This window comes from Nocardia amamiensis (assembly GCF_015477605.1).
Lineage (GTDB): Bacteria > Actinomycetota > Actinomycetes > Mycobacteriales > Mycobacteriaceae > Nocardia > Nocardia amamiensis_A.
Window position 1 is genome coordinate 1 of sequence record NZ_JADLQX010000008.1, and the last position, 115,343, is coordinate 115,343.

Sequence of the window (115,343 nt, forward strand, 5' to 3'; positions counted from 1 at the left end):
GCTCCATCCAGCCGCTGCGCGGCTGAGCTCAGTGGTAGAGGCCGTGCCCGTTGTTGTAAGCGAGCGGTCGTCAGTTCAATCCTGACAGGGGGCTCCATCCAGCCGCTGCGCGGCTGAGCTCAGTGGTAGAGGCCGTGCCCGTTGTTGTAAGCGAGCGGTCGTCAGTTCAATCCTGACAGGGGGCTCCATCCAGCCGCTGCGCGGCTGAGCTCAGTGGTTGAGGCCGTGCAGCGGGGGCTCTATCTCCGCCATCAACATGCGCAGTGTGAGCGAGTGCTTTTCCGGGGGTAGCGCGTCGAGTGCCGCCCGCGCCAGTTTCGCTCCCTGGACTCGGTCCCCGGCCCGAACCAGCAGTAAGCCTCGGTGCATGTCCAAGTGGGTCGCGAACCGGGGCAGCGAGTCGGGCAGTTCGGCCCGCGCCGCCTCCTGTGCCTGGACCGCCAGCCGTTCGTCGCCGAGCCGGGCGGCGAGCAGGGACAGGAAGACGTTCACGCGCCACCACGGCACCGCGTAGTCGGAGGTCTGCTCCTCGGAGCCGGAACGGTCGAACGCGCGGCGTCCGTCGGCGATCAACCGACGGGCGGTGTGGGTGTCGCCTTGGAGGGCTGCGGCATGCGCCTTCCCCCATACCGCATTGAGGTGCCCGAGACTGGGACGCTCGGAGATTGCTAGAGCTTGGTCGGCGAATTCGTGCGCGACCGGCAACCCGGCGCCTTCGTAACCGAGGGCGATGGCGGCCCGGCCGCGCACCCAAGTCCGGATGTCGATGTCATCGGAGCGGTCCGCCGCTTCGGCGGCCATGCGATACCAGGAGATCGCCTTGTTGCCGTCGGAGCCGGGATATGTCTTCGCGAACAGGGTCATCAGCCGGGCGGCGACCGCCCACATGCGTGGGGAGTCGAGTTGCTGTTGCAGCACGACCAGATCGGCGGCAAGCCGCTGCTGTATCTGCGCCGCGCCTTGGCTCATGTAGTCGGTGCCGTACTGAAGGAGCTTGTCCTCCCATTCATCGACTACCGGCCCGGTCGAATGCAGCCGTGCTGAAAACCCCTGCGACAGAAGATCCGAAGCCACCACCGGCGCGATCGAGGTAGCAGCGAGATGCGATAGGAATTCGCGTCGATTCACGTCGGCCTCCAACAAACTCAGGGGGCAGTCCAGCACTGTCGCCATATGGCGCAGCCAGAACGGCGACGGCTCGGTTCTACCCGACTCCCAGTGCCGCGAGATGTATTCCCGCGTCATGTGGTAACCCGACACCTTGGACAGCTCAGCCGCTAACCTGCCCTGACTCCAGCCTTTGGCGGTGCGCAACTGCCTGATCAGATCGCCTGTGGCCCCCGACATACCACCAGCCTGCCACCTCTCCGGCCGCAAACTCCCGCCGAACGGTCGAATGCCACCCCCATATCACCAGCACTGTTACGGGTGCCCTGCCGCAGGAGGCACCCGCCTGCCGCTTCGGCCGCTGATCGCTACGGATAAAGGTCTGTAGCATGATCATTCGAGACCGGGTGGGGGCACCTCAACGGAGCGGGCGACCAGTCTGAAATACGGCGAACGGTGGGCAGCCTTACCTGCCAACCGTGGGCATGTTCTCGGTAATGGGAAAGTGTGCAGGCGACCAGGTCTCGCTGCGGGTTCGGGGAGGTTACGGGCAAACACCAGATGGGGAACAACCCGTGCAGGAGTGCATCTCCTGTTAACATCGCGCCGAATCTGATTATGTCGGGTTCTTCATCTGTCGAAAGTTGTTGAGATGTACGAACATAACGCGTTACTGCAAACCAGCGCGCGGACTCGTACGGGGGGTGCGCGATGACTGAACTGATCGATTTCTCGGCCGCGTTGATCGAACCGCAAGCGATCAAGGATGCGGGATATGCCGGTGTCATCGGCTACTTCAGCGATTCCCGGCCCGGTACGAATTTCGGAGCGAAGCCGCTGCGGCGGGAATACTGCGACCGATTACGTGCCATCGGCCTCGAGATAGTGACCAATTACCAGTACGGCAAAGGGGAAACGTCGGATTGGAAAGGGGGCTTCGACGCGGGCGTGCACCATGCGCGAATCGCGCTGAACTACCATCTCGCGGCGGGCGGACCGGGCCTTCGGCCGCTGTATGCCCCGGTTGACGCGAACCCCTCTCTCAACGAGTGGAATTCACTGATCGCGCCGTTCTTGCGGGGCTGGGCATCGGTGGTCGGGCTGGAGTGGACCGGCATGTACGGCAACGCGCGGTGCATCGACTGGGCGCTCGAGGACGGTGTCGCCACCTGGTTCTGGCAACACAACTGGTCCGGTGATCCTTCGATCAACGGGGATCATCCGGCCGCGCACATCCACCAGATCCGCATCGACAGCGACCGGGTCGGGGGCGTTGTGGTGGATGTCAACAAAGTGCTCGCCGACGACTACGGGCAGTGGTCGAAATCGGCGGATCCTGATGAAGGGGGAAACATGAACAAGCCGGAGTACACCGAAATAGACCGCATGGGCAACTCCGCGTCCAGCCGGCACGGTGCGCGGATCACCAACTTCCTGCTGCATACCCAGGAGGGCAACGGAACCGCGGAGAGCCTGGCCAACTACCTGAACAACCCGAACAATGGCGTGAGCTACCACTACACCGTCCGCGATCGCATCGTCGTCGACGTCGTCGACACCGACTTGGCGAGCTGGTCTGTGCTGGACGCGAATCCGTACACGATCAACCTGTGCTTCGCGGGCAGCCGCGCCGCCTGGAGCCGGGACGAATGGCTACGCATCCGCGACGACATCCGGATCGCGGCGTGGCTGGCGGTGCAGGACGCCAGGAAATATGGTTTCGACACGCATGTCATCGCGCCGCCGTATGAACGGCGCGAGGGGATCTCCGACCACAAATACGTGACCGAAGAGCTCGGCATCGGTACGCACACGGATGTCGGGTGGAACTTCCCGTGGGACGTCTTCGCAGACGATGTGCGCGGCTTCGCCACCGGCGAACCCGGCGGCGGGTCGGAGCCGAACGCGATCAACGACAGCGCCGCCGCGAATCCGTGGCTGGGCAGACGGATCACCGCGGGCGAAATCGCGACGCCCGACGGTGTGGGCCGCTTCGCCCAGTTCGAGCACGGCTACATCTATTGGCACCCCGACACCGGCGCACACCCCATCCCCGAAACGCTGTGGCGGAAGTTCGAGGAATTGCGCTGGGAGGCCGGCCCGCTCGGCTATCCGGTCACCGACCGCACAGTCTTGAACGGACCGGATGGCCGGCCCTTGGGCGAGGTGCAAGGTTTCCAGGGCGGCGCGCTCTACCGGCAGCAATCCAGCGAACTCGCCTTCTGGGTGCACGGCGCGATCCGTGACCGCTGGAACCGCTCCGGTTCCGAGAAGGGGCCGCTGGGCTGGCCGAAAACCGACGAAATCCCCTGGGACACCGGTACGTACCAGGACTTCGAGCGCGGCCGGATCTACTGGACCCCGAGCCAGACCTTGGCCACGGTAGCGGTCGGCGGAGTCGATACTCCGCTACACGACGTGGCGAGCTGACCGAGGTGACGACTGATGCTGGTGGTGGCCCTAGCTCAGCGTCTTCAGTGCCGCCGCGTCGTACGGCTTCAGCTCGTGGATCCGCCCCCCTAGCACCTTGGACGCCCACTCCGGGTCCTGGAGCAGGGCGCGGCCGACGGCGACCAGGTCGAACTCGTCGCGCTCCATGCGATCGAAGAGGTTGTCGAGGCTGCCGAGCTCGGCGCCCTCGCCCGCGAACGCACGGATGAAGTCGCCGTCGAGGCCGACGGAACCGACGGTGATGGTGGGCCTGCCGGTGAGTTTCTTGGTCCAGCCGGCCAGGTTCAGCTCCGAGTCATCGAACTCCGGGAGCCAGTAGCGGCGGGTGGAGGCGTGGAAGGCGTCGACGCCGGCCGCGGCGAGCGGGGCCAGGATCGCCTCCAGCTCCTGTGGAGTCTCGGCGAGCCGCGCGTCGTAGGCCTCCTGCTTCCACTGCGAGTAGCGGAAGATCACCGGGAAGCCGGGCGAGACGGCCGCGCGAACCGCGGCCACGATCTCGGCCGCGAACTTCGTACGGGCCACCGGGTCGCCGCCGTAGGCATCGGTACGGCGGTTCGTCCGCGCCCACAGGAACTGGTCGAGGAGATAGCCGTGGGCACCGTGCAGTTCGACGCCGTCGAAGCCGATGCGCTCGGCGGCCGCGGCGGCCTCGGCGAAGGCGCCGATGACGTCGTCCAGGTCACGCTGGATCATCGCCTTGCCGGTGCCCTCGGTGCCGTCGACGCGGATACCGGAGGGGCCGACGGCGGGGGCGTCGGCGTAGGGCGCGTCGCCCTGGTTGCGCACCATGCCGATGTGCCACAGCTGCGGCACGATCTTGCCGCCCGACGCGTGTACGGCCTCGGCGACCTTCGCCCACCCCGCCAACTGCTCCTCGCCGTGGAACCGCGGCACACGATCACTCTGCCCGGCCGACTCGTGGCCGATGTAGGTCCCCTCGGTGACGATCAGGCCCACGCCGGCAGCGGCGCGGCGGGCGTAGTACGACCGCACATCGTCACCGGGAACACCGCCGGGGGAGAACATGCGCGTCATCGGCGCCATCACGATGCGGTTCGGGACGGTCAGGCCGTTCAGCGCGACGGGCCGGGACAGGATCTCGGCCGCGCGGGAGGCGGGGGACGCGGTGACGGTCACAAGGACACTCCTCGCAGCTACTTGACAACATAGATGCTTGAGAACTTCAAACAACGCGATACGGTAGAGGTAGGTATTTGAGATAGTCAAGTTTCAGTGAATAGGGTGGCTCTCATGACAGAAGCTCCCCGCGTCGACACGGCCCAGCTCATGGAGCTGCTCTCGGTGTCGCTCGGCGCCTACTACGGCGACTTCACAGTCGCGGCGGCGAGTGAGAACCTCACAGCGAGCCAGGGCAAGGCGCTGACCGTCCTGCGCCGGGGGCCCGCCGCGATGCGCGCCCTGGCGGAGACCTTGACCTGCGACGCCTCCAACGTGACCGGGATCATCGACCGGCTGGAGAAGCGCGGCCTCGTGCGCCGCGAGGCCAGCGCCTCCGACCGGCGCGTCAAGAATCTCGTCCTCACGGCCGAGGGCGAGCGTGTCACCGACGCGATCCGCGCGAAGATGCGCGCCACGCAAGATGGCCTGAACAGGCTCAGCGACCAGGACCGGGACTGCCTATACGCCCTGCTGGAACGGGTTTTCGTCCCTGGCTCGCCGCATGACCGGCTGACCCCCGACGGTCATCGGCCCGGCACGCCGGGCGCTACCGGGCCGTTCACACCCATGACGTCCATCTGACCGCCCGCCCAGAACGCGCGGCGAGCTGGTCTCCGGTTGTGGAATCGAACTGGTAGGCGAACCCCGTCTACGGCCTCCACGTGACCGCTGGCCAGTACGGCCTGAAGACCCGGAGAGGCCGTGGAGCTCAATCGGGGACGTTGGCGCCATAGCCGAGGTCGCGCAACGCCTGCTTGATCTTGGCCTGCGCCTCGTCCAGGGATTCGGGGCTCGGATTCGGGTCCGCGCCGGAGATGTCGAAGTCACCCAGGGTGAAGGCCGGGAAGACGTGGACGTGCAAGTGCGGCACTTCCAGGCCGGCGATCAGCAGACCGGCCCGCGGCGCGTCCCATGCCGCGCGCACGGCCTGGCCGATCTTCTGCGCGACGCCGGTGAGCCGGGCGAAGGTGTTGCTGTCGACGTCCTGCCACTGGTCGATTTCCTTACGCGGCACGACCAGGGTGTGGCCCGGGTTGATCGGGGCGATGGTGAGGAAGCCGACAAACTCGTCGTCCTCCCAGACGAATCGGCCCGGAAGCTGACCGGCGATGATCGCACTGAAGACAGAAGCCATGCTCCGCAGACTAGACCCGTCCGCGTGCCGCGGGGCGGCACCCGCGCGCTACACCGCGACGAAGTGCGACAGGATGCCCTGCACCTCGTAGATGTCCACCTGGCGGTTGAACCGCTTCTGTAGCGGTTCGGGGGTTCCCGCGATCCAGATGGCCAGTTCGGCATCCAGATCGAAGGTGCCCGCCGTCTCCACCGAGAAATGGGTGATCGCGCGGTAGGGGACGCTGTGATAGCTCACTTTGCGGCCGGTGACGCCCTGCTTGTCGATCAGGATCAGGCGGCGGTTCGTGAACAGCATGGCGTCGCGGACCAGCAGATACGCGGCGTAGACCTGTTCACCATTGCCGAGGAGCTTGGCATACTCCTGTTGCGCCTGGCCCGGATCGATCCGGCCGGCATTTCCCATCAGTCCGTCGATCAGACCCATCGTCAGCACATCCTTCAGGTGCTCCGGTGTGGTCGGCGCGGGCGTCTTCGCCCACATCCGTTGTCCCCATTCATCATCCACCGTGCACGGACCGGCAGCGACGAAGTCGGCAACAGTCCCGTCAGGCGGCTGCTCGCCTTCGCCCGGCCCGGCGCATGCGGCGGGCGGACTGCGTCCGGCTACGTCTGTTCTGCGGCTACCTCGGTTTTCGCTCGGCCCGGCGCGCGGGCGGCGGATGGACTGGGTCCGGCTGGGTCTGTTCCGCGGCTGCTCAGCCGTCGCCCGGCCCGGCGCGGGGCCGCGGACGGAGTGCGCCGGGCTGCGCCCATTAGTCTGTTGCCGTGCGTGTACTCGTCATCGGTTCCGGAGCCCGTGAACATGCCCTCGTCCTGGCCCTGCGCCGGGACCCCGCGGTGACCGCGCTGTTCGCCGCCCCCGGCAACGCGGGGATCGCCCAGCACGCGCAGATCCGCCCGGTGGACCCGTCCTCCGCCGAAGACGTGGTCGCGCTGGCCGCCGAGCTGCGCGCCGACCTCGTGGTGATCGGGCCCGAGGTTCCGCTCGTGCTCGGCGTCGCCGACGCGGTGCGCGCCGCGGGCATCGCCTGCTTCGGCCCGTCGGCCGCCGCCGCCAGGATCGAAGGGTCCAAGGCGTTCGCCAAGGACGTGATGGCCGCGGCCGGCGTGCGCACCGCGCACAGCGAGGTCGTGGACAGCCCGGCCGAACTCGACGACGCGCTCGACCGTTTCGGACCCACCTGGGTGGTCAAGGACGACGGCCTGGCCGCGGGCAAGGGCGTCGTGGTGACCGCCGACCGCTCCGCCGCGCGCGAGCACGGCGCGGAACTGCTCGAGCAGGGCCATCCGGTGCTGCTGGAATCGTTCCTGGACGGGCCGGAAGTTTCGCTGTTCTGCCTGGTCGACGGCGAGACCGTGGTGCCGCTGCTGCCCGCGCAGGACCACAAGCGCGTCGGCGACGGCGATACCGGCCCGAACACCGGCGGCATGGGCGCCTACACGCCGCTGCCATGGCTGCCCGGCGAGACCGTCACCGCGATCGTGGAGGACGTGGTGAAACCCGTTGCCGCCGAACTGGTGCGGCGCGGTAGCGGATTCTCCGGCCTGCTCTACGCGGGCCTGGCGATCGGCAAGGACGGTCCCGCGGTGGTCGAATTCAATTGCCGCTTCGGTGATCCCGAGACCCAAGCGGTGCTCGCGCTGCTGGACAGCCCGCTTGGCGAGCTGCTCAACGCCACCGCCACCGGCACGCTCGCGCAGGTCGCGCCGCCGCGCTGGCGGGACGGCTCCGCGATCACCGTGGTGGTCGCCGCGGAGAACTACCCGGGCCGCCCGCGTATCGGCGACGCCATCTCCGGCGCGGGCGAGGGCACGCTCGACGACACCGCCACGGTCCTGCACGCGGGAACCGCGTTGCGCGAAGACGGCGCGCTGGTCTCCGCGGGCGGCCGGGTGCTGAACGTGGTCGGCGTCGGCGCCGACCTGGTCGAGGCTCGCGCACGGGCCTACGACCGCGTCGCCGCCATCAAGCTGCCCGGCAGCCACTACCGCACGGATATCGGCCTGGCCGCCGTCGAAGACCGCATCGCGGTCTGACACCTGCCGCTGCCCCGACTCGCCGGCTCAGCTGAAGGTCAAGCCGCGAAGGGCGAGCCACTGCACCGGGTCTACGTGGCGTCCGCCGACGAGTACCTCGAAATGCAGGTGTGGACCGGTCGAGTCGCCGCGGTTGCCCATCCGGGCGATCTGCATCCCCGCGGGCACCCGTTCGCCGACCGAGACGAAGAAGTCGTACATGTGCCCGTAGACGGTGATGCTGCCGTCGTCGTGGCGGATCCGCACCCACAGCCCGAAGCCCTGGGCCGGGCCCGCGTCGATCACCGTGCCGTCGGCGACCGCGTAGATCGGCGTGCCGATCGGCGCCGCGATGTCGATCCCATTGTGGAAGGTGCCCCAGCGGGAGCCGAATCCGGAGGTGAACATGCCGCGTGTGGGCAGGACGAAGCCGCCGGTGCCCGGCAGCGCCGCGCCGGGCTGCACCGGGGCGCTTCCGGTCATCCACGGCTGATGCTCACCGGCGGTCGCGGCGGCGGCCTCGGCCTTGGCGCGGTCCAGGGTGGCGCGTGCGGCCGCGGCGACCACGGCCTGCTCGCGCAGCCGCTCACCGTTGGCGATCGCGTTCAGCAACCGGCGCACCGACGGGGGCGTGCTCTGCACCTGCGGCGGATAGGCGATGGCGACGCGCTGGGCGCGATCCGGCGCCGGGGTGCGTTCCGTGACCGTGCCGGCGAACGACGTGTCGCTCGCGGCGAACACCGCGGCCGCGCCGAGCCCGGCCAGTAGCACCCTGTGCTTGCGTGCCAGCGCGAGCACATCCTCGCCGCTGGGCCTGCGCCGCCACAGGGCACGGAGATCCGGTCTGCGTTTCCACCGGGTCCGCAGCGCGGATCGGCGCGCCCATAGGACGCGCCGATACTGTCTTCCGAACACCCGCCTGTCGGTACGTTTCGGCGGGCGCGCACGCCAATCACGCGGAATGACCCCGATGCCACCCACTCCGCGTACTCGGTCGAGCCGGCCTAGTCGAGCTTTCTCGAGCATTACGCAGACCATAACCGCGACAGCGCCCGCTGGTGCTCTACCGTCTGTCGAGTGTCCAGAGAATCTCGCCGGTCGACCATTCCACCTTTCTACGTGATGGATGTATGGAAAGCCGCCGCGGAACGCGCCAGAACACACGGCGACGTGCTCGTGCTCGCCGCGGGGCAGCCGTCGACGCCCGCGCCCGCACCGGTGCTGCGCGCGACGAGACTGGCGATCGAGTCCGAATTACTCGGTTACACCGAGACTTTCGGCATCCTGGCGCTGCGCGAAGCGATCGCCGAACACCATCGCGAGACCTACGGCTACCAGGTAGACCCGGACGACGTGGTGGTGACGACCGGCTCGTCCGGCGCGTTCTCGCTGATCTTCCTCGCCGCCTTCGATCCCGGCGACACCGTCGTGGTGGCGCGCCCGGGCTATCCGGCCTATCGCAACACGCTCACCGCGCTCGGTTGCCGCGTGCTGGAGCTGGACTGTGGAGCCCAGACCCGATTCCAGCCCACCGTCGCGATGCTCGACGCTCTGCCGGAACCGCCCGCGGGTCTGATCGTGGCCAGCCCCGCCAACCCCACCGGGACCATGATCGCCCCCGCAGAACTCGCCGCGCTCGCCCGCTGGTGTGAGGAGCACGGCACGCTGCTGATCTCCGACGAGATCTACCACGGCATCACCTACGACAACTCCAGCGCCGACAGCGCGACCTCGTCGGCCTGGGAGACCTCGCGGGAATCGGTGGTGATCGGCTCGGTCTCCAAGTATTTCTCCATGACGGGCTGGCGGCTCGGCTGGATGCTGGTGCCGAGCGGACTGCGGCCCGCGCTGCAACGGCTGGCTTCGAACCTGACCGTCTGCCCGCCCGCAATCTCGCAGTACGCGGCCATGCACGCCTTCGGCGCCGAAGCCAAGGAGGAACTCGACGGGCACGTCCGGCGGTACGCGGTGAACCGGCGGCTGCTGCTGGACGGCCTGCCGAAGCTGGGCATCACCGACCTCGCTCCCGCCGACGGCGCCTTCTACGCCTATGCCGACATCGGCCACCTCACCGACGACTCCCGGGCATGGTGTGCCGACGTGCTGAACCACACCGGAGTCGCGCTCGCACCGGGAGTCGACTTCGACACCGTGAACGGGCACCATACGGTGCGTTTCTCTTTCGCAGGAGCCACGGCGGACATCGAGGCGGCGCTGCTGCGTCTAGGGCACTATCTCGCTGTCTGAAGACTTGTCGGGCAACAACTTTTCGCAGTTCGGCACCGTGGCCGCGCGGATGCGGTAAAACAACGATGGCTGCTTTTCCTCGCTGATTTCCCCTGGAAGAACTGATGACGACTGGCACGATGGCACGGTGATCACCGCGACGACCCCGAAAGGCGAACGGCGTCGCCAGGCTCTGGTGGCCGCCGCCGCCGAGTTGCTGCTCGAAGGTGGATTCGAAGCAGTGCGGCATCGTTCGGTCGCAACCCGCGCTGATCTGCCGCTGGCGTCGACCACCTACTATTTCGAATCCCTGGACGATCTGATCGCGCGGGCGGTCGAGTTCAGCGGCAACGCCGAGCTGGACGCGATGCGCAGGCGGATCGGAGAGGTGAGCCACCGTCGCCGCGGCGCGGAGGCCACCGTCGACCTGGTGCTCGACCTGCTGGTCGGGGCCGACAGCGCGGATGAGGTCGCGCGCGGGCAGCTGATCGCACGCTACGAGCGTTCGGTCGCCTCGGCGCGGCACCCCGAGTTACGGGAGGTCCAGTTACGGCTGCGCGCCCAGCTGGACGAGCTGCTGGCCGACGTGCTGCGCCGATCCGATCGGATGGTGCGGCCGGAGCAGCTGCGCAGGCTGGTCGCGGTGGTGGACGGAGCGGTGGTCGCGGCGCTCACCGAGATGGACCCCGAACCGCGGCGGATGGCTCGCGGTGCGCTGCTGGAAGTGATCGACATCGTCGCGCCCCCGGCGCGAGCGTCCGGGGCGGAGGCGGCAGCCGCCGCAGCGGGCACAGCGCGAGTGCCAGGCCCGGAAACAGGCGCCTGGGTATCCACGGAGGGCGCCGCTCGGGTCGCATCGAGCACGCCCCGGCCGCCCGGCCTCGAGGGCTACCTGCCCACCGAGGGCACCGGGCGCGCCGGACCAGGCGCCACGCCCGGGCAAGTCGATCGTTTCCGGGCACTAGACTGACCCCACGTGAGCGCGCGAACCATCAGCACACTGCCCCAGGGCGCGACGGAGCCGAGCGTCAGCGAGGCGCAGTCGTGAGTCTTGTCCCCAACGTCCTCGCCACCCGCTACGCCAGCCACGAGCTGGTGCACCTGTGGTCGCCGGAGCACAAGATCGTGCTCGAGCGGCGGCTGTGGCTGGAGGTGTTGCGCGCGCAGGCGGAGCTGGGCGTCGACGTGCCCGCGGGAGTCGTCGCGGATTACGAGCGAGTGCTCGACGAGGTCGATCTCGCGTCGATCGCCGAACGCGAGCGGGTCACCCGGCACGACGTGAAGGCCCGCATCGAGGAATTCAACGCGCTGGCCGGGCATGAGCACGTGCACAAGGGCATGACCAGCCGGGATCTCACCGAGAACGTCGAGCAGCTGCAGATCCGGCTGTCGCTCGAGCACGTGCACGCGCACGGTGTGGCGATCGCCGCGCGGCTGGCCGAGCGCGCCGCCGAGTATCAGACGCTGGTGATGGCCGGCCGCTCGCACAATGTCGCCGCGCAGGCCACCACGCTGGGCAAGCGCTTCGCCTCCGCCGCCGACGAACTGCTGATCGCGCTCACCAGGCTGCGCGAGCTGATCGATCGCTACCCGCTGCGCGGCATCAAGGGCCCGATGGGCACCGCGCAGGACATGCTCGATCTGCTCGGCGGCGACCCGGCCAAACTCGCCCGGCTGGAGCAGCAGGTAGCCAGGCATCTCGGCTTCGCGACCGTGTTCACCAGCGTCGGCCAGGTCTACCCGCGCTCGCTGGACCACGACGTGCTCTCCGCGCTGGTGCAGGTCGGCGCGGGCCCGTCCTCGTTCGCGCACACCATCCGGTTGATGGCCGGGCACGAGCTGGTCACCGAGGGTTTCCAGCCCGGGCAGGTGGGCAGCTCGGCGATGCCGCACAAGATGAACACCCGCTCCTGCGAACGGGTCAACGGCCTGCAGGTGGTGCTGCGCGGTTACGCCTCGATGGCGGCCGAGCTGGCGGGCGCCCAGTGGAACGAGGGCGACGTGTTCTGCTCGGTGGTCCGGCGCGTCGCGCTGCCGGACGCGTTCTTCGCCATCGACGGGATGATGGAGACCTTCCTCACCGTCTTGGCCGAATTCGGCGCCTACCCGGCCGTCGTCACCCGCGAACTGGACCGCTACCTGCCCTTCCTCGCCACCACCCGGATCCTGATGGCCGCGGTTCGCGCCGGGGTCGGCCGCGAGACCGCGCACGAGGTCATCAAGGAGCACGCCGTCGCGGTAGCCCTGGCGATGCGTGAGCAGGGCCGTGAACCCGACCTCCTGGACCGCCTCGCCGCCGACGAGCGCCTCCCGCTCGATCGCGCCGCCCTCACCGAAGCGCTGGCCGACAAGTCCGCCTTCATCGGCGCCGCCGAAGCGCAGGTATCCGACGTCATCGGTCAGGTGCAGAAACTGGTCGACCGCTACCCGGACGCGGCCCGCTACACTCCGTCGCCGATCCTCTAGCGGGACTACGACTTTCGCCGCGAATTCGTTCGCGGGGGTGATAGTGGGCCGGTATCGTCCCTCGGTGCCCATTCATGCCTTCGTGGACGAGTCGATTCGCCGCGACCGCTACATACTGTGTGCTGCACTTGTTCCTGTTGAGCAGCTGGACCACGCGCGAGCGTTGGTCCGCAACTTGTGTCTGCCTGGCCAGCGGCGGTGGCACTTCGCGAAGGAGCCGGATCAGCGACGTCGGCAGATTCTGTCCGCTATGGCTCGATGCGAAGGTGTGCGCGTCGCGATCTTCGTAGGGCGGGGTATCGAGGTGCGCGCTCGCGACGAATGCATGGCTCGATTGGTCACCTACTTGGTGGACCTGAAGGCAGAACGGCTCGTTATCGAGACCAGGGAAAGCCTGGACCATCGGGACCGCAACTGTATTGCCGCTGTGCTTCGTAAGGCATCGGTGGAGCTGCCCTATACGCACCTGCCACCACATAGCGAGCCGGGGTTGTGGTGGCCCGACGCGGTCGCGTGGGCGTTTGGCGCGGGTGGAGTGTGGCGGCCGATGATCACGCCGCTGATCGGAAACATCTTCGAGGTCGAGAATCGCTCCAGATAGCGCGAAACCCGACTGCTCACCGTCCGGAGAGGAGCCGGGTCCACTTCTCCCAGCTAGTGCCAGGAGCTGACTTGATGGTACCGCACGTGTTGCATGCGTGCTATGCAATTACATAGCACGCATGCAACGGTGAGCGCCTAGGCTGCCGATCGTGAATCCGTACACGATTTTCGCCGATATCGTTGCCGGGCGGGTGCCGTCGAGCAAGGTCTACGAGGACGATGATGTGCTGGCGTTCATGGACATTCGGCCGATGACGCCGGGGCATCTGCTGGTGGTGCCGAAGGTGGCGGCGCGCAGTCTGGCGGAACTCGACCCGGTTCTCGGAGGGAAGCTGTTCCAGGTGGGGCAGCGGCTGGCCGCGGCGCTGCGGGCCAGTGAGGTGGGGTGTGACGGGGTCAATTTCTTCCTGGCCGACGGGGTGACCGCAGGGCAGGAGGTCTTTCACGTCCACCTGCACGTCATCCCGCGCACGCCGGGCGACGGATTCGGGCTGCGCGGTCGCCCGACCACCCCGCCGCGGGCCGACCTCGACTACCTCGCGGCCTCGATTCGCGGCGCAGTCGGGAACTGAAGTCCACGAGTGGCACACCGCTGCGGCAACAGCCGGGAAGGGGCCTCCGTGGTGTGCCACTCGTCGCCACTCAGCCGGAGATGGCGGCGGCTGTCCAGGCGGGGTAGTCGCTGTAGCCCTCGGCGGTTCGTCCGTATAGGGACTCCTCGCGGATGGGGGCGAGCGGTACGTCGTACCGGATGCGGTGGACGAGGTCGGGATTGGCGATGAACGACCTGCCGAACGACACCAGATCGGCGAGTCCGGATTGCAGCACCTGCTCCGCACCAGCCGCGGTCGTCGGCTCCCCGTTCTCGCCGATATTGGCGATGAGCGTGCCGTGCCAGCGCGGCCGCAGGTCGCGCAGTGCGGGGTAGCGGTCGTTGTCGGTGAGGTGCAGATAGACGAGGTCGCGCTGATCGAGTTCGGCGACGAGCGCGCGGTACAGCGGGGCCGGGTTCGCCTCGACCATGCCGAACTGCGGATTGCCCGGCGACAGCCGGATCGCGGTGCGGCGGGAACCGATGGCCTCGGCCACCGCGTCGACCACCGCCAGTGGCAGCCGCATGCGATTGTCGATCGAGCCGCCGTACTCGTCGTCGCGCAGATTGGTGTTGTCGGCGAGGAATTGGTGCGCGAGATAGCTGTTGGCGCCGTGGATCTCGACTCCGTCGAAGCCCGCGTCCATGGCGTTGCGCGCGGCGACGGCGTGTTGTCGCACCACCGCGGCGATACCGGCGTGATCGAGTGCGGCGGGGGTGATCGGGTCGCCCTTGCCGCCGTCGATCAGGTGCACCCGGTCGTCGTCCAGCACGGCCGACGGCCCGGCGGGCCAGGAGCCGTCGATCCGCGCGAGCGGGTGGCCCTTTCGCCCGCCGTGCATCAACTGCGCGAAGATCCGCCCGCCGCGGTCGTGCACCGCCTCGGTGACCCGCCGCCACGCCTCGACATGCGCTGGCGTCTGTAATCCGGGCACCCACGCTTCGCTCTGCCCGGTCGAGTGCGGCCAGATGCCCTCGCTGACGATCAGCCCGGCTGTGGCCCGTTGGGCGTAGTAGTCGGCGACGTCGCTGGTCGGCGAGCCATCGGGTAGTGAGCGCAGCCGGGTCATCGGCGACATGACGATCCGGTTGGGCAGGTCGATCAGGTGGTTGCGGTATTCGGTCAGAAGCAGCATGGCTGTACCGTAAAACCTGACATCAATGTCAGGTCAAGGAGCGAACGTGCGCATCGGTGAACTGGCCGAGCGGACCGGCGTGAGCGTCCGGTCGCTGCGGTACTACGAAACCAGGGGCCTGCTGGCCGCGGAGCGGACCTCCGGCGGACAGCGGGAATATCCGGAGACGGCGGTCGACCGGGTCCGGCGCATCCAGGAGATGTTCGCGGCGGGCCTGCACAGCGACACCATCGGCGAGCTGCTGCCGTGCATCCGCGACGTGGACGGCACGCCCAACGCCCAGGCGACGCCGTTCCTGGTGGAGAAGCTCACCGAGGAACGCGCCAGGATCGATCAGGCCCTGCGCGACCTGCGCCGGACCAGCGAGGTGCTGGACGGCGTGATCCGAGCGGCGGGCGGCGCGGAGTCCGGACAGTAGGGTGGACGCCATGGCTCTCGACAGCGGAACGATCTCCGACTCCGGCAGCGGCGCTCCCGTCGTGGCGGCGCCGATCGCCAAGACGATCCCCACCGAGCGGGCGCACCACGGCGACGTGTTCGTCGACGAGTACGAGTGGCTGCGCGACAAAGAGAACCCCGACGTCGTCGCCTACCTGGAGGCGGAGAACGCCTACACCGAGGCGCAGACGGCCCACCTCGACACGCTGCGCGAGACGATCTTCGACGAGATCAAGGCGCGCACCCAGGAGACCGACTTGTCGGTGCCGACCCGGTTGGGTGACTACTGGTACTACTCGCGCAGCTTCGAAGGCAAGCAGTACGGCGTGCACTGCCGCTGCCCGATCGCCGCCGACGCGGCAGGCATCGACGCCTGGACGCCGCCGGTGCTCGACGCGCAGACCGAGGTCGCGGGCGAAGAGGTGCTGCTGGACAGCAACGAGCTGGCCGAGGGCCACGACTTCTTCGCGCTGGGCGCGTTCTCGATCAGCCATGACGGCACGCTGCTGGCCTACTCGGTGGACAACGTCGGCGACGAGCGCTACGTGCTGCGGTTCAAGGACCTCCGCACCGGTGAGCTGCTCGGCGACGAGATCGCGGGCACCGCGCCCGGCGCGACGTGGTCGCTGGACGGCAGCCACGTCTTCTATCAAACCGTCGACGAGTCGTGGCGGCCCGACACGGTGTGGCGGCACCGGCTCGGCAGCACCGATCCCGACGTCAAGGTCTTCTACGAGCCCGACGAGCGCTATTGGGTGAGCATCGGCGCGAGCCGCTCGGAGAAGTACCTCATGATCTGGGTCAGCTCGAAGATCACGAGCGAGGGCTGGGTGCTGGAGTCCGACGACCCGGAGGGCGAGTTCCGCGTCCTGCTGCCCCGCCGCGAGGGCGTCGAGTACTCCGCCGAACACGCGGTGGTCGGCGGCGCGGATCGCTTCCTGATCCTGCACAACGACGTGGTGGACGGGGTCAAGGCGGAGAACTTCGTGCTGGCCGAGGCGCCGGTGGAGGATCCGTCGAACCTCACGCAACTGATCGGTCACCGCGACGACGTACGGCTCGAGGACATCGACGCGTTCCGCGACCACTTGGTGCTCAGCTACCGGCGCGAGGCGCTCACCCGGGTGGCGGTGTGGCCGCTGACCGAGTCGGGTTACGGCGAACACCGGGAACTCGACTTCGACCTCGAGCTCTTCTCGGTCGGCGTCGGCTCCAACCCGGAGTGGGCGCAACCCACCCTGCGCATCGGGCTGACCTCGTTCATCACGCCCATGCAGGTGTTCGATTACGTCCCGGCCACCGGTGAGCTGATGCTGCGTAAGGAGCAGCCGGTCCTCGGCGGCTACGACGCGAACGACTATGAACAGCACCGCGACTGGGCGGTTGCCGAGGACGGCACCCGGATTCCGATCTCGCTGGTCCGGAAGAAGGACGCGCCCGCAGACGGGCCGAAACCGCTGCTGCTGTACGGCTACGGCTCCTATGAGGCGAGCATCGACCCGTCGTTCTCGGTCGCGCGTCTTTCGCTGCTGGATCGCGGCATGGTCTTCGCGGTCGCACACGTGCGCGGCGGCGGCGAGATGGGCAGGCTGTGGTACGAGCACGGCAAGACGCTGACCAAGAAGAACACCTTCACCGACTTCGTTTCCTGCGCGCGGCACCTCATCGATACCGGCGTCACCGCGGCGGACCGGATGATCGCGGACGGCGGCAGCGCGGGCGGCCTGCTGGTCGGCGCGGTGGCGAATCTGGCGCCGGAACTGTTCGCGGGCATCCTGGCCAACGTGCCGTTCGTCGATCCGCTCACCTCCATCCTCGACCCGTCGCTCCCGCTGACCGTCATCGAGTGGGACGAGTGGGGCAACCCGCTGGCGGACAAGGACGTCTACGAGTACATGAAGTCCTACGCGCCCTACGAGAACGTCGAGGCCAAGGACTACCCGGCGATCCTGGCCATCACCAGCCTGAACGACACCCGCGTGCTCTACGTGGAACCGGCGAAGTGGATCGCCAAGCTGCGGGCCACCGCGACCGGCGACGCACCGCTGCTGCTCAAGACGGAGATGACCGCGGGCCACGGCGGAGTCAGCGGGCGCTACGAGAAGTGGCGGGAAGTGGCCTTCGAACACGCCTGGGTGCTCGATACGGTCGGTCTCGCCGACGCGTAGGCCGGTCGGAAAAGGCCGGTGCCATCCGGTGGCCGGACGGTAGCGGCGGCGCGCCGAGGCCGGGGTGTCCGCTCGGAACAGACGTGACGGACTGTTCGCCGCCTGGTCATACGGGCTGCATGTCGAGGACATGTGCGGCTGGCACCGTAGGTTCATGAACGCTGAGCTGATCGTGTCGATTTCCGGGATCAGGGACACCACCCGGGACACGGCGATGGGGTTCGCCGAGGAGATGGATCGGCGCGGCGTCCCGCTCTCACTGCTGGTCGCACCCCGGCTGAAGGGCAAATACCGGCTGCTCGACGATCCGGCGACCCAGGCTTGGCTGCGCGTTCGCCGGGCCCGTGGCGACGCCATCGTGCTGCACGGCTACGACCAGGCCGCCACCAAGCGGCGGCGCGCCGAGTTCGCCGCACTGCCCAAGCACGAGGCGCGGTTGCGGTTGACCGCCGCCGACCGGGTGCTGGAGCAGGTCGACCTGCGCACCCGGCTGTTCGCCGCTCCGCGCTGGAATGCCTCGGCGGGCGCGCTGGAAGCGCTGCCGGAGGTGGGGTTCCGGCTCGCGCTCGGCCTCACCTCGATCCTCGACCTGGAGCGCAATATGGCGCAGAAGTCCCGGGTGTTCGGCATCGGTGAGGGTTTCCGCGCGGAGCCGTGGTGGTGCCGGGCGCTGGTTATGGGCGCCGCCCGCACCGCCCGCCGCGGCGGGGTGCTCCGCCTGGCCGTGTCCGCGGTGCAGCTGGAGCGCTCCGGTCCGCGTCAGGCCATGCTCGACGCCGTCGACCTCGCGCTGTTCCACGGCGCGGTCGGCGAGACCTATCGCTGGGAGCCGTTCGCGGCGGTCCGAGCCGCATGAATGACGCCGCGGCGTGGCGGTATGCCGGCCGCCGCCGCGCCGCGGCCGGTCGGCACCGCGTCCGCGCGGCCGATCGGCGCCGCCGCCCGCGAATGGCGTGAGCGGGCGGCGGCGCGGTCGCGGTCAGGCCGGGGCGATCTTCGTCTTCGGGACGGCCGGCGTCGCGTCGTGCGTGAATCCGCCTGCCTCCGTGCGGGTCAGCGAAGTGGCGAACGGTCGCTCCTCCAGTTGTTTCATGCAGCGGGTGAGATCGTCCAGCAGTAGATCGGCCATGTCGACGGTGAAACCGTGGCGGATCACCGCGCGCATGACGGTCTCGTCGTCGCGGTCGGCGGGCAGCGGATACGCCGCGATCAGCCAGCCTCTGGAGCGCAGCCGGTCGGACAGGTCGTAGAGGTTGAATCCGGGATCGCCGGTCAGCCGCCAGCACACCGCCGTGATCCCGCGCTGCGGGTCGCCGTCGTGGATCAGCTCGAAGACCCCGAACTCGCGCAGTCCCGCGGCCAGGTGCTGCGCCGCCCGGTAGATCGCGGACTGCACCCTGGCGTAGCCGGCTCGCCCCAAGCGGATGAAGTCGTAGTACTGCGTGATCGCCTGCCCGCCGGGCCGGGAGAAGTTCAGGTTGAAGGTGGCCATGCTGCCGCCGAGGTAGTCGACGTTGAAGATCAATTCCTCCGGCAGGTCGTCCGCCTCGCGCCAGATCGCCCAGCCCGCGCCGAGCGGCGCGAGACCGGTCTTGTGCCCGGAGGCGTTGATCGATTTCACCCTGGGCAGCCGGAAGTCCCAGACCAGATCGGGCGCGGCGAACGGCGCGAGGAAGCCTCCGCTGGCGGCGTCGACGTGGATCGGGATGTCCAGGCCCTGGTCCTGCTGCAGCGCGTCGAGCGCGGTGCTGATCCCGGCCACGTCTTCGAACAGTCCGGTGTAGGTCTGACCGAAGGTCGGCACCACCATCATGGTGTTCTCGTCGCAGTGCTCGGCGAGGTCGTCGGGCCGCATGGTGAGCCGGTCGCCGCGCAGCGGAATCTGGCGGATCTCGACGTCGAAGTAGCGCGCGAACTTCTCCCAGCAGACCTGAACGGGCCCGCAGACGAAGTTGGGCGTCCCGGTGCCGCCGCGCTTGCGCCAGCGGAATTTGGCGGCGAGGCCGCCGAGCATGGCCGCCTCGCTGGACCCCGTGGTGGAAGTGCCGTGGGTGGTCGCCGGGTCCGGCGCATGCCACAGGTCCGCGACCATCCGGACGCCGCGGCGCTCCAGCTCGGCGGTCTGCGGGTATTCGTCCTTGTCGACGATGTTCTTGTCCAGGCATTCGGCCATCAGCCTGCGCGCCTGGTCGTCCACCCAGGTGGTGCAGAAGGTGGCGAGGTTCATCCTGGAGACGCCGTCGAGCATCAGCTCGTCGTGCACGAGTTCGTAGGCGACCTGGGGGAACATCTCGTGCGCCGGAAATCCGGCGCGCGGCGCGGACCGGTTGAGCCCCGGCAGGGCGAACAGGTCATCGGCTCCTTCGGACATGAATGCGGCCTCCCGATTCGGCTCGTGTGCGGTGTGCCTGTGCGGGCGCCGGTCGCTTGCGGACCGGCCGCGTTGCCGTGCTTTCGAGGATGCCAGAAGATTGCTGACACCCTCCCGCCCAGCTTGGCACACCGCCTCCTGTCCCGGATCGACCTTCACCATGTCGTCGTGAGCGACCTGCCGGATCCGAAGACCCGCCAGGCAGTGCGGACTCCGCCCGAGCGGGTCGGGGATAGGGTTGGGGGATGACCGAGGATGCCCGGACCGCGGGGCTGCGCGCACAAGTCGCGGAATTGATGCCGCAAGCGAAAAGTGATCTAGCCCAACTTGTTTCCTTCAAGTCGGTGGCCGACCCGCGGCAGTTCCCGCCCGAGGAGTGCGACCGTGCCGCGCAGTGGGTCGCCGATGCCTTCGCCGCGGCCGGCCTGACCACCGTCGGCCTGCACGAGACGCCCGACGGCAGCACGGCGGTCGTCGCGTCGCGACCGGCGCCCGCCGGTGCGCCGACGGTGTTGCTCTACTGTCACTACGACGTGCAGCCTCCGATGGACGAGGGTGCGTGGCGCACTCCGCCCTGGGAACTGACCGAGCGGGACGGACGCTGGTACGGGCGCGGCAGCGCCGACTGCAAGGGCAACATCGTCATGCATCTGACGGCGTTGCGGGCGCTCGGCCCCGACCTGCCGCTGGGCGTGACCCTGGTCGCCGAGGGCTCCGAGGAGCAGGGCACCGGCGGACTGGAACGGTTCGTGGAGGCCGGTCCGGATCTGCTGCGTGCGGACGCCATCGTGATCGGCGACTGCGGCAACTTCGCCGCCGGGGTGCCGACGCTGACGGAGACGTTGCGCGGCAACGTGAATGTGGTGGTCACCATCGAAACCCTCGCCGGTCCACTGCATTCCGGCATGTTCGGCGGCCCGGCCCCCGACGCGCTGGCCGCGCTGATCCAGGTGCTCGCTTCTCTGCGCGACAAGCGGGGCGACACCACCATCGACGGGCTGCCCAACGACCAGGTCTGGCCGGGTGTGCAGTATCCGAGTGAGCAGTTCCACGCCGACGCCGGCGTCCTGCGTGACGTGGAACTCACCGGTGCAGGCACCGTCGCCGACATGCTGTGGGCGCGACCGGCGCTGACGGTGCTCGGCATCGATGCGCCACCCGTGGTCGGTTCCGCCGCCGCGGTCCCCGCGATCGCGCGAGCCCGCCTCAACCTGCGCATTCCGCCGGGCACCGATCCCGCGCAGGCGTATCGGGCACTCGTCGACCACCTCGACGCGCACACGCCGTGGCGCGCCAAGGTAACCATCGAGCTGGAAGGCATGGGAGCGCCGTTCCGCTCCCGCACCGGCGGGCCCGCACGTGCCGCGATGGAGGCGGCGCTGGCCGCGTCCTACGGACGACCCGCGACCACTCAGGGGCAGGGCGGATCCATCCCGCTGTGCAACGTCTTCTCCGCGACCTACCCGGACGCGGAGATCATGCTGCTCGGCGTCGAGGAACCGAAATGCCTCATCCACGCGCCCAATGAGAGCGTCGACCCGAAGGAGATCGAACACATGGCGCTGGCCGAGGCCCTGTTCCTGGCGACCTACGCCGGTTAGCGCTACAGGTCGGTCGCGTCCTCCGGCCTGAGGACCCTGAATTCGGTTCCAGTGGGGGCCATTTCGGTCAGGCGGCCGAAGTAGATGCCCTGCGCCTCGGGCTGGATGATGCCGAAGTGAATGGGCAGCGCGACACGCGGAGCGACCGCGCGCAGATAGTCGACCGCCTCGCTGATCCGCATCCAGGGCGCGGCGGCCGGAGCGGCCAGCACGCCGACGGGGACCGGTGGCACCCACAGCGAGTCGCCGGGGTGCACGAGCTGGGCCGGGTCGTCCGGGGTGCCCAGCTGGAAGACGGTGTTGTCGATCACGGGGATCTCGGGGTGGATGACGGCGTGCCTGCCGCCGCCACCGGTGATCTGGAGATCACCGAGGGTCAGCACGTTGCCCGCGCGGACCGGCTCCCACGGCTCCCCACGCTGCTGGGCCGTCTGCGGATCCGAGAGCAACCGTGCGCCGGGGTTGGCCTCGATGAGCGCGTCGATCCGGTTCGGGTCGATGTGATCGGGATGCTGGTGCGTGACCGCGATCGCGTCCAAGCCGGTGAGGCCCTCGAAGCCGTGCGAGAAGATGCCCGGGTCGAACAAGATCTTCGTGCCGTGCAGCTCGACGAGAAGGCAGGAATGACCGAAGTGGGCTATGCGCATGCCGCCATGCTATCGACGCCGCATGTGTTCTCGGCGACATCGCCGCGTCTTGTCCCACCCCGCGGATGCCGTGCCCGACCAGCACAACTACGCTGCTCAGGTAACCCCACAACCACATGAGGAGCAACGCGTGGCACGAGTCGTGGTCGAGGTGATGCCGAAGGCCGAGATCCTGGATCCGCAGGGGCAGGCCATCGTCGGCGCGCTCCCGCGTCTGGGATTCGATGGCGTCTCGGATGTGCGGCAGGGCAAGCGATTCGAACTCGACGTCGACGACAGCGTCGACGACGCGGCGCTGGAGAAGATCGCCGAATCGCTGCTGTGCAACACGGTGATCGAGGAGTGGAAGGTGGTCCGCCTCTCATGACCGCGCGGATCGGGGTCATCACGTTTCCCGGCACGCTCGACGACGTCGACGCCGCACGGGCGGTGCGCCTTGCCGGGGCCGAGGCGGTCAGCCTGTGGCACGCGGACGCCGACCTGAAGAGCGTCGACGCGGTCATCGTGCCCGGCGGCTTCTCCTACGGCGATTATCTGCGCGCGGGCGCCATCGCTCGCTTCGCCCCCGTGATGGGCGAGGTCGTGCGCGCGGCTGAAACCGGCGGGTTGCCGGTGCTGGGTATCTGCAACGGCTTTCAAGTCCTGTGCGAGGCCGGGTTGCTGCCCGGTGCGCTGACCCGCAACGAGGGCCTGCACTTCATCTGCCGGGACGAATGGCTGACCGTGGAGTCGGTGTCGACGGTGTGGACGTCCCGTTTCGAGCCGGGCGCCCAGATCCTCGTCCCGCTCAAGTCGGGCGAGGGCCGGTACCAGGCCTCGGAGGCCGTGCTCGACGAGCTGGAGGGTGAGGGCCGGGTGGTCTTCCGCTACGCGGGCGGCAATCCGAACGGTTCGCAGCGCGCAATCGCGGGCATCGCCTCCGCCAACGGGCGTGTCGTCGGCCTGATGCCGCACCCGGAACACGCCACCGAGCCCCTGACCGGCCCGAGCGACGACGGCCTCGGCCTGTTCCTCTCGGTGCTGGACACGCTGGTCTCGGCCTAGATCCGCGGCGGACGACCGGCGAGTCCGCCGGTATCCACAGTCATCGGGGCAGTTGTGGCGGCTTCGGCGACCGCGGGCTGGGCGATATAGCTGCCGCCTCCCGGAATGCCGGAGTCGCGATCCGCGAAACCCGAGACGGATCAGGCGATGCGGTCGACTATGTCGAAGCCGACGCCGTCGGCGCGGGCCAGGTAACCGTTTTGGATCGCCTGGTTGCCCCGGAAACTCCGGAGCCCGCCAGGGGTTTCGAGAACCACACCCTGGTCGACGGCGTCGAGGACCGCGGGCACCTCGAGCGATCCGGCCGTCCGCGCGAGCGCGCCAAGGGTGTGGATGGCGTCGTACGTAGCGTTGCTGAAGCTGGTGAGCGCGGGGGCGAAGGCGCCGTACCTCCGGCGGTAGCGGGTCAGCCGGTCGCGTCCGTCGGGCGTGCTGTCGTCGAGGAAGAAGCTGGATGCCACGTAGAGGTTCCGGTTGGCCTCCGGGCCCGCCGCAAGCAGCACGTTCTCGTCCGCGGCCGGGCTGACCCGCAGCTGTGCCGCGGCGCGGCCGGTGGCCGCGAACTGCTGGTTGAACCGGGACACGTCGGCGCCGACCATCAGGATCACCACCGCGTCGGCCAGGTCGAGCGCCGGATGGGTGAGGAAGCCGGAGAAGTCGGGGAGCCCAAGGGGGACGAACTGTTCGAGCACGATCGCGGCCGGATCGGCCAGGCTGTCGCGAATCGCCTTGGCGGACTGGCGCGGCCAGATGTAGTCGTTGCCGATGATCGCCCAGCGCCGCACGCCGTACTCGCGTTCGAGCCAGTGCACGGCGGGCACGGTCTGCCCGGCCGGGTGCTCGCCGAGCATCAGCACGCCGGGTAGTTCGTCGGTCAGTCCCTCGTGGCTGGTCGCGTACAGGTAGGGCACCCGGCTGGCGCCGGCTCGCGCCACCGCGCGCCGGACGGCGGAGGTGTGCCAGCCGGTGATGGCGTGCACCATGCCGGTGGCCAGCAGGGCCGAGACCTCGGCGGCGACCTCGTGCGGCGGTCGTCCGCCATCGATATTCGTAGTACGAATTTCTCGCCCCAGAATTCCGGCACCCTGGTTGATTTCCTCGACGGCCAGCGATATCGCCGCCTCGCAGGACGGCGCGACGATACCGCCCGGTCCCTGGAGCGGAACTATGTTGAGGATCTCGATGGTGCCCTCGGGGCTCTCGCCGAGCGCTGGCATTCGGTACTCTTCTTCTCGTTCGAGCGAAATTCATGGCAGGCAGGAAATAAATGACGTCCATTGTAAGCGGAAATTCCACGCTGCATGGCGCGCTGCGTGCCGCGGAGCGCGGGTGGGTGCGGCACTTGGACGCGGCGCTGTGCGTCAGACAGCTCTCGCCGGATCAGTGGTCGATGCTGTCGAACCTCTGTGGCGACGCGGGGATCACGATGACCGAACTGGCGGCCAAATCGCAGCTCGCGCCGTCCTCGGCTACCAGGCACGCGGACTATCTGGCCGAGCGCGGCCTGATCTTCCGGCTCGCCGCGCAGGACGACCGGCGCCGCGTCCTGATCGGCCTGAGCAGGCTCGGGGCCGACCTGGTCGCCGAGGTGCGCGCGGAAGAGGCCCGCGCCGAGCAGGCGTTGCGAGGGCGAATCGGGGCGCGCCGATATACCGAACTCATGCGACTGCTAGATCTGGTTTCCCTCGCCTCGGAGTAAATACTCTGGAGTACCGGTCATTCATCCGATGAATTTCTCGGACATCTGATTTCCGATGCATCCGCCAAACCATTCTGGCTGTTATGTTCCAATCGGAATGGACGCGGCCGAAGGAGTATTCACGCCGCGCGGTTTCTCGCGGAATGTGGTATCGGTGACGGCGCCTTGCTCCCGGCGGCCCGCGCGCAGCTCCTGGACGGTGGCACGTCGGTGGCGTCACGTTCGTTCGCCGGAGGCATTCGGGCGGAGTCCGTCCGAAGCTGCGCCGGACGAGCGGAGGCTGAGGTCGCCGCAGATAGGGCGCTGTCGGACGGAGTCCGTCTGAACCCGCGCCGGACGAGCGGAGGCTGAGGTCGCCGCAGATAGGGCGCTGTCGGACGGAGTCCGTCTGAACCCGCGCCGGACGAGCGGAGGCGAGGTCGCCGCCTAGGATCGCAGGCATGCCCGTTTCCACCACCGCAGCCACGGCCGCCGGGCTGTGCGCGTTCATCGATGCGTCTCCGTCGCCGTTCCACGTCTGTCGCACGGTCGCCGCAGAATTGGACACGCGCGGGTTCAGCAGGCTGGCCGAATCGGAGCCCTGGCCCTCGGGGAGCCCGGGCAGGCACTACGTGGTGCGCGGCGGATCGCTGGTCGCCTGGGCGGCCGGAGACGACTCGAGCGCGACCTCGTTCCGTGTGGTCGGCGCGCACACCGACAGCCCCAACCTGCGCGTCAAGCAGCACCCGGACCTGACTTCGGCCGGCTGGCAGCTGGTCGGCCTGGAACCGTACGGCGGCGCGTGGCTGAACTCCTGGCTGGATCGCGAGCTGGGCGTCTCCGGGCGGTTGAGCGTGCGCGAGGGAAACAGGATGCGGGAACGCCTGGTTCGCATCGATGAACCGATCCTGCGGGTGCCGCAGCTGGCCATCCACCTGTCCGAGGACCGCAAGGGCGTCACCCTGGACCCACAGCGGCACGTCAACGCGGTCTGGGGTGTCGGGTCCGAGTCCGGCGCGTTCCTCGATTTCGTCGCCGCGCACGCCGAGGTCGACCCGGGCGAGGTGCTCGGCTGGGAGCTGATGACCCACGACTTGACGCCGAGCAGACTGGTCGGCCGGGACCAAGATCTGGTCAGCGCGCCGCGCCTGGACAACCAGGGCACCTGCTTCGCAGGCCTGCAGGCATTTCTGGCCGCGATCGAGCAGCCGGGCGCGGCGGTCCCGGTACTGGCCATGTTCGACCACGAGGAGGTCGGCAGCCAGTCCGATCGCGGTGCGCAGTCGGATCTGCTGCCCGCCGTGCTGGAGCGGATCGTGCTCGCCCGAGGCGGCGGACGCGCCGACTACCTTGCCGCGCTGGCCGGTTCGGTGTGCGCGTCCGGTGATATGGCGCACGCCACCCATCCCAACTATCCGGAGCGGCACGAGCCCGCGCATCGGATCGAGGTGAACGGCGGGCCGGTGCTCAAGGTCAACCAGAACCTGCGCTACGCCACCGACGCCACCGGCGCGGGCGCGTTCGCGCTGGCCTGCGCACAGGCCGGAGTTCCCTTGCAGCGCTATGTGCATCGCGCCGATCTGCCCTGCGGCTCCACGATCGGGCCGATGACCGCGGCGCGCACCGGCATGCCGACCGTCGACGTCGGCGCGCCGCAGCTGGCGATGCATTCGGCGCGCGAACTGATGGGCGCGTCCGACGTTCCGGCCTATGCCGCGGCGCTGGCCGCCTTCCTGACGCCCGAGGCCACCGGGCGGTAGGTGGCCACCGCGAAGACGAACACCGCGAAAGTCGCGAGCACGTAACCGCTTCCGATCACCTGCTGCCACCAGGCCCAATCCAGTTCGCGATCGCGCGAATGCGGCAACAACCAGTGCGGACCGATCAGGAACAGCAGAGTGCACGCCGCGACCGCGCCGATCACCCGCGGGCTGCGCGCGCCGCGCACCATGCGGTCGGCGGTGATCACCAGCGCGGGCGCGATCCACACCCAGTGATGCGACCAGGACACCGGCGAGACCAACAGAATCGCCGCGGCGTTGACCAGCAGCGCCGCGACGGTCGCGCCGGCGTCGATCAGCCTGCGCATCCACACCGCGGCGAGCGCGACCGCGACCAGTGACAACGAGATCCACAGCAGGGTGGCCACGGAATCATCGACGCCCAGACGGAAGGTCATGCCTTTGATGGACTGATTGCCCGCGAAATAGGGCGGCCCGATCCGGCCGGTATCGGCGAGTGTGGTGAACCAGTAGTCCACGGAATCGCTGGGGAACAGCAGGAATCCGAGGCCGACCGCCGCGATCGCGGAGACCACCAGCGTGCCCGCGGCCTTCCAGTCCCTGCGCAGCAGGAAGTACAGCAGATAACCCGCGGGGATCAGCTTCACCGACACCGCGATGCCGATCAGCATGCCGCGCGGCCAGAACGGCTTGCGTACCAGGCAGTCCAGCGCGATGGCGGCCATCAGCACCAGGTTGACCTGGCCGAAGCCGAAGGTCTGGCGGACCGGTTCGAAGAACTGCGCCACCGCCACCGCGCCGATCACCAGGGTGAGCACACTCGGTCGGGACAGCTCGGGACGCAGGCGAACCAGCACCAACCACAGCGCGATTCCCAGGCTCGCCACCGACGTGGCCGTTACCAGCACCTCGGCGACCGTCAGCGGCATCAGGGCCAGCGGCGCGAAGAACAAGGCGGCCAGCGGGGGATAGGTGAACGGCAGTCCGATGCCCTCGACCGGCGGCATCGGGCCGTACAGCTCGCCGCCGTCCAACCACACCCGGGCGCCGTTGCGATAGACCTGCAGATCGATGTAGCCGTGCCACCAGTGCGCTACCAGGGACACGGTCGCCGATACCGCGAATAGGGCGATGGCGGCAATCAGCCAGCGCACTTGCGGCGAGGACAGGTTCGGCACGCGCTCGGGCGCGGCTGGAGAATCTCCGTTCCGGAACCGCGTGGCGGCTGATCGCCCACCCGTATTCGCGACCCCCGATCCTTCGTTCACCGGCTCAGAGTAGCCGGTGCGCACCGCTGCTCAGCTGGTCCACCCGGGTGGCGGCACCACACCCGGAAATCCCTCGTGCGGACGCTCCTGCGCGCCGTTGGCGCCGCCGTGGCGGCCTCACCTGCGTTGCCGCTACCCACTGCCTTTAGACTTACACCCAGGCATCTCGCCGCAACCCAGTGACAACGCTCGTCGCTTCGCTGAGTTCGCCCACCCCGCCGGCTCCGCCGGCTTGCCGACCCCCTGCCCGGCCGAAAGGACCCTGGTACCTCGTGACTCCGCAGGTCGACACCGTCAGCGCAGCCGCAGCAAACCCCGATGTGCCGCAACCCTACAAAGAACTCGGCCTCAAGGACGACGAGTACGCCCGCATCAAGGAGATCCTCGGCCGCAGGCCGACCGATGCCGAACTGGCGATGTACTCCGTGATGTGGAGCGAGCACTGCTCCTACAAGTCCTCGAAGGTGCACCTGCGCTACTTCGGCCAGACCACCACCGACGAGATGCGCGAGTCCATGCTCGCGGGCATCGGTGAGAACGCGGGCGTGGTGGACGTCGGCGACGGATGGGCGGTCACCTTCAAGGTGGAAAGCCACAACCACCCTTCCTACGTCGAGCCGTACCAGGGCGCCGCCACCGGCGTCGGCGGCATCGTGCGCGACATCATGGCGATGGGCGCGCGTCCGATCGCGGTGATGGACCAATTGCGGTTCGGCGCGGCGGACGCGGACGACACCCGTCGCGTGGTGGACGGCGTGGTGCGCGGCGTCGGCGGCTACGGCAACTCGCTCGGCCTGCCCAACGTCGGCGGCGAGACCGTATTCGACGCCTCCTACCAGGGCAATCCGCTGGTGAACGCGCTGTGCGCCGGCGTGATGCGGGTCGAGGACCTGCACTTGGCCTTCGCCTCCGGCACCGGCAACAAGATCGTGTTGTTCGGCGCGCGCACCGGGCTGGACGGCATCGGCGGCGTGTCGGTGCTTGCCTCGGACACCTTCTCCGGCGACGAGTCCGGCACCGGCCGCAAGAAGCTGCCCTCGGTGCAGGTCGGCGACCCGTTCACCGAGAAGGTGCTCATCGAGTGCTGTCTCGAGCTGTACGCGGCGAAGCTGGTGGTCGGCATCCAGGACCTGGGCGGCGCCGGATTGTCCTGCGCCACTTCCGAGCTCGCGGCCGCCGGGGACGGCGGCATGCACATCGAGCTGGACCAGGTGCCGCTGCGCGCGGCCAATATGACCCCCGCCGAGGTGCTCTCCAGCGAATCGCAGGAGCGCATGTGCGCGGTGGTCACGCCCGAGAACGTGGACGCGTTCATGGCCGTGTGCCGCAAGTGGGACGTGCTGGCCACGGTGATCGGCGAGGTTACCGACGGCGACCGGCTGGTGGTCACCTGGCACGGCGAGACCGTGGTGGACGTGCCGCCGCGCACCGTCGCGCACGAGGGCCCGGTGTACGAGCGCCCGGTCGCGCGCCCCGACGAGCAGGACGCGCTGATCGCCGACACCCCCGACCGGCTGGACCGGCCGAAGACCGCAGGCGAACTGCGCGACACCCTGCTGAAGATGATCTCCAGCCCGCAGCTGTGCAGCCGCAAGTGGATCACCGAGCAGTACGACCGCTACGTGCGCGGCAACACCGTCCTGGCCGAGCACGCCGACGCGGGCGTCATCCGGATCGACGAGGAGACCGGCCGGGGCATCGCGCTGGCCACCGACGCGTCCGGCCGCTACACCAAGCTGGACCCCTACACCGGCGCGCAGCTCGCGCTGGCCGAGGCGTACCGCAACGTGGCCACCACCGGCGCCACGCCGAAGGCCGTCACCAACTGCCTGAACTTCGGTTCGCCGGAGGACCCGGGCGTGATGTGGCAGTTCCAGCAGGCGGTGCGCGGCCTCGCGGACGGCTGCGTGGCGCTCGGCATCCCGGTGACCGGCGGCAACGTCAGCTTCTACAACCAGACCGGCCAGACCGCGATCCTGCCGACCCCGGTGGTCGGCGTGCTCGGCGTGCTCGACGACGTGCACCGCCGCATCCCGACCGGGCTGGGCCTGGAACCGGGCGAGACGCTGATCCTGCTCGGCGAGACGCACGACGAGTTCGGCGGTTCGATCTGGTCGCAGGTCGAGCACGACCATCTCGGCGGGGTCCCGCCGAAGGTCGATTTCGCCCGCGAGCAGTTGCTCGCCGAGGTGCTCAGCGCCGGTTCCCGCGACGGCATGATCAGTGCGGCGCACGACCTGTCCGAGGGCGGCCTCGCCCAGGCCGTGGTCGAGGCCGTGCTCGCCGGTGAGACCGGTTGCCGCATCCTGCTCCCCGAGGGCGCCGACCCGTTCGTGATGCTGTTCTCCGAGTCGGCGGGGCGGGTGCTGGTCGCCGTGCCGCGCTCGGAGGAGACCAGGTTCACCCGCATGTGCACGGCGCGCGAGTTGCCGTGGGTGCGCATCGGCGTGGTCGACCAGGGCTCGGATTCGGTTGAGGTGCAGGGCCACTTCTCGATCGCCATGGACGAATTGCGCGCCGCCCACGAGGGCACGCTGCCGAAGCTGTTCGGCGCGGGCGCGGTCTGAACGCCCACCTGGGCGGGCCTGGACCCCTCGTTTGCCGGGCCCGCCCAGGTGCGCGTGGTCAGGCGACGGATATGAACGGATCGTGCTCGGCGAGCAGCTTTTCCATCCGCGCCTGGTCGATGCGACCGTGAATGGTCGCCGCTTCGTGCTGGTCGCGAACCACTTTCGCGAGCGTGAACGTGCTCGTGACCAGGAACAGGACCGACATCGCCAGGAATCCGCGCTGCCAGATGTCCAGGGGCAGGGCGAAGATGCCGATGCCGACCCCGATGAAGCTGACGCCGAAGGCGATCGCGGCTTGCGCGACGAAAGCCGCGGTGGCTTTCGGGCGTGCGTTCGGTGTGCTCATGGTTAGGAAGTCTGCGGATCGCGCCGTCCCCGCGCCCCCGTACAACTACTCGAGCGGACTGGGTAGTTGCCATGGGCGCTCTCGATTCCGGGCTCTCGGCAATCCTTCGGCGTGATCCGCGCCGGCTCCGCCGGTGTTCCGTCGGGCGACGCGCCGGGTCGTCGGTGGCGACCGCCATACTGATCGAATGCTGGAGACCGCCGGGACCATGCGGAGGCTGCGTACGCGCACCGTCGCGGTCGTCCGGCGCGCCGAGGAGATCATCGACCTGAACTACGTCGGCCTGGTGGTGGCGACGGTGTTCTTCGCGCTGTCGGTGACGCCGTCGTTGCTGCCGCGTGACTGGCTGTTCCAGGGCTTGATCAGTGGAATCAACGCCGCGATCGGGTACGGGGCCGGCTGCTTGCTGGAGTGGCTGTTCCGGCTGTGGGTGCGTCCGCGGCTGAAGTTCTCCCCACCGCCCACCTGGGTGCGCTACGCGGCGAAGTCGGTCATCCTGTTCACCGCCGCGCTGAGTGCAGCCCTCATGCTGGTGCAATCGGCGCGGTGGCAGCGCGAGATCACCGCGCTGATGGGGATGGCGGGCACCACCACCCCCGCCTACCTGCGTACCGGGCTGCTCAGCGTGGCGGTCGGCGCTGCGGTGGTCGCGGTGTACCGCACGGTGCGGGAGATCATCCTTTTCCTGGCTCGCCTGCTCAATCGGTGGGTGCGGGTGCCGCGCGAGCTGGCGCCGGCCGCCGGGTTCCTCGTTCTGGTGCTGCTCGCGGTCACGATCTTCAACGGTGTGGCGGTGCAGGCGTTCTTCGCGGTGGCGAACTCGGCGTTCAGCGTGCGCAACGACCACACCTCGGTGAACGCGGTTCAGCCGCAGCAACCGGAGCGCTCCGGCAGCCCGGCCTCGCTGGCGAAATGGGAGACCCTCGGGTTCGAGGGCCGGTGGTTCGTCTCGCACGGTCCCACCGCCAGCCGTATCGCCTCGGTCACCGGCCGCCCGGCGAAAGAACCGATCCGGGCCTACGTGGGGCTGGAGTCGGTTGACGGCGATGAGGAACCGGCCGAGCTGGCGGTGGCCGAGCTCGAGCGGACCGGGGCGTTCGACCGGCAGGTGCTCGTCGTGGTCACCACCACCGGAACCGGCTGGGTGAACTCGCTCGCCGCCGCGGCGATCGAGTACATGTACGACGGCGATACCGCCATCGTGGCCACGCAGTACTCGTACCTGCCGAGCGTGCTGTCGTTCCTGGCCGACCGCGGCAAGGCCGCGGCGGCGGGCAAGGACTTGTTCGACGCGGTGTACCAGCACTGGACCGCGCGTCCGCCGCAGCAGCGACCCAAATTGCTCGTGTACGGGGAGAGTCTGGGCTCGCAGGGGTCCGAGGCGGCGTTCGACGGGCTGGCCGATCTGCGGGCCAAGGTAGACGGGGCGCTGTGGGTCGGCCCGCCGAATTCCAACCGGCTGTGGCAGCAGTTCGTCGAGCGCCGCGATCCCGGTTCGGACGAGGTCGAGCCGGTGTACGCGGACGGGCTCGTGGTCCGGTTCGCCTCCGACGCCGCCGACTTGGCGCGGCCCACCTCGGAATGGCGGCCGCCGCGCATCGCCTATCTGCAGCACGCGTCCGACCCGATCGTTTGGTGGTCGACGGATCTGATTTTCTCGCAACCGGATTGGCTGTCCGAGCCGCGCGGCTCGGACGTGTCCTCGCAGATGCGCTGGTGGCCGTTCGTCACCTTCTGGCAGGTCGCCGCCGACCTCACCAACGCGCAGGGCGTCACCGACGGACACGGGCACCGCTACGGCAGCCTGGTGCTGGACGGTTGGGCGGCCATCGCGGCGCCACCGGACTGGACCGCGGAGAGGTCCGAACGCATTCGTTCCGAGGTCGAGGTCACGGAGGAATACGAGCGGACGACCAAGTGACCGGAGCGCGCCTCGCGAGAACGGTTGTGGCCGTGGCACTTCCGATCGCATGGAGCAACCTGGTCCTGCCCCGCCTCGGGCTCGGGGTGCGCGGCCGCACCGCCGCCAATGCCGGTTTCGCCACCGGATACGCGCTCGCGCTGCGCGACGGGACGAACTGGTATTCACGGGGCGGTCTGCGCTACGGGCTGCTCGCCGCTTCGGCAGTCGCGGCCAGTTATGGTGCCACACTTGCTTTTCCGGCGGTGCGACGGCGGATGGGTGCGCTCGGCGACCGAAGTCCCGAGGTATCGACGGTGGAGTGGGTGGCCGTGCACATCCCGGTCGGCACGGTGTACACCGAAGAGGTCATCTTCCGCGGCACGCTGGATCCCATCGCGGACAAGGCATTCGGCCCGCGCGCGGGCGTGCTGCTCAGCGCGGCGGCCTTCGGCCTCTGGCACATCACACCGGCGCGTGTGGCGGGCGACAGCGTGCCCGCCACCATCGCCGTGACCACGGCAGGCGGCCTCGTCTTCGGCGGGTTGCGCCACCGCACCGCGGACGCCGTCGCACCGGCACTGTTGCACCTGGCCATGAATGTGGGCGGAGCGCTCACCCCGCGCCTGGCGCGCCGCCTCGGGGCATCCTTCGGCGAACGCTGACCGCACCACCAGGGTCGGTCGTGCTCGGCATGTCGCCACGGCACCGGTCGGTGGAGTGGGATGCCGCGCCGGGTATGGCGGCCAGCCGAACCGATGCCAGCGATTCCGCATCCACTGATCGGCAGCTGCCGCGCCGAGCTCGACCGAATCGGGGTCGGCCCCACTCTGCTCGCCGCGACCCGGTGCGGAGCTGAGCGCTCGCGCTTTCGGTCGTGCTCGGCACGCCGCCGCGGCACTAGTCGGTGGAGTCGGTTGCTACGCCGAGTGTGGCGGCCAGCCGAACCGAGGCCGGATTGCGCCCTCGACCGGTGGGCGGCTGCCTGGTCGAGCTCGACCGAATCGGCTCGGCAGACCTTGGCTCGTGCCCTCGTCAGGCGCTGGACGCTCCCGTGGCAGTCCAGTGGCCGCATAGCTGACCGGCGGAGGGGCAACACACAGAAGTTGCGCACATGGTTCCGATAAGCGTACGGTGTTCGCATAGCGCGAACGATGTGCGCATGGAGAGGAATGGAGCGGAGCGATGTCGAACGTGATGAGCTGGGACGAGGCCGGCGCGTGGAAGGTCAGCGGGAGCTGGGGGAGCACGGATTCGGCCGGGCGCCGGTTCTCCGTGGCGCACTGGCAGGCGCGGCTGGACGAACTGCGGGCCGAACATCACGTGCCGGGCGCGTCGCTGGCGGTGCTGGTCGACGGGAAGGTCTACGAGCTCGCCAGCGGCGTCCTGCATCGCGGGACCGGCGTGCCGGTGACCACCGACTCGGTGTTCCTGTGCGGCTCGATCGCCAAGGTGTACACCGCGACGCTGATCATGCGACTGGTGGACGCGGGCAAGCTCGATCTCGACACGCCGGTGACGGACGTGCTGCCGGAGTTCGCCACCCCCGACCCGGGGGCGACGGCGACGATCACCATCCGGCAGCTGCTCAGCCACACCGGCGGCGTCACCAACGATTTCAACCACGACACCGGGCGAGGCGACGACTGCCTCGCCGCATACGTCCACGCGGCACGGGATGTCGCGCTGGACTGCGCACCCGGGACGGCGATGTCGTACGGCAGTCTCGGCTACGTGGTGCTCGGTCGCGTCGTCGAGGTGCTCACCGGAAAGACCTGGGACCAGGCGGTGCACGACATGCTCGCCGCGCCACTCGGGCTCGATCACCTGGTGACGCTGCCCGAGCAGGCGCTGCGGTTCCGCGTCGCGATGAGCCACCTCGGCGCGGCGGGCGTCGACCCGGATCCCGCGCCGGAGTGGGATGCGATGCCCCGCGGTGTCGCGCCCGCGGCGCGGGTGATCACCTCGGCCGGTGACATGGTCCGTTTCGCTCGCATGCACCTCGACGGCGGGCGCGCCGCCGACGGCGCCGAGGTGTTGTCGGCCGCCTCCGTCGCCGCCATGCAGCGGCGCGAGGTCGATGTACCCGACAAGTGGACGGTCAGCGCCGACGGCTGGGGACTCGGGTGGACCCTGTACGACTGGGACGGCGTCAAAGGATTCGGCCACGACGGCGCGGCGATCGGCCAGTACGCCTACCTGCGGGCGGTGCCGGAAGCGGGGGTCGCGGTGGCGCTGCTGACCAACGGCGGCGGCGCGCGCCAGCTCTACGCGGCCCTGCTGCGCGAACTGCTCGCCGAGTTGGCGGATGTCCGCATCCCGGACGCGTTCGGCCCGGCCGACCCGCCGGTGGCGGTGGACATCGCGCCGTTCGCCGGCACCTATCGGCGCGCCGGGGTGGTCATCACCGTCACCAAGCGCGACGACGGCACCGGGCACATGCTCTACGAGTTCGTCGACGGCATGGCGGGTCTGTCGCCCGCGCTCAGCATGGACCTGACCCCGGTCGCGCCCGCCGTGTTCGCCGCTTCCGGCGCGGGGCCGTCCTTCAGCGAGGACTACATGCCGGTGGTCTTCGCCACCCTCGCCGACGGCACCGAATGCTGCTACGTCGGTATGCGCGCCACACCGAAGACGGCCGCCTGACCCTTCCCCGCAGTCGCCCCGATCTGCGCGCCTTCCCCAGAGCGTGGTGCCGGGCAACTGTGCTGAGCGGGTCTTGGGTGTCGGGACCGGGAAGTAAGGTCTGCTGGGTGGCGCGAGGGACGGTGGATCCAGCGGAGATGCGGGCGGCGGTGGCGGCGGTGAGCGAGTGGCTGCGCGACGAGTCGGCGGGCGCGCCCGCTCGCACCGAACTCGCGGCGGCGGTGCGAACCACGGCGCGGTCGCTGGCGGCCTCGGCCCCGGGGCACTCGGTGGAGGTGCGGGTCCCGCCGTTCGTCGCGGTGCAGTGCGTCGAGGGCCCGCGGCACACCAGGGGCACGCCGCCGAACGTAGTGGAGACCGACCCCCGGACGTGGCTGCTCCTGGCCACCGGCCTGCTCGACTTCGACGCCGCGGTCGACTCGGGCGCGGTCAGCGCTTCCGGAACCCGCGCGGCCGAAATAGGCCACTGGCTGCCGATCACCCGCGCTGCGCCTGCATAACTCCCGCGCCACCTCTGGGTGCGCGACCCACCTTGCGGCGGACTGCGCGCGTGCCGCCGACTCCGGGGCCTGTCGCGATTGGCTGGGAGTGATGCTTTCGATGGCCTAGCCGCCGCGCCCAGACGCGTGGCCTTGTCATGCTCAGGGCTTGCTCGTAAACCGTTCGAGCAGCGCGGTCTTGATGCCGGGCCGAGAGCCGAAGACGAGCGTGAACGCCGCCTCGCGCAAGGAGCGTTCGGCGAGCGTGCCGCGGGTGATCGCGCTGCTGCCGGTGGCGGTGAACAGGGCTGACGCGGCACGCATCGCCAGTTCGGAGGCCCGAGCGCGCGCGAGGTTGACATCGGTTCTCCCGCTGAGCGAGGCGTCCAGCTCAGTGCGGATACCACCGCGCTCCGCGGCGAGCGCGGTGGTATCGATGCCGAGCTGATCGAGCTCGGCGATGCAGCGGCGCACGATCCCGAGCGCGAGCGAACCGTTGCGCCACGCCGCCACGACGAACGACGCGTGGAACGATTTCAGCGAAAGGCGGTTGTCCACCGCCGAATCCGGCACGCGCAGGCCGTCGAACCGCGCGGTCACGGTGCGGCTGGCGTCCGCGGCGGTCAGCGGTATCGGCCGCACCGACAGCCGCGCGCTCTCCTCGGCGGGCACGATCACGCTGATCAGCGACTGGTCGTCGGCAGCGTCCCGCGCGACCACGCCGACCACGTCCACCATGCCCCATCCGGTGATGAACGGCGCCTTCCCCTCGATGACGAACCCGCCGTCCATCCGGTGCGCGACGAGTGCGGGTTGCTCGGCCGCACCCGCATAGGTCACCCCGGACCGCACCCGGCCCGCCCTCAGGTCCGCGCTGAAGCGCTCGCGCAGTGCGACATTCGGTGAGGTCGCCACCCGGCGGGCCACCCCGAGATGCTGCGCCCAGACGAACGACGTGGCCAGGCAGCCCGCCACGAGCATCTCACCGACCTCGGTGAATGCGGCCAGATCCACGTCCTCCCGCATCGAGATGCCGTAGAACCCCGCCTGGGCCAGCGCGTCGAAATGCGCTCGCGGTATCTCGCCGGCACGGTCGACGGCGCTCGCGTGCGGCGCGAGCACCTCGTCGGTCAGTCGGCGGGCCCGTTCGATCCACGAAGTCACGTCGACCATCATTCCGGCCGCGGGCCGCTCACGCTTGGACGCGGTTGCGCCGCTCCAGCCCCTTGCGGTCGTAGAAGCGGGTGACCACCGCGCCGAACACCAGCCCGATCGCGAGCCCGAGCACCGCCATCCACACCCCACGAGTGAGTCCGGCGTCGAAGCTCGCGTCGAAGTACAGAATCGACCGCACGCCGAGGAACACCTGGTGCATCGGCTCGAACGAGGCCAGCCAGCCGAAGTACCGCGGCGTCGCCTCGATCGGCACGGTGCCGCCGGAGGACGGCAGGCCCAGGATGACGAACAGGATCAGGTTCACCAGCAACCCCGCCGACCCGATCGCCGCCAGCATGGACAGCCCGGTCACGCCCACCGCGATCATGGCCAGCGCGCTGTAGAGGAACAGTGCGAGCGGATTGTCGATCGGCATGTCCAGCAGCGTGCCGACGATCAGGAAGACGCCGGCGACCAGGTTCGCCGCCAGCACCAGCACGCCCCACTTGATCAGCAGCGTCGTGAACCGGGAGATCGGCGTCGGCGGATAGTGCACGTACCACGGTCCGTACTCGGTGGGCACGAAACCGAGCTGGGCGTCGATCATGGTGTGGATGACCATCGCGCCGACCACTCCGGCCAGCAGCAACAGCAGCGCGTAGAAGAACGCGGTGAGGCCTTGACCGCTGCCGTCGGGCAACGGGTGGTACTGCTGCACGACTACCTGGACCGGCGAGGCGAGCGCGACCTTGGTCGCGCCGGACAATTCGGGCGCGGGCGGGCCGCCGGGCCGTGGCGCCAGCTGCGCGTTGACCTGATCGGTCAGCTGCCTGCCGACCTCCTTGTTCACCTCGGTCAGCGCCTGGTCGCCGATCCGGAGCACGATCGCGGTGCCGAACGCGCCCGTGCGCGGGTTGGTCTGCACCGTGATGATGGGCCGCTGGATGTCACCCGGTATGACGCTGCCCACACCGAGAATGCCGAGACGCTTGCTGAAGTCGCTGGGGATGACGATCGCGCCGTAGACCTGCCCGGTCTGCATCTGCCGCTCCGCCTCGCTGATGCCGATCACGCGCAGGTCGACCTTGTCGGACGGCACGCGTTGCGTCAGCGCTTCGGTGATCTGGTTGCCGAAGTTCACCTGCCTGCGCTCGTCCCCGCTGCCGATGACGTCCCCGACGTCCTGGTTGACCAGCGCGACGGGGAAATCGTGCAGGTTCTGCTCCGGATCGACGACGTAGTCGAGGTACATGATGCCGAGCAGCGCGGTCAGCAGGGTCAGCACGGTGAGGGGGAACAGCACCATTCGAGGCCATGGCCTGCGGTCCCGGGGCGTGTCCGACCCCGGCTTCTGCACGTCGTCCGCCGTTGTCACGCTGCGCACGGTAACAGCTGACGGTGGCGAAAATCCGTAGCTTCGGTCATCCCGAATTGCTGCTCGGATGCGGTGGCGGTGCGAACGCACAGGCGTGCACCCGTAGAATGAAATCTGCCCCCAGCCCGCCCGAACAGGGAGCAAACGGTGACCAACGCCGAACTGCCGGTCGACAGCACTTCCGCCACCTCGTTTTCCGCCCCGGACGCCGACGAGAACGAGCCGCGCGAGGAGTGCGGTGTCTTCGGAGTCTGGGCGCCGAGCGAAGAAGTGGCCAAGCTCACGTATTACGGCCTGTACGCATTGCAGCACCGCGGGCAGGAGGCGGCGGGCATCGCGGTGTCGGACGGCTCGCAGATCCTGGTCTTCAAGGATCTCGGTCTGGTCAGCCAGGTATTCGACGAGCAGACCTTGGCCGCCATGCCCGGTCACATCGCCGTAGGCCACTGTCGCTACTCAACTACTGGCGGGGTGACCTGGGAGAACGCCCAGCCCATCTTCCGTACCACCGCGGTCGGTTCCGGACTCGCGCTGGGGCACAACGGAAATCTCGTCAACACCGCCGAATTGGCCGGTCGCGCACGTGAACTCGGTCTGCTCGGCGCTTCGGTGCGCGGCGGCCGTCCGCAGCCCGCCGCGGCGACCTCCGACTCCGACGTGGTCACGGCCCTGCTCGCGCACGCCGCGGCCGATTCCAGCATCGAGCAGGCCGCGATGGAGCTGCTGCCCACGCTGAAGGGCGCGTTCTGCCTGACCTTCATGGACGAGCACACCCTCTACGCGGCGCGCGACCCGCACGGCGTGCGCCCGCTGTGCCTGGGCAGGCTGGAGCGTGGCTGGGTCGTTGCCAGTGAGACCGCCGCGCTGGACATCGTCGGCGCCGCCTTCGTCCGGGAGATCGAGCCCGGCGAACTGCTGGCGATCGACGCCGACGGTGTGCGCTCGATGCGTTTCGCCAACCCGGAGCCCAAGGGCTGTGTCTTCGAGTACGTCTACCTGGCCAGGCCGGACAGCACGATCGCGGGCCGGTCGGTGCACGCCACCCGGGTGGAGATCGGCCGCCGTCTGGCGAAGGAGCATCCGGTCGAGGCGGATCTGGTGATCCCGGTTCCCGAGTCGGGCACGCCGGCCGCGGTCGGCTACGCGCAGGGGTCGGGTGTGCCCTACGGCCAAGGCCTGATGAAGAACGCCTATGTGGGGCGCACGTTCATCCAGCCGAGCCAGACCATTCGTCAGCTGGGCATCCGGCTGAAGCTGAACCCGCTGCGTGAAGTCATCCGTGGCAAGCGCTTGATCGTCGTGGACGACTCGATCGTGCGCGGCAACACCCAGCGCGCGCTGGTCCGTATGCTGCGCGAGGCCGGCGCGCTGGAGATCCACGTGCGGATCGCCTCGCCGCCGGTGAAATGGCCGTGCTTCTACGGCATCGACTTCGCCTCGCGCGCGGAGCTGATCGCCAACGGCGCCGGTACCGAGAACGATGTCGCGGACATGGTGGAGGGCGTGCGCCGGTCGATCGGCGCCGACAGCCTCGGCTACATCTCCATCGAGGGGATGATCGCCGCGACCGAGCAGCCGCGCTCCCGGCTGTGCTCGGCGTGCTTCGACGGCGACTATCCGATCCCGCTGCCCACCGAGGCGGCCATCGGGAAGAACGTGCTCGAGGGCATGCTGACCGGACAGTCGGAGGCAGTGCTGTTGAGCGAGAACGCGAATGCGAGTGCCCTGAGCCGTCCGTGAACGCGGACGATGGCTGATCGCCTCGGCCACTCGTGCCGGTGGCGCCCCTCTCGCCGAGAGTTGCCGGACACAACCTCGGTGGCCGGTTGGTGGTTTCGTTCGGTGACTCCTTGGGTACAGTTTTCGACTGTCGTGCACCGTGATGTGGCGTACTCGAGACATTGCCTTCCAGGGTCTCCAGCAATCCTGGACGTACGACCGGTTTTTCGGCCGCGTCATGGCCGCGAGGCATAACACCTGCTGACGACGCGGCTGTTTTTCTTCGAAAACGTAACGTGCCGAAAATGCTTCGTAGGTACGGTGCCGATCAGATCGGAAGTTCACCCGTGTCCGCACCGGGCCTGCGATCCAGGGGAACGCGGTGCGGCGCTCGAGAAGTGGGGCCGTGATGAGGGATTCGAGGATTGGACGACGGACCGGGGCGCGAACCATCGCGGCCGTCGGCCTGGTGGCGTTGGCGGCGTCGATGGTGGCGGGCTGTGGTTCCGGAAGAACCGGCGACGGCGGCGGCGCCGGATTGGTGGCGGGCACCACCGACAAGATCTTTTCGCTCGACCCGGCGGCCGCCTACGACAACGGGTCGCTGGTCGCCGAAACGCAGATCTACCAATACCTGCTCAATTTCGCACCCGGCGACGCGACCCCGCGGCCGGACGCGGCGCAGAAGTGCGAGTTCACCGCGCCGACGGTGTACACCTGCACCTTGAAAGAGGGCCTGAAGTTCGCCAACGGCAACCCGTTGACCGCGACCAGCGTCAAGTTCTCCTTCGACCGGATGCTGCGGATCAACGATCCGAACGGTCCCGCGTCGCTGCTCGGCAACCTGGAGAAGACCGACGTCGTCGACCCACGCACCGTCGCGTTCACGCTGAAGGTCGCCGACGACCAGACCTTCCCCGCCATCCTGCCCACCCAGGCCGGACCGATCGTCGACGAGAAGGTGTACGCGCCCGACAAGGTGATGGCGGACGACGAGGTGGTGCGGGCCAAGGGCTACTCCGGCCCGTACACCATCGCGAGCTACGACAAGAACAAGCTGGTCGAGTACCAGGCGTTCGCCGACTACAACGGCATTCTCGGCACCCCGAGAACCAAGACGGTGTCGACCAAGTACTACGCCACCACCGACAACATGAAGCTGGACCTGCAGAACGGGTCGCTCGACGTCGGATACCGGTCCTTCACGCCCACCGATATCGAATCGCTGCGGGGCGACAGCAAGGTCACCGTGCACGAGGGTCCCGGCGGCGAGCTGCGCTACATCGTGTTCAACCTGAACACCATGCCGGGCGGCACGCCGGAGCAGAAGCTGGCCGTACGCAAGGCCGTCGCCGCCACCGTCGACCGGGCGGCGCTGGCCGACGGCGTCTACAAGAACACCTATCTGCCCGCGTATTCGTCCGTGCCGCAGGGCATGCCGGGCGCGGCGGAGCCGTTCAAGGAGATCTACGGCGCTGCGCCGAACAAGGACCGGGCCGCGAAGTTCCTCGCCGACGCCGGTGTCGCGACGCCGGTCGAGCTCAACCTGCAATACAACCCGGACCACTACGGCTCCAGCAGCTCCGAGGAATACGCGGCGATCAAGTCGCAGCTGGAGGCCACCGGGCTGTTCCGGGTCAACCTGCAATCCACCGAGTGGGTCACCTACCAGAGGGAACGTGCGCGCGACGCGTATCCGCTCTACCAGTTCGGTTGGTTCCCGGATTTCCCGGACCCGGACAACTACCTGAGTCCTTTCTTCGGTCCGAACAACTTCTTGCAGTCGCATTTCGAGGACCCGGGCATCTCCGCGCAGTTGATCGCGGAGTCGACCCAGCCCGACAAGGACAAGCGGATGGAGCAGATCAGGCAGGTGCAGCGTGATCTGGCGCAGAACTTCCTGCCGATCGTCCCGCTGCTGTCCGGCAAGCAGATCGCGGTCTCGGGCAACGACGTGCAGGGCGTCGAGCAGACGCTCGACTCGTCGTTCAAGTTCCGCTATACGGTGCTGAGCAAGTGAGTTCCGGCGACACTGCCGGGCCAGGGGCGACAGCGCCGGATACGGCGCCGGCCCCGGCCCGGCGCTCGGGCTTGCCGCGAACGGCCAAGGGCGGTGACGATTCTCGGCACTCGGCCCTGCTGCGCTACCTGGGTGTGCGCCTGCTGCTGATTCCGGTGACCGCGTGGATCCTGGTGACGGTCGTGTTCTTCCTGATGCGCGTGGTCGGCGACCCGATCAGCGCCGCGATGGGCGGGCGCATGACGCAGCAGCAGATCGAGGCGCGCAAGGAGGCAGCCGGATTGAACCGGCCGATCCTGGCCCAGTACTGGGACTACCTCTCCGGGCTCATGCAGGGAGACCTCGGTCGTTCTCAGGACAACCGGGAGATCAGCGAGGTCGTCGTCACCTATGGCGCGGCCTCGCTGGAATTGGTGTGCTGGGCGCTGGTAGTCGCGTTCGCGATCGGCATCCCACTGGGGAGATACGCTGCGACCCACCGGGATTCGACCGCCGATACGGGGCTGCGGTTGCTGGCCATCCTGTTCTACGCCGCGCCGGTGTTCTTCGTCGGCTTGCTGCTGAAGCTGGTGTTCGCGGTCGAGCTGGGCTGGTTGCCGGTGGCGGGCCGGGCCAGTACCAACGTCGAACTGCAGTTGCAGCACGTTTCGCCCAAGACCAACATCATGGTGATCGACGCGATCCTCTACGGCGACACCGGGTACCTGGTCGACGTGCTGAAACACGCCGTGCTGCCGGCCATCGCGCTCGGTTTGCTCACCGCGGGCATCTTCTTACGACTCGTGCGGATCAACCTGATCCAGACGCTGCGCGCCGACTATGTGGACGCCGCCCGGGCACGTGGCCTGTCCCGCCGGGTCGTGACCGGGCGGCATGCCTTCCGCAACGCGATGATCCCGATCGTCACGGTGATGGGCATGCAGATCGCCATGATGCTCGGCGCCTCGGTGCTCACCGAGACGACGTTCGAATGGAAAGGGCTCGGCTACCAGCTCGCGTCGTACTTGTCGGCGCGGGACTTCATCGCCGTGCAGGGCATCGTCGCGTTCATCGCACTCATCGTGGCGGTGATGAGCTTCGTGGTGGACGTCCTGGTGGCGCTGATCGATCCGAGGGTGAGGTTCTGATGACCGCTCCGGAATTGCTGAACGAACCGGTGCTCGCGCCGCCGGTGCCGCGCCGGGGCGTGCCCGGCCTGCGGTTGTTCTCGATGACCGCGGGATTGCAGCGCGCGACGCTGATCCTCGGGCTCGGCCTGGTCGGCGTCTTCGTGCTGGCCGCGCTCTTCGCGCCGCTGATCGCGCCGTACGGATTCGCCCAGAGCGCCGCAGATGGCGTCGATTTCGCCCGTCAGCAGGCGCCGTCGGCCGAGCATTGGTTCGGCACCTCGGTGCGTGGGGAAGACGTGTTCTCCAGGGTGATCTACGGTGCGCGCACCGCGCTGTGGGTGATCACGATCTCGCTGGTGCTCTCGCTGCTGATCGGTGTGCCGCTCGGGTTGCTGTCCGGCTATGTCGGTCGCTGGCCGGATCGGGTGCTGGTGCTGTTCATGGACGCGATGTACGCCTTTCCGACGCTGCTGCTGGCGATCGTGGTGTCCATCGTGGTCGCGGGTGGGCGCTCGACGAGTCTGGGCGGTGTGCTGTCCGCCGCGGTGGCGATCACGGCGGTCTTCGTGCCGCAATACTTCCGGGTAGTGCGCAATGCGACGGTGGCGGTGAAGCAGGAGCCGTATGTCGACGCCGCACGGGTGACCGGCGCGTCGACGACCCGAATCCTGTTCCGGCACATCCTCGCCAACGTCACCCAGTCGCTGCCGGTGATCGTCACGTTGAACGGGTCGGAGGCCATCCTCACCCTGGCAGGTCTGGGCTTCCTCGGTTTCGGCATCGAACCGACGCAGGCCGCGGAATGGGGCTTCGACCTGAACAAGGCGCTGCCGGACGTATCCAACGGCATCTGGTGGACGGGCATCTTCCCCGGTGTCGCCATCGTGCTCGTCGTGCTGGGTATGACGCTGGTCGGCGAGAGCCTCAACGAAGTGCTCAACCCGGTCCTGCGCACGCGTCGGGCCGTCGGGACCGGCGCTGCCGCGAGTGCCGCCGCCGGGCAGCCCGAAACCGTTCCGGTCGCGCAGGACGGAGTCGGTGGGAAGGACATGACCAATGCCTGAGTCATCCACGGCGGAGCGGGACCGCCCGGCCCTGTCGATCGAATCGCTTTCGGTCACCTTCGCCACCGACGCGGGGCCCGTGCACGCGGTGACCGACGTGTCCTACGAGGTCTATCCCGGCGAAGTGCTTGCCATTGTCGGGGAATCCGGCTCGGGAAAGTCGGTGAGCTCGCGGACGGCGATGGGGTTGTTGCCGCAGACCGCGTCGGTACGCGGCCTGGTCACCCTGGGCGCCGAACGGATCACCGCGATGAGCGAGCGGCAGCTCACCGCCCTGCGCGGTGGCGCGATCTCGATGGTGTTCCAGGAGCCGGGTCTGGCGCTGGACCCGTTGTTCACGGTGGGCTTCCAGATCGGCGAGGCGCTGCGGGCACACACCGATGTGAGCAAGAAGGCCGCCGCGGCGCGCGCGGTCGAGTTGTTGCGGACGGTCGGGTTGCCGGATCCGGAGCACCGGGTGGATTACTACCCGCACCAGCTCTCCGGCGGGCAGAAGCAACGCGTGATGATCGCCATCGCCATCGCCTGCGAGCCCAAGGTGATCATCGCCGACGAGCCGACCACGGCGCTCGATGTCACGGTGCAGGCCGAGATCCTCGCGCTGCTACGCGATTTGCGAGATCGGATCGGCAGCGCGATCATCCTGATCACCCACAACATGGGCGTGGTGGCCGACATCGCCGACCGCGTGGTGGTGATGCGCGACGGCGCGGTGGTCGAGCAAGCGCCGGTGGAGGAGCTGTTCGCCAGTCCCAAGGCGGAGTACACCCGCTCCTTGCTGGCCGCGGTCCCGCACCTGGGCACCGGACAGATCGACCACGGCCCGGCCGGCTCCGCGCACACCGAGGGCGAGCCGGTGCTCGAGGTCCGCGATCTGGTGGTCGAGTTCCCCGGGCCGTTCGGTCGCCCGAGATTCCGCGCGGTGGACGAGGTGAGCCTGCGCATCGGACCCGGCGAGACCCTCGGCCTGGTCGGCGAGTCCGGATCGGGCAAGTCGACCATCGGCCGCTGCGTCGCGGCTCTGCAACGGCCGACCTCCGGGGTGGTGCGGGTGCGCGGGCAGGACATCGTGGGGCTTTCACAGCGCAAGCTGCGGCCGATCCGGCGACACTTCGGATTCGTGTTCCAGGACCCGGCCAGCTCGCTGAACCCGCGGCTCACCGTGGGCGACTGTGTAGCCGAACCGCTGATCGTGCACAAGACCGGGACCTCGGCGCAGATCCGCGCCAGGGTGCGCGGGCTGCTCGACGACGTGCGGCTGCCCGCGGGCGTCGAACACCGGTATCCGCACGAGCTGTCCGGTGGGCAACGTCAGCGCGCGAGCCTGGCCCGCGCCCTCGTGCTCGATCCCGACCTGCTCGTCGCCGACGAGCCGACCAGCGCGCTCGACGTCTCGGTGCAGGCCGCGGTACTGGAACTGTTCGGGCAACTCCAGCGCGAATGCGGCTGGGCGTGCCTGTTCATCAGCCACGATCTCGCCGTGGTCGATCAGCTCGCCGACCGGATCGTGGTGCTGCGCAACGGGGCGGTGGTGGAGCAGGGCGACCGGGACCGGATTCTGCGGACTCCGCGGGAGGAGTACACCCGGCGCCTGGTGGCCGCGGTGCCGGTGCCCGACCCGGCGCAGCAGCGTCGCCGCCGGGCGCGAACGGCCGGACTGTTCGACCGGGACGAGTTGGACTGATGGCCCGTATTACGGTTCGCTCTGCCCTATTGTCAAGAGGGCGAGCCAACACCGGTGCGGGGTCGTTATCCGGCTCCGGTAGCGTGAGCAGGCATCTATCCGCCGATTCGGTTTGGAGCTTTCCCCGACAATGACTGAACAGACCCCCAGTGGTGGTGCCTCGTACGCCGCGGCAGGCGTGGACATCGAGGCGGGTGATCGCGCCGTCGAGTTGTTCGGGCCATTGGCGAAGAAGGCGACCCGGCCCGAGGTTCAAGGCGGCCTCGGCGGCTTCGCCGGGCTGTTCGCGCTGAAGGGTGGCTATCGGGAACCGCTGCTGGCCGCCTCCACCGACGGCGTCGGCACCAAGATCGCGGTGGCGCAGGCGATGGACAAGCACGACACCGTCGGCCTCGACCTGGTCGCGATGGTCGTCGACGATCTCGTGGTCTGCGGCGCGGAGCCGCTGTTCCTGCAGGACTACATCGCGATCGGGAAGGTCGTTCCGGAGAAGGTCGCCGAGCTCGTCTCCGGCATCGCCGAAGGTTGCGTGCGCGCCGGTTGCGCCCTGCTGGGCGGCGAGACGGCCGAGCATCCCGGCCTGATGGACCCCGACGACTACGACCTGTCCGCGACCGGCGTCGGCGTGGTCGAGGCCGACGCGGTGCTCGGGCCGGACCGGGTCCGCCCCGGCGACGTGGTGATCGCCATGGGCTCCTCGGGCCTGCACTCCAACGGCTACAGTCTGGCCCGCAAGGTGCTGCTCGACATCGACCGCATGTCGCTCACCGGGCACGTCGAGGAATTCGGCCGCACGCTCGGCGAGGAACTGCTCGAGCCGACCAGGATCTACGCCAAGGACTGCCTCGCGTTGATCGCGGAGACCGACGTGCGCACGTTCGCCCATGTCACCGGCGGCGGTTTGGCGGCCAACCTGGCCAGGGTGCTGCCCGCGGGCATCGTCGCCGAGCTGGATCGCGGCACCTGGAACCCGGCGCCGGTGTTCAAGATGATCGCCCAGCGCGGCCGGGTGGAACGGGCCGAGATGGAGAAGACGTTCAACATGGGCGTGGGCATGGTCGCGGTCGTCGCCCCGGAGGACGTGGACCGTGCGCTGGCCGTGCTGACCGCGCGCCACATCGAGTGCTGGACGCTCGGCACGGTCAAGAAGGCCAAGGACGCCGACGCGTTGCGCGCCGTGCTGGTCGGCGAGCATCCGCGATTCTGACTTCGGCGGAAGACACGCCAGAGTCCCGCATCTTCATCCGATGCGGGACTCTGGTGTGTTGCAAGCCTTTTCGGCGCCAGTCCCGTCAACCCGCGACAACGCTCGAAGGGGGAGGCCCGTCGGCCTCCCCCTTCAGACGTAATCCGAGTCAGCGGCGCCAGTCGTCGTAGTCGTCGTCCTCATCCCAGCGGGACAAGTTGTCGTCCGCGTCGTGCTCATCGGACAGCACACCACCACTCCGCTGGGAGTTGGGGCTTCCCGAAAGCTCGCGCTGAAGGCTCGCGAAGTCGGTCGTGGGCGAGCTGTACTTCAGCTCGCGTGCGACCTTGGTCTGCTTTGCCTTAGCCCGGCCACGGCCCATGGCTGACCCCCTCGCGTCACAGCGGGGCGGCCTGGGGTTTGGTGGCGGCCCCGTTCGAATTAATACTCTTCCTGACAGACACTTTAGCGTGTGTCTGCCGGTCTCGCTTCCAGGAGTGGGTGAAGAACTCCGGAACCGGTGCCGTTTGCCCGCTTGTCGCCCCGCGATCGAATCGCTACACGACCCCGGGTATCGCGCGGATCACACCGACTCGGGCGCCGCCGCCGAGCACCGCGGGTGCCGCGAGTTCCGCGTGCGCATCGCTCCATTCGATTCCCATCCGATGCAGAATGGCCAGCGTCAGCGGCATCCGGGCGCGGTCGTGCCCATCGTCGATCTTGTACGCGAAGGACGATCCGTCCGGCAGCGCACCCGCGTGCACACCGTCCGCGCCGATCTTGCACACCAGTCCGGGGGTTGCCCGCATGGTCAGCAGGTCGGGGCCGTTCGTGCCGGAAATCACTCGCGGATGCGCCCGGACGGCGTCGGCGACCCGGCGTTCCGGCGTGCCGGGTTCGGCGGTCGCCATGGTCGCGAACACCTTGGCCAGGTTCACCAGCGACACCGGGATGATCGGCAATCCGCAGCCATCGATGCCGAGATCGGATTCCGGCTCGCCGGTCAGGTCGGCCACCGTGGCGATCACCGCGCGTTGCAACGGATGCGCCTGGTCGAGGTAACCCTCCGTGGGCCAGCCGTTGACCGCGCAGGTCGCGAGCATCGCCGCGTGCTTGCCGGAGCAGTTCATGAAGATGGGGTGCGGCTGCCGTCCGTCGGAGAGCGCCGCGGCGCGGGCACGCTCGTCGAATGGCAGGTCCGGTGGACATGCGAGGGATGCTTCGGAGAACCCGAAGCGGCCGAGCAGCCTGCGCACCAGCGCGATATGGTCCGGCTCGCCGTAATGTGAGGCGGTGGCGATGGCCAGCTCGGCGTCGTCGAGCGGTTCGAAACCGTTGCGCAGCATCGTGATCGCCTGCATCGGTTTGTTCGTCGAGCGCGGGAGGATCGGCAGGTGCACCTCGCCGAGCGCCAGGGTCGGTTCGCCATCGCCGTCGAGCACCACCACCGAGCCGCGGTGCACGCACTCGCGAAAGCCCGAGCGGACGACTTCGACCAGTTCCACGCTCACAACTGCACCTCGCTGACGCTCGGCTCCGTCGCGCGCGAGGATTCTTCCACGCCGTCCCGGCGGGCGGCGGCGCGCGCGGCGTTCGTCTGCCTGCGCGCGTGCCGTTCGATCTGCATCCGCACGTCGTCGGAGATGGTCGGCTCGTCGGCCAGCAGGATCGCGAGCAGGTCCGGATCGGCGCCGGTGAACACGTCGCGGACGGTGATGCCGTGCTCGGGGACGTGCACCACCGTGACCCGATCGCCCGCGCCGATCGTGCCTTCGGTGAGCACGCGCAGGTAGGCGCCGGTATCGCTGCGCAGCGCGAACCGCTTCACCCACTGCCGCTCGCCGCTCCAGTGCTGGAACGTGGCGCACGGCACCCGCGGCGCGCTCACTTCCAACAGGGTGTCGCCGATCGACCAGCGCGAGCCGATCACCGCATCGCTGACCGGGAGACCGGCGATGCGCAGGTTTTCGCCGAACCACCCCGCGGGCAGCTCACGGCCCAGTTCCGTGCCCCAGCGACGGGCGTCTTCATCGGCGTAGGCATAAACGGCCTGATGCACGCCACCATGGTGCTTGGTGTCGCAGACGTGGTCGCCGTCCAAACCGAGAACCCGCACCCCGACCCGACCGGCTACCGGCCTTTTGTCGATCGCCGTGCGACCGACTCGTCCCGGTACTTCGAGGTCGGCGTGCACGACGCAGGTCGCGAGGACCTCTCCGGAGTCACCGATGCGCATGGACAGCGCTCCTCTCGTCACGGATAGGGAACTCGGCGCTGAGCGGGGATGGGCACGCCGGCGGGGTGAAAACCCTGGCCGACCAGTTGTTCGTCGACAAGTTCAGCGCCCGCGGAGCCGGTCGACCGCGACCCGGCCGGGCTGCGCCACGTCGTCGGCCGGCACCGAATCGGGATCGATGGCCGCTGCGACCGGGCCCGCGGCGAGTGCGGTGTCGGCCGGAACCGTGCGCTTGATCAGGGCCAGCGCGATGGGGCCGAGTTCGTAGTGATCGACGACCGTACCCAGCCTGCCGACCGCACGACCGCCCGCGGTCACGTCGTCCCCGGTGGCCGGGCGTTCGTCGGCCGAGCCGTCCAGATGCAGCAGCAGCAGATGCCGCGGCGGTTTGCCCAGGTTGTGCACCCTGGCGACGGTCTCCTGGCCGCGGTAGCAGCCCTTGTCGAGATGGACGGCGCCGTGTTCGGCGACGCCGCCGATCCAGCGGGCCTCGTGCGGGATGGTCCGTTCGTCGGTATCGAGTCCGATCCGGGGACGAACGGCCGCGACGCGCAGGGCCTCGAAGGTCCACATCCCCGCGGGAGCCGCCCCGGCCGCGGTCAGCTGCGCCCACCGGTCGGCCAACTGGTCGCGCGGGACCACCAGATCGAACGAGTCCGCCGTCGGCCACGGCATCCGGCGCAGGAACCCGCCGCCGGGCAGCGGCGTCGCCCGGTACACGCCGGGGAGTTCGGCGATGCCGAGCGTCTCGGTCAGCTCGGCGACGCCGGGTCCGAGCAGGCTCAGCACCGCGTGGTCGGTGGCTTCGGCCGGCTGTGCGTCGGCCCAGAACACCATCTTCCGCAGGAACGCGAGCAGGTCGGCCCCACGCTCGGCCTCGGTGTCGATCCAGACCGCGCCGTCCAGCTCGGTGAGCACGAAGTGATGCAGCACCCGGCCGTTCAGATCGAGGTCGAGGTTCTCCGCGGACTGCCCGTCATCGAGTGCGGCGACATGCTGACTGGAGATGGTGTGCAACCAGGTGAGGCGCTCCGCGCCGGTGATGCGCAGGACGAAGCGATGCGATCGGTCGACGATCGCGGCGCGGTCCACCGCGGCGCGCTGTTCGCCGAACGGATCGCCGTAGTGCCAGGCGACGGCGGCGTCGGGCGAACCCGCCGCTCCCGCCACGGCTCCCGACACGCTGAGGATGGGACTGGGCGCAACGACCACGGACACCTTCTCCACTCTAGGCGGCTGCTTCGCCTTCGCTCACCCCGGCGCGGGCTAAGGGCGGACTACGTCCGGCTGCGTCCTTTCTGCGGCTGCCTCTGGCTGCGCTTACTCCGGCGCGGGCTGAGTGCGGACTATGTCCGGCTGCGCCCGTTCTGCGGCTGCCTAGACCTGCACTCGCTCCGGCGCGGGCTAAGGGCGGATTACATGGCGCCCAGTGGTGGACGAACCGGCCCGCCGAGCCAGAACTGGACATAGCGGATCGGCATTTTGCGAGTATTGCGCCCGATGCCGCAAGGAACATTGACAAAAGGTCTTGCGAAAGCGGCCGTGACGTAGGCATTGTCCGCCCCTACCGCCTACGCTCGACGCATGGTGGATCGAGTTCTGGTAACACTCGATGGCGCGGTCCGGGATGCGGACGCGCCGTTGTTGTTTGCGGACGATATTGGCGTATTGCGTGGCGACGGTGTCTTCGAAACGGTGCTAGTGCGCGCGGGAGTCGCGTGCGCGGTCGAATTTCATCTAGGCAGATTACGTCGCTCCGCACAGGCACTGGATCTGCCCGAACCGGAGCTGGGGAAATGGCGGGAGGCGGTGGAGACCGCCGCGAAGGAGTGGGGCAGTGAGCGCGAAGGGCTGATGCGGCTGGTGCTCACCCGCGGCCGCGACTCCGAGCTGTCCGGCGCGCCCGACAAGGTGAAGACCGGTGACCTCGCCGCCGCCGTGCCGGTGCCGACGGCCTTCGTGCTGGTGGTGCCGGTGCCCGAGCGCGTCGAGAAGGCCCGCACCGAAGGCGTCGCGGTGGTGAGTCTGTCGCGCGGTATCTCGATCGACCTGGCGCAGGCGGCGCCGTGGCAGCTGCTCGGAGCCAAGACGCTGTCCTACGCCACCAATATGGCCGCGCTCCGGTTCGCCGCGCGGATGGGTGCCGACGACGTGATCTTCACCAGCACCGAGAACCGGGTGCTGGAGGGTCCGCGGTCCACCGTCGTGATCGCCCGCGACAAACAGCTGATCACGCCGCCCGCCAAGAACGGCGTGCTGCCCGGCGTCACCCAGCGCGCGCTGTTCGTCGAGGCCGAGAAGGCCGGCTGGCAGTGCCGTTACGACTCGCTGTTCACCGCCGACCTGCTCACCTGCGACAGCATCTGGATGCTGTCGAGCATCTCACTGGCGGCGCGGGTGAATTCGCTGGACGGGCTGCGGATGTCCGCACCGGACAACGCCGAGGAAATCATCCAGCTGGTGAATCGTGGCATCGAGCGGGCAGGCGCAATCGGCGACTGGTAGGTCGAGGGTGTTGCCGTCTCGCTGCTCATCGCCCGCTCCGTGATCTCCGTCCTACTCGGGCGGGCGCGGGCTGGCGGTGAGCACGACAAAGTGACGTTTCGGGCGGAAAGGCCACAGATATCGTGGCCTAGGACTCATTGTCGCGGCCTGCCTCCCGCGTAGGCTTACTACGACACGTCGTAGATACGCAGGAGGTCGGCTTGAGCGCCCTGGACATCGCCCGATGGCAGTTCGGCATCACGACGGTCTATCACTTTCTCCTGGTGCCGCTGACCATCGGTCTCGCGCCGCTGGTCGCCGCCATGCAGACGGCGTGGGTGATCACCGGCAAGGAGCACTGGCTGCGACTGACCAAGTTCTTCGGCAAGCTGTTCCTGATCAACTTCGCGCTCGGTGTCGCGACCGGCATCGTGCAGGAGTTCCAGTTCGGCATGAACTGGAGCGAGTACTCCCGCTTCGTCGGTGACGTCTTCGGCGCCCCGCTGGCCCTGGAGGGTCTGGTCGCCTTCTTCATGGAGTCGACGTTCCTCGGGCTGTGGATATTCGGCTGGACCCGATTGCCGAAACTGCTGCACCTCGGCGCCATCTGGATGGTAGCCATCGGCGTTAACGCCTCGGCGTACTTCATCGTCGCGGCCAACTCGTTCATGCAGCATCCGGTCGGCGCCAAGTACAACCCGGAGACCGGGCGTGCCGAGCTGGAGAGCATCGTCGCGGTGCTCACCAACAACACGACGCTGGCCGCCTTTCCGCACGTGGTCGCCGGATCGTTCCTCACCGCCGGGACATTCGTGGCGGGCATCGCGGGCTGGTGGATGGTCCGTAACGCCCGAACCCGCGACGAAGTGAAGATCGCCGAGGCGCGCACCATGTGGCGACCCGCCGCGCGGGCGGGCATCGGCGTGCTGATCGTGTCGCTGGCCGCGCTGGTCTACACCGGTGACGTCCAAGGCAAGCTGATGTTCGAGCAGCAGCCGATGAAGATGGCGTCGGCGGAATCGCTGTGCCACACCGCGACCGACCCCCACTTCTCCGTACTCACCGTCGGCACGCACAACAACTGCGACAGCGTCACGCACGTGCTCGAGGTGCCGTATGTGCTGCCCTGGCTGGCCGAGGGCTCGTTCACCGGGGTGACCCTGGACGGCGTCGTCGACTTGCAGAAGGCCTACAACGAACACTTCGGTATCGGCGATTACCGGCCGAACCTGTTCGTCACCTACTGGTCGTTCCGCGCGATGATCGGCCTGGCGGCGGGCTCGGCGCTGCTCGCCCTGGCCGGGCTGTGGCTCACCCGCCGCGGCCGGGTACCGGACCAGCAGTGGTTCTCCTGGCTGAGCCTGCTCGCCATACCGACGCCGTTCCTGGCCAACAGCGCCGGATGGGTGTTCACCGAGATGGGTCGCCAGCCGTGGGTGGTCGTGCCGAATCCGACCGGGGATCCGAACCTGCGCCTCACCGTGCAGCAGGGCGTCTCGAACCATTCCCCGGGCGTCGTGCTGTTCTCGCTGATCACATTCACGCTGCTGTACGGCGCACTCGCGGTGGTGTGGTTCTACCTGATGCGCAGGTATGTGATCCATGGGCCGGATCCCGTCGCGCCGGCCCGGGAAGAGTCGCGCGACACCGACGAGACCTCCGGCGGCCGCCGCGCCGAAGAACCTGCTATCGAACAACTTTCGTTCGCCTACTAGGAGCCGGCGATGAGTTTGCAAGAGTTCTGGTTCGTCCTGATCGGCGTGCTGTTCACGGGCTATTTCGTGCTGGAGGGCTTCGACTTCGGCGTCGGGATGCTCATGCCGGTCCTCGGCAAGGGATCCGATACGCGACGGCGCGTGGTGCTCAACACGATCGGGCCGGTGTGGGATGCCAACGAGGTCTGGCTGATCACCGCGGGCGCGGCGATGTTCGCGGCGTTCCCAGAGTGGTACGCCAGCCTGTTCTCCGGCTTCTACCTCGCGCTGCTGCTGGTGCTCGTCGCGTTGATCCTGCGCATCTGCGCCATCGAGTACCGCGGCAAGATCGATGACCCACGCTGGCGTGCCCGCTGCGACATCGGCATCGGCATCGGTTCCTGGATTCCGGCGGTCGCCTGGGGCTGGGTGTTCGCGAACGTGGTGCACGGGGTTCCGCTGGACGAGAAGAAGCAGTTCGCCGGCTCGGTAACCGACCTGTTCGGGCCGTACGCCCTGCTCGGCGGATTGGCCACCGGACTGCTGTTCGCGTTGCACGGCGCGATGTTCCTGGTGCTGAAGACCGGCGGTGAGGTGCGCGACGACGCGCGGCGCGCCGCTCGGCTGCTGCTGCTCCCGGCCGTGGTCGTCGTCGGTGGATTCGGGCTGTGGACCCAAGTGTCCTACGGGACCGGCTGGACTTGGATTCCGTTGGCACTGGCGGTGCTCGGACTGCTCATCGCGGCGGCGGCTGATTTCGCCCAGCGCGACGGGTGGGCGTTCACCGGCACCACGGTGACCGTGGCGGCGGCGACCGCGTTGCTGTTCGGGTCGCTGTTCCCGAACGTGCTGCCCTCGACGATCGACGCGGCCTTCGACCTGACCATCCACAACGCGTCCTCGACGCCCTACACCTTGAAGGTGATGAGCTGGGCGGCGGCGCTCCTGGCGCCGGTCGTGGTGGTGTATCAGGGCTGGACGTACTGGGTGTTCCGCAAGCGGATCACCGTCGATCAGATTCCGGCTCCGGTGGGCCTGCCCTTGGGATCCGTGCAGGATTGATGTCATGGCTCGTCCGCCGATCGATCCACGCCTGTGGCGGTACGCCCGCTCGGCGCGTAGCTACCTGGCGCTGAGCGTCGCGCTGTCGCTGTTGATCACCGGTGCGATCGTGGTGGCGGCGGTGCTGGTCGGACGGGTGCTGGCCGGGGTCGTCACCGACCCGGGCCGCCGCACTCTCGGCGCGTGGACGATCGAACTGACCGTCCTCGCGCTCGCGATCGCCGTCCGAGTGCTGGCCACCTGGTTCCAGTCCCGGCTGGCCCATCGGGCTGGCGCGAGCGTGGTCGCGGAGCTGGAAACGGCGGTGCTCGCGGCGGGTGCGCGGCTGTCCCCACGCGAACTGGAGGCGCGCCGAACCGAGTTGGCAGTGGTCGTCGGCGCGGGGTTGTCCGGGCTGCGCGGCTATCTGGTGGGTTACGTGCCCGCGCTGCTGTTGGCGGCGCTGGTCCCGCCGATCGTGCTCGCGGTGATCGCGACGCACGATCTGACCTCCGGTGTGATCGTGATGATCACCTTGCCGCTGATCCCGGTCTTCATGATCCTCATCGGGCTGCTGACCCAAGGGCGTGCCGAAGCCACGCTCGCGGCCACCACCCGGCTGTCGGACCAGTTGCTCGACCTGTTCGCGGGCATGCCGACCTTACGGGCGCTCGGCCGGGAGACCGGCGAGGCCGAAGCCGCCCCCGAGCCTGCACACGCTGGACCTGCCGGCTCGGGCCCGCTGGGTGGAGCTGCCGGACGCGTGCACACCATGCAGCACCGCGTGCGAGATCTCGGTGACGCGTTGCGGCTGCGCACCATGCGCGCCCTGCGTATCGCGTTTCTGTCCGCGATGGTGCTGGAGTTGCTCGCGACGCTGAGCGTTGCGCTGATCGCGGTCTCCATCGGGCTGCGCCTGGTGTTCGGCGAGATGAGCCTGTATGCGGGGCTGGTCGCCTTGATCCTGGCGCCCGAGGTCTACCTGCCGCTGCGGATGGTCGGTGAGCGTTTCCACGCCGCCCAGGACGGCATGGCGGCCGCGGACAAGGCATTCGCGATTCTCGAATCGGCGCCTGCCCGCGGTGCTGACGCGTCCATCCGGAAAGCGGCGCCATCCGCCTCGGCGCCCCACGGCACCGGCCCCGCAGGCGGCGGCCTGATCGAGGTCGGTGACCTCTCGGTGCGCGCGCGGGACGGATTCGCGCCCGCGGGCTTGGCGGCGACCTTTTCGCCCGGCTCCCTCACCGTGCTCGCCGGTCCGAATGGAAGCGGTAAATCGACCGCGTTCCAAGCGATGCTGGGCTTGATCACGCCAGACCGGGGTGCGGTGACCGTCGACGGGGTGGACCTGCGTGACCTGGATGCCCGGCGATGGTGGGCGCGCGTGGCGTGGCTGCCGCAGCGGCCGGTGCTCGTTCCCGGCACGCTGCGGGACAACCTCGAACTGCTCGGCGCCCGAACAGACGACCGTTCCGCGCGCGGACCGGCCCGGGTGGTCGACGACCTGGAGGCGGCGTGCGTCGCCACCGGTTTCGACGCCGTGCTCGCCGAGCTGCCGGACGGATGGAACACCATGGTCGGACCCGGAGGTGTCGGATTGTCCCTGGGCCAGCGCCAACGCCTCGCATTGACCAGGGTGCTTGCCGCCGACCGCCCGATCCTGCTGCTGGACGAGCCCACCGCGCATCTGGACGTCACCGCGGAGGCTGCGGTACTGGCCGCGCTCCAGGCCCGAGCTCGCGCGGGCGCCACGGTGGTCGTCATCGGGCACCGTCCGACCGTGCTGGCCGCAGCCGACAGTGTCGTCCAGGTTCGCGCCGAGCAAGCCGAGGTTGTCCGATGACCGCGCGGAACCGCACGGATACCACGCTGCCGGAGGATCTGCGCCGGATGTGGGCGCTGCTCGAGTTGTCCCGCTGGCGGGTGGCGGTGGCGATCGCCTGGGGTGTGCTCGCGTTGGGTAGCGGGCTCGGTCTGGCGGCGCTGGCCGCGTGGTTGATCGCTCGCGCCTGGCAGATGCCGCCGGTGCTCGACCTCAGCATCGCCGTGGTCGCGGTTCGCGCCCTCGGGATTTCGCGTGGCTTGTGCCGGTATATGGAACGCCTGGCCACGCATGATGTCGCCCTGCGCGCAATGACGACGGCGCGCACGACGGTCTATCGAACGCTCGCCCGCTCGGACTTCTGGCTGCGTCGCCCGGAGCCGTCCGGCAGCGGTGCCGAAGAGTTCGGCTCGGGCCGTGCCACTCCGCCACGCCGCGGTGATCTCCTCGTCCGAATCGGGAGCGACATCGATGATCTCGGGGCGGTCGTGGTGCGGGTATTCGTGCCCGTCGCGGTCGCCGTCGTGCTCTCCCTGGCCGCCGTCGGCCTGCTTGCCACGATCTCGGTGGGTGCCGCCGCGATCCTGGCGGGTGCGCTCGCGCTGTCCGGTGTCGTCGCTCCGTGGCTGTCGGCCGCGGCGGCGCGGGAGGCCGAGCGTGCCGTGCGCGCCGATCGCGCCGAGTTCACCGCGCGGGCCCTCACGGTCCTCGACCACGCGGCAGAGCTGCGTGTCGCGGGGCGGCTCGATGCCGCGCTCGACAAGGCGGCGGGCTCCGCACGCCGGGCCGTCGACGCGGAAGACACCGCAGCCTCGCGCAGCGCCTGGTCGGCGGCTGCCACGCCACTGTCGATCGGCGCCAGCGTCCTCGGCGCTCTGCTGATCGGCATCCCCCTCTACGGGCCGGACGGCGGAACCACGGGCGCGATGACGCCTATGGCGCTCACCGTGCTGGTCCTGCTGCCCCTGTCGGCTTTCGAGGCGGTCGGCTCGCTACCCGCCGCCGCGCAGGCACTCACGACCGCCCGCGCGGCCCTGCATCGCATAGCGGCCGCGGCCGGAGGAAGTCCGTCCGCGGCCCCGCGCCCGGCCGATCCAGGGCAGAGGCAGCCGAAAGTTCCCGGGACCGGCAATGGCGCGCCGGTGGTCGCGGAGCCCCTCTCGGACACTTCGCCGACCGATGAGGCGGCATACGTTGCGACTTCGGCGATGACCGGCTCGCTCGACGATGCCGATACCACGGGTGTCCACGGTCCGCGCGACGCCGAGCACGGTGCGGTGGATGGGTCGAAGCCGGTGGTCGGTTCGTTTGCGACAGGCGCCCGAGTGCCGGAGCTGCCGGAGGGGCGACGGATCGCGGTGGTCGGGCCGAGCGGCGCCGGGAAGACGACGCTGCTGATGGCATGGGCGGGGCTGCTCGGCACGCCGCGCCCCGGCGTCACCTTCTTCGCCGAGGACGCGCACCTGTTCGGCACCTCGGTGCTGGAGAATCTGCGGGTCGCGCGCGGCGATCTCACCGAGGCGGAAACCGAGAAAGCCTTGCGGACGGTCGGTCTCGGAGCCTGGCTGGACGGGCTGCCGGAGGGAGTGCGCACCGATCTGGTCGGGGGAGCGGCGGCCGTGTCGGGCGGTCAGCGCCGCCGCATTCTGCTCGCGCGGGCCCTCGTGTCCTCCGCTCGCGTGTTGCTGCTCGACGAACCGACCGAGCATCTGGAGGCCGAGGCCGGGGCGCGGCTGCTGCGCGCCCTGCTGGACGTCGACAGCGGCCTCGTGGAACCGGATCGCGTCGTGGTCGTCGTCACGCATCAACTGCCGCGAGATCATCGGGCCGACACGGTGCTGCATATCGATGCGTCAGGCCAGGTGACCACCGATTCCGCGGCCAAAGGCAGACAGCGCGACGCCCCCGGACGGCAGCGGCTGGACGCTTCCGCCCACCGAGAAATTCCGTTGCCGACCTACTGATGCCTCGCTAGATTCGTTCGTACACGAGGAAGGAGGTGGTTCGAAGAATGGATATTTCTAGGACACGTGAGGTGGCTGTCCGCTAGCGCCACCGCTGCAGGTGGATTTCGCCCGCGCGAGCGCTGAGCGAATTCCAGGCAGTCACCCGGCCCCCGAGCCCCGGTCTGTCCGACCGGACCCGTGCGCATAACCCCGCACCGGTACGGCTCGGGGGCTGTTCTGTTCTATCTCGCCTGTCGGAGTACTCAGCTAGGTGCCGCTCCGGTGGTGACAGGTTGTGCGTTGGATGCGGCGCGAGTTACCCGTGTACTTGCGAATCACTTGGCGCGTAGGCGAACAGCCGACGGCAGCACTTCTGCTTCGTTAGCTCAGCGGTACTTATCTCAGCCGATGTAGCGCTGCAAGCGGGCCGAGAGGCGGGGTTCGAGGGGGCCGTCGGCGACGACGCGTTCTTCGACGTAGGCCAAGTCTCCGCCTTCGACGATGCCGTAGAGGCGCTTGGCGCCGCCGACGACGACGCCCGACTGGCTGCGGACCACCACGTCGGTGGCCAGCTCCCAGGATGACTGGGTCAGCGCCTGTCCGTAGAACAGTTCGACGATGCCGCTGCTGTGCGTGAGCAACAGCTCGATGACTTCGTCGTTGCCGTCGATGCCGACCCGCCAGAAGCCGCTCTCGCGCAGATCGGGACCGCCGTAATTGCCGTCGGCATCGATGACCCAGGACTTGGATTCCCAGGAGAGGAAGTCGCCGCCGTCATGCGAGACGACGATCTGCTGGCCGAACCGGTAGTCGCCGCGCTCGGGATCGTTGCCCTCGCCCTCGCCGCGCCAGACGCCGACCAGCGGCAGCAGTGCGAGCATCGAGGCGCTGAGATCCGGACCGAGCCGCAGATTGGCGGTGTCCTCGGGCAGCGGCAGATCCGGTAGGACCGGGATATTGCGGACACCGGTCGATTTCGCCCGTTCGGCAGCGTCGGCCACGGCCTGGTCGCCGCTGCGGCGAGCAGCGGTGTCGGCCGGAGCGCTGCCGTTCAGTTGTTCACTCGCTCGCTCGGCCGGATCGGAACCTTCGCTCGCGAGTTCGCTCATGATTCGGTGAACAGCCGGTAGAAGACGTAGAGGCCGAACCAGCCGATCAGCACGGCCACAGCCACCAGCAGAATCTCGAAGAAGAGGACCACGTTTTGGAGTCTAACGACACCCGCGCCGCCGCACGCAAACGGCCCCGGTGCTTCCCTGGAAGGAAAGCGCCGGGGCCGTTCGGCGAGTGCGGTTCCTACTTCGCGACCGCGACGTCGACAGCGTGGATGCCCGCGCCTTCGGGGCGCACTTCGGCGGAGCCGTTGCCCGCCGAGGACAGCGCGCGAACGGTCCACGCGCCGGGAGCCGCGAAGAACCGGAAGTCACCGGTGCCGGACGCGACGACCTCAGCGGTGAAATCACCATTGCCGTCGAGCAGGCGCACGAACGCGCCGCCCACCGGCTGGCCGTCGGTGCTCAGGACGCGGCCGGTGATGACCGTCTCTTTCTCCACATCGACGCCGGCCGGAATGGCCTGACCCTGTGTCGGTGCTGCACACATATTGATTACTCTCCCAACTCGATCGGTGCGCCGACGAGGGAGCCGTACTCGGTCCAGCTCCCGTCGTAGTTCTTGACATTCTGGTGGCCGAGCAGTTCCTGCAGAACGAACCAGGTGTGCGAGGAACGCTCACCGATCCGGCAGTACGCGATGGTCTCCTTCTCGCCGTCCAGCCCGGCCTCTTTGTAGAGCTCGGCCAGTTCGGCGTCGGACTTGAAGGTGCCGTCCTCGTTCGCGGCCTTGCTCCACGGCACGTTGATGGCGCCTGGGATGTGGCCGGGACGCTGGCTCTGCTCCTGCGGCAGGTGCGCGGGAGCGAGGATCTTGCCGGTGAACTCGTCAGGCGAACGCACGTCGACGAGGTTCTTGGCGCCGATGGCCGCGATGACCTCGTCGCGGAACGCGCGGATCGACAGGTCCGGCGCGGCGGCCTTGTACTGGGTGGCGGGCCGGTTCACCGGCTCGGTCGACAGCGGGCGGCCGTCCAGCTCCCACTTCTTGCGGCCGCCGTCGAGCAGCTTGACGTTGTTGTGGCCGTACAGCTTGAAGTACCAGTAGGCGTACGCGGCGAACCAGTTGTTGTTGCCGCCGTACAGGACGACCTCGTCGTCGTTCGAGATGCCGCGCGCCGAGAGCAGGTCGGAGAACTGCTCCTGGTTCACGAAGTCGCGACGAACCTGGTCCTGCAGGTCCTTCTTCCAGTCGAGCCGGACGGCACCCTCGATGTGACCACCGTCGTAGGCGGAGGTGTCCTCGTCGACCTCGACGAAGACGACGCCGGGGGCGTTGAGGTTCTCTTCGGCCCAGTCAACGGAGACCAGGACATCGGAGCGAGCCATTGTTTTCCTTTCAGAGATGACGTGCAGGGTTCAGTTCGATGCCGGGGACCCGGCGGTGTTGGCGTGCGGGCCGGCGACGGTAGCTCGCGTGACCACGGAGGACTCGCGAACCCCGCCGACCGGACCGGTCCGGCGGAGGCGGGCGACCAGCGGATAGATCTGGCAGCCCAGGCAGATCCCGAACGCCGCGTTCAGGAACGCCGCGAACAGGGCGAAGCCGGCGAATACGGCGCCGACGACTGTGGAGCCGAGCACGAAGCCCAGCAGGCTGGCGGCCGCGAAGACGAGGCCGAGCAACTGTGCGAACCGCAGTGGAGCCACCGGCTCGGTCGCGCTGGGCGGTGCGAGCCGGGGCGCGACGAACGCGGCGTAGATCCGGCCGTACGGGTGGCGGCGCGGGCCATAGGCGGCGCCGATGGCGAAGGCGACCGCCTGCAGGGCGATCAGCACTGCCGCGGCGGCCACGGAGAACGCCGCGGCGATCAGGACCAGAACCAGGAACCCGGTGGTGACCCACGCGGTGAAGCGCGGCCCACGGACGTCGACCTGGCCGGTGGGACTGGAAGCGGTTCCGGAATTATTGCGGATTTCGGGGGACATTGTGCGTACTCCTGCGCTGAATAAGTCAAATAACTGGAAAATTGCCAGTTCACCGGGGGATCGGGGATCACTCGCGCGGCGGGCAGCGGTCGGCGTCAGGGAATTCGGGTGGGCCGACCGATCAGCGGCACAGGCAGCAACAACCACCGAGCCGACACAGATCCACTGTGCGGCGTCGGGTGAGCATCAGCTCGTGGTTGGCAAGCACGGGAAGGAGTTTACCCAATTCGGCGGGGGAATTGGACCCGGGGGGCGCCACATCCGTCGAGGGGACTTGTCGTCGCAGCTCAGGCGGCTGCCTCGGCTCGGCTGCGAGGCAGGCGCTGCCTCGGCTCGGCCTCAGGCGGCCGCGGTGAGCGGCTCGAGCGCGGAGTGCAGATCCGTGGCCTTCGGCACGCCGGAGATGCGGAACCGCTCCCTGCCTTCCACGTCGAAGACGAAGGTGGTCGGCAGTGAGAGCACGTTCAGCTCGCGCGCCAGCGCGGGCTCGGCGTCGATATCCACCTCGATGTCCTGCGGCGGCTGCGGTGATCCCGCCAACTGGTCCGTGACATTGGCAACCACACGGCGAACAGCGGCGCACGGTCCGCACCACTCGGCGGAGAAATGCAGCACCGCGGGGCCGGCGCCGGTCACGCCGACCGCCGCGAGCAGTTCGGCGCGCGCCGATTCGGACAGGTCGATGGCGTTCCCCGCGCGCACCTTGCCGTGCCTGCGGCGTAGCAGGACGCCCGTGGCCAGCGCGACGAGCAATACCACTGCCAGGATGGTGAATTCGATCATGGCCGGTGCAATCGGTCGAGGTCGATCGTGACGTTCACGCCCTTGCCCTCCACGACGATCTGGCCGCCCTGGGCGGAGACCTTGGCGGGCCGGACGCCGAACGGCAGCTCCTTGGTGTCGATGGTACGGGTGAACCTGGCGAGCACGGCCGGGCGATCGGCCTCGGTGATCACCGCCACAGGCATGGTCTCGGTGCCGGGGCTGCCGCGATAGAAGCCGGTCGCCACGATCTGCACCTGGTCGCCGTCGAGGAAGAGATCGGCCTGCACGCTGACTTTCTCGCCGCCGTACTGCGCGCCGGGGGTCTCCGGCAAGGTGCCGGTGAGCACCAGCGCGCCCGTGGTGGTCATGCCGGAGCCGCCCGACCCGCCGGTGCCATCGGATTTGTCCGCTGGGCGGGAGTGCACCTGCAGGTCGGGAATGGTGAACAGCCTGCCGAGCTCGGTGGGCTCCACCCGCAGCCTGCTGTCCACCCGTTCCACCGGGACGCCGCGCAGACTGCCGTCGACCAGTTCCCCGAGCGGCAGCCGCACGCCGGTCAGCGTCGCCTCCAGTGCGGTCTCGCCGGGGATGTCGTCTCGGTTGGCCCGCGCCCGGATCTCGACGTTGTCGTAGCGGCTGTCCCACGCCTGGCCGAGGAATGGAAAACCGTTGATCGTGACTTCGGGGTCCGCGGTGAGATCGGCGCCGTCCCGCAGCGCCCGTGACACGCGGTACTCCGAATAGGCCGCGGTGCTGAAGTCGACGACGATCGCGAATCCGGCCAGGCACAGCAGGCCGATGATCAGCTTCCGCATGCTCCCCCGTCTCTCCGGTTCTCGGGCCGCGCCGGTCGGGCGCCGCGCGGCACGCGTTCGAATTCCGCACCGGGCAACCCGCGGGTGCCAGGTCTGCCCGACGCGTAACCCATGTACGCAACCCTATCGGTTGGCCCGAACCCGGCTCCCTGGTGTCCTCCGGTATGGTGCCCGACCCCGGAATGCGTGGTCATCCGGGGTTACGCGCTAATCTTGCATCCGATTACCTGTGATTAGCGACGTGGCCGCGGCGGTGCTGCCGCATCCGCGGAGCTACGAGATGGGAGGAGGGCCTGTGGAGCTGCTCCTGCTTACCTCCGACCCCAACCCCGAGTCGGTGTTGCCGTCACTGGCGTTGCTCGCGCACAATGTGCGCCCCGCGCCAACGGAAGTGGCCTCGCTGCTCGAAGCCGGTACCGCTGATGTCGCCTTGGTGGACGCGCGGACCGACCTGGCCGCCGCCCGCGGACTCTGCCGCCTGCTCGGCAGTACCGGCTCCTCCGTCCCGGTGGTCGCGGTGCTCACCGAGGGCGGTCTGGTCGCGGTGAACGCCGACTGGGGACTCGACGACATCCTGCTGCCCGGCACCGGGCCTGCCGAACTCGACGCCAGGCTGCGCCTGCTGGTCGGTCGCAACGGCGGCGTGGCCAGTCCGGAGAACAGCGGCAAGATCACCCTCGGCGAGCTGGTGATCGACGAGGGCACCTATACCGCGCGGCTGCGCGGACGCCCGCTCGATCTCACCTACAAGGAGTTCGAGCTGCTGAAATACCTCGCGCAGCACGCGGGCCGGGTGTTCACCCGTGCGCAGCTGCTGCAGGAGGTGTGGGGGTACGACTTCTTCGGTGGCACCCGCACCGTCGACGTGCACGTCCGGCGGCTGCGCGCCAAACTCGGCAGCGAGTACGAGTCCCTGATCGGCACCGTCCGGAACGTGGGCTACAAGGCTGTGCGTCCGTCGCGGGCCACGGGCAAGAGCGAAACGGTGAGCTTCCCCGACGATGAGAACGAGGGCACCGACGGTTCCCCGTTCGCGCCGATCAACGGTTCCGCGCCGTGAGTCCTCCTGGCCGATGGCCGCGTTCCCGCCGCTAGCTCCCGCATCGCGATCGGCGGACGTATCGCGGTCAGCCGATATCGAAATGCGGCCGGCTCCCATGACGTTGCCAGGAGCGGGAACATGCACGGGGTTCGATGGCTCGAAGAACGGAGGCCAGTGAGCGAGCGTCAGCGAGTGAACCGAAAGCGCAGCGCGCCCTCGCGCACGACGGAGCCGAGCGCCAGCGAGGTGGAGTCGTGAGCGAGCGTCAGCGAGTGAACCGAAAGCGCAGCGCGCCCTCGCGCACGACGGAGCCGAGCGCCAGCGAGGTGGAGTCGTGAGCGGCGCGACAACACAGTGGATCGACCGTCCGGACGAGGACGCGGCGCGGGCGATCACCGATCTGCTCGCTCGCGCCACGGCCGCGGACGGCGTCGCCCCGATCTCGGAGCAGGCGGTGCTGTCGGTGACCTCCGGCGAACACACCGCCGCGCGTCATCTGCTCGCACGGCGCGACGGCGCGATCGTCGGATACGCGAATCTCGTTCCCGCGCATGGCGAACACCCGGCGATGGCGGAGGTCGCGGTCGACCCACTTGCCCGCGGTCAGGGGGTAGGTACCGATCTGGTCACGGCCGCGCTCACGGCGGGCGGTCGGGGAGCGCGGGTGTGGGCACATGGTGATCAGCCCGCAGCCAAAGCCGTCGCGGCCCGTCTCGGTCTGCGAACGGCACGTGAGCTGTGGCAGATGCGACGGTCTTTGGCTACCCCGGAGCTACCGGAACTGGCCGTGCCGGACGGCATCGTGCTGCGCAGCTACGCCGGTCCCGCCGACGACCCGGAGTTGCTGCGGGTGAACAAGGCCGCCTTCGCCTGGCATCCCGAACAGGGTGGTTGGACCGAACGCGACATCGAGATCCGCCGCGCCGAGCCGTGGTTCGACGCGCAGGGCCTGTTCCTGGCCTACGACGCCGCCGCGCCCGGCCGGCTGCTCGGATTCCATTGGACCAAAGTGCATTACGAGCAGCGCCCACCGCTCGGCGAGGTCTATGTGGTCGGCATCGACCCTGCGGCCCAGGGGCGCGGGCTGGGCCGGCTGCTCACGCTGGCCGGATTGCGCCACCTGCGCGACCGCGGTCTAGCGGAGGTGTTGCTGTACACCGAGGCCGACAACACCGCCGCGGTCCGCACCTATACCCGGCTCGGATTCGCCACGGCGCACGTCGACGTGGCCTACGCGGCGGCAGGGACTGAATAGTAGGCGGCTGATTCGGTGTCGGCGAGTAAAACTGGGGCAAACGTCACATTCACCAGGTGTAATCGCGCCGGGCTGTTCACCTTCCGTTCACCTGGTTCGGTCCAACTGTCAACCACGCGACCCTAGGTTGAGTGAGGGCAGCACACTGCTGCCTGGTGCGCAAGTTCCCCGCGAACAGCACCACAGCACCCGTCCGGGCCGGTGAGGGACCGGACGAGTAGGACGCCATTCCGGAGGAATAGTGAATTTCAAGCGCAGCAGCGCCCTCGTTGGTGTGCTGGCCGTCGGCGCCATGACACTGGCGGCGTGTGGTAGCGACGACAACACCTCGACCGACTCGGGCAACGTCGCCAAGGTCGACGTCGCGTGTGGCGGTAAGAAGGCCCTCAAGGCCAGTGGCGCGTCGTCGCAGAAGAACGCGATGGAGCGCTTCATCGCCGCCTACGAGAAGAACTGCGACGGTTCCACGCTCAACTACACCTCGAGCGGTTCCGGCGCGGGTGTGAGCGAGTTCCTCGGTGCCCAGACCGATTTCGGTGGCTCCGACTCGCCGCTGAGCTCGAAGAAGGACGAGCCGAAGAAGGCCGCCGACCGCTGCGGTTCGCCCGCGTGGAACCTCCCCACCGTGTTCGGTCCGGTCGCGATCACCTACAACATCGACGGCGTGACCGACCTCGCGCTGGACGGCCCGACCGCGGCCAAGATCTTCAATGGCGCGGTGACCACCTGGGATGCCCCCGAGATCAAGGCGCTGAACCCGAACGCCAAGCTGCCGTCCGAGCCGATCGCGGTGGTCTTCCGCAGCGACGAGTCGGGCACCACGGACAACTTCCAGCTCTACCTGGACGCCGCTTCCGACGGCGCCTGGGGCAAGGGCGCCGGTAAGGCGTTCGTCGGTGGCGTCGGCGCCGGTTCGAAGGGCAACGAGGGCACCTCGGCCGCGGTGAAGAGCACCAAGAACTCGATCACCTACAACGAGTGGTCCTTCGCGAAGGCGCAGAACCTGTCGGTCGCGCGCATCATCACCTCGGCGAGCAAGGACCCGGTGACGCTGAGCGTCGCTTCGGCGGGCAAGGCGATCGAGTCGGCGAAGATCTCGGGTCAGGGCAACGACCTGGTCATCGACACCTCCTCGTTCTACAAGCCGACGGCGGCGGGCGCGTACCCGATCGTGATGCCGACCTACGAGATCGTCTGCTCGAAGTACGCCGACGCCGACACGGCCACGGCGGTGAAGGCCTTCCTCACCTCCGCGGTCACCAACGGCCAGCAGGGCCTGGACGAGGCCGGGTACGTCCCGATCCCGGAGCAGTTCAAGACCAAGCTGACCACTGCCATCAACGCCATCTCCTGATTGCGAAGCCATGACCGTGCACGACGAAGTTGCCGCCGCTGACCAGTCGGATTCGACGGGTCGGCGGGCAGGCGGAGATACTGCGCTCATGCCGAGTAAGCCGAGCACCGAACCGGCCGCGGCCGGACGCCGTCACAGTCCGCGTGCGGAGATCATCTTCCGCTCGCTGGCCACGACGGCGGGGGCGATCATCGTCGCCTCGATCGCCCTGATTGCGCTGTTCCTGTTGATCCGGGCGGTGCCTTCGGTATTAGCGAACGAGGCGAACTTCTTCACCAGCGCCGAGTTCAACACGACCGATGCCAAGAACCTACGGTTCGGCATCCGGGACCTGTTCATGGTGACGGTGCTGAGTTCGATCTTCGCCTTGGCGCTCGCGGTTCCGGTCGGCATCGGCATCGCGCTGTTTCTCACGCACTACGCGCCGAAGAGCCTGGCGCGCCCGTTCTCGGTGATCGTCGATCTCCTGGCGGCGGTGCCTTCGATCGTGTTCGGTCTCTGGGGAATTCTGGTTCTCGCTCCGCAACTGGAGCCGGTGCAGACCTTCCTCAACGACAAACTGGACTGGCTGTTCCTGTTCTCGGACGGCAACATCCCGCTGGCCAGCGGCGGCACGATCTTCACCGCGGGCGTGGTGCTCGCGGTGATGATCCTGCCCATCATCACCTCGGTCAGCCGCGAGGTCTTCAACCTGACCCCCCGCACGCACATCGAGGCGGCTCAGGCGCTCGGCGCGACGAAGTGGGAGGTCGTCCGGATGACCGTGCTGCCCTACGGGCGCAGCGGCATGATCGCCGGTTCGATGCTCGGCCTCGGCCGAGCGCTCGGCGAGACGATCGCCGTGCTGATCGTGCTGAAGACGGCCGCGCAGCCGGGGCACTGGTCGGTGTTCGACGGCGGCTACACCTTCGCCTCCAAAATCGCCTCGGCGGCAGCGGAATTCAGTGAGCCGCTGCCCACCGGCGCGTACATCGCGGCAGGCTTCGTGCTGTTCGCGCTGACCTTCGTCGTGAACGCGCTGGCGCGCCTGGCCGCCGGCGGAAGGGTGAACGGGTGATGACCACCTCGACGTTGGACCGGCCGGTCAAAGCCCCCACTTTCCGGCATGTGAGCGTGGCGCGCCGCGTGCGCAACAACATCGCGACCGGACTGGTTTGGCTGGCGTTCGGCATCGCGCTCGTGCCGCTCGGCTGGGTGCTGATCATGGTGGTCACCAAGGGTTTCAGCGCCGTCGTCCGGGCCAACTGGTGGCAGAACTCGATGAAGGGCGTGCTGCCCCATCAGTTCGCGGGCGGCGTCTATCACGCGATCTACGGAACCATCGTGCAATCGCTGGTCGCGACCGTCATCGCGGTGCCGCTGGGCATCATGGCCGCGATCTATCTGGTCGAGTACGGCCGCGGTGCACTCGCCAAGACCACCACGTTCATGGTCGACATCCTGGCCGGCGTGCCATCGATCGTCGCGGCGCTGTTCATCTTCGCGCTGTGGATCGCGACGCTCGGGTTCCCGCAGAGTTCGTTCGCGGTGGCATTGGCGTTGGTGTTGCTGATGCTGCCGGTCGTGGTCCGCAGCACCGAGGAAATGCTCAAGCTGGTGCCCGACGAGCTGCGCGAAGCGTCCTACGCGCTCGGCATCCCGAAGTGGAAGACGATCGTGAAGATCGTGGTGCCCACCGCGCTGCCCGGCATGATCAGCGGCATCCTGCTGGCCATCGCCAGGGTGATGGGTGAGACCGCGCCTGTGCTGGTGCTGGTCGGCTACAGCAAGTCGATCAACACGAACATCTTCGACGGCAACATGGCGTCGCTGCCGCTGTTGATCTACCAGGAGCTGGCCAATCCGGAAGCAGCCGGACGCGAGCGGGTCTGGGGTGCGGCATTGACCCTCATCCTTATCATCGCCCTCCTGTACCTGGCTGCGGCCGTCGTCAACCGGCTGCTCACGCGGAACCGATAGAACCGGAACGGATTACCGAAAATGGCCAAGCGGATCGACGTCAAAGATCTGAACATCTACTACGGCAAGTTCCACGCCGTGTCCGAGGTTTCGCTGACCGTGCTGCCGCGCAGCGTGACCGCATTCATCGGTCCCTCCGGGTGTGGTAAGTCGACCGTGCTGCGTTCGCTCAACCGCATGCACGAGGTGACCCCGAACGCCCGGGTCGAAGGCGCGGTGCTGCTGGACGGCGAGGACATCTACGGCACCCAGGTCGACCCCGTGGGCGTGCGTCGCACCATCGGCATGGTCTTCCAGCGGCCGAATCCGTTCCCCACCATGTCCATCCGGGACAACGTGGTCGCGGGGCTCAAGCTGCAGGGCGTGCGCAACAAGAAGGAACTCGACGAGGTCGCCGAGCGCTCGCTGCGGGGCGCCAACCTGTGGAACGAGGTGAAGGACCGCCTGGACAAGCCGGGCGGCGGCCTCTCCGGCGGTCAGCAGCAGCGGCTGTGCATCGCGCGCGCCATCGCGGTGTCGCCCGACGTCCTGCTGATGGACGAGCCCTGTTCGGCGCTGGACCCGATCTCCACCCTGGCGATCGAGGACCTGATCACCGAGCTGAAGAAGGAATTCACCATCGTCATCGTCACCCACAACATGCAGCAGGCCGCGCGCGTGAGTGACCAGACCGGCTTCTTCAACCTGGAAGCGCAGGGCAAGCCGGGCAAACTGATCGAGATCGACGACACCGAAAAGATCTTCTCCAACCCCTCGCAGAAGGCCACGGAGGACTACATCTCGGGTCGCTTCGGCTGATCCGGCTACCGAACGCGTCCCGGTCGACGCGGTATAGCACGCGAATAGTCCTGGGCAGCTACTCGGCTGCCCAGGACTATTCGCATCCCTGCCTTTTCGAAACGGAATCGTTGCCATCCACTCGCGTGGCGCGGTGCTTCCGGAAGGGCGCTGCCCGGGCGTGATCGGCCGGAATCGAGCATCCGGGCGCCGCCGTGTGCACTGGATTCGGCTACCCGAGTCGTCCGTGACCGACCCTCGAATGCGGGCCGGCCGCATCAGGCTTGCGGCTACGACTCGGCGTCCGGGTCAGGCGGAAGCACGCCGGTGACCAGGAAGATGACCCGGCGGCCGATTTCGACGGCGTGGTCGGCGAAGCGCTCGTAGTAGCGGCCGAGCAGCGTGACATCGACGGCGGCGGCGACGCCGTACTTCCATTCCCGGTCCATGAGCAGCGTGAAGAGGTGACGGTGGAGGTCGTCCATCGCCTCGTCGTCTACGTTCAGTTGCGCGGCGCGCTCGGGGTCACGCGTCTCCAGCACTTCCCTGGCGCCCGCGCCCATGTTGACCGCGATCCGGCCCATCTCGGCGAAGTAGCCGTTGACCGACTCGGGCAGCGCGTGGTTCGGGTGGCGCCTGCGTGCGACCTTCGCCACGTGCAGCGCCAGCGCGCCCATCCGGTTGACGTCGCCGACGATCTGGATCGTGCTCACCACTTGGCGCAGATCGCCCGCTACCGGGGCCTGTAGAGCAAGGAGGGCGAACGCCTTCTCTTCGGCGTCCTGAATCATCTCGGCGATCCGGTCGTACTCACTGATCACCTGCTCGGCCAGAGCGAGATCTGCCTGGAGTAACGACTGGGTCGCCTGATCCATGGCCGAGCCGGCCAGGCCGGCCATCTCGCCCAACAGGTTGGCGAGTTCGGCCATTTGCTCGTTGTAGATGACACGCATGAAAGCTGACACTAGTTCGCCGCGCTGACCAAGTCACGAACACGGAGTGAATGACCGGTGCGAACCGTTAGCGCGTGTGTTGCCGCAGGCGGAAACCTCGCCGCGTCCGCGTGGCCGATCTTGGTCTCACGGCGGCTGCGGACCGCGGAAATGTGATCCGCATCGCACAGCGAGTGTGAGTCCCGGCCGGCGTGTCGGCGGCTACCGCCGGATCGCCGCTACTTGCAGATGTCGTCGGCGGCGTTCATGTGCTCCAGGTCGGACGGCAGCGCGACCTGGGTCTTCTCCGTGGATGCAGCCACGTTCGTGATCTCGTCGCCGAAAGGAACGGGCGGGCGGATCGTGCCGGTGTAATCCTTGCCGAGGACCACCTGGACGATGCTGCCGAGCTCGTTCGCTTCCTCCATGGTGGCTCCGGGAATCGCGGTGGCCACGGTCGCGGCCTCGTATCCGGGCGCGTACCTGACCCTGGTGGTAGCGGACGCTCCTTGGGGAAATTGTCGGTGGTGTAGATCTGGAAGCCCTGGTTGCCCAGTTTGGCCGCTGCGGTCCTAGCGATACCGGTCTGCTCCGAGGCGTTGAGCACGGCCAGCGAAATGGTGCGGCGTCGCACCTATCCCGGCCGAGGATCCCTTGCGAACGGGTGCGGAAGGTGCGCGCGAGTCGTTGTTCCTTCCAGCATGGTTCGGTAGCCTGTGAAACAAGGGGGGTTCGAATGGCGCAACCTCTGTGGAATCTATTGAATCGAAAGAGGATTCGCGATGGCAGTACGGTTGTTCTCTGGTGCGTTGGTCGGTGTGGCCACGATCTTGGCCGCGACGATGCTTGCCCCGCAAGCTGCGGCTGCGCCAACAGCGCCTTGCGATGCGTATACCGTTGGCAACATTCACTATGAGGGCACGACGAAGTGGATATGCTACTCATATGGCGGGGGCTCGTACGGATGGATCATCATTGCCGGATAGTGATACCGGCTCCTGTTGTGATCTACGCCGTCGACAACTGGCAAGCCGTCGGCGCATAACCCAACAGTCCAACGATCGGCCCCGCCCGCTACCTGGGCTCCAGGAGTCGTCGCAACACGCTGCTAGTTGGTGGTGGGCATGAGCATAGCCAGACGCTTGGCTGGGGTATCCCAGCCGAGCGTTTTGCGTGGTCGGTTGTGAGTTCCGCGGTGCGAACAGTTAGCGCGCGTGTTGCCCCAGGCGGATCGCTCGCTGCCGCCGCGTCGCCGATCTCGGTCTCGAGTATCCGCGAACCCCGGAATGTGATCCGCGTCGCATAGCGGGCGCGACCGTGCCCAGCATGAGGGACGGCTCTAAGGGGCCAGCTGCTACTTGCAGATCTCTTCGGCCGCGTTGACGTGTTCCAGGTCCGAGGGCAGTACGGTCGGCGTCGAATCCTTCGAGGTGCTGGTCGCAACGTTGGTGATCGTGTCACCGACCGGCGTCGGCGCCTTCACGGTGACGCCGTTCGTCGAGTCCGCTCCAATGACGACCTCGACGATGCCGCCGAGATCGTCGGCGGCCTCGATGGTCGCGCCGGGGATCGCGGTGGCCACGGTGGCGGCCTCGGCTTCCAGGCCTGCGGCGTAGCGGACCTTCGTCGTCGCGGAGTTGCCGTTGGCGTAATTACCGGTGTTGTAGATCGTGAAGCCCTGGTTGCCGAGCTTGGTGGCGGCCGTGCGCGCCAGACCCTCGTATCCAGAGCCGTTGGACACCAGCAACGAGACGGTGGAGGGATCCACCGCCGTGTATTTCGTCGGTGTCGGCGTGGCCGGGGTAGGAGCGGGTGTGTCCTTCGGGACGGTCGGCTTCTCTCCCGGCAGCGGCTGATCGTCGCGGACCGCCTTGAAGATCGCCTTGATGTCGGATTCGCGGGGGATCTCGTTGCCGTAAGAGGTGGTGCCCGCGGTCGGGACGGTGATGAAGGTAACCGTGCCCGCATCGATCTTCTGCAACGAGCGGCCCAGCATCAGCAGATCCTCGGGCCTGGTCTTTTCGTCGACCAAGGTGTGCTCGGTGAACTCTTTGATGAAACCGTTCAGTTTGCCCAGATCGAAGAGCACCTTGCTCGCCAGTGCACCGCGCAGCAGCGAAGCGAGGAAGCGTTGCTGCCGGTTGATCCGGTCGTAGTCGCTGCGTTCCTCGCCGTAGACGTGCCTGGCCCGCACATAGTTCAGTGCGGTCTCGCCGTTGATGCGCTGCTTACCCGGCTTCTCGAGGATGGTGCCGAGTACATCGTCGACGAGCGGTTTGGTCGCGCAGACCTCGACGCCATCGATCTTATTGACCATTGTCTCGAAGCCGGCGAAGTCGATGCCGATGAAGTGATTGATCGACGCGCCGGTGAGACGCTGGATCGTGGAGACGAGGCACGGCGGGCCGCCGAGATTGTAGACGGCGTTGAGCTTGTCGCCTATGGCAGACGGGTACTTCTCGCCGGTGCTTCTGTTCTTCTCATTGTCCCACCCGGTGCACTGCGGCCTGGTTACGTCCAGGTCGCGCGGGAAGGAGACTACGACGACCCGACTTCGGTTCTTCGGGATGTGGACGAGCATGGTGGTGTCGGCGCGGGAGCCCTCGGCGTCGTCCAGTGTGCCTGCGCCGAGCTTGCCGTTGGCGCCTGCGCGCGTGTCGGTACCGACGAGCAGGTAATTCTCGTCGCCGAGCTGGGCATTGGAATCGACGATGTCCTGTGAGTTCTCGTCGAGGGCGGAGACCTGGGTGAAGCTGTCCGTGGTCGACCGCATGTAGCTCCAGCCGCCGCCGGTGGTCAGCAGAACCAGGACGGCGACCACCGCCATCGCGACTCGGCCGATGGTCCGCAGGCGTTTGTTCCTGCGCTCGCGGGCGGCCTGCAGACGGGATTGCGCGGGTGTGCCCACCGACTTGGGCTGGGCTTTGCCGTCCTTGGTCGGCCAGCCCACGCCCTTGCGCTTGGCGCGGGTCGGCTCGTCGAGCGGGGGGAGGACGTCCGTGACTTCTTCGGCCTGCTCCGGCTCTGGTCGGGCGGGGGATGCGGAGCGCTCGGCGGGACGACGGCTCGCGGCGCGCATGGCTGGGGTGGCTTGTTCTCCCGCGATGTCCTGGACCACTGGAGAACTGGCGGTCTGGCGCGGCGCGTCGGGTGCGCGGCGCGGGCCTGCCGCTGCGCCGCGGCCATTGGCGGCGTCCGGTGGGCGGCGTGCGGGCTCTGTGGCGCGTCGGGGAGCTTCCTGGTGCGGCGAAGGCTCGACGCGATGACCGCGCGTCGGCGGGGGGCCCGCGTTCGGTGGTTCCGGCTCGGCGCGGCGACCTCGTCCATGTGCGCCGCCCGCGTCCGGTAGTTCTGGCTCGGTGCGGCGACCCCGCACGGGTGGGCCGCCTGCGTTCGGTGGCTCCGGCTCGGGGCGGCGGCCCCGCAGGGGTGGGGGGCCTCCCTCTGGGGGCACGGGTTCGGCGCGGCGGCCCCGTGCCGGTGGATGGCCCGCATCCGGGAGAGGCGCTTCGGCGCGGCGGCCCCGGCTCGGTGCGTCCCCGTCCTGTGGCGCGGCCGCCCTGCGGCCCCGTCGTCCGCTGCGCTCGTTGTCGACCCGCTGGACGAGGTCCTGGACGGTGAGCGGTGCGGAACCCTGGTCGGGGGCGGCGTCGGTGTGCCGGGAGCGCCGAGACGTCCGTGCGGCGTCTCGTTCGGGGTAATCCGCCGCGGGATACCGCTCCCACGGGGCACGACCTCCGGGCCGTGGCGAACGCCCGTGCCGATCGTCACCCACCAACGAACCTCGCTTTTCGTCTTGCTTTTTGCCTCAGCCGTACTCGACCGGCAGAACCGATTCCGCAATGATAACGATTCCGCCACGGCCAGCCACCCGAGTGTGAAAGCGTCGAGGTCACAGCGGTGTTTGGCGATGCGGTTCGCTGCGGGATTGCCCGATCATCCGCCGCTGTGCATCACATCGGCGGCTTGCGGCACCGCCGGGTCGTCGGGGTCGTCGAGCCAGCCGTGCGGCAGCGCCACCTTTCCCGGCGAGCCCTGGCGTCCGCGTGGGCCTTCGGCGTCCTTGGGGAAGGCTGCCGTCGGGTCCAGCTGTCCGACAAGATCTTCCAGTTGGGTGAGGCTGGTGACGGTCGCGAACGCGCGCCGGAGATCGGCGCCGACCGGGAATCCCATCAGATACCAGGCCATGTGCTTGCGCAGGTCGCGCATGGCTTTGTCCTCGCCGAGGTGCTCCGCCAGCAGCGTGCCGTGCCGATGCAGCACGGCGCCGACCCGGCCCAGATCGGGGGCCGGGGGCAGCGGCTCGCCGCGCAGCGCGGCTTGCAGTTCGGCGAACAGCCACGGCCGGCCCAGGCAGCCACGGCCGACGACCACGCCGTCGCAGCCGGTTTCGTCCATCATGCGAACGGCGTCGGCGGCCGAGAAGATGTCGCCGTTGCCGAGCACCGGGATGGTGCTGACGGCCTCCTTGAGCCGCGCGATCGCGGTCCAGTCGGCCTGGCCGGAGTAGCGTTGGGCGGCCGTGCGCGCGTGCAGGGCCACCGCCCGCGCGCCTTCGGCTTCCGCGATGCGTCCCGCGTCCAGGTAGGTGAGGTGGTCGTCGTCGATGCCGATGCGGAATTTTACGGTCACCGGCACGCCCGCGGGTTCGGCCGCGTCCACCATGGCGCGCACGATACGGCGGAACAGCGTCCGCTTGTAGGGCAGCGCCGCACCGCCGCCGAGCCGGGTGACCTTGGGCACCGGGCAGCCGAGGTTCAGGTCGATGTGGTCGGCCCAGCCTTCGCCGACGATGGTCCGCACCGCTTCGCCGAGCGTCGCCGGGTCCACGCCGTAGAGCTGCATCGAGCGCGGGTACTCGTCGGTGTCGAAGGACATCATGTGCAGCGTCTTCTCGTTGCGCTCCACCACGGCGCGCGCGGTGATCATCTCGCATACGTAGATCGAGGTAGGGCTGCCGAATTCCCGGCACAGCTTGCGGAACGCCAGATTCGTGATGCCCGCCATCGGCGCCAGCACGACCGGCGGATCGACCGGATACGGCCCGATCCGCAGGGCTGCCTTCGCCTCGGTAGTCATCGTCACGGCGACCAGTGTCTCATTTCCGCACGTAAGTTGGCCGGTGCGGGTCGCCGCGTCGGCCCGATTCAGCGCCATGAGGACCGCATGGCTCGATCCAACTGGCATGGCGCGGGAAGCGCCGCCGTCCGAGCGTTGGACGGCGGCGCGGTTGCGTCAGTGTGCGGTCAGCCGACCGTGCTGCCCGCCATCTCGCGCTCGCGCTTCGCGGCTTCCCGGGCGAGCATGCGGTCGCGCTGCTCCTCGAACTTGATCACGTCCTTGGACAGCTTGTCCAGGAACAGACCGAGGCGCTCGCGGACCGCTTCGCCGCGCGCGGTGAAGTCGGTGCGCTCGAAAATGTTCCACTTCTTCAGCACCGGCTGGACGACCTCCTCCAGGTGCTGGCGCAGGTCGTAGATGCCGTGCTTGGCCATCAGCACACCGTTGCGGCGGAAGTTGGGCATGCCCGCGCCCGGCATCTGGAAGTTCTCCAGAATCAGCGTGATGGCCTCGATGGCCTGGTCGGGCGCGAGGTCGAGGGCGGCGCCGCACATATTGCGGTAGAAGATCATGTGCAGGTTCTCGTCGGCGGCGACGCGCTGCAGCATGCGGTCGGCGATCGGGTCGTCACAGACCTTGCCGGTGTTGCGGTGGCTGACCCGGGTGGCCAGCTCCTGGAAGGTGACGTACGCGACGGAGTGCAGGAATCCGGCGTCGGCTTCGGCGGGCGAGGCGAAGCCGTTGGTCATGTGGACCATCCGAGCTTCCTCGAGGGCGACCGGATCGACGCCCCGGGTGACGACCAGGTAGTCGCGCATGACGATGCCGTGGCGGTTCTCCTCGGCGGTCCAGCGGCCCACCCAGGTGCCCCAGGCGCCATCCTGGGAGAAGTTCTCGGCGATCTCGCGATGGTAGGAGGGCAGGTTGTCCTCGGTGAGCAGGTTGGTGATCATGGCCGCCTTGGCGACCTCATTGAGGCGGGACTGCTCCGGATCCCAGTCGATGCCACCGAGTGCCGCGAAATTGCGGCCGTCGTCCCACGGGACGTAGTCGTGCGGGTGCCATTCCTTTGCCAGAGAAAGGTGTCGGTTGACGTTTTCTTCGGCAACCGGCTCCAACTCCGTGAGAAGCTCGAGTTGAGTCAGATCCCTTGCCATGTATGAAACCCTTCAGTGTGTGCGTCCGGTCGTGCAGGTCATCCCAAGGTAGACCGATCCCGATGCGGCCATACCTTACGGCACCGTAGGTGTGATGCGAAACGCATCTTTTAGACGATCGATGCCCTCGTGATACACGTCATACGAAGTCTTAGCCGTTCAGTGATCCACATGAGTGTATGGGGTCAGTCCGCACTGAGGGGACTATCGGCGCGGGGCTCGGAGCGTTATCGAGCGTGCGGCATCACACAAGCCGCTGCGATGGCTGTGCCCGGCCGCCGCGGAGCGACGGTCCATGCGGCCACGATCGGGTCCGCGTGCTCGGCGAGGCGCGGTTGCGTGTCGAGCCCACCGCCGCGGCTTCTCTTGTGCGTTTCCTCACAACCGGACCGGTCGCCACTCGTCGCGCCCCTGGACCGCCATCGGCGGTCGGAGTGCGTCGTTCCGCCCGATCGCCCGGCCACGGCTCAGGTGTCGTCGGCAATCCGAACGCGCATTGGGCGGAGGTGATCGGTGCGGCGGGTGCCGGGGGCATGGTCTGCCGGTGTAGGGCAGCAAGAGCTGGAGGCGACATCGATGTGTCCGCATTATTAGGGGACAGCGAAGCGGGGAACCCCCAGAAACCAGGTCGGACGCCCGGATGACCCGGACGCCCGACGAGCGTGCCCCCAGTAGGGCTCGAACCTACGACCTGCGGATTAAAAGTCCCTTTTCCGCTCCCATATCAAATCCGCTGGACATACGTCAACAATTGCGATGCATATGCACCTCTGAACAGCCTATATTCAGCGGTTCCGGCTTGTGCGTTCGCGACATGAGTGTACACAGAAGTACGTCTCTCTGCCCCATGTACGCCCCACATGCCACGGGATGTCTGCCCCACGGACGTTCTGAATGGTTGTGGCCCTGCGGTGCTCAAGCGATATGGAAGTCCGAGGGGCGGTGCCGCTGATTGCAAACCCAAGCCGCCGTCGAGGTCGGCACAATCGACTGCGTGACAGGATTCGTATTGACACCAGAGCGTCGTGAGCAGCTGTCCGACCTTCTTGGGGACGAAACACGCTTCCGCACTTCGTATCCCAGGGTTGCGGAGTACCTCGACACTGCTCCGGCCATACCTGGAAGCGGTGACGTTGAGGCGGACAGAGCCTTTGACCTCCGTTTGCTGCACTACATGACGGGCGGTGACAGTGAGAATCCGTACTGGGACATTCTCGGCCCGTCCGTCAGTGCGGGGCCGGCCGAACGTGGTGGGCGTCGCGAGGTCAACGGCGGTTTAGCGAAGGGCAGTGCGAGGCTGGCCTATGCGCAGACCGTTCTCCAGGAGGCATATGCCTATGCAATCCCGTCGCCGGAGACGCTGGAGTGGGTCACCGACGTTTGCGCGGGCCGAGGACTGCTGGAAATCGGTGCGGGACGCGGATACTGGGCGGAACAGTTGCGGCGCCGCGGTGTCGATGTCTTGGCGTTCGATTCGGAACCGCCCGGCCAAATCGAGAATGTGTCGTTTCGCGGGGGAGCGGGACAGCTGGATGTCTGGCACGAAGTCGGCGACCTTGCCGACCTGGCCGCAGCTCGGGCGGCTGGCGAGGAATCGGGTCGAGTCCTTTTCCTGTGCTGGCCGCCAGGGTGGGGAAATCCGATGTCGATTGATGCGCTCGAAGCGTTCGAGGAGGCTGGAGGCGACACGCTGATCTATGTAGGCGAACCTCGCGGCGGCAAGACCGGAACTGACACCTTCTTCGACAAGCTCGCCTCCGGGTGGGAGCAGGTTGGTGAGGATTCGCAGTTCGTGTCCTGGTGGAACCTGCGCGACAAAGCTGAGAGCTGGGCTCGTCGGAAGTAATGCCAGAAGTCGCGCAAACAGATCACCCCGCTTCCCACACGCTGCGATGATGTATGTATACGTAGTTGTGTATTAGTAGGCGGGCTAACTCCTGCCTTAGTGGACGAGGGGATGGACAGTGACGGAACCGGCATACGTGAAGATCGCAGGTGAATACGCACGCAAAATTAGGGCGGGTGAACTGCCGCCGGGAACCCAGCTGCGGAGCTACCCGGAACTGGCAAAGCGGCATGGCGTGTCGCAGATCGTGATCCGCAACGCGATCGAGTTGCTTCTCGGTCAAGGATTGGTGCGGACCGAGCGACGAAAGGGCACGTTCGTTGCCGACCGGCCCAACCTCACCAGGGTCTCGCCCGAGCGTCAGTTCGAGCAGCCCGAGACGACATTCGAGAACGAGGCAACCGAGCCGGTGGAGGTGGAGCGCGACATCGGGAGTGCTTCAGCTACGGAAGATCTCGCGGACAAGCTCGGCGTCAAAGTTGGCTCTGAGCTGACGCATGTAATCGTGCGCGCATCGGAAGGTGGACGACCGATCTCCGTGTCGGACAGCTACCAGCCCGTCGATGCTGCTGATGTCTCGGCGGCGGCGTTTCTGGAGGAGACCCTCACGGATTCCCTACCGTCGGCGAGTCACGCTGAGTGGCTCAAAACTCCGGCCGGCGAGCTGGTGAAAACTGTGTTCCAGCGCTACATCGACAGCGATGAACAGGTGCTCATGATCTCGAACATCTCGTACCCGCGTGATCGGTACGACGCGTTCCTGTTCCGGATGGCACTGGAACCTGAATCGGTCGCTACGAGCAAGCGGGAGACCTCGATTTGACCTGAGCCGGACCGCTTCCGGATCGAAACGTATAGGGGCCTGATCAATGCCTTGATCAGGCCCTTTTCGCGTTCTTTGACGTCTACACATGTGTAGAGCTTGTGCGCATACGCAACTACACATACGCTGTTGTGTATACGTAGTGACAAGTCGTCAAAGGAGTGACATTCATGAGCAGACGAAGCGGTTCGATCGGTGGGCGCAAGACGCTGATCAGCCTTCGTGACGCCGCGGAATTGGCTGGGGGAGTGCATCCCCGGACGGTCCGCCGCTGGGTCGATGGCGGTCTTCTGGAGGGCTTCCAGGTCGGCCCGAGGCTGATCAAGGTCGATCGCGATCAGGTCCTCGCGTTGGTCCGTCCGCTGAACCAGAGCGGGGTTGCGTGATGCGCGCCCGGACGTTTGGTTTCGCGGTTGTCGCGGTGGCTCTCGGCTATGCAGTGCTGACGGCGCCGGAGGTTGTCGGGTTCACGGTGATGCTGTTGGGCGCGGTGGCGTTCTGGCAGGCGTCGCGGCGGTGGGGGGTTCGGCGATGAGCATCAACGAGCCGTTGCACGATCCGGCCGACTTGCTGGACGAGCTGGACGCGATCATCCGTGAGCAGGAGTTGTTGCGGCAGCGGACGGTTGCGTTGCAGGCCCGCTATCGGGCGCTGGAGGCGCACGCCGACCGGTACGACAAGCCGGGGCCGTACGAGTGGTTGCCCGAGGAGTTCGGCAGCGTCAATGTCGAGGCCGTTGTCCAGAGGCTCGACTGTGCCGCCGACAGCATGTACTACCCGGCGAAGTGGTTTGTGTCGGCGCGGGAGTGCGCGGCCAAGGTGCGGGAGTATCCGCAGTCGGATCGTGAGCAGGCCGATGCCGCGGGCCCGGCTTCGGCGGGGTCGGGCAGCGCCCTCGCGGAGTATCGGCCGGGCCGCGCCCTGGCCGACCGTGGCGAGATTGATGGGGGGCGGTCGCTGTGACCGGGCCGTGGCGGCAGGACCCGCCTGTACACGGGTACACGGTCACTCACTTCGACCGCCGTGGCCGACACAACCCGCTGCATGCGATGGCCGGTCCGGAGTTCACCGGTACCAGTGCCGTGTTTGCGCCGCTGGGGTTGTTGCCGCCGATGGTGCGGCTCGCCGCGTTCGGTGTGCTGCTGTTCGTCGCGATGGGTGGGTGCACGGCGGCATGGATCGACCAGCAGGACTATGTGCCGTCGCCGAACGTCTGCCGCCCGGTTGGTGCGGGGGTTCCGGCCGAGCCGCCGGGTTCGTGCGTGCCGCGTGAGCAGGTGGCGCGGTGATCGCGCGTGTGCTGCCGCCGGAGTTCGCGGTCGAGGTCGCGGCGATCGATGACGCGCGGGAGGCCGCGTATGCCGCGTTGCGGGAGGCCAACGCTCGTGGACTGACCGGGGCGGATGTCTACGCGGTGATTGATGCGATGGATCAGGTCACCGCTCGTTGCGAGGAGTTGCGTCGCCGCTACTTCCCGCGCCGTCACCGGCTGTTCGTGGCGTGTGGTGTTGCGTCGATCATGTCCAGGACAGGACGGTCTACCGAGATTGTCTGGCGTCGCCCAGATCCGGGAGTGCCCCAATGAGCGCGCCGGAGCAGCAGGACAGCGTCCCGGTTTACGAGTGGCGGATGGCGCCCGCGCATCTGCGGACCCGTCGCCAGCTGGCGGCGGAAGGTCTGCGTCCGAACGGGCAGGACATCGCGGGAAAGCTGCATCGTTCGCGCGGTAGCCGTCGAGAGCCGTTGGTGGCGTACCTGTTCGACGTGAACCGGGCCGCGCCGAAGCGGTCGGCGACCGCGGCTCAGTTGGAGACGCTGGCGAAGGCGACGCGCGAGCACCAGTTGCGTGCGGCTGAGCGTCACGGCGTCGACCGCGCCGAGTTCGACCAGACGGCAGGGGATCCGGGTCCGGGCTGGAACACATCCACCAGCGCTCTCGCGGACTACCGGCGGGGTTCTTCCCTGGCCGACGTGTTCTCGAGGGGCGCCGACCGGGAGGGATACGACCGATGAGCTATCGACTCTCGCCGCGCGACATGCTCGTGCTGATGGTGCTGGCCGAGATGTACGGTGCGCCACTCGAATTGGTGGCCTACATGCTCGGCGTAAGCCGGTCGTGGGCGTATCGAATCGTGGCGAAGTGGCAGAAGGCCCACATGATCAGCGCCAACCGTGTGCGCCCGGTGCCCGGATCGGTGTGGATCTACCCGACCAGGTCGGCGTGCGAGGCGCTGCTGGGCCGGTCGGTGCGCTACTGGGTGCCCACGCCGAAGATGGCTGCCCACACCCGCGCCGTGCTGGAACTGCGGTTGGCGCTGACCGGGCTGGATCTGGACCGCTGGATCTCCGAGCGGTCGATGCGCGGCGAGGTGGGTCTGGGGAAGGCGGGGCAGCCTCGCCCACACATCCACGACGGCCGCTACATCACCAGCTCCGGTGAGCTGTGGGCGGTCGAGGTGGAGCTGACCGCGAAAAACCTTGCGGCAGCGCGTACGTCGGTGGCGCAGGCGCTGCATGTGGCCAGGCGCGCTGACTGCGCGGGCTTGACCTACTACTGCCGCGGTGAAGCGGTGAAGAACGTGATCCGGACTGCTGCGGCCGGTCTCGATCTGTCGGACGGTCCGAAGCTGCGCCTGGTCGATCTGGACGAGCTGCTGGTCAAGAAGAACGCCGAGACGTCTACCTCGCTCGCTTCGCGACCCGGGCTTCGGGTGATCGCGGGCGGTGCCGCTGATCACGAAATCCCCCAGGTCGCAGACCCGAACGAAGGAAAGGCGGTCTGATCATGACCGATTGCACTCCAATTCTCACGCCAACCGATTGCGCGCCGTACGCGCCGACACCGGCCGCTACCCCGACGCCCGCGCCGGGCGCGCCGATCGAAATCGAGCGGAAGATGCCGCCGATCGGCCTGGACCACGACCCGCTGGGGTGGCTGCCCGATTTCAGCTCCTGGTCGATGGACGGTGTGGCGGATGGTGCGCTGCTGATCGCGGCGTGCGTGATCGCGATCCTGGTCATGACGATCATGATCCTGATTCCGGCGACCGCGCTGGCGTGGAAGCCGACGAAGTTGCGGAACTGGCTGATCGGTTCGGTGTTGGCGATGCCGGGCGCGACCGCGCTGTGGGCGTGGGATGTGTTCGAGCCGGGCCGCCTGGTCCACTCGGCTGCGCAGGAGTTCACGGGCGGCCAGTACGTCGGCGGCCTGCTCGGGATGGCTGTGGTTTTGGTGCCGTTGGCGTGGCTGACCGCGACCATCGCCCACACCAACCGCCGCGTGCAGCTGGCCACGGTCGGTCTCAAGAGCCCGGCCCGGACGGAGCGGGCGTTGTGGGCGCAGGCGCAGCGCGAGCAGCGCGCCGCCGCACGGCTGTCGCGCCGGCGGTTGCCTTTCACCACGGGCGGACTGTCGCCGGAGTTGGTGATCGGGCGCCTGGCGCTCGAGACGGACCAGGCCCCGCCGAAGAGCGTGTTGCGGCAGCTGCTCGGGCGCACCGAGACCCGGCTGATTCTGCCGTGGATCAACGTCGCCGAGCACATGACCACCGTCGCAGGCTCCGGGGCGGGCAAGACGACGTTGATGGTGCGGTTGCTGGTGTCGTGGTTCATCACCACGTGGGCGCGGCATCGGCAGTGGTGGCGGGCGGATCGTCCCGGTCGGCCGCTGGCGATCGTGGTCGACTGCAACGGCGGCCCGGAGTCCCGCAAGGTCGCCGCCCGGATGCGGAAGTGGTTCGCCGCGTTGGGTGTTCGGCCGGAGCGGATCGGGATCTTCCCCGACGACGTGTCGCTGGGCATGTGGAACGCCTCGGTGGATGACCTGCGCTCGATCCTCTCGGCGATGGTCTCCGGCGGTTCGACGCCGACCACGGACACCGAGAAGTACTTCCACGAGATCCGCGAGACGCTGATCCACCTGATCGTGGACGCCCCGGCGCGGGTCGAGGTGATCGACGGTGTGCCGACGCCGATCGGGCAGAACCCGCCGCGGTCGTGGATCGAGTTCCTCAGCCGGTTCGACGTGGAGAAGCTGTCGCGCCTGTGGGGCGGGCAGGCCGGGGCCGAGGTCTGGACCGGCGTGATGGGCATCGACATGGAGATCCGCTCGACCATCGACGGCAAACAGCCGGTCATGAACTCCGCCCGGGCGGAATTCGCCAACCTCTACCGCGCGCTGGGGGATGCGTTCGACGGCGACAAGGAGCTCACGGACTTCGACGTCATCTACATCGTGCTGGAGGGCGTGAAAACCCCGGATCGGGCCCGCGCCCAGTTCGGGGCGATCGGCACCATGTTCGAGCAGCTCGCCGACAAGCAGCACGGCCGCACCAGCCTGATGGTGGTCGATGAGTTCTCGGCGGTGTCGGATGGCAAGACCCGCGCGGTGAAGTGGGTCGAGCGCCTGCGCAAGGCCGGGATCGGGTCGTGGTGGATCGCGCAGTCCTGGCAGGGCTTGGGCCACGACGACGACAACCGCACTGGCCTGGTCGCCGCCGCCTCCGGCGGCAGCCTGTTGATGCGCTCGTCGGACCCGGAAACGCTGGCCAAGAAGTACGGCACCCGCCCCAAGTTCGAGCTGTCGCGCAAGTTGATCAGCGGTAACCGCGACGGCGACGAGGGCAACGTCCAGAGCAGTGACCAGTTCCTGATCCCGCCGAACCGGCTGCGCGCCATGGCCAAAGGCGACGTGGTCCAGGTGGCTGGCGGCCGCGCCCGCTGGGGCCGCGTCTCGCCGCTGGATGACGCCGAGCTCAAGCGCATCCGTCCGTTGCCCGGCATCGCCGATGTCACCGGCCCGGAACCCGGCACCGACACCACCGGACTGGCGCCGGTCATCGACCTGACCAAGCGCCGCCCGGCCTGAAAAACCCAGTATCACAAGGAGTTACAAGCACATGGCTTTCCCGAACCCGATCGAACCCGAGGACCACGGCGAGGAGCTGGGCGGACGCAGCGCCGCCGAGCAGGCGCACGAGCAGCAGGTACTCGACGCGCTCACCGCCGACATGGAAGGCAGCACCGCGGAGAAGCTCGCCGCCCAGCTGCTGACGCCGGTCGTGCCGGACGGCGGCACAGTCGGTCGCACCGTCGCCCCGCACGTGGACCGGGTCACCAAGACCCGCGACGGCCTGTGGCTGTGGGGTCCGGCGGCGGCGACCACGACCGGCGCGGTCGTCGCGGTGGCGGTGCTGCCGCTGCCCGGCCCGCTCGCGCTGTACGTGCTCGCGCTGGCGGCGTTCGCGTGGTGGCACTGCGCCGGACGCCCCGGCATCAGCGAGTCCGTGCGGATGCTCGCCTACGCGCTGGCCGACACCGGCGCCTGGATCCGCCGCCACATCGAGCAGCTGGCGCGCCGCCGCGCCGCGATGGAGTCCCGCCGCACGGCTCCCGGAGCACCCACCACCGAGAAAGGGAACTGACGTGCCGTTGATGTCGGTATCGCTGACTGAGGACCAGGTCCGCGCACGTACCAAGACCGTCACTCGTCGGATGGGCTGGCTCGGACTCAAGCCCGGTACCCAACTGACCTTGTGCCGCAAGGTCATGGGACGCCGCAGGGGTGAGCCGCTGGTGCGCATTGTCGATGTCGTGGTCGAGGACGTGCGCCGCGAGCGCCTGGCCCTCATCACCGCCGAGGACGTGTGCGCCGAGGGTTTCCCGGACTGGACCCCGGACGAGTTCATCGCGTTCTTCTGCCGCAGCCACCGGGGCTGCACACCCGAGACGACCGTCACTCGAATCCAGTGGCGCTACCTCACCGACGACACAGCCGCCTCGGCCGGAGTCGATCCCTCGATCCAGCGGGCCGGAACGGACCTGCTGACCCATGTCCGCGCCAACGTCGCCGCGGGCTACATCCCCACCACCCAGAAGGAGCAGTGATAATGTCCGATCGCAGTGTCGAAGACGAGATCTTCGCGCAGGCACGCCAGTTCAGTGCCGCGATGCGCGCGGCGATGCAGCGGCACGCCCAGGCCGCGTACTGGCTGGAGCGGCGCCGCGCCCGCAAGGAGATCTCTCGTCTGGTCCGCCAGGAGCGCCGCGAGCAGCAGCAGTCCCGTACCAATCACCTGTCGTGGACCAACCAGGCCGTTGACCGCTACCGCGTGCACGCCCAGGCGGTCGCGCAGCGGGCCAACGACCCGAGGGTGGATCACGACCGCCGCGCCCGCGACGCCCGCTCACTCGCGGAGCACCGCGACCGCCTGGCCGCACAGTTCATCGGTGACGAGCACCTGACCCGCACCGAGCAGGGCATCGCCCTGGACGGCCTGGACGCCGCGAGCGTGTTCCCGGAGTACAAGACCGGGAATCTCTTCTCCCGCGCGCACAAGGTCAAGGGCTTGGAGGCGCTGCACTACCGCGCCCGTGTGGCTCGCGAGACGGTCAGCGCCCGGCAGCGCGCCGAGCAGGAACGGCAGGACCGGCAGAAGGGCCTGGATACCACGCGCCGCGCCAATCTCGAGGAGGCGCTGCTGGCCCGCATCGACGCCGCCCAGGACCACCGTCACCGCTACACCGCGGAGATGACGTGGACCGACCCAGACGGTGGTGTGCTCACCGAATCCCGTCCGTTCGCCACCGAGCACACCGCGACGGAGTGGTTGCAGCGCAACATCAGCGGCACAGCGTGGGCGGACGGCACCACCCTGCGTGTCGAGACCCGCGACAACGACAACGCCGCAAAGCAATACACCAACTGGGGCCGTCCCGAGACCGTCGCCGAGCAGCTCGCCGACCGGGAGGCCGTATTGCGGGAGCGGACGCTGAGCGGGCAGGTGCACCGCGAAGCGTTCAAGCGGCAGGCCGCCCACGAGGCCGAGCAGGAGCGTTTCAGCGCCACGGTCACCTACCTGCCCGAGCACGCCAACCAGGTGGTGCACGAGCGCGGCACTCACGCCAGCGAGGTGGAGTCCGCACGCTGGACTGCGCAGCAGCTGGCCGGGATTCGGCCGGCGCCCGGCACCACCGTGCACGTCGCTGCATACGACTGCGCCGACGAATGGCGTCCGGAGCGGGTGTTCCGCGCCGAGGGCGGCCGGGAGATGGTGGCCGACGAGGTGACCCAGTGGCGCGAGGGCATCGAGCGCGTCTCGTCCGAGCAGGAGCGCGACGAGCAGCAGCTGCCCGCGACAGTCCAGCAGATCGCGGCCGAGCGTGACCAGCTCGCCGAGGATCTCGCGCAGCACGGTCGCGAAATCGAGCAGCTGTCCGGTGATCTGGTCACCGCCGCCGACCGCAACAACCAGCTGTCCGGTCAGGTCTCCGAGCGGGACAAGAAGATCACGGAACTGACTGCCCGTCACCAGCTGTCGATTGAGCACAACAACGAGCTGACCGAGGCCAACGCCCGGCTGACGCGGCAGCTGACCGCGCTGACCGCCGAGCGCGACACGCTGCGCGGTGAACGCGACGAGGCGGTGCAGAAGCTCGCCGAGCGCACACCAGCGCACGAGCGGTACGGCAGCCCGGAGCGTCAGGCCGAGCAGGCCAAGGCATCCGTATCGGCTGGCCGGTCCGCGCTGGCGGACTACCAGCAGGGCAGCTGCCTGGCCGAGACCGTCGCCCGCAACGGACACGACCGAGAGGGCATGGACCGATGAGCAGCAACGAACTCGACGACCTGTACATCAACCGTTACGCCGGTCGGGTCGAGGACCCCACCGAAGTCCTGATGCGGGCGGACTTCGACCGGGCGAAGGACCTGAGCGAGACGGCGTTTCACGCCGAGTCCGACCAGGACATCGACCGGATCTTCGACAAGGTCGATGAGATCTCCGTCCGCTGGTCGTCTCGGGACGACGATTACGGCGTCGCCTACCGGTATCTGTCCGACGCCTACAGCGACTGGAAGTCTTCGCCGGACACCATGCGCCGGTTGCATGAGCAGATCGCCGTGGACGAGGCCCAGGGCGCCCAGGTCTGGTCCGGGATCCAGTGGCGCAGTCAGCAGCACGCTCGCGAGCTGACCGGAAACGGCGTCTGGGTGGTGGAGCCGCGTTCGATCGAGCAGGCCCGCCAGCAGCTCGCCGCGATAGAGCGCGCCGAGGGCTGGTCGGACCCGGCCGAAGCTCGCCCCGCCGCGGCGCCGGTCCCGGTGTCGGGCTCGTTCGCCGCTGCTCGCACCGCGGAGCTGTCCGCGCTGGCGGACTACGGGCCGGGCAGCAGCCTGGCCGATGCGCTCACCCACGGCACCGACCGGGAAGGCATGGAGCGATGAGCACCGACAACCGCACCATGGCGGATCTGATCGACGATCTCATCCGGTCGGACGGCCTGGACGCGGCGGTCGCCGCCTACTACGCCCGGCGGGTCCCGCACCCGCGGGAGGCGTTGTGGCGCACCGACTACACCCGTGCCTACATCCTGCGGGATCGGGCCGAAGACGCTCCGCGCCGCGACCACCCCGACGCGATCGCGCTGTGGGCGCAGGCCCGCGCGATCGAACAGCGGTGGACCGCCGATCCGGCTGTCGCGCCCCGGTGGGCGGAGCTGGACGAGATGCTCGCGCACACCGTTTACCCGGGCTTGTTTCACCCGGAGCCGCCGACCATGCCGAGCGAGCCACCGCCCGGCATGGACCCGACGACGTGGCGCAGTCGGTTGCAGGTACGCGACATGACCGGCCACGGCCGATGGCCCGACACCAGCACAACCAGGACAGATCACGAAGGAGCCGAACCAATGACCAACCTTAGCCACGAGCACGAGACCGAATCCATTACCGAGCAGCAGATGCGGGCGGACTTCATGCACGCGTGGTCGTACGCGCAGCGGATGACGCCGGAGGACTACGATCCGGCCGATCAGGTGGCCTACGGCGAATACGCAGACCGGTGGACCGGCGGCGAGGAGCAGTGGGCAGACGAGTGGCTGTACCTGGAAGACGCGACCACCCGCTGGCGCGACGACCGCGCTGGCGCGGAGCGCCAACTGGCCTTTCATCAGCGCGCCGACCTGCTGTCGCCGATCGAGGCGCGCAGCGAAGATCAGGCCCGCTACATCGCCGCCCACGGCATCGAACGCGACGAGCACGGTCTGCTGACCTCGCACTATGTGACCCGCGTGCCCGACTGGGCCGCGGGCGCCGCCGGATCGGCGTTGGCGGATTACCAGCCGGGCAATGTCCTGGCTGCGTCGCGGGCGAACTCCGAGCGTGATGGAGCGGAGCGGTGAGCGCCCGGTCGGTCGAGGCGACGATGCCCGCCCGCGCCGCGGACTGCTTCGATGCCGAGGTGGCCGTCCGGCCGGCGCCGCCGCGGTCGCCGGTGCGGCTGGTCTGCACGGCGCCGTTTCCGATGTCGCAGTCGGCGCCCGCGGCACAGCCGTCGTCGTCGGCTGGTCTGAGCACCGCCGAGCTGGAGGCGCGGTTGATCGCGGCGCATCAGCGTGCCGCGGATCTGGAGGAGCAGCTGGCCGCCGTTGTCGCGGCCCGCGATGCCGCCGAGCATCAGGCCGCGCAGCTGGAAGACCGTAACCGGGAGCTTGCCAGCGATCTGGACAACGCCCTGGACCAGCTCGCCGGGCACGCCTTGCACGTCGAGCAGGAACGGCTGATCCACACCCCCGTGTACGGCCTGTGGGCCGTGTCCACCGATCGAGAGGACTACGACCGATGAACCCGACACCCACTGTCCAGCCTGTCCAGCGGCCGTCCAGCGGCCGTCTAGACGTCGCGGAGTTGACCGCGCTGGCGATGACGATCGTCATCGGCGCGGGCGCGTTCGCGTGGTCGTTCGCCGCGTTGACCGAACTGAGCGTGATGGCCGGGATCACGCCGCGTCTAGCGTGGGCCGGGCCGATTTTTGTGGACGGCGCGATTGTCCAGTCCGCTGTCGCCCTGGTTTCGTTGCAGCGCCGGGCACGGCAGAACGTCGAGATCCCGGCCGCGACGCGCTGGTTCTTCTGGGGTGAGCTGTTCGCCGCCGAACTCATCTCCGTGGTCGGAAACGGCTTGCACGCTGCGGAATCCGGGCAGCGGATCTTGCCCGCGACGATCGCGGCGTGCGTCGCGGGCGCCGCGCCGCTGTTCGGCCTGGCCGCCACGCACGGGCTCACGGCGTTGATCGAGGTTCCCCGTAACCCGGAACCGGCCACCGAGCCGGACTGGACACCGGTGTACGCCGAGGCGACTCGACTGGACACCGGCCGTCCAGGACTGGACAGCGAGCGTGCAGCCCTGGACAGCGACTCGACAGTGACCGTCGAGGAAGTGGACACCGACCCGCTCGCCGAGCGTGACGCGGAGATCGTGCGCCGTCACACCGGCGGGGAATCGATGCGCCAGCTTGCCGCCGTCTACGGGATCTCGCCGTCGCGGGTCGGCCAGATCGTCACCGCCGCCAAGCAACAGACCGATGTCGACGAGGACGGAGCGGAGGTGCTGAGCCTGATTCGCTGACCGATCGCCCCGGGAGGGCAGACGATCCGTCTGCCCTCCCTTCCCGAACTTTCATCACTCCGATTCCTGAAGGGAATTCATCATGACGAGCACCTTGACCGACCTGGACCAGATCAACGCCGAGCTGATGAGCCAGGGCGCCCGCAACCCGTTCGGCCGCGACGTCGAACCCAACACCACGATCTCCGGCGAGATCGTCGCCGTGGTGCGGCGCCACCGCCACAACAGCAAGGGCCAGCCCTTGTTCTGGGTGAACCGCAAGCCGATGGTCGCCCAGGCCGGAGACCCGGTCATCGACTCGGCGCTGATCCTGGAGACCGACGAGCGTGTCGACTCCGATGACGAGGGCCTGCGGTCGATCACGCTGGATCGCGATGTGCAGCGCGCTATCGCCGCGGGCGTGCGCCGTGCACGCGCCGGCGGATTCGCGATCGGCGGTCGCCTCGATCAGCTGGTCTACGTCGGCCCGGTCGAGGGCGGCGGCTACGGCCGCGTGTACGAACTGGTCGCCTACATCCCGCCCATCGACTAAACCTGACCACCACCGAAGCCCGGCCGTGAATTCGGCCGGGCTTTTTCGTGTCTACAGCCGGTCTACAAACTCGGCTCTCCACCCCTGACTTTTCCCCTGGCCCTTCCTCCGCAGGCAAACCGAGCCCGGAGCGGTGGTTGCTCAAGGGTGGCCGCCAGGCCATCGCCGCAGGCGACGCGACGCAGGAGCGCCCTTGAACAACCACCGCTCCGGGCTCACGCTATCCGGCCGAGGAAGGGCCTTGTTCCTGCCGTGGATTCGGCTGCGTGGCGGTCGATCTTGTCCGGTTGGTTGCACGAAAATGTGAGCACAAAAGTAGCGAATAAGTAGCACACGCGTGTGCTACTTATTCGTGCTCTCAACCACCACCCCAACCCTCCCGTGAGCTGGGCAAAGGGCGTGATTTCTGCTCACTCCCCCACCCCCACCCAGTCCGACATCTCATCGCCCACTTCGTGTTCAACGAGATGTCGGACTGGGTGGGGGTGGGGGAGCAATCAGAAATCAAAAGAACGGAAGGGAGGGTTGGGGTGGTGGTTGAGAGAAAAGAAGTGGTTGCGTTGGGTGGGCATCGGAAAGTTTGCGAGTGGGTTGCTTTGGGAGACGGTGGCGGTGGTGGCGTCGTCTGCACCGGCTGCGGTCTACTGCACGCGGCTGTGCGTGTAGTCGAGTGGCGTAGCGCGCGGGGCGATCCGAGGCGGGTTACCGCGACCTTGTGGTCGCGCGGTCCGGCGCGCGGTGTGCTGGGTGCTCCTCCGGTATGGCCTTATCCGGGGCTATCACGACGACAACGACCATCAAGGGCAAGTCGGCTACGCCGATGGCCTGGCGGCCACCCTTGACGGCCGCCGCCGTCGTGATCGAGTCGCCCCAGGCCATACCGGAGGAGCACCCAGCACGAGCCCAAAGCACGCGCTATGGACCGGGAACTGCGCAGCCGCAGGCTGCGAGGCGGGGCGCTGCCCCTGCGCCCCGCCCTCGCCGGGAGGCAGGCCACCCAGAGGGGCGCGGGCGAACAGCTGACTGTAGAGAGGTCTACCGCAGCCGCAAGCAGGTAGACCGGTCCCAGCGCCGCAGGCAACGAGTTTCTCAGCAACTTTCCAGCGTTGTATGCAGCTATCTTAGGGCTACGGCGGCGGCGCTGAATGCTGTTTGGTCTTACGGGGCCGGTTCGGCAACCATGCGCGAGTGTTGGTTCCAGGAAATGAGGCCACCAATTCGCGGCCAAAAACCCGCCACTCCAAATGTGCAAACATGCTGGTAAACCCACTGATTGAACCGTACGACTGTCGGAGCTGACGACTACCTCGACCATCGTGCAAACTATGTCCGGCTCGGGCCTCGGTGTCGGTATGACGAGTGTCAACGTCGGTCGGCGGGCGTGGGGGAGTCAGGTTCGAGTCCTACTCTTAATTAGCAGGTTTGAGAATCGGGCGTGTCCTACAGTCTTGCGCATGACGTGGACGCCGTTATCGCAGCGGACTGGAAGGGCCGAGGCCGATGGCCCATTCGAAGGTGTGCCCGACCACCTACATGGCTTGCTCCGCGGCTGGGCAGAGAAGGTAGCGAGGGGCTACGGCTCCGCCATCCTAGAGAAGATCGGGCTTCGACTGCGGGTCGAAAACCGTACAAGCGAGACGTTTCAGGCGTTTAGCCTGGTTCTCAATGCATTCTACGATGAACAGCAGGCGTTGGACCTAATCGACGCGCTGCTGCACTACGGAGCTCAACTGGAGCCAGACACGTGGACTATCGCTAATGGCCTGCCCTCGGAACTGCGGCGGATACTTGAGGACGGAGGATCGGTCTGGACGGTGTCACCGGAGGCAGATCGGCTGGTGCTGGTTGTCGATGAGCGCGTTGAGGAGATCTACCAGCAAGCAGTCGCCGTAGAGGATGAGGCGACGATCGAGCTGCGGGAGGCATGGGCAAATGCGTACGGGCGCAACGGAAACGCTTCAGATGCGTGGGATCATGCCATCAAAGCGGTCGAGGATGTGCTGATTCCGGTGGTTGTCCCTAACAAGGCCAAGGCGACACTCTCGGACGTTCTCGGCCAGCTTCGCTCTCCTGCCTCGTCAGCGCAGTGGAAGATGATGCTCCCCGGCGCGGACCAGACGCACGATGTCGCAGGGTTCGTGGGAATGCTCCAATGGTTGTGGCCGAACCACGACCGCCACGGCGGAGGAGGTCCACGGCGGATTCCGTCTATCGACGAGGCAAGGATGATCGTGACCTGCGCGGCCATGATTGTGCAGTGGCATCGGCAAGGATGGATCGTCGCACGACGCTGACGTAACCAGATTCGCAAACGAGGCCGGAGGCTGATTTGGGGGCACACGGGATGAACGGCGCCGCGGGCAGATAGGAGGAACGCCTATCCGTAACCAGAGGTTCGCCGATAAGACTACATTTCGTTGATACTGAGCTCCCGACGTGGTTGCTTGTCAGCGTGTTCGGTCCTAGTCGAGAGCGGCGCGTACGCTGTCCCACCGCGACTTTGCCCGGTGCGCGTACCTCATGGTGGTGGTGACCGAGGCGTGTCCGAGGAGGCGGGACACATCTTCGATCGGAATGCCGCGCTCAAGAAGCCGGCTTGCGTAGGTATGGCGGAGGTCATGCAGTCGGACGTGTCCGATCTGGTGACGGTGCTTCCCCTTGCCCACGTACGCGATCCGTACTGACGCTTCGAAACGGTCACGGAGGTTGCTTGGATCGAACGGGCGACCTTGCGTGTGGGCCAGAACCAGGCCGGAGTGCACGCGGGCATTCCGCGGGTACTTCACGGGCGCTGGCGCGGGCTTGCCCATCCCGACGCGATCGAGCCGTGCCCGCAGTAACTTGGTGAGCTTGTCGCCAATCGGAATCGTGCGCCGTTCGTAGTCCTTCGGTGGATTCATCTCATGCTCCACCGGGTCATACCCCCATTCGATGGCAATCTCGCGGCGCTTGAGGTTCACGCTCTCCCAGTGCAGCCCCATCGCCTCACCTAGGCGGATGCCGGAACCGAGCAGCACCTCGACCACCACCAAGTCGAAGGCGTCGAGGGATGCCTCGATTGCGGCAATCTCTTCGTCGTCGAGATAGCGCTCAGGCATCGGACCTGGTTTCGGTAGCTTGATGCCCTTGCACGGGTTGATGTCGATGCGCCGGGCGAGATGCGCGGCCTTCATTGACGAAGACAGCAAGTAGTAGCACTTTGCGACGGTCGACGGCGCCATCCCGCTGTTAGTGAGCTTCGTCACCCACTTCTGCACGTCGTCAGTAGTGATCGAGCGCAGGGCTTCGTTCTCCCACCGCGGCCGGACGTGATCGCGCAGGCGCGCCGTGTCCGAGCGGCTTGTGCTCTTTCTCACAATCCGAGCCGCTTGCCAGCTGGTTTCCCACTTGCCCCACGTGAGCTTGTCGGCACCCGCCGGGGTCGGCGTCCTCCGCTCGCTGACTTCCTTGGCTCCGGCTTCCCGCTCCGCATCCGGCTTCCTTGTGAAGGTGCCTGCGCTCCGCTTCTTGCCGTTGGCGTCCCTGTAGACGCCCCTGTACTTGCCGCTGGGGAGCTTTTCCGCCCACGCCATAGCCCCGTGACCCCTCCAATCGGTTCGTGCCCCACGGCCGCTGTCAGCTATGCTTGCCAGCCGAGCCCCTTTAGCTCAGTTGGTAGAGCTGGTGACTTTTAATCACTAGGTCGTAGGTTCGAGTCCTACAGGGGGCACTCATCTCGACGGCGGGGCCGCGGGCTGCGCGCCCCACGTTTGCCCCACGATTCTAGCGTTTCCGCTGGTAGACGCGCCCCAACCCTTGGATTAAAAGTCCGTAGCTCTACCAACTGAGCTATAGGGGCGCGGAGGACCAGTGTAGTGCGATCGGGTGCCGATGCCCCAATCGGGGGAGTTCGTGTCGGTGGGATGTGTTGGATGGGTCGGGCCGGCGTGCTGTGCGGGTGCGTCGCGCGATGCCGCGGCGGGGGTAACGCGGCGCGTGCGCGCGACGATGCAGGCGGTAAACATTTGCCACCCAGCTTTGTTCATCTTACCCGGATCTGGATATCATCCAATCATGTTGGCTGACAATGGCTTTGGATTTGCGGGGGGTGGAGGGCACTGGCCGGGCGGGGCTCGCGGACCGGGTTGGCCGGTGCGGCGTGTGGGACGATCGGTCGCTCGGCCTGCCGGTCGGCTCGGGCGAACATCCCTGGGCCGCTGGTGAATTCACGCAATCGCCGGACGCCGAGGTTTGGTTGCCGAATATTTGCTGTAACAGAAAGCGGAATCGGATGGCTCCCTGACTCTTCGGTTTGCCGCGTGTCGCACCGAGATTACGGGTACGGTGACGCCTTGGTGAATTCCGAAAGAATCGCCGACTCGGTCGGCGCGACGGAATTCAGCTTGTCGTTGCTGTGTCCGAAGGCGTCGCGGTCGGCTCGGTCGGCCACGGCTCGGCGGAACTCGATGCCGCAGGAGGAGGCAGATCCGAGACGAACAAATGCCCGGATGCGCACCCCCTGCGGCGCACCCGGGCAGGAAAACTATACCAGCCGGTGCGTTTCAGGTTTTTCGCGAGTTTTCGTACCAAAGGTTTGAAATCGGGGGCGAAAACCCGGTTTGCAGTATTGATAAAAACCCATGAATTCGTGCCAAGGGGACCGTTCCTTTGGGGGTGGCTGCTTGGCGGCGAGTAGGCTTCGGAGGCGTTTCGAGCATGGCACGGCAGCAAGAGCGGGCCCGCCGGACACGGGCGGCGATTATCAGGTCCGCCGCCGTTGAGTTCGGGAAGAGCGGCTATGCCGCTGCATCGCTCAACCGCATACTGGAAGGGTCGCGTGCCACCAAGGGCGCCATGTACTTCCATTTCGATTCCAAGGAAGACCTCGCGCGCGCGGTGCTGGAGACCGCCGTGGAGCGCTACCGCGCCTCCGCCGAGCGCTGGCTCGGGCGAGCGGACCTCAGCCCGCTGGACATCCTGCACGGGATGGTCGACGAGATCGCGTTGCGGCTCGAGCACGACATCATCGTGCAAGCCGAGTATCGCCTGATCATCGAGCCGGATTTCTACCGCGACGTGCAAGCGGGCGGTGGGCGCATCCTCGGCCGCACGACCAGGGTGCTCACGGTGCGCGCCATCGACCACGGGCAGCTGCGCGCCGACGCCGACCCCGACCGGTTCACTCGCACGCTCGCGGCTGCGCTGGCCGGTCAGCGGTACATGGTGGACCTGCTCGGCGGTCAGGTCGATCTGCGGTCGCGTTTCGAAGAAGCGCTCGAAGTGGTGGTCGAGGCGATGGCCACCCCGGAGTGGCTGCAGAAGTTCCGCAGCGACGGCTGGCGCGCGCAGGCCCGGTTGGAAGAGCTCGGTTTGGGGCTCTGACCAGCCGGTTTGGGATTCGAGTCCGGTCTGTCATAAGCTATCCCAGCTCCCAACGGACAGCCGTTGAAAGCCGGTCCGGAGAAATCCGGGACGAGCCCCCTTCGTCTAGCGGCCTAGGACGCCGCCCTTTCAAGGCGGTAGCGCGGGTTCGAATCCCGTAGGGGGTACGGTCTGCGGATCGTTGGTAGCAGAGCATGGCCCTGTGGCGCAGTTGGTTAGCGCGCCGCCCTGTCACGGCGGAGGTCGCGGGTTCGAGTCCCGTCAGGGTCGCAAGCAGGCGCCGGATATTCCGGCGTTCGGCGTATGGCATTCACCTCGGGTGCCTGCGGCCAGGTAGCTCAGTTGGTACGAGCGTCCGCCTGAAAAGCGGAAGGTCGCCGGTTCGATCCCGGCCCTGGCCACTCCGCTCATCGCTGGCCCATGCTCATGGAGAGCATGGGCCTTTTTCGCTTCGTCATTTCTTGTGGGGGTGCAACCCCCACGCCCCGCCCGGCGGGGCTTCGCCCCCCGGACCCCCCTTCCAGTGGTTGCGTTGGGTGGGGCAGTCCCGTTCGAGTGTTCTGTGGTTGGCGTTGGTGGGGCAGTCCCGTTCGAGTGTTCTGTGGTTGGCGTTGGTGGGGCGTTCTCGTTCTCGTGCTTCTGCCACGCCTGATCGAATCTCGCGATGAGGATGTCGGTCCGAGAGTTCGTGTTCGGAGCGCGCACCCGCCGCGCGGGGGCATGCAGCCGCAGTGTGCGTGGGTCCGGCTGATGACTCGCTCGCTCATGGGTGTGTCGAATCGCGCAGTGTCGCAAAGGGCTTTGTGACCGGGTCGCCGGTCGTCCAGGGCGGCGCCGGTAGGCTGGCGCCGCTATGTCGACCCTTCTGTTCGCGCTCGCGGGGTTCGCCTTCCTCGATTCGCTGGACGTGCTGCTCATCGGCGTCACTACGGCCGTCGTCTACGACAGCAGGCTGGTTCGGCGCTCGCCGCTGGCCGGCGGTCTGAGCTTGCTGGCGGGCGTCTTCGCCGTCACGACCGGATTCGGGATCTGCACTGTGCTGGGAATCGGCCTTCTGAGCGAACTGGTCGACTTCGAGATCACCCCGCCGGTGCGGTATTGGGGCGAGTTCGCGGTCGGTGCGGTGCTGATCGGGCTCGCGGGTATTCGGATGACCGGAACAGCTGAGCCGAAACGGGGGGCGGCATTGCGGCGGCGACCCTGGTTGCTCGCCGTGCTGGGGGTGGCGATCGGTATCGCGCAGGCACCGACGGCCGTTCCCTATCTGGCCGGACTCGCGATGATCTCCGCACGCGATCCGCTACCTGACTTGTGGCCGCTGATCATCGTCGCCTATTGCGCGCTGGCATTGCTGCCGCCGCTGCTGATTCTCGGCCTGGCGATGCGGCGCACGATCGGGGCGCGCCGTGTGTATCGAAAGGTCGTTCGCATTCTCACCACATATGGACCGACTTCGGTGCGCATACTCTTCGTTGTGTTCGGTGCGGTCCTGATATGCGACTCGCTCATCCATTACCGAAGTCTTTGGTAGATCGTCCTGGTAGATCTCGGCCCGGAATTGCGGGTGACCGGCTCACCGCTACGGACGGGCGAACACGAAATCGGGATGAGGTGGGGTGTTCGGTGGGATGCTGGAGGTATGGCTGAGCGCTGGTATTACTGCTTGAAGCATAAACGAGCCGAACAAGGACGGCAGTGCTGGTTCCGCGACCGAATGGGGCCATATCCGGACCGGGCGACAGCGGAGCGGGCTCTGGAAATCGTGCATGCCCGCAACGAGCGCGAGGACGCCCGGGATCGCGCCTGGCGCGAGGGGGACTGAGCGCGGCGAAGCCGGAAGTATAGTATTGTGCGGCAACGGATTTCGGTTCGTCGCGCCCGAACGCCCGCCGCGCTGAGTCACACCCGATGACTTCCGCCGTTGCCGGACGGCGCGGCCGGGGATGGTTCCCCTGGTCCGGCAAAGTTGATCTTGAGGTGCAGGTCGGAGCGCCGAACGGGGTCGCGGCGGGTGCGGCCGCCAAGTCCGCGGTCGGGGGTATCGAGTACGGTTCTCCAGAACTCTACGAATGCTCGGTGGTCCTGGCGTGGGCTGCGAGCGGAACCAGGATCAGCAGGGAGGGCGACCCTTGAGGGTTACCGTTGTTGTGCCGACCTTCAACGAGCGGGAGAATCTACCGGTTGCGGTGGAGCGGCTGACCACGCTGCCCGTGCCCGACCTGCACGTGCTCGTGGTGGACGACAGCTCGCCGGACGGAACCGGCGAGGTGGCGGACAAGCTGGCCGCCGAGCTGCCGAACGTGGTCGGCGTGCTGCACCGGACCGAGAAGGACGGGCTGGGGCGCGCGTACGTGGCGGGCATCACGCGCGCGCTGGACGAGGGCGCGGACGTGGTGATCCAGATGGACGCCGACCTCTCGCATCCCGCCGAAGTCATCCCGGCCATGCTGGAGAAGCTGACGACCACGGATGCGGGCGTGGTGCTCGGTTCCCGCTACGTCCCCGGCGGCTCGACCGCCGCCGAGTGGAAGTGGTACCGCAAGGCGCTCTCGGCGTGGGCCAACTTCTACGTCAACCTGATTCTGCGCTTGGGCGTGAAGGACGCCACCGCGGGCTTCAAGGCATGGAAGGCCGACACCCTGCGCGCCATCGACGTCGCCTCGATCCGCAGCAACGGGTACTCCTTCCAGGTCGAGATGAACTATCGCACGATCAAGAAGGGGATCACGATCGCCGAGGTGCCGATCCGGTTCGAGGAGCGAACCCTCGGCGCCTCCAAGATGAGCCTCAAAGTGCAGCTCGAGTCGGCACTGATGCCGTGGAAGCTGCTGTTCGGCCGCGCGGTCTGAGCTGTGTTCGATGTGCAGCGCCTGCGGCGCTGCGTGTTCGCGGCCCCCTTTGTGGGCTCGGGTCCGAGCGATCGCCGCTGGCGACTGCGTCGCGGACGCGGCGGCCGCTCGGACGCGAGCCGGGCCGCCAACTAAGGCCAGTCCAAGAGCGTGTCGATGAACAGCTGGCGCACCCGCGCCACGTCGGCGTCCATGTCGTCGGGGTCCCATCCGCTGACGTCGATGGGCTCCAGGATCGCCACGTCAACGGTCCCGGGCCGGGCGATCATAGAGTTGCGCCAGCAGATCTCGCCCGCGTTGCGGATCACGATCGGGATCACGGGCACACCGGCCTGGAGCGCGATGTGGAACGCGCCCTTCTTGAACGGACCGATCTCGGGAGTGTAGGAGCGGGTTCCCTCCGGGGACACCGCGATCGATAGACCGCTGCGCAAGGTTTCTACTACCGGTCGTAGCGCCGCTTTCGCCTGCGCGGTGTTCGAGCGATCGATGAAAGTCGCTCCGGCGAAGCGCATGAGCGGCCCGAACACCGGATTCTTGGTCAGCTCCTTCTTCCCGATGGCGGTTACGCCGCCGCCGATCACCGCGGGCACGATGATGATGTCGAACTGGCTCTGGTGATTGAACAGGAAGACGGCGGGTCGTGGTGATTTCGCATGCTCGGCGCCGGTGACGCGGATCTGCACCCCGGCGATCCGTAGCGTATTGCGCGCCGCCTGCCCCATCATCGCGTCGGCCATCTGCTGGCGGTCCCGGGTCTGCGCCTTCGACGCGATCCCGAAGAGCGCGCCACCGAGCAGTCCGGCGAATCCGGCCGCGGTGCGCGCGTAGTCGCCTGCGCGCGGAGGGCGGCGCGGCCGGAAGCTCAGCTTTGCCCAGCGCTGCCGGTCGGCGATCGCGGCCAAGGCGTCATCGGGGTTCACCGCCACCGGATGGCCGACCAGTGACAGCAGCGGCAGATCGGCGATGGCGTCGGCATAGGCGTAACTGCGTTCGAGGTCCACGCCTTGCGCCGCGGCGAATTCGGTGACCGCGTCGGCCTTGCCGTTGCGCCACAGCGTCTTTCCGTCGGGATAGCCGGTCAGCACGCCGTCGTCGGTGGCCATTGGCGTGTATCGGACGTGCGCTACGCCCAGCTGCGTCGCGGCGGGCAGCACCTGGAACCTGGTCAGCGAGCTGACCAGCAGCACGCTGTGCCCGGCTGCCCGGTGGGTCCGGATCAACTGCCACGCTTCGGGATACAGGCGCCCGTAGCTGGTGCGCCGGAACAGCTGCCTGCCCAGCTCGTCCAGTTCTCCTTCGGAGCGTCCGGCCAGCACTTCGGTGAGCTGCCGCAGGAATCGGGCGTACTCGCCGTCGGTCATGCCATTGCGGATGCCGCCGCGCAGCACGTCCTCGGGCTTGCGGCGGCCGAGCGGCCTGCGGCGTCGCCCCGTGCCGTCGATGACCGTGCCGGCGAAGTCGAAGACCGCGGCGACGTTGGGGCCCTGCGGTCCGGAACGGATGGCGGCGACCGCGGCGTCGAGGTCAGAACGCGCGTCGGTCATCGAATCTCCTGCTTCCCGCGTGGTGCCCGCGTTCCGTCCGCGCGACGAGTGCTTTGCGACGGTGTCTCATCGCATCTCCTGTGTATCGCGGTGCTCATGGGACACTCGCTCACCGCAATTCCATGTTGGACGGGTCCAGCGCGGCGGCCTGCGCGATGCGGACACTGATGGCACGCAGGCTCTCGGCGAATTCCCTTCTGCGCTGGGTCAATTCCGCGCGACGCTCCGAGTCGTCCGGCACCGTCTCCAAGAGATCATGGTTGTCGGCCAGCTTCAACGCACTGGTGAACAACTCGGTGGAGACCGACTCCGGGCTGTGCAACCGCTGCTGCAGCATCATCTGCTTGCCGACGGCCACGCAGTCGGCGATGAACTCCTTGCGGTCGATCTCGTCGCCCGGGTCGCGGGCGGCCAGCCGCTCCGCCACCACGAGTTGCGCATCGAAGAAGGAGCGCAGCACACGGTGGGCCATCATGAATCCGGAGGCGGTGAGCTTACCCAGGATGTCCGAGCTCCGCGTGTCGCGGCGGGTGTGGTTGTACCACTCGGGGTCCACCAGGAGCATTTCCGCCACCATTTGGTCGGAGAACTCACTGCGCTCGGGGAAGAAGAACTCGAACTTGAGCAGGTCACGCAGCCGGAACGCCTCGTCCCAGCCGGTTTTCAGTGCGTAGTCGTCGTCACCGATGTCGACCCCGGCGAGGATGGACAGCTCGAGGATCGCGCGGTTGACGAACCAGTGCACGGCGCTGTTGCGGTAGAACGCGGCTTCCAGGTGCGCGCCCGATTCGATCGAGTACACCGGTTCCAGCCCGCCGCGGTACACCGTGACGACCTTGGCCAGCGAGAGCTGCTCCAGCACGACGGCCAGGCCCTGTTCGTCACGCAAGGCGTCGAGTTCGCCACCGGGCAGCTCGCGCTTGTCGATGTAGCCCAGCACCGGCGCGAGCACGGTGCGCACTTCGCCGAGCGTGAGAGCGCGCCCGTCCACGCCCAGCAGCGCCAGGGTGACCAGCGCGTTGACCGTGATCGGCGTGACCGCGTTGATCCCGACCGCGACCTCGAACGCCAGCCGCTGCACGGCCTTGCGTTCCAGCTCCGCAACTTCCGGTGGTTCGTGATCGCCGACGATCCCAGCTTCGGTGCGGCTCGGCTCGATGTGGTGCAGTGGAATGGTCAGCGGCGGGGTGGTGAGCGGGTCACCGTGTGCCGCCAGCCGATCACGGGCGGACAGCGGCTCGCCGAAACGCACGTACACGTGCCCGGCGGAGTGCTGCTGGCTGCGGATGTAGCGCGCGAGCCAGGCCAGCCCCTCGGGTTTCTTCGTGCCGCCGACCTGCTCGGTGGCGATGGCGCCGAGTTCGTTGAGCCGCTCGTAGGTGATCGAGACCGGGATCAGCATGACATCGTCGACACGATTCGTACGCACCGCCGCGGCAAGGTAATTCAGCAGGCCGTAGCGCGGCGGGCGCAGCTTGCCGGTGCGGGTGCGGCCGCCCTCGAAGTACCACTCCAGGTTGAAGCGCTTGGCCAGCAGGTAGGCGAAGTACTCCTCGACGACGGCCTTGTACACCTCGTCGTCGCCGAAACTGCGCCGGATGAACACCGCTCCGCTGCGCCGGGCGATCGGCCCGATCGGCCAGAAACTGAGATTCGCGCCGCCGATCACATGATTCGGCGGAAAATCGTTGCGGGCCAGCACGTCCCCGAGCACCAACGCGTCCACGTACGAACGATGCGAAGGCAGGAACACCAGCGGGTAGCGGCGGTTGAGATCGCGCAGCCCGGTGAGGCCGGATTCGTCGAAGTCCACATTCCAGGTCGAGGCGTGCACCGGCCGCATGGCCTGGGTGAACAGATCTGACACCAGCCTGCTCTGGGCGGCGACCAGTTCGCCGAGCGATTTCTCCGCGCGGCGGTACACCTCGTGCGGACTCGCCCCGATCTGGTCGGCGATCAATTCCAGCCTGCGCAGGAAGTCGGGGGAGTCGAGGATTTCCTCGGTGACCAGCCGGGGCACCTTGTACCGGTCGCCGATAATGGTGCGTTCGGAACGTTCGAGGGCCACCACCGCCGCGCGCACGATGGCGCGGGCGAACGGCTCGGCGGTGCCCTTGTCGAACAGCGCTGAGGCCTCCGGGTTGTTCGCGCGGAGCTCGCTGAGCCGGGCGGGAGCGCCGGTCAGGACGACGTATCGGTCCGGTGACTTGCCGAGCAGCCTGCGCTGCGCCAACCGGTTGGGTTTGCGCGGGTTGGTCATCAGGACCAGATCGGAGAACGTGACGCGCCGCACGCCATCGCGTTCCGGTGGCAGCCACAGCACCCGGATCGGCACCACCAGCGGATCGTCGCGCCTGCTGACCAGCTGGGCGGCGACGGCGCCCGCGTCCAGGTCCAGCTGAGTGACCGGAGCGTCGGTGCCGAACTGCGCGCCGATCCCACCGTCGGCCAGCCACGTGCCGACGAGTTCGCGTTCCACCCCCGACGCGGCGTCGATCAGGGCCACCACCGATTGCGGTGCGGTCCCGGGGGCGGTCGCGGGTGAATCGCCGCGGTGATCGATCATCGATGTTCTTCCCTCCGCAGGTGACGCTCTCCACTATTCAATCCCGCCGGGTCGATTCCGCGCAGGCAGTCGGCGCGGCGAGTTCGGGTGCGCATGGTGCGAGCATTGTGCGGGTGTGGGCGGCTTCGGGGCTCCCCAACCCCGGTGAGCAGCGCCTTCGAGGGCTTGTCTCCGGCGCGGGGCCATGGACTGATCCGGACGGTTGTCCGATTGAGGCCGCGAGCACATCGGTGCTGCTATGCAGGTAATGCTAACCTTACCTGCACAAGTTAGGTCAGGGTTACCTTTGGAGGATCGTTGTCGACCACGGAACGCCTGCGGGTTGAGTATGTGACCGATCCGGCGGCAGCGATGTCCCAGCTGGCGGCCTCGGAGCGGTTCGGCGAGTACGTGATGTACGAGCGTCCGGGGGAATGGGTGTTCGCCGCCGATCCGCTCGGCAGTGTCGAACTGGACGTGCGCGAGCTGCGAGTCACGTGGGCGGGGCAGAGCACGACCGGCGGCTGGGAAGGAAACCCGGCCGGGGTGATCGACCGCGCGCTCGGCACGTTGCCCCTCGACGGGCGGAACGCCTACGGCTGGATCGGATTCGAGTTCTGCGCGTGGGCGCTCGACGCGACCGAGCACCTCGACCCGCGTACCGCGCTGGCGCACCTGATGATTCCCCGCATCGAGGTTCGCATGGGCGAATTCGGTGTCCGGGTGTCCGGTGCGACCCCTGCCGAGACCGGCGACATCCATGATCTGATCGCGCAGTCGCAGAACACCGAACTGCCGACAGCGCATCGAACCGACATCCGCATCGATCCGACCGGCTACCGGGATCGGGTGGCCGAGGCGGTAGGCGAGATCCAGGCGGGGCGGTACCAGAAGGTCATCCTGTCCAGGAAGGTCGACTTGCCGTTCCCGGTCGATGTTCCGGCCACCTATCGGCTCGGGCGCGCGCACAACACTCCGGCGCGGTCGTTCTTGCTGCGGCTCGGTGGCTTGGAGGCGGCGGGCTTCAGCCCGGAACTGGTCGCGTCCGTGGACGACGACCGCGTAGTGACCACCGAGCCGCTGGCGGGCACCCGCGCCTTCGGTCGCGGCGCCGCGGCCGACCTGGCCGCACGAGCGGATCTGATCACCGATCCGAAAGAGATCGTGGAACACGCGATTTCGGTGCAGACCTCGTTCGCGGAGATCGCGGCGGTGGCCGCTCCCGGCACGCCCGCGGTGTCGGATTTCATGGCCGTGCGTGAGCGCGGCAGCGTGCAACACCTGGCGTCCACCGTGCGCGGGCGGCTGGCCGCCGACCGGTCCAGCTGGGACGCGCTGGAAATGCTGTTCCCATCGGTCACCGCCTCCGGTATTCCCAAGCGCGAGGGGGTCGACTCGGTGTTCCGGCTGGACCACGATCCGCGCGGACTGTATTCCGGTGCGGTGCTGACGATTTCGCCGACCGGCGCGATGGAGGCGACGCTCGTGCTGCGTGCGGTGTACCAGAACGCCGAGGGCGCCTGGCTGCGGGCGGGCGCCGGGATCGTCGGTCAGTCTCGGCCGGAGCGGGAGTTCGAGGAGACCTGCGAGAAGCTGGGCAGCATCGCGCCCTACGTGGTCGAGGCCTGAGCGTGAACGGGCAGCGCACCGATAGTGCGCTGCCCGTCGGCTTTTCGGCCCAGCGCTGCTCACGCCTCCGCGCGCAGGGCTTTTTTGTCGATTTTGCCGACCGCGGTGATCGGCAGCTGGTCGCTGCGCCGCAGTACGTCAGGCAGTTTGTAGGTGGCGAGCCCGCGAGCGGCGAGGAAGGTCTTGATCTCGGCCAGAGTAGGCATTTCGCCGTCGACGACCAGGACGGCGCAGACCTTTTCGCCCAGCGCGGGGTCGGGCAGTCCCACGGCGGCGGCATGCCGGACCGCGGGGTGGGCGAGCAGGTGCTCCTCGAGTTCGTCACAGGAGATGTTCTCGCCGCCGCGGTTGATCACGTCTTTGATTCGCCCGGAGACCACGACATGACCACTGGGCAGCCGACGCACCAGGTCTCCGCTGCGGTAGAAGCCGTCCGGGGTGAACGCGCGCGCGTTGTGCTCGGGTGCCCGGTAATAGCCACGGATCGTGTACGGGCCACGGGTCAGCAACTCACCCTCCTCGCCAAGCCGGACTTCGTCGCCGTCGCCGTCCACCACGCGGATCTCGTCGTCGGGGGAGAGGGGTCTGCCCTGGGTGGTGTGCAGCAACTCGACGGGATCGTCGAGCCGGGTGTAGTTGAGCAGGCCTTCGGCCATCCCGAACACCTGTTGCAGCGTCGCGCCCAGCGCGGGAGTCACCTCCTTGGCGTTGATCTCGGCGAGCCTGGCGCCGCCGACCTGCAGCAGACGCAGTGAACTCAGGTCGGCCGCTTCCCATTCGGTGGCGGCGCACCAGAGCTGGGCTAGCGGCGGCACCACCGCCGTGACCGTGACGCCGTGCCGCTCGATCGCGGCGAACGCGTTCTCCGGGCTCGGATCACTGACGAAGGCCACCGCGCCGCCGACCCCGAGGGTGCCGAGAATGCCCGGGCAGGCGAGCGGAAAGTTGTGTGCGGCGGGCAGGGTCGCGAGGTACACGTCGTCTTCGGTCAGTTCGCATACCGCGGCGCTTGCGGTTGCGTTGTAGACATAGTCGTCATGCGTGCGGGCGATCAGTTTCGGAAGTCCCGTGGTACCGCCGGAGACCAGCATCAGCGCGATATCAGCCGGATCGATCTCGGGCAGCTCGCCGCCCTCGCGCGGGATCGAGCGCAGGTCCGTGAAGGCGCCCGGATCGCCGAGCACCAGGACGTGGCGCAGGGAGGGCACCGCGTCGCGCACGGTCGCGGCCAGTTCGCGATAGTCGAAATCGCCGACCCGGTCGGCGACGATGTAGCCGACCGCCTCGGAAAGCCCCGCCAAGTGTTCGATCTCGGCGCGCCGGTGCGCGGGCAGGCTCAGGACGGGGATGATCCCGGCCCGCAACAGCCCGACCAGCACGGTGAGGAACTCCGGCACGTTCGGCAGCTGGACCACTACCCGGTCGCCGGGTGCGATGCCCAGCGCGAGCAACCCGTGGGCCATCCGGTCCGCTGCGGCGTCGACGTCGGCGTAGGTGCGCGGGCCCTCGGCGTCGAGGAGCGCGGGGCGCAGCGGATGCCGGCGTGCGGTCGCGCGCAGCAGATCACCGAGCGGGCGCCCGGTCCAGTACCCGGCGGCTCGATACTTCGCGGCCGTGTGCGGGGGAAAGGGGACATAGCCGTCGCGATGCGGTGCGGACGCGAGGGGTGTCGAAGTCACGGTCTGCCTCACAGATAGTCGAGCCGAGGGTTACCTTAGATAGGTTAGGCAACCCTATTTCAATGCGATAGGCTACCCGCCGAGCAGTCTCGATCCGCCGGTTTCGGCGGCGACCAAGGAGTGGCAGCGCCAGATGCAGTCAGCACAGCGACCGGGGGACGGGGCGGGGAAACCGGGAAACGTGGCAGCCGCGGGGCCGGTAGTGGGACGTGACGAAATCCGCGTGGCCATCGCCAGCCAACTCGGCATCCCTGCCGACTCGATCGCCGACGACGCCGACCTGATCCAGCTGGGCCTGGATTCGATCCGGACGATGAAGCTGGCCGGCGGATGGCGCAAGCGCGGCATCGACATCAATTTCGCGCTGCTGGCGGCGAGCCCGACCGTGGACGGCTGGCACGGACTGCTCGGCGGTGCGGGTGAGCCGGAGGCCGTCGAAGCGCCCACCGAGCCGCGGCCGGAACCGGCGGAGCAGGACGACGACGCCCCCTTCGGGCTCGCGCCGATGCAGCACGCCTACTGGATCGGCCGTTCCGAGTCGCAGGAGCTGGGCGGCGTCGCGGCGCACCTGTATGTCGAGTTCGACGGCGCCGGGGTGGATCCCGAGCGCTTGGAGCGAGCGGTCGAAGCGCTGGTGCGGCGGCATCCGATGCTGCGGAGCCGCTTCCTGCCGGACGGCACCCAGCAGACCATGGCCCGTCCGGGCCGTCCGGTGTGGACGTTGACCGACCTGCGCGCACTGCCGCCGGCGCAGGCACAGGAGGCGTTGGAGTCGCTGCGCGAGCGTAAGACGCACCAGCGGATGGCCGTCGAGGACGGTCAGGTCATCGACATCGCCCTGACCTTGGTCGCCGACGGGCGTACCCGGTTGCATCTGGATGTGGACATGCTGGCCGCCGACGCGATGAGCTATCGCATCTTGGTCGGCGATCTGGCGCGCCTATACCACGGTGAGTCGCTTCCAGAGCAGGAGTACACCTTCCGGCGATACCTCGCCGATCAGGCGAACGGACGCGGCGCCGAGCACGAGCGCGACCGGGAGTGGTGGCAACAGCGACTTCATGAGCTGCCCGGTGCACCGGAACTGCCGCAGGCGCAGAGTGTTTCGGGCACGAGCCGGACGGTGCGCTATCACCGGTGGCTCACCCCGGAGGCCAGAACGCGGTTGTTCGGGGCCGCCCACGCCCGCGGCATCACTCCGGCCATGGCGCTGGCCTCCGTGTTCGCCGAGACCATCGGAGCGTGGTCGGCGCAACGGCGCTTTCTGCTGAATCTGCCCCTCTTCCACCGCGAACCGGTGCATCCACAGGTCGACGGGGTGGTCGGCGACTTCACTTCCTCCGTGCTGCTCGAGGTCGACGTGACCGAGCCGGCCACCGTCACGGAGCGGGCCCGCGCCTTGCAGGCCAGTCTGCACGCCGCCGGTGCGCACGCCGCGTACTCCGGCCTGGAGGTGCTGCGCGATCTGGGCCGCCTGCACGGCGAGCCCGTGCTCGCGCCGATCGTCTACACCAGCGCCCTCAACCTCGGGGAGTTGTTCGCCGACGTCGTCACCGAGACCTTCGGTGAGCCGGTGTGGATCATCTCGCAAGGCCCGCAGGTGCTGCTGGACGCGCAGATCACCGAGGTGCGCGGCGGTCTGCTGCTGAACTGGGACGTGCGTGAAGCGGCCTTTCCGCCCGGTGTGATCGACGCGATGTTCGCTCGCTACATCGACGCGATCACCCGCCTGGCGGGCGACGGCGCGCGGGAGCGGGCGGCGGGCTGGGATGCCGAGGCGACGCTGCGGATTCCGGTCGAGCAGGCGGCCACCCGGGCGCGGGTCAACGCGACCTCGGGTCCGGTGAGCGAACGGTTGCTGCACAGCGGATTCTTCGCGAACGCGGCGGCGGAACCCGACGCGCCCGCGCTGCTCTGGGAGCCGGACGGAGCGATCTCCTACGGACAGTTGGCGGCGGAAGCGCTGGCCGTCGCGGGCGCCCTGCGTGAAGCCGGTGTCCTGCCGGGTGATTCGGTCGCCGTGCAGTTGCCCAAGGGACCGGACCAGATCGTGGCCGTCCTCGGTGTGCTCGCCGTCGGGGCGGTCTATGTTCCGATCGGATTCGATCAGCCCGCGGCCAGGAGAGCGGAGATCCTACGCACCGGTGACTGTGTCGCCGTATTGACCGTCGAAGGCGCGGAGATTCCCGGGGTGCGGACCGTCGCCCTCACCGCGGCACGTCGTCATCCGGAACCGTTGCCGCGTCCGATCTTCGGTTCGCCCGAGGGCATCGCCTATGTGCTGTTCACCTCCGGCTCCACCGGCAAGCCGAAGGGCGTGCAGGTACCGCATCGGGCCGCCATGAACACCATCGACGACCTGAACGAGCGTTTCGCCCTCGGCGCGGCCGACCGCTGCCTCGCGCTCTCGGCGCTCGAGTTCGACCTGTCGGTCTATGACATCTTCGGTTTGCTCGGTGCGGGCGGCGCGGTGGTGACGGTCGACGACGCGCGGCGCGGCGAGCCCGAGCAATGGGTGGAGTTGGTTCGCCGCCATCGTGTTTCGCTGGTCAACTGCGTGCCCAGCCTGCTCGACATGCTGCTCGCCGCCGCGGCGGGCGCGCGCCTGGACTCGCTGCGCACCGTGCTGCTCGGTGGGGACTGGGTGGATGTCGCCCTGCCGAGCCGATTGGCGCAGGTGGCGCCGGACTGCCGGTTCGTCGCGCTGGGCGGCGCCACGGAGACCGCGATTCATTCCACGATCTGCGAGGTGGTCGGCGCCGACGTTCCGGCGGAGTGGAGCGCGGTGCCGTACGGCACGCCCCTGCGCAACGTGCGGTGCCGGGTGGTCGGCCCCACCGGCCACGACTGCCCCGACTGGGTGACCGGCGAGCTCTGGATCGGCGGCGACGGCGTCGCGGCGGGCTACCGCGGCGATGCCGAGCGCACCGCCGAGCGGTTCGTCGTCCACGACGGCATGCGCTGGTACCGCACCGGCGATCTCGCTCGATACCTCCCTGACGGTTGCCTGGAGTTCCTCGGCCGCGCGGACCATCAGGTCAAGATCCGCGGCTACCGCGTGGAACTCGGTGAGGTGGAGAGCGCGTTACGGTCCGTGCCCGGTGTGCGTCACGCGATCGCGGCGGTGGTCGGAACCGCGGCGCCCAAGCTGGCCGCGGCCGTGGTGCTCGGGCCGGGCGCCGAGACGACCGTGGCGGCGGTACTGGACGCCGTCGCGGATCTGTTGCCCGCCTACATGCTTCCCGCGCGGATGGAGATCCTGCCGGACCTGCCGCTGACCCCGAACGCCAAGCCCGACCGCAAGGCGATTCACGCGGTGCTGGCACGCGGCGACGACGACATCGAATTCCTCGCGCCGCGCAACGATCTGGAGCGGGCGCTGGCGGACGTCGTCGCCACGGTGCTGAGCGTCGAGCAGGTCGGCGTCACCGACGACTTCTTCGCCCTCGGCGGCGATTCGGTGCTGGCCACCGCCGTGATCGCCCGGGTGCGGGAATGGCTGGACGCGCCCGGAACGGTAGTCGCGGACCTGTTCGCTGCGCGGACCGTCGAGGGTTTGGCCGCGCGCATGATCGATCGAGAACGCGAGCAGGGAACGGCAGGACGATTGGACACGGTAGCCGCGCTCTACCTGGAGGTCGCGGCGATGTCGGACGACGAAATCCTCGCCCAGACGTAGCGGCGCACCGCTGTTTCCGAATCCGTCGTGTGGCACGAGCTCGGACTAGACTTGCGGCCATGACCAGGTGGGACACCTCGAATCTGGCCGACCAGAGCGGTCGGACGTTCATCGTGACCGGTGCCAACAGCGGCCTGGGGGCCGAGACGGTGCGGGCACTGGCCCGGGCGGGAGCCGAGGTGGTGCTGGCCTGCCGGAACCTGGCAAAAGGTGAGCGAGTGGCCGCCGAGCTCGGGGATCGAGCCCAGGTGCGCAGGCTGGACCTGGCCGATCTGGCCTCGGTGCGCGAGTTCGCCGATGGCGTCGACCGGGCCGACGTGCTGATCAACAACGCGGGCGTGATGGCGCTGCCCGAGGGGCGCACCGCCGATGGATTCGAACGGCAGATCGGCACCAACCATCTCGGCCACTTCGCGCTCACCGGGCTGCTGCTGGACAAGATCACCGACCGGATCGTCACCGTATCCAGCGGCGCGCATCGGATGGGCACGATCGACCTGGACGATCTCAACTGGGAGCGGCGCAAGTATCAGCGCTGGTCCGCCTACGCGCAGGCCAAGCTGGCCAATCTGATGTTCGCCCGGGAATTGCAGCGCAGGCTCACCGCGGCGGGTTCGCGGAAGATCTCGGTGGCCGCGCACCCCGGCTACGCGGCTACCGAGTTGCAGTCGCACACCGAATCGTTCCAGGACAAGGTGATGGCGCTGGGCAACCGGCTGCTCGCGCAGAGCGCCGCGATGGGCGCACTGCCCAGCTTGTACGCCGCGACCGCCGACGTGGAGCCGGGCGGTTTCTACGGCCCGACCGGGTTCGGCGGCATGCGGGGTTACCCGGAGCCGTCCGGCTCGTCCAAGGCGTCCAAGGACGAGAAGGTCGCGGGCGAATTGTGGGAGCTGTCGGAGAAGCTGACCGGCGTCACCTACGACTTCTCGAAGTAGCCGATCGCCTTCTTCGCTCGACCATCCTGGCATGTGACCCAGCTCACGCAACGCGATGTCACACCGGGGCGCACCGTGCCGTCGTCTTTGTGAACCCAACGGGAAGAACAAAGGACGGACATCATGGAACGCCGCTTCGATCTCTACGCCAACCCTGTCGCCGGTAGCTTCGTCAAACGACTCACCATGGCCTCCAAGGTGATCAGCGACTCCAGCCTGCCCGCCGCCACCTACGAGCTGGTGAAGATCCGCGCCAGCCAGATCAACGGCTGCGGTTACTGCACCGACATGCACACCAAGGACGCCGCGCACGCCGGCGAGACCACCGTGCGGCTCAACCTGGTCGCCGCCTGGCACGAGGCCACCGTTTTCACCGAGGCCGAGCGCGCCGCGCTGGCGCTCACCGAAGAGGCCACCCGCATCGGCGACGGCCGCGCCGTCAGCGACGCGGTGTGGCAGGAGGTCCGCAAGCACTACGACGACGACCAGATCGCAGCCCTCATCGCCGCCATCGCGACGATCAACGCCTGGAACCGGATGAACGTCATTGTCCGCACCCCCGCGGGTGACTATGTCCCCGGCCAGTGGGGGTAGAAGCTCGCCGGAGCTTCGGCGCGAACCGCGCCGGTAAGGCTCGCGCCGCGAACACCAGCGTCGCGATGGACCGCGCAACGCAGCCACACCACCCTCACTCCAGGTTTCGAGCGAAGCGAGACCGAGCGTTGCCCGTTCGCGGCCCGGCTCGCGTCCGAGCGATCGCTGCGTCTGCGACGAAGTCGCCAGCGGCGGTCGCTCGGACGCGAGCCACAAGGGGGCCGCGAACACGCAGCGACGAAGTCGCTGCAAAACAAACACAGCGTTACACGCACCACTCCGCGTTCACGGGGTGGTAGCGGCCTGGTACTGTGCCTGACGTGCAGCACGTGTATTTCTGGTTTAGCAAGCCGGCCCTGGGTGGGCTGGTCTGCGGCAACCACGTGCGCTGACAACACTCCACCCCGAGCCGGATGATGGACCGGCTCGACGGGTATCACGTCCGTGGGTCGGCCCCGAGAAAAGGAAACCCACGACATGACAACCGCAGCCGACGTCGACGCTCGGCATTCCGATCTGGACGATCAACGCACCCTCAACATCAGCCCGCTGCGCTCGCCGGCGGAGGTGCGTCGCGTGCATCCGATCACCGATGCCCTGGCCGACACCGTCCGTGCGGGCCGCAAGGCCACCGTGGACGTGCTGAACGGCGCCGACGATCGCCTCATGGTGATCGTCGGCCCGTGCTCCGTGCACGACCCCGCCGCCGCCTTGGACTACGCCCGCCGTCTCGCGGCCAAGGCCGCTGAACTCGACGATCGGCTGCACGTGGTGATGCGGGTCTACTTCGAGAAGCCGCGCACCAGCTTGGGCTGGAAGGGCCTGATCAACGACCCGCACCTGGACGGTTCGTTCGACGTCAACACCGGTCTGGGCTTCGGCCGCAAACTGCTGGTCGACATCACCGCGCTCGGGCTTCCGGTGGCGTGTGAGTTCCTCGACCCGATCACCCCGCAGTACATCGCGGACCTGGTGTCCTACGGCGCGATCGGTGCGCGTACCGCGGCCAGCCAGGTGCACCGGCAGCTCAGCAGCGCGCTGTCGATGCCGGTCGGCATCAAGAACGGCACCGACGGCGATGTCCAGGTGGCGGTGGACGGTGTGCGCGCCGCGGCGGCGAGTCACGTGTTCCCCGGCACCGACCTCGACGGCCGTTCCGCGCTGATCCGCACCACCGGCAACCCGGACTGCCATGTGATCCTGCGCGGCGGCAGCAACGGCCCGAACTACGACGCGGCCTCGGTCGCCGAGGCGTGCCTGCGGCTGGAGAAGTCGTCGCTGCCGCAGCGGATTGTCGTGGACGCCAGCCACGGCAACAGCAACAAGGACCACAACAAGCAGGTGGACGTGGTCACCGACATCGCGGACCGGCTGGCCGCGGGCGAAGCCGGTGTGGTCGGCGTGATGCTGGAGAGCTTCCTGGTCGCGGGACGCCAGGACCTCACCCTCGGCCGCGCCACCGAACTCACCTACGGCCAGTCCATCACCGACGCGTGCCTGGATTGGGAGACCACCGCAGGTCAACTGGACCGGCTGGCGGACGCGGTGCGGCAGCGTCGCGCGCGCTGATCGAGCACCAGGCTCGCGTCCGAGTGGCCGTCGCTTTCGCGAGGAAGTCGCCGGCGGCGGTCGCTCAGGCGCGAGCCCTGCGGGCACCGCGAATCAGACCGAGCAGATCAACCCCAGCAGATCGCCGGACGAGATGATGCGGACCTCGAAGCCCGCCTCGGCCAAATGCTCGGTGAGCTTACCCGGAGCCGGTTTCGGACTGGCCGGCTCCGACGCGTCGGGCGTGCCGTAGCCGTAATACAGGCACAGGGTGCCGCCCGGTGCCAGTAGCCGCCGGATCAGGGCGAGCTCGGCACTGGGCTTCTTCGTCCAGAACAAGTTGACGTTCACCGCCAGGATCTTGTCGAAACCTTCTGTGCCGTCACCGATCTCGGCCAGCAGCCGGTCCGGGTCCACGTTAGCCAGGTCGGCGTGCACCAGGCGGACCCGGCCCGAATCGAGGTGCGCGGCATGCTTTTTGGATGCGCGGGCGATCGCCGTTGCGGAACGCTCGACACCGACGATCGTCCCGTCGGTCGCCTGTTCGGCGAGGCAGGCGATCGACTCACTGGAACCGGGGCCGATCTCCAGGACCCGGTCGGCGGGCCGCACGTCCATGGTCCGCACTATCCAGGTGAACCGCTGATCGACTGCCATCCTGGCAATCTACGACATACCGGCACCACACCGAGTTTCGAGCGAAGCGAGACCGAGCATTCCCGGCTCGCGCCCGAGTGGCCGTCGCGTCCGTGACGAAGTCGCCAGCGGCGGTCGCTCGAACGCGAGCCATAAGGGGGCCGCGAACACGCAGCGCCGCAGGCGCTGCGAATCAAACGCAGCCGAACTCGGCGGGCCACCCGTCGGCCGGGCCAGGCGGATCGGTGCGTAACCGGGCGGCGTACCAGTGGTCGCGGCGTCGGCCGCGATGCATGCTGCCAAGCCGGGACATGCCCTCGTACCGGAATCCGGCGCGTCGCGCGACCGCGGCGGAAGCGTAGTTGCCCACGAACGCACGCCAGCCGATCCGCTCCAAGCCCAGCCCGTCGGCGCGGAATCCGAAGTCGCAGACCAGGTTCACCGCCTGCGTCATCAGACCGCGCGAGCGCTGCGCTTGCACGAGCCAGAACCCGATCTCGGCCGCGCTCTCGTCGCGTTCGCCGAGGCCGATCGTGCCGACGACCGGTCCGTCGGGGCGCAGCCGTATGGCCCAGACCGGACTGCGAGCCGCCCAGCCGGGGATGACGATGTCCTCGATGAAGGTCACCGCGTTCTCGCGCACGTACGGCACCGGGATGGTCACCCATTCCCCGATGGACGGCTCCTGGCAGCATTCGGTGATGGTGTCGACGTCGTCCATCGTCGGCGCCGACAGCCAGAACTTTCCGTTCGTCAGCACTTGATGGTCCATCGGCCCATGCTGTCACGGATGGCCCGCGTGATCATCCGGTTATCACCCGCCGCCCGGATACCGCACGGGAACGCTTCATCGGCGGACCGTAGACTTCCCCGTGATGGTTGCCGCGCTGCTTTCCGACCTGTTCGAGTCACATCGGGCGCATTTGCTCTCGGTCGCCTATCGGCTGACGGGCAGCGTCGGCGATGCCGAGGACGCGGTTCAGGAAAGCTGGCTGCGGCTGGCGGGCGCGCACCAATCCGAGATCGAGGATCTGCGGGCCTGGCTGACCACCGTGGTGAGCCGGATCTGCCTGGACCGTTTGCGTAGTGCGGCGGCCCGCCGGGAAAACTATGTCGGCCAGTGGCTGCCCGAACCCGTGGTCACCACCCGCACGCCGTCGTTCGCGCCCGACCCGCTGGAGGCGGTGGTGCGCAAGCAGGAGTGCCGGTTCGCGGCGCTGGTCGTGCTGGACACGCTGACGCCACCGCAGCGGGTGGCCTTCGTGCTGCACGACGGGCTTTCGGTGCCGTTCGACGAGATCGCCGACATTCTCGGCATCTCCACCGACGCCGCACGTCAGCTGGCCGTGCGCGCCCGCAAGGCGGTGGCGCGGACGCCGCAGCCGGTGCCGGACGCCGAGCACGACGCGGCGGTGCAGCGTTTCCTCGCCGCGCTCGGTTCCGGTGACGTGAACGCCGTGGCGGCGGCGCTGCACCCGGACGCGGTGATGATCGGCGACGCCAACGGCACCACGGCCACCGCGGTGAACGTCCTGCACGGCGCGGATCGAATCGCCCGCTTCTACTTGGGGCTGGTGCGCAAGTACGGGCTCCAGGACGAGCCCGCGGTCTACGAATTCGCCTCGGTCAACGGGCAATTGGGCCTCGTGGTCGCTGGGCGTCCGGCCGAGGACGGTCGCGCGGGTTATCCCACCCGAGTTGTCGGGTTCACCGTCTGTGACGGATTGGTCTGGGGCACTTATGATCTGGCGAATCCAGCGAAGTTGGTCGGGGTCCGGCTGGTTTGATTGCCGGCCGTCTGTCGCCGTTCTGACATCGGCTGATAAGCCAGCGACGAGGCAAGTGCCACAGGGAACGCAGTACTTGTCCGACAGCGGGCAGATCCGGGTAGGAATCTGTAAAAATTCCGTTTCGAGATTTGCTCGCGGCCTGTGCGCCAGAACAGAGCGAGGTTGGCTGCCATTGGAGCAGCGAACAACCCCTGTAGATAAATGCCCTGGTCAATGCCCGAAAGAGGGGCTAGCTACCACTTAGCAACAAGCTCGGCTCCTGGACTACTCTCCGGGTATGCCCTCGCGACCCCAGACTGTTGCCCGCCTGCGCCCCTTCGCCTCGACGATCTTCGCCGAGATGACCGAACTCGCCGTCCGGCACGACGCGGTCAACCTCGGCCAGGGTTTCCCCGACACCGATGGGCCCGCGAGCATGCTGGAAGTGGCCCGCCGCGC

At 68.1% G+C, this 115,343-nt stretch carries 98 protein-coding genes, 4 tRNA genes and 3 pseudogenes (1 of these 105 running past the window's edge); 70 read left to right on the forward strand and 35 right to left on the reverse strand.

Annotated elements, in window-relative coordinates:
* Window positions 1-210: 210 nt before the first annotated feature.
* Window positions 211-1,347: a helix-turn-helix domain-containing protein gene (locus tag IU459_RS12765; RefSeq protein WP_195129729.1), complete on the reverse strand. Its 1,137-nt coding sequence runs from the start codon at window positions 1,345-1,347 to the stop codon at window positions 211-213.
* A 471-nt stretch (window positions 1,348-1,818) separates the two neighbouring features.
* Between IU459_RS12765 and IU459_RS12770 the strand changes: the two genes are divergently transcribed.
* On the forward strand, window positions 1,819-3,537 hold the full coding sequence (locus IU459_RS12770) for a glycoside hydrolase domain-containing protein (protein ID WP_195129730.1): 1,719 nt from the start codon (window positions 1,819-1,821) through the stop codon (window positions 3,535-3,537).
* Window positions 3,538-3,567: 30 nt separating this feature from the next.
* Here the strand turns inward: IU459_RS12770 and IU459_RS12775 are convergent, their stop codons facing one another.
* The gene (locus IU459_RS12775; RefSeq protein WP_195129731.1) at window positions 3,568-4,695 is read right to left on the reverse strand and encodes an NADH:flavin oxidoreductase; all 1,128 of its coding nucleotides are present in this window, start codon (window positions 4,693-4,695) and stop codon (window positions 3,568-3,570) included.
* Between the two features lie 114 nt (window positions 4,696-4,809).
* Between IU459_RS12775 and IU459_RS12780 the strand changes: the two genes are divergently transcribed.
* Window positions 4,810-5,319, forward strand: coding sequence for a MarR family winged helix-turn-helix transcriptional regulator (locus IU459_RS12780; RefSeq protein WP_228837846.1), 510 nt, complete (start codon window positions 4,810-4,812; stop codon window positions 5,317-5,319).
* Window positions 5,320-5,446: 127 nt separating this feature from the next.
* Here IU459_RS12780 and IU459_RS12785 read toward each other — a convergent pair whose 3' ends face one another.
* Both IU459_RS12785 and IU459_RS12790 read right to left on the reverse strand, forming a co-directional pair.
* Window positions 5,447-5,872, reverse strand: a complete 426-nt coding sequence (locus tag IU459_RS12785) for an HIT family protein (RefSeq protein WP_195129732.1) — start codon at window positions 5,870-5,872, stop codon at window positions 5,447-5,449.
* A 48-nt stretch (window positions 5,873-5,920) separates the two neighbouring features.
* A complete protein-coding gene (locus IU459_RS12790) occupies window positions 5,921-6,298 on the reverse strand; it encodes a PH domain-containing protein (protein ID WP_195129919.1) in 378 nt (125 codons plus the stop codon).
* 341 nt (window positions 6,299-6,639) lie between these two features.
* Between IU459_RS12790 and purD the strand changes: the two genes are divergently transcribed.
* Entirely contained in the window at window positions 6,640-7,911 is a 1,272-nt protein-coding gene (gene purD, locus IU459_RS12795; protein WP_195129733.1) for a phosphoribosylamine--glycine ligase, read from the forward strand.
* 27 nt (window positions 7,912-7,938) lie between these two features.
* Here the strand turns inward: purD and IU459_RS12800 are convergent, their stop codons facing one another.
* Window positions 7,939-8,916, reverse strand: coding sequence for a M23 family metallopeptidase (locus tag IU459_RS12800; protein ID WP_195129734.1), 978 nt, complete (start codon window positions 8,914-8,916; stop codon window positions 7,939-7,941).
* A 51-nt stretch (window positions 8,917-8,967) separates the two neighbouring features.
* Here IU459_RS12800 and IU459_RS12805 point away from each other — a divergent pair, with 51 nt between their 5' ends.
* From IU459_RS12805 to IU459_RS12825, 5 genes and pseudogenes are all read left to right on the forward strand, one after another.
* On the forward strand, window positions 8,968-10,137 hold the full coding sequence (locus IU459_RS12805) for a pyridoxal phosphate-dependent aminotransferase (protein ID WP_195129735.1): 1,170 nt from the start codon (window positions 8,968-8,970) through the stop codon (window positions 10,135-10,137).
* Window positions 10,138-10,264: 127 nt separating this feature from the next.
* Window positions 10,265-10,861 (forward strand): annotated as a pseudogene (locus tag IU459_RS12810) (TetR/AcrR family transcriptional regulator); the annotation flags it as partial.
* 299 nt (window positions 10,862-11,160) lie between these two features.
* Window positions 11,161-12,582, forward strand: a complete 1,422-nt coding sequence (gene purB / locus IU459_RS12815; protein ID WP_195129736.1) for an adenylosuccinate lyase — start codon at window positions 11,161-11,163, stop codon at window positions 12,580-12,582.
* A 64-nt stretch (window positions 12,583-12,646) separates the two neighbouring features.
* Complete coding sequence (locus IU459_RS12820) at window positions 12,647-13,183, forward strand: hypothetical protein (protein ID WP_195129737.1); 537 nt, start codon at window positions 12,647-12,649, stop codon at window positions 13,181-13,183.
* Between the two features lie 151 nt (window positions 13,184-13,334).
* A complete protein-coding gene (locus IU459_RS12825; protein WP_195129738.1) occupies window positions 13,335-13,757 on the forward strand; it encodes an HIT family protein in 423 nt (140 codons plus the stop codon).
* Window positions 13,758-13,827: 70 nt separating this feature from the next.
* Here the strand turns inward: IU459_RS12825 and IU459_RS12830 are convergent, their stop codons facing one another.
* Window positions 13,828-14,913, reverse strand: coding sequence for an alkene reductase (locus IU459_RS12830; protein WP_195129739.1), 1,086 nt, complete (start codon window positions 14,911-14,913; stop codon window positions 13,828-13,830).
* Between the two features lie 46 nt (window positions 14,914-14,959).
* Between IU459_RS12830 and IU459_RS12835 the strand changes: the two genes are divergently transcribed.
* The 3 genes from IU459_RS12835 (at window position 14,960) to IU459_RS12845 (ending at window position 18,375) form a co-directional block, all read left to right on the forward strand.
* Entirely contained in the window at window positions 14,960-15,331 is a 372-nt protein-coding gene (locus tag IU459_RS12835) for a MerR family transcriptional regulator (RefSeq protein ID WP_195129740.1), read from the forward strand.
* Between the two features lie 10 nt (window positions 15,332-15,341).
* Entirely contained in the window at window positions 15,342-17,519 is a 2,178-nt protein-coding gene (locus tag IU459_RS12840) for a S9 family peptidase (RefSeq protein ID WP_195129741.1), read from the forward strand.
* A gap of 154 nt (window positions 17,520-17,673) precedes the next feature.
* Window positions 17,674-18,375, forward strand: a complete 702-nt coding sequence (locus tag IU459_RS12845; protein WP_195129742.1) for a DUF2334 domain-containing protein — start codon at window positions 17,674-17,676, stop codon at window positions 18,373-18,375.
* A gap of 123 nt (window positions 18,376-18,498) precedes the next feature.
* Here the strand turns inward: IU459_RS12845 and IU459_RS12850 are convergent, their stop codons facing one another.
* The gene (locus IU459_RS12850; protein ID WP_195129743.1) at window positions 18,499-19,890 is read right to left on the reverse strand and encodes a glutamate decarboxylase; all 1,392 of its coding nucleotides are present in this window, start codon (window positions 19,888-19,890) and stop codon (window positions 18,499-18,501) included.
* A gap of 245 nt (window positions 19,891-20,135) precedes the next feature.
* Here IU459_RS12850 and IU459_RS12855 point away from each other — a divergent pair, with 245 nt between their 5' ends.
* Window positions 20,136-21,491: a dipeptidase gene (locus IU459_RS12855; protein WP_195129744.1), complete on the forward strand. Its 1,356-nt coding sequence runs from the start codon at window positions 20,136-20,138 to the stop codon at window positions 21,489-21,491.
* Window positions 21,492-21,493: 2 nt separating this feature from the next.
* Here the strand turns inward: IU459_RS12855 and IU459_RS12860 are convergent, their stop codons facing one another.
* The gene (locus IU459_RS12860) at window positions 21,494-22,138 is read right to left on the reverse strand and encodes an MBL fold metallo-hydrolase (protein ID WP_195129745.1); all 645 of its coding nucleotides are present in this window, start codon (window positions 22,136-22,138) and stop codon (window positions 21,494-21,496) included.
* A gap of 130 nt (window positions 22,139-22,268) precedes the next feature.
* On the opposite strand from IU459_RS12860, the gene purS reads away from it, so the two are divergent.
* Together purS and purQ are read left to right on the forward strand one after the other, a co-directional pair.
* Complete coding sequence (purS, locus tag IU459_RS12865; RefSeq protein WP_195129746.1) at window positions 22,269-22,505, forward strand: phosphoribosylformylglycinamidine synthase subunit PurS; 237 nt, start codon at window positions 22,269-22,271, stop codon at window positions 22,503-22,505.
* Complete coding sequence (gene purQ / locus IU459_RS12870) at window positions 22,502-23,182, forward strand: phosphoribosylformylglycinamidine synthase subunit PurQ (protein ID WP_195129747.1); 681 nt, start codon at window positions 22,502-22,504, stop codon at window positions 23,180-23,182. Before purS ends, purQ begins: the two co-directional genes overlap by 4 nt.
* A 140-nt stretch (window positions 23,183-23,322) precedes the next feature.
* Here the strand turns inward: purQ and IU459_RS12875 are convergent, their stop codons facing one another.
* Window positions 23,323-24,399 carry a substrate-binding domain-containing protein gene (locus IU459_RS12875; protein WP_195129748.1) on the reverse strand — a complete coding sequence of 359 codons (1,077 nt, stop codon included), beginning with the start codon at window positions 24,397-24,399 and terminating at the stop codon, window positions 23,323-23,325.
* 50 nt (window positions 24,400-24,449) lie between these two features.
* Between IU459_RS12875 and IU459_RS12880 the strand changes: the two genes are divergently transcribed.
* Window positions 24,450-24,881: a MarR family winged helix-turn-helix transcriptional regulator gene (locus IU459_RS12880; RefSeq protein ID WP_195129749.1), complete on the forward strand. Its 432-nt coding sequence runs from the start codon at window positions 24,450-24,452 to the stop codon at window positions 24,879-24,881.
* A 440-nt stretch (window positions 24,882-25,321) separates the two neighbouring features.
* The gene (locus tag IU459_RS12885; protein WP_195129750.1) at window positions 25,322-26,620 is read left to right on the forward strand and encodes a M18 family aminopeptidase; all 1,299 of its coding nucleotides are present in this window, start codon (window positions 25,322-25,324) and stop codon (window positions 26,618-26,620) included.
* Here the strand turns inward: IU459_RS12885 and IU459_RS12890 are convergent.
* A complete protein-coding gene (locus tag IU459_RS12890; RefSeq protein ID WP_324198850.1) occupies window positions 26,569-27,870 on the reverse strand; it encodes a glycosyltransferase 87 family protein in 1,302 nt (433 codons plus the stop codon). The two genes, IU459_RS12885 and IU459_RS12890, sit on opposite strands and share 52 nt — an antisense overlap.
* A 272-nt stretch (window positions 27,871-28,142) precedes the next feature.
* Between IU459_RS12890 and purL the strand changes: the two genes are divergently transcribed.
* A complete protein-coding gene (purL, locus tag IU459_RS12895; RefSeq protein WP_195129751.1) occupies window positions 28,143-30,437 on the forward strand; it encodes a phosphoribosylformylglycinamidine synthase subunit PurL in 2,295 nt (764 codons plus the stop codon).
* A 58-nt stretch (window positions 30,438-30,495) separates the two neighbouring features.
* Here purL and IU459_RS12900 read toward each other — a convergent pair whose 3' ends face one another.
* A complete protein-coding gene (locus IU459_RS12900) occupies window positions 30,496-30,786 on the reverse strand; it encodes a YiaA/YiaB family inner membrane protein (RefSeq protein WP_195129752.1) in 291 nt (96 codons plus the stop codon).
* A 187-nt stretch (window positions 30,787-30,973) separates the two neighbouring features.
* Between IU459_RS12900 and IU459_RS12905 the strand changes: the two genes are divergently transcribed.
* The 4 genes from IU459_RS12905 to IU459_RS12920 all read left to right on the forward strand — a co-directional run bounded on the left by IU459_RS12905 (window position 30,974) and on the right by IU459_RS12920 (window position 35,832).
* Window positions 30,974-32,707 carry an alpha/beta hydrolase gene (locus tag IU459_RS12905; RefSeq protein ID WP_195129753.1) on the forward strand — a complete coding sequence of 578 codons (1,734 nt, stop codon included), beginning with the start codon at window positions 30,974-30,976 and terminating at the stop codon, window positions 32,705-32,707.
* A gap of 32 nt (window positions 32,708-32,739) precedes the next feature.
* Window positions 32,740-33,351, forward strand: a complete 612-nt coding sequence (locus IU459_RS12910) for a CPBP family intramembrane glutamic endopeptidase (protein WP_324198851.1) — start codon at window positions 32,740-32,742, stop codon at window positions 33,349-33,351.
* 520 nt (window positions 33,352-33,871) lie between these two features.
* On the forward strand, window positions 33,872-35,332 hold the full coding sequence (locus IU459_RS12915; protein WP_195129755.1) for a serine hydrolase domain-containing protein: 1,461 nt from the start codon (window positions 33,872-33,874) through the stop codon (window positions 35,330-35,332).
* A gap of 137 nt (window positions 35,333-35,469) precedes the next feature.
* Complete coding sequence (locus tag IU459_RS12920; protein WP_195129921.1) at window positions 35,470-35,832, forward strand: sterol carrier family protein; 363 nt, start codon at window positions 35,470-35,472, stop codon at window positions 35,830-35,832.
* Between the two features lie 141 nt (window positions 35,833-35,973).
* On the opposite strand, the gene IU459_RS12925 is transcribed toward IU459_RS12920, so the two are convergent.
* The gene (locus IU459_RS12925; RefSeq protein WP_195129756.1) at window positions 35,974-36,975 is read right to left on the reverse strand and encodes an acyl-CoA dehydrogenase family protein; all 1,002 of its coding nucleotides are present in this window, start codon (window positions 36,973-36,975) and stop codon (window positions 35,974-35,976) included.
* A 28-nt stretch (window positions 36,976-37,003) separates the two neighbouring features.
* Window positions 37,004-38,272 carry a YhgE/Pip domain-containing protein gene (locus IU459_RS12930; RefSeq protein ID WP_195129922.1) on the reverse strand — a complete coding sequence of 423 codons (1,269 nt, stop codon included), beginning with the start codon at window positions 38,270-38,272 and terminating at the stop codon, window positions 37,004-37,006.
* Window positions 38,273-38,488: 216 nt separating this feature from the next.
* On the opposite strand from IU459_RS12930, the gene purF reads away from it, so the two are divergent.
* The 6 genes from purF (at window position 38,489) to purM (ending at window position 47,144) form a co-directional block, all read left to right on the forward strand.
* A complete protein-coding gene (purF, locus tag IU459_RS12935; protein WP_195129757.1) occupies window positions 38,489-40,081 on the forward strand; it encodes an amidophosphoribosyltransferase in 1,593 nt (530 codons plus the stop codon).
* A gap of 466 nt (window positions 40,082-40,547) precedes the next feature.
* Window positions 40,548-42,080, forward strand: a complete 1,533-nt coding sequence (locus IU459_RS12940) for an ABC transporter substrate-binding protein (protein ID WP_228837865.1) — start codon at window positions 40,548-40,550, stop codon at window positions 42,078-42,080.
* A gap of 71 nt (window positions 42,081-42,151) precedes the next feature.
* Window positions 42,152-43,207: an ABC transporter permease gene (locus IU459_RS12945; protein WP_324198860.1), complete on the forward strand. Its 1,056-nt coding sequence runs from the start codon at window positions 42,152-42,154 to the stop codon at window positions 43,205-43,207.
* Window positions 43,207-44,253, forward strand: coding sequence for an ABC transporter permease (locus IU459_RS12950; protein ID WP_195129759.1), 1,047 nt, complete (start codon window positions 43,207-43,209; stop codon window positions 44,251-44,253). Before IU459_RS12945 ends, IU459_RS12950 begins: the two co-directional genes overlap by 1 nt.
* Window positions 44,246-45,937, forward strand: coding sequence for an ABC transporter ATP-binding protein (locus IU459_RS12955; protein WP_195129760.1), 1,692 nt, complete (start codon window positions 44,246-44,248; stop codon window positions 45,935-45,937). Before IU459_RS12950 ends, IU459_RS12955 begins: the two co-directional genes overlap by 8 nt.
* 130 nt (window positions 45,938-46,067) lie before the next feature.
* A complete protein-coding gene (purM, locus tag IU459_RS12960) occupies window positions 46,068-47,144 on the forward strand; it encodes a phosphoribosylformylglycinamidine cyclo-ligase (protein ID WP_195129761.1) in 1,077 nt (358 codons plus the stop codon).
* Window positions 47,145-47,292: 148 nt separating this feature from the next.
* Here the strand turns inward: purM and IU459_RS12965 are convergent, their stop codons facing one another.
* The 4 genes from IU459_RS12965 to ygfZ form a co-directional block, all read right to left on the reverse strand.
* Window positions 47,293-47,505, reverse strand: a complete 213-nt coding sequence (locus IU459_RS12965; protein ID WP_195129762.1) for a DUF3073 domain-containing protein — start codon at window positions 47,503-47,505, stop codon at window positions 47,293-47,295.
* A gap of 175 nt (window positions 47,506-47,680) precedes the next feature.
* The gene (locus IU459_RS12970; RefSeq protein WP_195129763.1) at window positions 47,681-48,634 is read right to left on the reverse strand and encodes an asparaginase; all 954 of its coding nucleotides are present in this window, start codon (window positions 48,632-48,634) and stop codon (window positions 47,681-47,683) included.
* Window positions 48,631-49,359, reverse strand: a complete 729-nt coding sequence (locus IU459_RS12975; protein ID WP_195129764.1) for an MOSC domain-containing protein — start codon at window positions 49,357-49,359, stop codon at window positions 48,631-48,633. The genes IU459_RS12970 and IU459_RS12975 overlap by 4 nt, the downstream gene beginning before the upstream one ends.
* A gap of 102 nt (window positions 49,360-49,461) precedes the next feature.
* Entirely contained in the window at window positions 49,462-50,577 is a 1,116-nt protein-coding gene (gene ygfZ / locus IU459_RS12980) for a CAF17-like 4Fe-4S cluster assembly/insertion protein YgfZ (protein WP_195129765.1), read from the reverse strand.
* Between the two features lie 366 nt (window positions 50,578-50,943).
* Here ygfZ and IU459_RS12985 point away from each other — a divergent pair, with 366 nt between their 5' ends.
* The 5 genes from IU459_RS12985 to cydC all read left to right on the forward strand — a co-directional run bounded on the left by IU459_RS12985 (window position 50,944) and on the right by cydC (window position 58,364).
* Window positions 50,944-51,864: an aminodeoxychorismate lyase gene (locus tag IU459_RS12985; RefSeq protein WP_195129766.1), complete on the forward strand. Its 921-nt coding sequence runs from the start codon at window positions 50,944-50,946 to the stop codon at window positions 51,862-51,864.
* Between the two features lie 200 nt (window positions 51,865-52,064).
* Entirely contained in the window at window positions 52,065-53,558 is a 1,494-nt protein-coding gene (locus tag IU459_RS12990) for a cytochrome ubiquinol oxidase subunit I (RefSeq protein WP_195129767.1), read from the forward strand.
* A gap of 9 nt (window positions 53,559-53,567) precedes the next feature.
* On the forward strand, window positions 53,568-54,599 hold the full coding sequence (cydB, locus tag IU459_RS12995; protein ID WP_195129768.1) for a cytochrome d ubiquinol oxidase subunit II: 1,032 nt from the start codon (window positions 53,568-53,570) through the stop codon (window positions 54,597-54,599).
* Between the two features lie 4 nt (window positions 54,600-54,603).
* Window positions 54,604-56,421 carry an ABC transporter ATP-binding protein/permease gene (locus tag IU459_RS13000; RefSeq protein ID WP_195129769.1) on the forward strand — a complete coding sequence of 606 codons (1,818 nt, stop codon included), beginning with the start codon at window positions 54,604-54,606 and terminating at the stop codon, window positions 56,419-56,421.
* Window positions 56,418-58,364 carry a thiol reductant ABC exporter subunit CydC gene (gene cydC, locus IU459_RS13005; RefSeq protein WP_228837847.1) on the forward strand — a complete coding sequence of 649 codons (1,947 nt, stop codon included), beginning with the start codon at window positions 56,418-56,420 and terminating at the stop codon, window positions 58,362-58,364. Before IU459_RS13000 ends, cydC begins: the two co-directional genes overlap by 4 nt.
* 383 nt (window positions 58,365-58,747) lie before the next feature.
* On the opposite strand, the gene IU459_RS13010 is transcribed toward cydC, so the two are convergent.
* The 6 genes from IU459_RS13010 to IU459_RS13035 all read right to left on the reverse strand — a co-directional run bounded on the left by IU459_RS13010 (window position 58,748) and on the right by IU459_RS13035 (window position 62,967).
* Window positions 58,748-59,455 (reverse strand): FABP family protein, encoded by a 708-nt coding sequence (locus IU459_RS13010; RefSeq protein WP_195129770.1) that lies wholly within the window; start codon window positions 59,453-59,455, stop codon window positions 58,748-58,750.
* Window positions 59,456-59,642: 187 nt separating this feature from the next.
* Window positions 59,643-59,948, reverse strand: a complete 306-nt coding sequence (locus IU459_RS13015; RefSeq protein WP_040773727.1) for a DUF1416 domain-containing protein — start codon at window positions 59,946-59,948, stop codon at window positions 59,643-59,645.
* Between the two features lie 5 nt (window positions 59,949-59,953).
* On the reverse strand, window positions 59,954-60,787 hold the full coding sequence (locus tag IU459_RS13020; protein ID WP_195129771.1) for a sulfurtransferase: 834 nt from the start codon (window positions 60,785-60,787) through the stop codon (window positions 59,954-59,956).
* A gap of 30 nt (window positions 60,788-60,817) precedes the next feature.
* The gene (locus tag IU459_RS13025) at window positions 60,818-61,387 is read right to left on the reverse strand and encodes a DUF4395 domain-containing protein (RefSeq protein WP_195129772.1); all 570 of its coding nucleotides are present in this window, start codon (window positions 61,385-61,387) and stop codon (window positions 60,818-60,820) included.
* A gap of 339 nt (window positions 61,388-61,726) precedes the next feature.
* Window positions 61,727-62,170, reverse strand: a complete 444-nt coding sequence (locus IU459_RS13030) for a thioredoxin family protein (RefSeq protein WP_195129773.1) — start codon at window positions 62,168-62,170, stop codon at window positions 61,727-61,729.
* Window positions 62,167-62,967, reverse strand: coding sequence for an LmeA family phospholipid-binding protein (locus IU459_RS13035; protein WP_195129774.1), 801 nt, complete (start codon window positions 62,965-62,967; stop codon window positions 62,167-62,169). Before IU459_RS13035 ends, IU459_RS13030 begins: the two co-directional genes overlap by 4 nt.
* A 295-nt stretch (window positions 62,968-63,262) precedes the next feature.
* Between IU459_RS13035 and IU459_RS13040 the strand changes: the two genes are divergently transcribed.
* The 6 genes from IU459_RS13040 to pstB all read left to right on the forward strand — a co-directional run bounded on the left by IU459_RS13040 (window position 63,263) and on the right by pstB (window position 69,375).
* Complete coding sequence (locus IU459_RS13040; protein ID WP_195129775.1) at window positions 63,263-64,027, forward strand: winged helix-turn-helix transcriptional regulator; 765 nt, start codon at window positions 63,263-63,265, stop codon at window positions 64,025-64,027.
* A gap of 316 nt (window positions 64,028-64,343) precedes the next feature.
* Window positions 64,344-65,264 (forward strand): mycothiol synthase, encoded by a 921-nt coding sequence (gene mshD, locus IU459_RS13045; RefSeq protein WP_195129776.1) that lies wholly within the window; start codon window positions 64,344-64,346, stop codon window positions 65,262-65,264.
* A 241-nt stretch (window positions 65,265-65,505) separates the two neighbouring features.
* A complete protein-coding gene (gene pstS, locus IU459_RS13050; protein WP_195129777.1) occupies window positions 65,506-66,618 on the forward strand; it encodes a phosphate ABC transporter substrate-binding protein PstS in 1,113 nt (370 codons plus the stop codon).
* 88 nt (window positions 66,619-66,706) lie between these two features.
* A complete protein-coding gene (pstC, locus tag IU459_RS13055) occupies window positions 66,707-67,675 on the forward strand; it encodes a phosphate ABC transporter permease subunit PstC (protein WP_195129778.1) in 969 nt (322 codons plus the stop codon).
* Entirely contained in the window at window positions 67,675-68,577 is a 903-nt protein-coding gene (gene pstA / locus IU459_RS13060; RefSeq protein WP_195129779.1) for a phosphate ABC transporter permease PstA, read from the forward strand. Before pstC ends, pstA begins: the two co-directional genes overlap by 1 nt.
* Window positions 68,578-68,598: 21 nt before the next feature.
* Entirely contained in the window at window positions 68,599-69,375 is a 777-nt protein-coding gene (gene pstB / locus IU459_RS13065) for a phosphate ABC transporter ATP-binding protein PstB (RefSeq protein ID WP_040773748.1), read from the forward strand.
* Window positions 69,376-69,644: 269 nt separating this feature from the next.
* Here the strand turns inward: pstB and phoU are convergent, their stop codons facing one another.
* The 6 genes and pseudogenes from phoU to IU459_RS13090 all read right to left on the reverse strand — a co-directional run bounded on the left by phoU (window position 69,645) and on the right by IU459_RS13090 (window position 76,504).
* Complete coding sequence (phoU, locus tag IU459_RS13070) at window positions 69,645-70,307, reverse strand: phosphate signaling complex protein PhoU (RefSeq protein WP_195129780.1); 663 nt, start codon at window positions 70,305-70,307, stop codon at window positions 69,645-69,647.
* Between the two features lie 218 nt (window positions 70,308-70,525).
* A pseudogene (locus IU459_RS13075) lies at window positions 70,526-70,780 on the reverse strand (LytR C-terminal domain-containing protein); the annotation flags it as partial.
* A gap of 26 nt (window positions 70,781-70,806) precedes the next feature.
* Window positions 70,807-70,920: pseudogene (locus IU459_RS40060) on the reverse strand (LytR C-terminal domain-containing protein); the annotation flags it as partial.
* Between the two features lie 720 nt (window positions 70,921-71,640).
* Window positions 71,641-73,404 carry an LCP family protein gene (locus IU459_RS13080; protein ID WP_324198852.1) on the reverse strand — a complete coding sequence of 588 codons (1,764 nt, stop codon included), beginning with the start codon at window positions 73,402-73,404 and terminating at the stop codon, window positions 71,641-71,643.
* Window positions 73,405-74,222: 818 nt separating this feature from the next.
* Window positions 74,223-75,365: a tRNA dihydrouridine synthase DusB gene (dusB, locus tag IU459_RS13085; protein WP_195129925.1), complete on the reverse strand. Its 1,143-nt coding sequence runs from the start codon at window positions 75,363-75,365 to the stop codon at window positions 74,223-74,225.
* Between the two features lie 167 nt (window positions 75,366-75,532).
* Window positions 75,533-76,504, reverse strand: a complete 972-nt coding sequence (locus IU459_RS13090) for an acyl-ACP desaturase (RefSeq protein ID WP_195129783.1) — start codon at window positions 76,502-76,504, stop codon at window positions 75,533-75,535.
* Between the two features lie 994 nt (window positions 76,505-77,498).
* Here IU459_RS13090 and IU459_RS13095 point away from each other — a divergent pair.
* The 18 genes from IU459_RS13095 (at window position 77,499) to IU459_RS13180 (ending at window position 92,404) form a co-directional block, all read left to right on the forward strand.
* Window positions 77,499-78,350 carry a hypothetical protein gene (locus IU459_RS13095; RefSeq protein WP_195129784.1) on the forward strand — a complete coding sequence of 284 codons (852 nt, stop codon included), beginning with the start codon at window positions 77,499-77,501 and terminating at the stop codon, window positions 78,348-78,350.
* A 118-nt stretch (window positions 78,351-78,468) separates the two neighbouring features.
* Window positions 78,469-79,173 (forward strand): GntR family transcriptional regulator, encoded by a 705-nt coding sequence (locus tag IU459_RS13100; protein ID WP_195129785.1) that lies wholly within the window; start codon window positions 78,469-78,471, stop codon window positions 79,171-79,173.
* Between the two features lie 170 nt (window positions 79,174-79,343).
* On the forward strand, window positions 79,344-79,559 hold the full coding sequence (locus IU459_RS13105) for a helix-turn-helix domain-containing protein (RefSeq protein WP_195129786.1): 216 nt from the start codon (window positions 79,344-79,346) through the stop codon (window positions 79,557-79,559).
* 145 nt (window positions 79,560-79,704) lie between these two features.
* A complete protein-coding gene (locus IU459_RS13110) occupies window positions 79,705-80,136 on the forward strand; it encodes a hypothetical protein (protein ID WP_195129787.1) in 432 nt (143 codons plus the stop codon).
* An 86-nt stretch (window positions 80,137-80,222) separates the two neighbouring features.
* Window positions 80,223-80,462 carry a hypothetical protein gene (locus tag IU459_RS13115; RefSeq protein WP_195129788.1) on the forward strand — a complete coding sequence of 80 codons (240 nt, stop codon included), beginning with the start codon at window positions 80,223-80,225 and terminating at the stop codon, window positions 80,460-80,462.
* Window positions 80,459-80,758 carry a hypothetical protein gene (locus IU459_RS13120; protein ID WP_195129789.1) on the forward strand — a complete coding sequence of 100 codons (300 nt, stop codon included), beginning with the start codon at window positions 80,459-80,461 and terminating at the stop codon, window positions 80,756-80,758. Before IU459_RS13115 ends, IU459_RS13120 begins: the two co-directional genes overlap by 4 nt.
* Window positions 80,755-81,186 carry an RRQRL motif-containing zinc-binding protein gene (locus IU459_RS13125; RefSeq protein WP_195129790.1) on the forward strand — a complete coding sequence of 144 codons (432 nt, stop codon included), beginning with the start codon at window positions 80,755-80,757 and terminating at the stop codon, window positions 81,184-81,186. The genes IU459_RS13120 and IU459_RS13125 overlap by 4 nt, the downstream gene beginning before the upstream one ends.
* Window positions 81,183-81,956: a hypothetical protein gene (locus tag IU459_RS13130; RefSeq protein WP_195129791.1), complete on the forward strand. Its 774-nt coding sequence runs from the start codon at window positions 81,183-81,185 to the stop codon at window positions 81,954-81,956. The genes IU459_RS13125 and IU459_RS13130 overlap by 4 nt, the downstream gene beginning before the upstream one ends.
* A 2-nt stretch (window positions 81,957-81,958) precedes the next feature.
* Entirely contained in the window at window positions 81,959-84,040 is a 2,082-nt protein-coding gene (locus IU459_RS13135; RefSeq protein ID WP_195129792.1) for a hypothetical protein, read from the forward strand.
* A 31-nt stretch (window positions 84,041-84,071) separates the two neighbouring features.
* A complete protein-coding gene (locus tag IU459_RS13140; protein WP_195129793.1) occupies window positions 84,072-84,596 on the forward strand; it encodes a hypothetical protein in 525 nt (174 codons plus the stop codon).
* Between the two features lie 10 nt (window positions 84,597-84,606).
* Window positions 84,607-85,059, forward strand: a complete 453-nt coding sequence (locus IU459_RS38455; protein ID WP_228837848.1) for a hypothetical protein — start codon at window positions 84,607-84,609, stop codon at window positions 85,057-85,059.
* 2 nt (window positions 85,060-85,061) lie between these two features.
* Window positions 85,062-86,780 carry a hypothetical protein gene (locus IU459_RS13150; RefSeq protein ID WP_195129794.1) on the forward strand — a complete coding sequence of 573 codons (1,719 nt, stop codon included), beginning with the start codon at window positions 85,062-85,064 and terminating at the stop codon, window positions 86,778-86,780.
* Entirely contained in the window at window positions 86,777-87,397 is a 621-nt protein-coding gene (locus IU459_RS13155) for a hypothetical protein (RefSeq protein ID WP_195129795.1), read from the forward strand. The genes IU459_RS13150 and IU459_RS13155 overlap by 4 nt, the downstream gene beginning before the upstream one ends.
* On the forward strand, window positions 87,394-88,353 hold the full coding sequence (locus IU459_RS13160) for a hypothetical protein (RefSeq protein ID WP_195129796.1): 960 nt from the start codon (window positions 87,394-87,396) through the stop codon (window positions 88,351-88,353). Before IU459_RS13155 ends, IU459_RS13160 begins: the two co-directional genes overlap by 4 nt.
* The gene (locus IU459_RS13165; RefSeq protein WP_195129797.1) at window positions 88,350-88,796 is read left to right on the forward strand and encodes a hypothetical protein; all 447 of its coding nucleotides are present in this window, start codon (window positions 88,350-88,352) and stop codon (window positions 88,794-88,796) included. The genes IU459_RS13160 and IU459_RS13165 overlap by 4 nt, the downstream gene beginning before the upstream one ends.
* The gene (locus IU459_RS13170) at window positions 88,793-89,578 is read left to right on the forward strand and encodes a DUF2637 domain-containing protein (protein ID WP_195129798.1); all 786 of its coding nucleotides are present in this window, start codon (window positions 88,793-88,795) and stop codon (window positions 89,576-89,578) included. Before IU459_RS13165 ends, IU459_RS13170 begins: the two co-directional genes overlap by 4 nt.
* Before the next feature lie 82 nt (window positions 89,579-89,660).
* The gene (locus IU459_RS13175) at window positions 89,661-90,110 is read left to right on the forward strand and encodes a hypothetical protein (protein ID WP_195129799.1); all 450 of its coding nucleotides are present in this window, start codon (window positions 89,661-89,663) and stop codon (window positions 90,108-90,110) included.
* 1,454 nt (window positions 90,111-91,564) lie between these two features.
* On the forward strand, window positions 91,565-92,404 hold the full coding sequence (locus IU459_RS13180; RefSeq protein WP_195129800.1) for a hypothetical protein: 840 nt from the start codon (window positions 91,565-91,567) through the stop codon (window positions 92,402-92,404).
* A gap of 168 nt (window positions 92,405-92,572) precedes the next feature.
* Here the strand turns inward: IU459_RS13180 and IU459_RS13185 are convergent, their stop codons facing one another.
* Window positions 92,573-93,682 (reverse strand): tyrosine-type recombinase/integrase, encoded by a 1,110-nt coding sequence (locus IU459_RS13185; RefSeq protein WP_195129801.1) that lies wholly within the window; start codon window positions 93,680-93,682, stop codon window positions 92,573-92,575.
* Window positions 93,683-93,746: 64 nt separating this feature from the next.
* On the opposite strand from IU459_RS13185, the gene IU459_RS13190 reads away from it, so the two are divergent.
* The 7 genes from IU459_RS13190 (at window position 93,747) to IU459_RS13220 (ending at window position 98,320) form a co-directional block, all read left to right on the forward strand.
* Window positions 93,747-93,819: transfer RNA gene (locus IU459_RS13190), tRNA-Lys, on the forward strand.
* 986 nt (window positions 93,820-94,805) lie between these two features.
* Window positions 94,806-95,471: a TetR/AcrR family transcriptional regulator gene (locus tag IU459_RS13195; protein ID WP_195129802.1), complete on the forward strand. Its 666-nt coding sequence runs from the start codon at window positions 94,806-94,808 to the stop codon at window positions 95,469-95,471.
* 94 nt (window positions 95,472-95,565) lie between these two features.
* A tRNA-Glu gene (locus IU459_RS13200) sits at window positions 95,566-95,638 on the forward strand.
* 29 nt (window positions 95,639-95,667) lie between these two features.
* Window positions 95,668-95,741, forward strand: a tRNA-Asp gene (locus tag IU459_RS13205).
* Window positions 95,742-95,798: 57 nt separating this feature from the next.
* Window positions 95,799-95,872, forward strand: a tRNA-Phe gene (locus IU459_RS13210).
* Between the two features lie 452 nt (window positions 95,873-96,324).
* Window positions 96,325-97,002: a GAP family protein gene (locus IU459_RS13215; RefSeq protein WP_195129803.1), complete on the forward strand. Its 678-nt coding sequence runs from the start codon at window positions 96,325-96,327 to the stop codon at window positions 97,000-97,002.
* A 538-nt stretch (window positions 97,003-97,540) separates the two neighbouring features.
* Window positions 97,541-98,320: a polyprenol monophosphomannose synthase gene (locus IU459_RS13220; protein WP_228837849.1), complete on the forward strand. Its 780-nt coding sequence runs from the start codon at window positions 97,541-97,543 to the stop codon at window positions 98,318-98,320.
* Between the two features lie 131 nt (window positions 98,321-98,451).
* On the opposite strand, the gene IU459_RS13225 is transcribed toward IU459_RS13220, so the two are convergent.
* Together IU459_RS13225 and IU459_RS13230 are read right to left on the reverse strand one after the other, a co-directional pair.
* Window positions 98,452-99,867 carry an HAD-IB family hydrolase gene (locus IU459_RS13225; protein ID WP_195129804.1) on the reverse strand — a complete coding sequence of 472 codons (1,416 nt, stop codon included), beginning with the start codon at window positions 99,865-99,867 and terminating at the stop codon, window positions 98,452-98,454.
* 109 nt (window positions 99,868-99,976) lie between these two features.
* A complete protein-coding gene (locus tag IU459_RS13230; RefSeq protein WP_195129805.1) occupies window positions 99,977-102,433 on the reverse strand; it encodes a glycerol-3-phosphate 1-O-acyltransferase in 2,457 nt (818 codons plus the stop codon).
* 297 nt (window positions 102,434-102,730) lie between these two features.
* Between IU459_RS13230 and IU459_RS13235 the strand changes: the two genes are divergently transcribed.
* Window positions 102,731-104,041, forward strand: coding sequence for a salicylate synthase (locus IU459_RS13235; protein ID WP_195129806.1), 1,311 nt, complete (start codon window positions 102,731-102,733; stop codon window positions 104,039-104,041).
* Window positions 104,042-104,100: 59 nt separating this feature from the next.
* On the opposite strand, the gene IU459_RS13240 is transcribed toward IU459_RS13235, so the two are convergent.
* Entirely contained in the window at window positions 104,101-105,720 is a 1,620-nt protein-coding gene (locus tag IU459_RS13240; RefSeq protein WP_195129807.1) for a (2,3-dihydroxybenzoyl)adenylate synthase, read from the reverse strand.
* Window positions 105,721-105,853: 133 nt separating this feature from the next.
* Between IU459_RS13240 and IU459_RS13245 the strand changes: the two genes are divergently transcribed.
* From IU459_RS13245 to IU459_RS13260, 4 genes are all read left to right on the forward strand, one after another.
* Window positions 105,854-109,399, forward strand: a complete 3,546-nt coding sequence (locus IU459_RS13245; protein WP_195129808.1) for a non-ribosomal peptide synthetase — start codon at window positions 105,854-105,856, stop codon at window positions 109,397-109,399.
* Between the two features lie 59 nt (window positions 109,400-109,458).
* The gene (locus IU459_RS13250) at window positions 109,459-110,337 is read left to right on the forward strand and encodes an oxidoreductase (RefSeq protein WP_195129809.1); all 879 of its coding nucleotides are present in this window, start codon (window positions 109,459-109,461) and stop codon (window positions 110,335-110,337) included.
* A gap of 123 nt (window positions 110,338-110,460) precedes the next feature.
* The gene (locus IU459_RS13255) at window positions 110,461-110,931 is read left to right on the forward strand and encodes a carboxymuconolactone decarboxylase family protein (protein ID WP_195129810.1); all 471 of its coding nucleotides are present in this window, start codon (window positions 110,461-110,463) and stop codon (window positions 110,929-110,931) included.
* Between the two features lie 477 nt (window positions 110,932-111,408).
* Complete coding sequence (locus IU459_RS13260; RefSeq protein ID WP_195129811.1) at window positions 111,409-112,500, forward strand: 3-deoxy-7-phosphoheptulonate synthase; 1,092 nt, start codon at window positions 111,409-111,411, stop codon at window positions 112,498-112,500.
* A 93-nt stretch (window positions 112,501-112,593) separates the two neighbouring features.
* Here IU459_RS13260 and IU459_RS13265 read toward each other — a convergent pair whose 3' ends face one another.
* Window positions 112,594-113,136 carry a class I SAM-dependent methyltransferase gene (locus tag IU459_RS13265; RefSeq protein WP_195129812.1) on the reverse strand — a complete coding sequence of 181 codons (543 nt, stop codon included), beginning with the start codon at window positions 113,134-113,136 and terminating at the stop codon, window positions 112,594-112,596.
* A 172-nt stretch (window positions 113,137-113,308) separates the two neighbouring features.
* On the reverse strand, window positions 113,309-113,887 hold the full coding sequence (locus IU459_RS13270; protein WP_195129813.1) for a GNAT family N-acetyltransferase: 579 nt from the start codon (window positions 113,885-113,887) through the stop codon (window positions 113,309-113,311).
* Between the two features lie 103 nt (window positions 113,888-113,990).
* Between IU459_RS13270 and IU459_RS13275 the strand changes: the two genes are divergently transcribed.
* The gene (locus tag IU459_RS13275; RefSeq protein WP_195129814.1) at window positions 113,991-114,902 is read left to right on the forward strand and encodes a sigma-70 family RNA polymerase sigma factor; all 912 of its coding nucleotides are present in this window, start codon (window positions 113,991-113,993) and stop codon (window positions 114,900-114,902) included.
* Window positions 114,903-115,182: 280 nt separating this feature from the next.
* Window positions 115,183-115,343, forward strand: the beginning of a protein-coding gene (locus tag IU459_RS13280) for a pyridoxal phosphate-dependent aminotransferase (protein WP_195129815.1). Its footprint extends 1,006 nt past the window's final position; only the first 161 of its 1,167 coding nucleotides appear in the window; its start codon is at window positions 115,183-115,185; the stop codon falls past the right edge of the window.

Coding starts and splice junctions, on each gene's coding strand:
- IU459_RS13170 (WP_195129798.1), top strand. CDS start 88,793: ATGAACCCGACACCCACTGTCCAGCCTGTCCAGCGGCCGTCCAGCGGC.
- IU459_RS12950 (WP_195129759.1), top strand. CDS start 43,207: ATGACCGCTCCGGAATTGCTGAACGAACCGGTGCTCGCGCCGCCGGTG.
- IU459_RS12955 (WP_195129760.1), top strand. CDS start 44,246: ATGCCTGAGTCATCCACGGCGGAGCGGGACCGCCCGGCCCTGTCGATC.
- IU459_RS12965 (WP_195129762.1), bottom strand. CDS start 47,505: ATGGGCCGTGGCCGGGCTAAGGCAAAGCAGACCAAGGTCGCACGCGAG.
- IU459_RS12900 (WP_195129752.1), bottom strand. CDS start 30,786: ATGAGCACACCGAACGCACGCCCGAAAGCCACCGCGGCTTTCGTCGCG.
- IU459_RS13225 (WP_195129804.1), bottom strand. CDS start 99,867: ATGACCGACGCGCGTTCTGACCTCGACGCCGCGGTCGCCGCCATCCGT.
- IU459_RS13015 (WP_040773727.1), bottom strand. CDS start 59,948: ATGTGTGCAGCACCGACACAGGGTCAGGCCATTCCGGCCGGCGTCGAT.
- IU459_RS13185 (WP_195129801.1), bottom strand. CDS start 93,682: ATGGCGTGGGCGGAAAAGCTCCCCAGCGGCAAGTACAGGGGCGTCTAC.
- pstB (WP_040773748.1), top strand. CDS start 68,599: ATGGCCAAGCGGATCGACGTCAAAGATCTGAACATCTACTACGGCAAG.
- dusB (WP_195129925.1), bottom strand. CDS start 75,365: ATGACTACCGAGGCGAAGGCAGCCCTGCGGATCGGGCCGTATCCGGTC.
- cydC (WP_228837847.1), top strand. CDS start 56,418: ATGACCGCGCGGAACCGCACGGATACCACGCTGCCGGAGGATCTGCGC.
- IU459_RS13175 (WP_195129799.1), top strand. CDS start 89,661: ATGACGAGCACCTTGACCGACCTGGACCAGATCAACGCCGAGCTGATG.
- IU459_RS13150 (WP_195129794.1), top strand. CDS start 85,062: ATGTCCGATCGCAGTGTCGAAGACGAGATCTTCGCGCAGGCACGCCAG.
- IU459_RS12915 (WP_195129755.1), top strand. CDS start 33,872: ATGTCGAACGTGATGAGCTGGGACGAGGCCGGCGCGTGGAAGGTCAGC.
- IU459_RS13260 (WP_195129811.1), top strand. CDS start 111,409: ATGACAACCGCAGCCGACGTCGACGCTCGGCATTCCGATCTGGACGAT.
- IU459_RS13275 (WP_195129814.1), top strand. CDS start 113,991: ATGGTTGCCGCGCTGCTTTCCGACCTGTTCGAGTCACATCGGGCGCAT.
- IU459_RS13090 (WP_195129783.1), bottom strand. CDS start 76,504: ATGGCAAGGGATCTGACTCAACTCGAGCTTCTCACGGAGTTGGAGCCG.
- IU459_RS12930 (WP_195129922.1), bottom strand. CDS start 38,272: ATGGTGCTGTTCCCCCTCACCGTGCTGACCCTGCTGACCGCGCTGCTC.
- IU459_RS12940 (WP_228837865.1), top strand. CDS start 40,548: ATGGTGGCGGGCTGTGGTTCCGGAAGAACCGGCGACGGCGGCGGCGCC.
- pstC (WP_195129778.1), top strand. CDS start 66,707: ATGCCGAGTAAGCCGAGCACCGAACCGGCCGCGGCCGGACGCCGTCAC.
- IU459_RS12800 (WP_195129734.1), bottom strand. CDS start 8,916: ATGCTCGAGAAAGCTCGACTAGGCCGGCTCGACCGAGTACGCGGAGTG.
- IU459_RS13125 (WP_195129790.1), top strand. CDS start 80,755: ATGAGCGCGCCGGAGCAGCAGGACAGCGTCCCGGTTTACGAGTGGCGG.
- IU459_RS13215 (WP_195129803.1), top strand. CDS start 96,325: ATGTCGACCCTTCTGTTCGCGCTCGCGGGGTTCGCCTTCCTCGATTCG.
- IU459_RS13255 (WP_195129810.1), top strand. CDS start 110,461: ATGGAACGCCGCTTCGATCTCTACGCCAACCCTGTCGCCGGTAGCTTC.
- IU459_RS12875 (WP_195129748.1), bottom strand. CDS start 24,399: ATGCCAGCGCTCGGCGAGAGCCCCGAGGGCACCATCGAGATCCTCAAC.
- IU459_RS12920 (WP_195129921.1), top strand. CDS start 35,470: ATGCGGGCGGCGGTGGCGGCGGTGAGCGAGTGGCTGCGCGACGAGTCG.
- IU459_RS13025 (WP_195129772.1), bottom strand. CDS start 61,387: ATGTCCCCCGAAATCCGCAATAATTCCGGAACCGCTTCCAGTCCCACC.
- IU459_RS13220 (WP_228837849.1), top strand. CDS start 97,541: ATGCTCGGTGGTCCTGGCGTGGGCTGCGAGCGGAACCAGGATCAGCAG.
- IU459_RS12840 (WP_195129741.1), top strand. CDS start 15,342: ATGGCTCTCGACAGCGGAACGATCTCCGACTCCGGCAGCGGCGCTCCC.
- IU459_RS12770 (WP_195129730.1), top strand. CDS start 1,819: ATGACTGAACTGATCGATTTCTCGGCCGCGTTGATCGAACCGCAAGCG.
- IU459_RS13110 (WP_195129787.1), top strand. CDS start 79,705: ATGAGCATCAACGAGCCGTTGCACGATCCGGCCGACTTGCTGGACGAG.
- IU459_RS13010 (WP_195129770.1), bottom strand. CDS start 59,455: ATGAGCGAACTCGCGAGCGAAGGTTCCGATCCGGCCGAGCGAGCGAGT.
- purQ (WP_195129747.1), top strand. CDS start 22,502: ATGACCGCGCGGATCGGGGTCATCACGTTTCCCGGCACGCTCGACGAC.
- IU459_RS13130 (WP_195129791.1), top strand. CDS start 81,183: ATGAGCTATCGACTCTCGCCGCGCGACATGCTCGTGCTGATGGTGCTG.
- IU459_RS13180 (WP_195129800.1), top strand. CDS start 91,565: ATGACGTGGACGCCGTTATCGCAGCGGACTGGAAGGGCCGAGGCCGAT.
- IU459_RS13105 (WP_195129786.1), top strand. CDS start 79,344: ATGAGCAGACGAAGCGGTTCGATCGGTGGGCGCAAGACGCTGATCAGC.
- IU459_RS12860 (WP_195129745.1), bottom strand. CDS start 22,138: ATGCGCATAGCCCACTTCGGTCATTCCTGCCTTCTCGTCGAGCTGCAC.
- IU459_RS12845 (WP_195129742.1), top strand. CDS start 17,674: ATGAACGCTGAGCTGATCGTGTCGATTTCCGGGATCAGGGACACCACC.
- cydB (WP_195129768.1), top strand. CDS start 53,568: ATGAGTTTGCAAGAGTTCTGGTTCGTCCTGATCGGCGTGCTGTTCACG.
- IU459_RS13135 (WP_195129792.1), top strand. CDS start 81,959: ATGACCGATTGCACTCCAATTCTCACGCCAACCGATTGCGCGCCGTAC.
- IU459_RS12830 (WP_195129739.1), bottom strand. CDS start 14,913: ATGCTGCTTCTGACCGAATACCGCAACCACCTGATCGACCTGCCCAAC.
- IU459_RS12765 (WP_195129729.1), bottom strand. CDS start 1,347: ATGTCGGGGGCCACAGGCGATCTGATCAGGCAGTTGCGCACCGCCAAA.
- IU459_RS12780 (WP_228837846.1), top strand. CDS start 4,810: ATGACAGAAGCTCCCCGCGTCGACACGGCCCAGCTCATGGAGCTGCTC.
- IU459_RS13245 (WP_195129808.1), top strand. CDS start 105,854: ATGCAGTCAGCACAGCGACCGGGGGACGGGGCGGGGAAACCGGGAAAC.
- IU459_RS13265 (WP_195129812.1), bottom strand. CDS start 113,136: ATGGCAGTCGATCAGCGGTTCACCTGGATAGTGCGGACCATGGACGTG.
- IU459_RS12885 (WP_195129750.1), top strand. CDS start 25,322: ATGCCCGTTTCCACCACCGCAGCCACGGCCGCCGGGCTGTGCGCGTTC.
- IU459_RS12785 (WP_195129732.1), bottom strand. CDS start 5,872: ATGGCTTCTGTCTTCAGTGCGATCATCGCCGGTCAGCTTCCGGGCCGA.
- IU459_RS12790 (WP_195129919.1), bottom strand. CDS start 6,298: ATGGGTCTGATCGACGGACTGATGGGAAATGCCGGCCGGATCGATCCG.
- IU459_RS12855 (WP_195129744.1), top strand. CDS start 20,136: ATGACCGAGGATGCCCGGACCGCGGGGCTGCGCGCACAAGTCGCGGAA.
- IU459_RS13160 (WP_195129796.1), top strand. CDS start 87,394: ATGAGCACCGACAACCGCACCATGGCGGATCTGATCGACGATCTCATC.
- IU459_RS13250 (WP_195129809.1), top strand. CDS start 109,459: ATGACCAGGTGGGACACCTCGAATCTGGCCGACCAGAGCGGTCGGACG.
- purM (WP_195129761.1), top strand. CDS start 46,068: ATGACTGAACAGACCCCCAGTGGTGGTGCCTCGTACGCCGCGGCAGGC.
- IU459_RS13140 (WP_195129793.1), top strand. CDS start 84,072: ATGGCTTTCCCGAACCCGATCGAACCCGAGGACCACGGCGAGGAGCTG.
- IU459_RS12850 (WP_195129743.1), bottom strand. CDS start 19,890: ATGTCCGAAGGAGCCGATGACCTGTTCGCCCTGCCGGGGCTCAACCGG.
- IU459_RS12985 (WP_195129766.1), top strand. CDS start 50,944: ATGGTGGATCGAGTTCTGGTAACACTCGATGGCGCGGTCCGGGATGCG.
- IU459_RS38455 (WP_228837848.1), top strand. CDS start 84,607: ATGTCGGTATCGCTGACTGAGGACCAGGTCCGCGCACGTACCAAGACC.
- IU459_RS13030 (WP_195129773.1), bottom strand. CDS start 62,170: ATGATCGAATTCACCATCCTGGCAGTGGTATTGCTCGTCGCGCTGGCC.
- IU459_RS13035 (WP_195129774.1), bottom strand. CDS start 62,967: ATGCGGAAGCTGATCATCGGCCTGCTGTGCCTGGCCGGATTCGCGATC.
- IU459_RS13270 (WP_195129813.1), bottom strand. CDS start 113,887: ATGGACCATCAAGTGCTGACGAACGGAAAGTTCTGGCTGTCGGCGCCG.
- IU459_RS13020 (WP_195129771.1), bottom strand. CDS start 60,787: ATGGCTCGCTCCGATGTCCTGGTCTCCGTTGACTGGGCCGAAGAGAAC.
- IU459_RS13115 (WP_195129788.1), top strand. CDS start 80,223: ATGGCCGGTCCGGAGTTCACCGGTACCAGTGCCGTGTTTGCGCCGCTG.
- IU459_RS13230 (WP_195129805.1), bottom strand. CDS start 102,433: ATGATCGATCACCGCGGCGATTCACCCGCGACCGCCCCCGGGACCGCA.
- IU459_RS13195 (WP_195129802.1), top strand. CDS start 94,806: ATGGCACGGCAGCAAGAGCGGGCCCGCCGGACACGGGCGGCGATTATC.
- IU459_RS13155 (WP_195129795.1), top strand. CDS start 86,777: ATGAGCAGCAACGAACTCGACGACCTGTACATCAACCGTTACGCCGGT.
- IU459_RS12880 (WP_195129749.1), top strand. CDS start 24,450: ATGACGTCCATTGTAAGCGGAAATTCCACGCTGCATGGCGCGCTGCGT.
- IU459_RS12975 (WP_195129764.1), bottom strand. CDS start 49,359: ATGCGCATCGGTGACTCCGGAGAGGTCCTCGCGACCTGCGTCGTGCAC.
- pstA (WP_195129779.1), top strand. CDS start 67,675: ATGACCACCTCGACGTTGGACCGGCCGGTCAAAGCCCCCACTTTCCGG.
- IU459_RS13000 (WP_195129769.1), top strand. CDS start 54,604: ATGGCTCGTCCGCCGATCGATCCACGCCTGTGGCGGTACGCCCGCTCG.
- IU459_RS12905 (WP_195129753.1), top strand. CDS start 30,974: ATGCTGGAGACCGCCGGGACCATGCGGAGGCTGCGTACGCGCACCGTC.
- phoU (WP_195129780.1), bottom strand. CDS start 70,307: ATGCGTGTCATCTACAACGAGCAAATGGCCGAACTCGCCAACCTGTTG.